The following is a 112,062-nucleotide window of genomic DNA, read 5'->3' on the forward strand; positions in this document are numbered from 1 at the left end:
GATGCAACGCAGCCGGTGCAATGGCCCGACCCGTACTGGTGGCGCGGCTTCGGCTCGCCCGAGCTCGACGGGCTGATGGCCGAGGCGATGGCGGCGAACAACGACATCGCCGGCGCCATCGCCCGCATCCGCCAGGCCGATGCGCAGATCCGCATCGCCGGCGCGACGCTGCTGCCGGCGATCGACCTGACGACGCGGGCGAACCGAACGCAGAGCGGCACCGCATCCTCCGCCTCCATCGCCGGCTTCGGCGGCGGCGGCAGCCGGGTGCGGGTCAGCTCCAACAACCAGCTCAGCCTCGCGGCCAGCTACGAGATCGACTTCTGGGGCAAGAACCGTGGCCAGGTGGAGGCAGCGCAGCAATCCGCCTCGGCCACCCGCTTCGATGCGGGAACGGTGACGATCACCACGCAGTCCTCGGTGGCGAACACCTATTTCGCCATGCTGGCGGCACAGGAGACGCTGGCGATCCAGCGGCAGAACCTCGACATCGCCCAGCGCGTCGCGCGGGTGATCCGCCAGCGCGTCGCGGTCGGCACGGCGACGGGGCTCGACCTCGCCCAGCAGGAGACGGTGGTGGCGCAGCAGCAGGCGCAGATCCCGCCGCTGGTGCAGCAGTTGGAGCAGAACCGCAACTCCCTCGGCACCCTCGTCGGCCGGCCGCCAGAGACGCTGAGGCTCGAGGGCGGCAGCTTCAACCGCCTCGACGTGCCGGCGGTGACGCCCGGCCTGCCGGCCGAGGTGCTGGCCCGGCGGCCCGACGTTCTCACCGCCGAGGCGACGCTGGCGGCGGCCAATGCCAATATCGTCGTCGCCCGGGCGCAGCTGCTGCCCTCCGTCACGCTGACCGGCTCGGGCGGCTTCGCCAGCCTCGCGCTCGAGAACCTGCTGCGGCCCGGCTCCGTCGTCTTCACCGTGGCGGCGGGGTTGGCCCAGCCCATCTTCCAGGGCGGGGCGCTGCACGGGCAGGTGGAACTGAACGAAGGCCGGGCGCAGGAGCTGCTGGCGCTCTACCGCGGCACCATCCTCGCCGCCCTGGTCGATGCCGAGAACGCCCTGGTCGCACTGCGCCAGACGACGGAGCAGGAAGCCCTGCAGGCCAATGCGGTGCGGATGGCCGAGCGCGCCTATGCGATCGGCGAGGCGCAGCTCCAGGCCGGGACCATCGACCTCGTCACGCTGCTCAACACCCAGCAGACGCTGTTCTCGGCGCGCACTTCCCTCGCCAATACCCGCCTCTCGCGGCTCCAGGCCGCTGTCGGGCTGTTCCGCGCGCTGGGCGGGGGGTGGAACGGCATCTGAGGTTGCAGTTCGTCACCCGAAGCCCCTCATGGGGAAGCCACTCTTCCGTCGTATCATCGAAATCCCTGCCGCGAGGTCCCTGAACCCACATGCGCCGCCCTCTCCTTCTCCTGCTCACCCTCGGGCTGATCGGCGGTGCCGGCGCGGGTGCCTGGTATTACTGGCAGCAGCCGGCCGAGGTGCAGGCCGGGCCGCGGCCCGGTGGCGGCCCGGGCCGGCCCGGCGGCCCGCGGGGCGGCGGGCCGGGCGTGCCGGTGACGGTCGCCGCGGCGCAGCGGCAGGACGTGCCGATCATGCTCGACGCCATCGGCACGGTGCAGGCCTACAACACCATCACCGTGCGGGCGCAGGTCGATGGCCAGCTCGTCGAAATCGCCTTCCAGGAAGGCCAGATGGTGAAGCAGGGCGACGTGCTGGCGCGCATCGACCCTCGCAGCTACCAGGCGGCGCTCGACCAGGCGGTTGCCAAGAAGGCGCAGGACGAGGCGCTGCTGGCCAATGCCCGGCTCGACCTGCAGCGCTACACGACGCTCGCCCGCAACGAGGGCGTCTCGCGCCAGCAACAGGACACGCAACGGGCGCAGGTCGCACAATACGAGGCGCTGGTCGCCGCCGACCAGGCCGCGATCGACAGCGCGCGGACGCAGCTCTCCTTCACCACCATCCGCTCGCCGATCAATGGCCGGGTCGGGCTGCGCCTGGTCGACCAGGGCAACCTGGTGCGCTCGGGGGATGCGACGGGCATCGTCACCGTCTCGCAGATGCAACCGATCGCCGTGACCTTCACCCTGCCGCAGCAGGAGCTGGGGCGGGTGCTGGAGGCGCTGGAACGCGGCGCGGTGCCGGTGCAGGCGCTGCGCTCGGCCAGCGGCGGCACGCCGCAGATCCAGGGCTCGCCGGCACCGTCCGGCGCGCATGGGCCGATCATGGGCGAGTTGCGGACGCTCGACAGCGCGGTCGATGCCTCGACCGGCACCATCAAGCTGAAGGCGGTCTTCGCCAATGAGGACATGCGGCTCTGGCCCGGCGCCTTCGTCAATGTCCGGCTGCGGATCGACACCGTGCCGGATGCGGTGACGGTGCCGCTGGTCGCGGTGCAGCGCGGGCCGGACGGTGCCTTCGCCTATGTGCTGAAGGGCGACCAGACGGTGGAGCAGCGCATGCTCCAGCTCGGCGTGCTGACGCCGGCCGAGGCGGTGGTGCGCCGCGGCGTCGAGGCCGGCGAGAAGGTCGTCACCTCCGGCGCGCTGCGGCTGAGCCCGGGCGCGACTGTCCTCGCCACCGAGGAGGCGGCGCCGGAGAATGCGCCCGGCCCCGGCCAGCGGCGCCTCCGCCCCCGGCAGGCGGCCGATGCGAGCCGCTGAGCGGTGAACATCTCCGCCCCCTTCATCGCACGGCCGATCGCCACCGTCCTGCTGGCGATCGCCGTGCTGCTCTGCGGCGGCTTCGGTTATCTGCGCCTACCGGTCTCGGCGCTGCCCGAGGTCGACTTCCCGACCATCGAGGTGACGACGAGCCTGCCCGGCGCCTCGCCGGAGACCGTGGCGGTGCTGGTCACTGCCTCGCTCGAGCGCCAGCTCGCGCTGATCGCCGGCCTCACCGACATCGTCTCGACCAGCGGGCCGGGGACGAGCCGCATCACCATGCAGTTCACCCTCGGCCGCAACATCGACGATGCGGCGCAGGACGTGCAGGCGGCGATCAACTCGGCCCGCGGCACGCTGCCCGCCAACCTGCCCTATCCGCCGACCTATGCGAAGGTGAACCCGGCCGACCCGCCGATCATCACCCTCGCGCTGACCTCCGACACGCTGCCCATGCAGCGTCTCGCCGATGCGGCCGATACGCTGCTCGGCCAGCGGCTGAGCCAGGTGAGCGGCGTCGGCCGCGTGCTGGTGCAGGGCAACATGCGCCCGGCCGTGCGCATCCAGGCGGACCCGGTGCGGCTGGCGGCCTATGGCCTGTCGCTGGAGGACGTGCGGACCGCGGTCGCCGCCGGCAACGTCAACACGCCGAAGGGCAGCGTCGACGGGCCGCGCCAGGCCAGCACCGTGATGGCGAACGACCAGATCGACCGGCCGGAAGCCTTCGCCAGCCTCATCATCGCCTGGCGCAACGGCGCCCCGGTGCGGCTGCGCGATGTCGGCACGGCAGTGCAGGACCTCGAGAACACGTTGACCGGCGCCTGGTACGATGGCGGCCCCGCCGTGCTGATCGACGTGCAGCGCCAGCCGGGGGCGAATATCGTCCAGACGGTCGCCGATATCCGCGAGCAGCTGCCGATGCTGGAGCGGGCGCTGCCGCAGGGGGCACGGCTGGCGGTCGTCGCCGACCGGACGGGGACGATCAAGGCCTCAGTGCACGACGTGCAGTTCACCTTGGCGCTCGCGGTGGTGCTGGTGATCGCGGTGATCTTCGTCTTCCTGCGCAGCCTGCGCGCCACCTTCATCCCAGGCGTAGCCCTGCCGCTCTCCATCATCGGTACCTTCGGGGTGATGGCGCTCTGCGGCTTCTCGCTCGACAACCTGTCGCTGATGGCGCTGACCATCGCCACGGGCTTTGTCGTGGACGATGCCATCGTCATGATCGAGAACATCGTCCGCCTGATCGAGGAGGGGAAGCGGCCGCTGGAGGCCGCCTATGAGGGCGCGCGGCAGATCGGCTTCACCGTCGTCTCGCTGACCGTCTCGCTGATCGCCGTCTTCATCCCGCTGCTCTTCATGCCGGGCGTCGTCGGGCGGCTGTTCCAGGAATTCGCGCTGACGCTGACCATTGCCGTGCTCGTGTCGATGGTGGTCTCCCTCACCCTGACGCCGATGATGTGCGGCTGGCTGCTGAAGCCGCATGCCGAGGCGCAGCCGGGCCGCCTGTCCCGTGCTACCGAACGCGTGCTCGATGCCTGCCGCGACGCCTATGGCCGCAGCCTGCACCGGGCGCTCCGCCATGAGGGGCTGATGCTGATCCTGGCGACGCTGACGGTCGCCGGCACCGTCTGGCTCTACGTCACTATGCCGAAGGGCTTCCTGCCACAGCAGGACACCGGGTTGCTGGTCGCCAATGTCGAGGCGCCCGACGACGTCTCCTTCAGCCGCATGTCCGCGCTCCAGCAGGAGGTGGCGGCGCTGATCCGGGAGGACCCGGACGTGACCGGCGTCGCCTCCGTCGTCGGCGCCGGCGTCGTCAATGCAGCGCAGAATACAGGGCGGATCAGCATCGTGCTGCGACCGCGCGAGGAGCGCGAGGCGGATGCCAAGGCGATCATCGCCCGGCTGCAGCCAAGGCTCGACGCGCTGCCGCAGGTGGTGGTGCATCTCCAGGCGGTGCAGGACATCCAGATCGGCTCCCGGCCTGGCAGCACCGCCTTCCAGTACACGCTGATGGACCCGGATGCGGCGGAGCTCGGCCGCTGGGCGCCGCTGCTGGAGCGGAAGCTCGCCAGCCTGCCGATACTGCGCGACATCGCCTCCGACCAGCGCGACGGCGGCGTGCGCGTCACGGTCGATGTGGATCGGGACAAGGCCGGGCGGCTTGGCGTCACCATGCAGGCGGTGGACGACGTTCTCTACGACGCCTTCGGCCAGCGCCAGATCAGCACGATCTACGCCCAGAACAATCAGTACCGCGTGGTGCTGGAGGCCGATCCTGCCATCCGCGATGACCCGGACAAGATCGGCCTGCTGCGCATACCGGCAACCGCCGGGCAGCAGACCACGGCGCAGGGGACGCCCGCGACCAGCACAGGCACGGTGCAGGTGCCGCTGTCGGAGCTGGCGCGGATCGGCCGCGCGGCGGGGCCGCTGACGGTGACGAAGCAGGGGCAGTTCCCGGCCGTGACCATCGGCTTCGACCTCGCACCGGGCGCCTCGCTCGGCGAGGCCATCGCGGCGATCCGCGCGGCCGAGGCCGAGATCGGCATGCCGGACACCATCGTCGGCCGCTTCGCCGGCGATGCGGCGGAGTTCCAGCGGTCGCTCGCCGGCGAGCCCTGGCTGATCCTCGCCGCCATCGTCGTCATCTATATCGTGCTCGGCGTGCTCTACGAGAGCGTGATCCACCCGATCACCATCCTCTCGACGCTGCCCTCGGCCGGCATCGGGGCGCTGCTGGCGCTCAGGCTTTGCGGGCTCGACCTCTCCGTGGTGGGGCTGATCGGCATCGTTTTGCTGATGGGCATCGTCAAGAAGAACGCGATCATGATGATCGACTTCGCACTCGAGGCGCAGCGCGACCATGGCAAGGCGCCGCGCGAAGCGATCATCGAGGCCTCGATCCTCCGCTTCCGCCCGATCATGATGACGACGCTGGCGGCGCTGCTCGGCGCCCTGCCGCTGGTGCTGGAGAGCGGCACGGGCTCGGAGCTGCGGCTGCCGCTCGGCGTCTCGGTGATCGGCGGGCTGCTGCTGAGCCAGGTCATCACCCTCTACACCACGCCAGTGATCTACCTGGCGATGGAGACGCTGCGCGACCACGCCGTGCGGCTTGTGCGACCGCGCCCGCGCGTGCCGCAGCCGGCGGAATAGGCACGTGTCGATCTCCGAGCCCTTCATCCACCGGCCGATCGCGACAGCATTGCTCGCCATCGGCATCGCGCTGGCGGGCATCGTCTCCTATTTCGCGCTCCCCGTCGCGCCGCTGCCGAGCGTCGACCTGCCGACCATCGTCATCGGCGCCGGGCAGCCGGGGGCGGACCCGGCGACCATGGCCTCCTCCGTCGCGGCGCCGCTGGAGCGGAGGCTCGGCGCCATCGCGGGCGTGACGGAGATGACCTCCACCTCCTCGCTCGGCGCCACCTCCATCGTCGTGCAATTCGACCTCTCCCGCAGCGTCGAGGGCGCGGCGCGGGACGTGCAGGCGGCGATCAACGCGGCGGGCAGCGACCTGCCGGCGGGACTCGCCATCCCGCCCTATTTCCGCAAGGCCAATCCGGGCGACGCGCCGGTGCTCATCATGTCGCTCGGTGCCGATACGGTGACGCCGGGCCAGGTCTACGACGCGGCCGACAGCCTGGTCGCGCCGCGCATCGCCCAGGTGCCGGGCGTCGCGCAGGTGCTGATCGCGGGCGCCGAGCAGCCGGCGGTGCGCGTCACGGTCGATCCCGCGGCGGCCAGGGCGGCCAGGGTGGGGCTCGAGGACATACGCCGGGCGATCGCCAACAACAACGTCACCCAGGCGACGGGGCTGATCGACGGCTCGCAGCAATCCGCCGCCATCGTCGTCAACGACCGGCTGAACACGCCGGAGGAGTTTGCCGGGATCACGCTGAAATCGGCGAACGGCGCCCTCGTCCGCATCTCCTCCGTCGCCCGCGTCGCGCTCGACGTGCGGGACAGGCGGCAGGGCGGCTCGGTCGATGGCCGGCCGGCGGTGCTGATGATCATCTTCAAGCAGCCGGACGCCAATGTCATTGAGGTGGTGGACGGCATCCAGCGCCTGCTGCCGGAGGTGGAGCGCTGGCTGCCGGGCGGCGTGCGCATCACCACCATCCGCGACCGGTCGGAGACGATCCGCGCCAGCGTGCATGAGGTGCAGCTGACGCTGCTGATCTCGATCGCCCTCGTCATCCTGGTCGTGGCGCTCTTCCTCGGGCGGACCTCGGCCGTCGCGGCGGCGGGCGCTTCGGTGCCGCTCTCGCTGCTCGGCACGCTGGTGGTGATGTGGCTGGTCGGCTACTCGCTCGACAACCTCTCGCTCATGGCGCTCACCATCTCGGTCGGCTTCGTGGTGGACGACGCCATCGTCATGATCGAGAACATGGCGCGGCTGATGGAGCGCGGCATGAAGCCGCTGGAGGCGGCGCTCGTGGGCGCGCGGCAGATCGGCTTCACCGTCGTCTCGATCACCGTCTCGCTCATCGCCGTTTTCATCCCGCTGCTCTTCATGGGCGGCATCGTAGGGCGGCTGTTCCGGGAATTCTCGGCGACGCTCGCCATCGCCGTCGCCATCTCGGGCGTCATCTCCCTCACCCTGACGCCGATGATGGCAGCGTGGCTGGCGCGCAGCGGGCCGCACCGGCCGGGGCTCGTGATCCGCCTCGTCGATGCGGGGATGGAGCGGATGACGCGTGGCTATCTCTGGTCGCTGCGGCATGTGCTGCGCTTCCGGCGGATCATGCTGGTGTTCACCCTCGCGCTGATCGGGCTGACGGTCTGGCTTTATGTCATTGTCCCCAAGGGCTTCTTTCCCGACCAGGATACCGGCCTCATCATCGGCACGACGCGGGCGCCGCCGGATACCTCCTTCCAGACGATGCAGGTGCTGCAGGAACGGGTGGTGCAGGTGCTGATGCGCGACCCGGCTGTGGCCAGCATCGCCTCCCAGGTCGGCGGCGGCGGGGGCAATTCGTCGGGCAACCAGGGGCGCATCTTCCTCAGCCTGAAGCCGCTGGCGGAGCGGGACAATGTCTCTGCGGCCCAGGTGATCGACCGGCTGCGGAGGCCGCTGAACGGCATCCCCGGCATGCAAACCTTCCTCCGCGCCGTGCAGGACATCAGCCTTGGCGGGCGGGCGGGGAACGCGCAGTTCCAGTTCGTGCTGCTCTCGCCGGACCTGGAAGGGCTGGAGGCCTGGTCGGAGGTGCTGGTGCAGAGGCTGCGCACCGTCCCGGGCATCACCGACGTCTCCTCCGACCAGCAGCGCGCCGGGCTCGTCACGCGGCTGGAGATCGACCGGGATGCGGCGGCACGGCTCGGCGTCAGCGTCTCGGCCATTGCCTCGGCGCTGAACAGCGGCTTCGCGCAACGCCAGGTCTCGATCATCTATCGCGCCCGCAACCAGTACCGCGTGGTGCTGGAGCTGGAGCCGGGGCTACAGCAATTCCCCGAGCAGGTGGACGATGTCTATGTGCCGGGCGCAGGCGGAACGCAGGTGCCGCTGTCGAGCCTCGTGCGGTTGAGCCGGACGACGGCACCACTGGCGGTGACGCATCAGGGGCAGTATCCGGCGGCCACGATCACCTTCAACCTTGGCGAAGGGATGTCGATCGGCCAGGCGGCGGAAGCGGTGCAGCGGGCGGCGCAGGAAGCCGGGCTGCCGGATGGGATGCGGACGGAATTCGCCGGCAATGCCAAGGCCTTCCAGTCCTTCGCCCGCGACCAGCCGCTGCTGATCCTGGCGGCGCTGTTGACCATCTATATCGTGCTCGGCGTGCTCTACGAGCACCTGCTGCACCCGATCACCATCCTCTCGACCCTGCCGACGGCGGGCATCGGCGCGTTGCTGGCGCTGCTGGTGACGGACACGCCCTTCACCGTCATCGCCCTGATCGGCGTGATCCTGCTGATGGGCATCGTGAAGAAGAACGCCATCATGATGGTGGACTTCGCCCTGGAGCATGAGCGGAGCGAAGGGATCGGCGGGATGGAGGCGATCATGGCGGCCTGCCGGGAACGCTTCCGGCCGATCCTGATGACGACGCTGGCCGCCGTCTTCGGCGCGGTGCCGCTGGCCATGGCCACGGGGGCCGGGTCGGAGCTGCGGCACCCGCTCGGCATCACCATCATCGGCGGGCTGCTGCTGTCGCAGCTGCTGACGCTCTATACCACGCCGGTGGTCTACCTGGCGCTCGACGGGGTGGGGCGGCGGAAGCGGCAAAGCGTGGCGGTGGCGGCGCCGGCGGAGTAGAGAGGGCGCTTCGGTGCCGGGCGCGGCCCGCATCGCAACCGCCGGAGGTACACCATGTCCATCCCCCCCGAGCGCCCAAGCCGGGCCGAGGCCGAGGATGCCGTTCGCACCCTGATCCGCTGGGCCTGCGACGACCCGACGCGGGAGGGGCTGCTCGACACCCCTGCCCGGGTCACCCGCGCCTATGAGGAGCTCTTCTCCGGCTACCAGGTCGACCCGGTGGCGCTGCTGGAGCGGACCTTCGACGAGGTCGAGGGATATGACGAGATTGTCCTGCTCAAGAACATCCGCCTTGAGAGCTATTGCGAGCACCACATGGTGCCCATCATCGGCCATTGCCATGTCGCCTACCTTCCGGACCGCCGCGTCGTCGGCATCAGCAAGCTGGCACGGGTGGTGGAGGCCTATGGCAAGCGGCTTCAGATTCAGGAGAAGCTGACGGCGCAGATCGCCAACACCATCGACAAGGTGCTGCAGCCGCGGGGCGTCGCCGTCATCATCGAGAGCGCGCACCAGTGCATGACGACGCGCGGGGTGCACCAGACGGGCGTGACGATGGTTACCAGCCGGATGCTGGGCGCCTTCCGCGACAATCCCGATACCCGTCGCGAATTGCTGTCCCTGATCCAGTCCCCCTCCTGAGCCGAGGCGCTGGCGCTGGGCGTGTCGGCGACCTAGGCTCATGCGCCCTTGCGAAGGAAACCAGGAATGCCCGAAGGCGATGCCCGGTTCCGCCTTCTCGCCGACAATGCGCCGGTCATGGTCTGGCGCGCGGACCCAAGCAAGGCCTGCGATTTTGTCAACAGGCCTTGGCTCGATTTCACCGGCCGGACGGTGGAGCAGGAGCTTGGCTTCGGCTGGGCCGAAGGCGTTCATCCCGACGATTTCGACCGCTGCCTCACGATCTACACGGAGGCTTTCGACGCACGGCGCCCGTTCAGCATGCAATACCGCCTGCGCCGGCATGACGGGGCCTGGCGCTGGCTGCTGGACAATGGCAGGCCCTACGAGATTGCCGGCCGCTTTGCCGGTTATTTCGGATCCTGCATCGACGTCACCGAGATGAAGCAGGCGCTCGACCAGCGGGACGAGCTGGTGGCGGAGCTGACCCATCGCATCAAGAACACCCTCGCCGTGGTGGCCGCCATGGCGGAGCAGACGCGGCGCAATTCCCGCAGCGCCGAGGAATTCCACCCGAATTTCCTCGGCCGGCTGCATGCGCTGTCGCGCGCCCATGACGCCCTGTTCCGTCAGGGCTGGACCGGAACCACCCTCGAGCTGGTCGCACGGGAGGCGTTGGCCCCGCATATCGAGCCGGGGCGGATCAGCATCGCCGGGCCCGATGTCACGTTGCCGGCCAACGGGGCCGTGGCGCTCGGCATCGCCTTGCATGAGCTGGCGACCAATGCGGTGAAGCATGGCGCCCTCTCCACCGATGCGGGGCGGGTCAGGCTCTTTTGGGGCGAGGCGGAGACGGATGGCGAGGGCCAGGCCTGGCACCTGCTCCGCTGGGAGGAGAGCGGCGGGCCGCCGGTGCAGGGCCGCCCCGGCCGCCGCGGCATGGGGACCCGGCTGCTGGAGGGCGGCCTCGCCGGACAGATCCGCGGGGCGGTGACGCTGGACTTCGCCCCCGGCGGGGTGCGTTGCACCATGCGGCTGCCGGCCACTCAGGGCTTGGCGTAGCTGACGCCCATCCCGGCCGAAGGGTCGTTCTGGATACCGTAGGGCGGGATTGGGTAGCGGAGACCGTTCTTCGCCAGGGCCTTCATGCCATCGACGGCGCTTCGCAGGTCGGCCGGCTTGAGTGCCATCAGCATCTCCTCGTCGGGGACGCCGCCATAGCGGCGCTCGGCATAGCAGGGGAGAGAGAGGCTCGGCTCGCCGGTCTTCAACGCACGGCCCCAGCTATCGGCGCAGGCGCTCTCACCGGCAACGCTCCATTCAAACTTCCGGTAGTTGCGATACTGCAAGCCGTTGATGAGGATGATCATCTGGCCGGGCGTCGCATAGACCAGGGCGATGTCGGGATCGGGGATGCGGCCGGACTCGAGGGGGCTGACCGCCATCGCCTGGTAGCGGCCGTGGGGGACGACATCGAGGGCCTCCTGCCGGGCCTGGGCGTCCTCCTGGGTGCCGTGCCAGATGCCGACATATTTCTCGCCGCGGCGCCATTCCTCGTCCTGTGGGCCGAGGCCGATGACGGCGCGGCATTGCGAGCCGACCAGGTCCTCGCCGGTGATGCCGACAGTCCAGCCGAGGCGGGAGGCCATGCTGACGATCTGGTCGGTGGCGTGGACCGTCTTCGGGCGGCGGATGCGGGGGATGGCCTCCATCTCGGCGACGGTCTCGTACATCTTCATGCCGATGACGGTGGTTCTTAGGCGCAGCAGCGCATTAAGCTCGGCGACAAGGGCTGGCAGGTCCAGCATCGGCGTTTCTCCCCTTTGTGCCGGGCAGAATAGCCCGCCGCCGGCCCGCCCCCAAACCCAGACCGGTCCAGGCCGGGTTCCGGCCTGGCGAGGGGAGCTTGAGGGGAGCAGCGCTCCCCTCAACCGCTAGATCGCCCGCGACAACCCGGCGAAGAACCCCCGCCGCATCCCGTATTGCGGCGCCCCGACGCCGATGCCCGTTCCGTCGCGCAGCTGGTAGCCGCGGTCAAAGAGGTTGATCACGTCGAAGCGCAGCGTCCAGGCGCCGCCATCCGGCTGGGTCAGGCGCTGCGACACGCCGAGATTGACGGTGAGATAGGGCGTCATCACCTCGCTATTGGCGAAGCCCTTCCGCATACCGCTCCCATAGACGAGGGAGCCGGACAGGGTACCGCCTTCCCAGGCCTCGTAGGCGGCGCCGGCCGACCCGGTAAGAAGCTGGTCATGGTCGGTGCGGACCCATTTCCGGCGGATTTGGGCGAGTTCGTCCGGAGACCAAAAATACTGGTTGGAGACGAGGCCCCTCCCCTCCGAGCGCGAGATGGAAAGGTTGCCGTAGAGCCGCCAGGGCCCCTGGCGCCAATCGGCCGTCAGCTCCGTGCCGTAGACCCGGCCGCGGCGGTAGTTGTAGGGCGAGAAGACATAGGCGCGGCCGAACTGCCCGAGATCCTGCATGTCCTCGACTGAGCGGCCATAGGCCTCGATGCCGAGAGTCAGGCTCTCGGTCACTCGACGGCGGAGTCCGAGATTGAGGTAGTGAGCGCGTTCGGGCTGGACCGGGTCGGCCTGCTGGGTCGCGGGTTGCAGGGTGGTGCCGCGGTAGCGGGCGATGTCGATGGTGCCGACCAGCTCCGCCGGCGGCGGGGTGAAGTAGCGGGCATAGCCGAGGGCGATGGTGGTGTCCTCATCCGGCGTCCAGACCAGGTTGGCGCGCGGGCTGAATTGCGAGGCCTCGACGATGCCGGAGACGATGTCGAACCTCCCGCCGGCATTGAGCGTGACGCGGTCGGTGATGCGCCACTCATCCTGCACATAGACGCCGAACAGGGTCTGCCGGACGCGGCCAGCTTCGCGCAGGTTGAAGGGGGCGTCGAAGGCCTGGCCGAAGCCATCGAGCGGCAGCAGCGTGCTGTCGGTCACGCTGCGCGTGGTGTCCTGGGAGAGGAAAAAGCCGGCGCGCAGCGTGTGCTCGGGATGGAGCCGCCATGCGGCATCGCCCTGGGTGCCGTAGGAGAGGCTCTCGCGCCCCACCGTGCTCGCCGCACCGTCGAAGAGCAGGTCGCCGAGCCCATCCGGCCGGTAGCGGATGGAGGAGCGGCGAATGAAGGCCGAAAGCTGCAGATCCGCATCGCCGATGCTGTGCTGGCCGGCGAGGATGGCGAAGCTGTTGCGCTGCACCTGCCGCGCGCGGAGGTCGGCGCTGTCGAAGGCGGATTGCCCGTAGGCGGTGAAGTCCGGGCGCAGCCCCGGCGTGTTCGGCACCTGATAGGTGGAATACATGCTGCCGGCGATGAGCGAGATGCGGCTGCGGTCGCCGACCGGCACGGCGGCATGGATCAGGCCCCGAAGCTGGTTGGTGCGGTTGTGGATGCCATCCGGCCCCGGCGTCGGGTTCTCGAAGCCGCGGTCGCTGCGGAAGCCGGAGAGGGTGCCGAAATACTCGACCGGCCCGGCGCTGCCGCCATAGCTGGCGCTCGGCTGGATGGTGCCAAAGCTGCCGCCATAGACGCCCAGGCTGCCACCCGGATCCTCGCGCCCGGAGCGGAGCTGCATATCGACCACGCCCGCCGTGCGGTAGCCGAATTGCGCCGGCAGCGCGCCAGTGATGAGCGAGACGCTGCGCAGCGCCCGTGCGTCGAAGAGCTGGTTGAAGCCGCTGATCGCCTCCGGCAGCAGCACGCCGTTGACGCGGTACTGCAGGTTGCGGTGGTCGCCGCGGACATGCAGGTCGCCGAAGGCCTCCTGCACCACACCCGGCGCCTGGAGCAACACGTCGGTCAGGCGGGCATTCTCGCCGCCGGGCAGCTTCTGGATGGTCTCGCGGTCGATCTCGTAGCGGCTGGCGCCGAGGCTCGGAGCGATGGCGTTGCGCGCCACGTCGAGGCTGCGCGACTGCACGACGAGGTCGGGCAGCTCGAAGGCCGGCTCCTCCGCCCGCGCCGCATCGGCGAGGAGGAGTGAAACAACTGCGACAACTCGATAGCTGTTCATCTCTGCATCATCCACGGCTATTGATATGTTCAGGTATTTATTATTTAATTTCAGTATGTTATAGTGAGACGTCGGGGTGGATGGCGCAAGCCGGCGCAATGCGCGATGCTCATGCCGAAGATCGACGAGGCGCCCCATGACCGGCACGCTGTTCCGCAATTTCCGCCTGTTCGATGGTCTCGCCGGCCAGCTTGCCGAAGGGATGGAGCTGCTGGTCGAGGGCGAGCGGATCAAGGAACTCGCCGACCGTCCGATCGCCAGCACCGCGGCGCGCGTCGTTGATTGCGGCGGGCGGACGCTGATGCCGGGGCTGATCGACGCGCATGTGCACGCTTACGGCAGCGAGGCCGATCTCGGCCGGCTGGAGCGGCTGCCGCGCAGCCTCCAGGCCCTGCAGGCGGCCGAGCGGCTACGGCAGTCGCTACAGCGCGGCTTCACCACCATCCGCGATGCGGGCGGCGCCGATTGGGGCCTCGCCATCGCCTGCGAGACGGGGCTGATCGCTGGGCCGCGGCTGTTCTATCCGGGCCGGGCGCTGTCGCCGACCGGCGGTCATGGCGACATGCGGCCGAACACCATGCTCGACCAGTTCTGCGGCTGCTGCGCGCCCACCATGGCGCTAGGCGTCATCGCCGATGGCGTGGACGAGGTGCGGAAGGCGGTGCGGGGCGAGCTGAAGCGCGGGGCGCATGCCATCAAGATCATGGCGAGCGGCGGCGTCGCCTCGCCCTCGGACCCGATCTACGCCCTGCAATACAGCGACGAGGAGATCGCCTGCGCGGTCTGGGAGGCGAAGGCCTGGCGCAGCTATGTCCTCGCCCATGCCTATACGCCGGAGAGCATCCATCGCGCGGTGCGGCTCGGCGTGCGCTCGATCGAGCATGCCAATCTGATCGATGCGGAGACGGCGGCCTTCATGGCGGAGCGCGGCGCCTTCGCCGTCCCGACCCTCGTCACCTATGACGCGCTGGAGGAGGAAGGGCCGGCGCTCGGCCTGCCGAAGGAGAGCATGGCGAAGCTCGCCAGCGTGAAGGATGCGGGGCTCGGCAGCCTCGAGATCCTGGCCCGCGCCGGGGTGCGGATGGCGCTCGGGACCGACCTGCTCGGCGCCATGCACCGGCGGCAATCGGATGAGTTCGTCATCCGGCGCCAGGTGCTGCCGGCGGCGGATGTGCTGCGGAGCGCGACGAGCGTGGCGGCGGCGCTGCTCAACCAGGAGGGCGCGCTCGGCGTGGTGGCACCGGGGGCGTTGGCGGACCTGATCCTCGTCGATGGCGACCCGCTGGCCGATATCGGCGTGCTCACCGGCCAGGGCGAGCGCATCCCCTTCGTCATGAAGGGCGGAGCGACGATGATCGACCGGCTGGGCGCCTAACGAACCAGGCGCAGCGTACCCGAGGAGGGAATCTCCCCCGCCGATTTCTGCAGGTTGAGGAGCTGGGTAGTCAGCGCCAGCACCCGGAGCGTCTGGTCCTCCGCCTCGTCCTGCTGTGCCACGTACCAGCGCGTGCCGCCGTAATCGGCGGCGAGCCACGGGCGGGCGGGCGGCTGCTGCCAGAGGCGGAAGAGCCTCGGCCTGGCCTGGCCTGGCCTGGCCGCCGCCCGGTTGGGGGATGGAGACGTGGTAGGCGATGCCCCCTTCCTCCCGCCTCTGAACGGCGCCGAGATAGTGTAGGATTTCATCCACCGACCGCAGATACCAGGCGAGGCCCTGCGGCGCGGCGCGGCGCGGCGCGGCCAGCCTGGATGGCGTGGTCGGCCACCTCATCGGCATTGCAGGGGTCGCCTTCCTGGGTGATGGGGGATATCTGCGGCGGCTCGTTGCCGAGGGCGAGGGCATGAAGGGCGGCGAGGAGCCGGGGCGGCCGGGCACGCAGATCACCAACTGGTTCACAGCGCGGTAGAGCTGCCATCCCTCCCCGGCCCGGCGCAGTGTGATGCCGGGCTCCTTCAGCATGCTGAGGCGGTCGGGCGCCGTCGCCTCTGCCCGGTTGAGCGGCGAGCCGAGCGGGATCAGGCGGGTATAGCCGTTGAAGCGGAGCCGGCCGAAGCGGGTCAGCCGGTCGACCATGGCCTGGAAGGGATCGCAGGGCGGCTTGGCCTCGATGCCGGCCGAGGCGCAGGCGGCCTCGGCTTCCAGGTCCAGCGCCTGGCGGCGGGCAGGGTCGTTGGTGACGATACGGCCGCCGGGCCCCTCGTCGAATTTGGAGACGAGCAAATAGAGCAGCACCTGGTCCGGCAGGCCCTGGTCGGAGAGCAGGCGGAGCAGCACCGGGTCGATCGGCCGCAGCAGGCCGCGGGCGAATTCCTGCCGGTCGAGCGGGCCGATGTCGAAGCTCGGATTGGTCGAGGCCAGCAGCGCCGGCTGGGCGAGGCCGGTCGACTGGCTGAGGTCGTAGCCGAAGCCGGCGGAGAGGGTGAAGGCGCCATGGATGGCGCCGATGGTCGAGAAATGCAGCGGCGCCTGGTCCCGCGCGCGCAGCACGTTGATCACCAGCAGCGTATCCGTCGCCGCCTGCATGGTGCCGTTATAGGCGATGCTGTTCTCGGCGATGCTCCCGCCGAGGGAGCAGGCGGCGAGGCCGGGCAGCAGGGCGAGGGCGAGCAGGCGGAGGCGAAGGCTCATCCGCCCAGCATGCCCGAGCCGCCCCGCCTGGCGAGTGAAACCGCGTTCAGCCGAGATGGACCTCGAAACCCTTGGCGGTCGCCGGCCGGGCCATCATCCGCCCATACCACGCGGCGACGTTCGGCAGGTCGTCGAAGGGGACCTGATGCCGCTCATGCCGCCAGGTCCAGCCGAGGATGGCGAAATCGGCGATGCTCGGCTCGCCCTCGGTCGCCACGTAGTCGCGCCCGGCCAGGCGCCGGTCGAGCACGCCGTAGAGGCGCTTCGTCTCGGTGTGGTAGCGGTTGAAGCCGTAGTCCTTGGCCGGACCGTCGGGCTGCATCAGGAAGTGGTGGACCTGGCCAGGCATGGGGCCGAATCCGCCCATCTGCCACATCAGCCATTCCAGCACAGGCACCCGGGCGCGCAGGTCGCGGGGCATGAATTTCCCCGTCTTCTCGGCGAGGTAGATAAGAATCGCGCCGCTCTCGAAGACGGTGATGGGTTGGCCGCCCGGCCCGTCCTGATCGATGATCGCCGGGATGCGGTTGTTCGGGCTGAAGGCGAGGAAGGCTGGGTCGAATTGTTCACCCTTGGTGATGTTCACGGTCTTCACCGTGTAGGGCAGGCCCATTTCCTCAAGCGCGACGCTGATCTTGCGGCCGTTCGGCGTGTTCCAGGTATGCAACTTGATCATGGTGCTCCGTCCCGAATGCGTTGGAGCAAGCCTAACCGAGGCCGAAAGGGCTGGCGAGCGGCGGCGCAGTGTTGCACCGGCGCCACCTGTGACCACGAACCCGCGCGCGGAACATTGTAGCCGCTTCCCATTGCCTGGGACATGCCGCAACCTGTGCGTGCAGGACCGGCCAGGGGAAATGGTGGCGGCCCTGCGCTTTGGGGGAATGGTTTTCATGCTGGCAATGACGCTTCCGGCTGCGCGCCGAAAGTCGGTGACGCTCGCCTATCTGATCTGGGCCGTTTTCGGCCTGTTCGGCCTGCACCGCTTCTATCTGGGCCGGAACCTCTCGGCTGCGGGCATGGCCGCCATCACCGTGCTCTCTGTTCCGCTGATCTGGAGCGGCCTTGGCCTGCTCGGCTTCGTTGCCACCAGCACCTGGGCCCTGGCCGATGCCGTGCTCATCCCGGGCATGGCGAAGGAGCTCAACGCGGCGGTAGCTGCTTCTCCCTGAGGCAAGGCGGCGCCCTTTCCCCCCGAGGGCGCCACTCAAACTCAAGTAGAGAAGGGTTGTAACCCCTTCTCAGGCCAGCTTCTGCTTCAGCACCTCATTGACCAGGGCCGGGTTGCCCTTGCCCTGCATCGCCTTCATCACCTGGCCGACGAAGAAGCCGAAGAGCTTGTCCTTGCCGCTGCGGTACTCCGCGACCTTGTCGGCATTGGCTTCCATCACCCGGGCGATCGCCGCCTCGATGGCGCCGGTATCGACCACCTGACGCAGGCCGCGCGCATCGACGATGGCGCCCGGCCGCTCGCCGGTCTCGAACATGATCGCCAACACGTCCTTGGCGATCTTCCCGTTGATGGTCTTGTCGGCGATCAGGTCCAGCAGCTCGCCGAGGGCCGCGGCGCTGACCGGGCTCTCCTCCACGCCGAGGCCGGTGCGGTTCAGGGCGGCGAAGAAGTCGCCGGTCACCCAATTCGCCACGGTCTTGGCGTCGCGCCCCTTGGCCACGGCTTCGAAGAAGGCGGCCGTCTCCCGCTCCAGCGTCAGCACATGGGCGTCGTAGGGCGAGAGGCCCATGGCGACGTAGCGGGCGCGACGCTCGTCCGGCAGCTCGGGCAGCGAGGCCTTCAGGCTCTCGACCCAATCGGCCTCCAGCACCAGCGGCGGCAGGTCCGGGTCGGGGAAGTAGCGGTAGTCATGCGCATCCTCCTTGGAGCGCATGCTGCGGGTGACGCCGCGGCCGGTATCGAACAGCCGGGTCTCCTGCTCGACCGCGCCGCCCTCCTCCCAGACCTCGATCTGGCGCCGCGCCTCGGCCTCCACCGCCTGCATGACGAAGCGGATGGAGTTGACGTTCTTCACCTCGCAGCGGGTACGGAACCCCTCCCCCGGCTTGCGGACGGAGACGTTGACGTCGGCCCGCATGGAGCCCTCGTCCATGTTGCCGTCGCAGGTGCCGAGATAGCGGAGGATCTGCCGCAGCTTGGTGAGATAGGCCCCCGCCTCCTCCGGCGAGCGCATGTCGGGCTCGGAGACGATCTCCATCAGCGCGACGCCGGAGCGGTTCAGGTCGATGAAGGACTTGCTCGGATGCTGGTCGTGCAGCGACTTGCCGGCATCCTGCTCAAGATGCAGCCGGGTGATGTCGATTTGCTTGGTGCTGCCATCGGCCAGCGTGATCTCGACGGTGCCGGTGCCGACGATCGGGTGGGCAAACTGGCTGATCTGGTAGCCCTGCGGCAGGTCGGCATAGAAGTAGTTCTTCCGGTCGAAGCGCGACCAGAGATGGATCTCCGCCTTCAGCCCGAGCCCGGTGCGCACCGCCTGGGCCACGCATTCCTGGTTGATGACGGGCAGCATGCCGGGGAAGCCGGCATCGACGAAGGAGACCTGGCTGTTCGGCGCGGCGCCGAATTCGGTGGCGGCGCCGCTGAACAGCTTGGCCTGCGAAGTGACCTGGGCATGGACCTCGAGGCCGATGACGACTTCCCAGGGGCCCGTGCGGCCCTCGATCACATAGGTCATGCGCTTGCCGTCCTTGCGCCCCAACCGAAGGTCAGGCGCTGCTGTTCACGGAGGAATGCCTCCCGGTCCTCGACGATGCCGAAGCCAAGCCGCCTCGCACAATTGGCGAAACCGGACAGGGATTGCGGGTCGAGCGTGCCGGTCTGCAGATTATCCTGGTTGACGACGATGGCCGAGACCATGGCGCCCGCGTCCTGCAGCATCTTGCCGCAGACGCCCTCCAGATGAGGCCGCATCTGGCTGCGAACGGACATGCTCCACGGCACGTCGCTCGCCCGGGCGATCTGGCCATAGCTGATGAAGCGGCGCCCAGCCGCGGCGGCGTGGATCGCCTCGATGCTGCGGTCCATGTCGAGCATGCTAGGCACCCGCCCGCAGACGCGGCAAGGCAGTGAAATTCGCCGCCTGCTCGATCGCCGTACCGACGGCGAAGACCGTCTCCTCGTCGAAGGCCTTCCCGATCACCTGCAGGCCGAGCGGAAGGCCCTGCGCATCCAGCCCGGCCGGCACGGCGAGGCCCGGCAGGCCGGCGAGGTTCGCCGTCACGGTGAAGACGTCGTTGAGGTACATCTTCACTGGGTCGTCCTGCTTCTCATCCATGCCGAAGGCGGCGGAGGGCGTGGCCGGGGTGACGATGGCGTCGACCTTCGCAAAAGCCTCGTCGAAGTCGCGCTTGATGAGGGCGCGGATCTTCTGCGCCTTCAGGTAATAGGCGTCGTAATAGCCGGCGCTCAGCACATAGGTGCCGATCAGGATGCGCCGACGGACCTCGGCGCCGAAGCCCTGCGCCCGCGTCCGTTCATAGAGGTCGCGCAGGTCGCTGCCCGGTTCCGTGACGCGCAGGCCGAAGCGCACGCCGTCATAGCGGGCGAGGTTGGAGGAGGCCTCGGCCGGGGCGACGATGTAGTAGGTCGGCAGCGCGTACTGCGTGTGCGGCAGGCTGATCTCGACCATCTCCGCCCCCTGCGCGCGCAGCCAGGCGAGGCCCTGTTCCCAAAGCGCCTCGATCTCGGGCGGCGTGCCCTCCAGTCGGTACTCCTTCGGCACGCCGATGCGCAGACCCTTCACGCCGCGGGCGCAGGCGGCGGCGAAGTCGGGCACCGGCATGTCGGCGCTGGTGCTGTCCTTCGGGTCGAAGCCCGCCATGGACTTCAGCAGGATGGCGCAATCCTCGACGGTGCGGGCGACGGGCCCCGCCTGGTCGAGCGAGGAGGCGAAGGCGACGATGCCGAAGCGGCTGCAACGGCCATAGGTCGGCTTGATGCCGGCGATGCCGCAGAAGGCGGCCGGTTGGCGGATGGAGCCGCCGGTATCCGTTGCCGTCGCGCCGAGCGCCAACCGCGCCGCGACGGCGGCCGCAGAGCCGCCGGAGGAGCCGCCGGGCACCAGCCGCGTGTCCGGGTCGTTGGCGCGTGACCAGGGGTTCTCAACCGGCCCGGAGGCGCTGGTGGTGTTCGACGACCCCATGGCGAATTCGTCGAGATTCGCCTTGCCGAGGAAGACCGCACCGTCCCTGAGCAGGTTGCCGGATACTGTGCTCTCATAGGGTGGGGTGAAATTGCCGAGGATGCGGCTGCCGGCCGTGGTCAGCGTCCCCGCCGTGCAGAACAGGTCCTTGATGGCGAGCGGCACGCCCTCGAGCGGACCGGTGACGCCCTCCTTGCGCCGCGCATCGCTGGCGCGGGCCTGCTCCAGCGCCTGTTCGCCGGTGACGGTGATATAGGCGTTGAGCCGCGGGTTCAGCGCCGCGATCGCGTCGAGATGCGCAGTCGTCAGCTCGACCGAGCTGATGACGCCCTCGTTCAGGGCGTCGATGGCGCCGCGTAGGGTGAAGTCGGTCGGGTGCATCTTATTCCACCACCTTGGGGACGCCGAAATACTCGCCCTGACGGTCGGGCGCATTGGCGAGGATCTTGTCCGCGATGCCGCCATCGGTGACGGCATCCGGCCGCGGGCGGAGCGCGACGGCGCCGCCACCGGCCATCGGCTCCACGCCCTCGGTATTCACAGCCTGCAGTTGCTCGATCCAGCCAAGGATGCCGTTCAGCTCCGCCTGGGCCTGGGCGAGCTCGCCCTCCTCCAGCCGGATGCGGGCCAGGGCGGCGATGCGGCGGACCGTCGCGATATCGAGGGACATGGGCCATTCCAGTCTGCACGAGAGAGGGGGCTATAAGGCCCCGCATGGCGCTCTTCAACCTGACCGACCTCCGATCGGCCCTTCCCCGAGGGCAACGCCTGCTCGGGCTCGACCCGGGGAGCAAGCTGGTCGGCCTCGCCCTGTCCGATGCCTCGCTGCTGCTGGCCAGCCCCTATGGCAGCCTGAAGCGGGGGAAGCTTGCCACCAATGCCGCGGAACTGCGGGCGATCGTTGCGAAGGAGGGGGTGGGCGGGCTGGTCGCCGGCCTGCCGCTCTCCATGGATGGCAGCTTCGGGCCGGCAGCGCAGGCGGCGAAGGACTGGGCCATGGCGGTGGCGGCAGCGGTCGGCCTGCCGGTCGCCATGTGGGACGAGCGGCTGTCGAGCGCGGCGGTGAACCGGATGATGGTCGAGGCCGATCTCAGCCGGGCGAAGCGGGCTGCGGCGGTGGATGCGGCGGCGGCCGCCTATATGCTGCAGGCGGCCTTGGATGCCAGCCGCCCCGCCGCTAGTGTCCCGCCGACCTGAGAGCGGCGAGTCCTGGATGTCCTTTTCCTTCCCCATCCTCCCCGATGGCCATCTCCTCGCCATCGAGGGGCTGGAGCCGCCGCATATCGGCGCCCTGCTCGACCTGGCCGAGAGCTATGCCCTGCTCAACCGCCAGGGGAAGACCCAGCGGGACCTGCTCAAGGGCAGGACCCTCATCAACCTCTTCTTCGAGGACAGCACCCGGACGCGCACCAGCTTCGAGCTGGCCGGCAAGCGGCTGGGTGCGGATGTGATCAACATGTCCGTCTCCAACTCCTCGGTGAACAAGGGCGAGACGTTGATCGACACGGCAACCACGCTGAACGCCATGCATTGCGATCTGCTGGTGGTCCGCCATGCCCAGTCCGGGGCGCCTGCCCTGCTCTCGCAGAAGGTCTCGGCGAGCGTCATCAACGCGGGGGACGGCACCCATGAGCACCCGACCCAGGCGCTGCTGGATGCGCTCACCATCCGCCGCCGCAAGGGCAGGCTGGAGGGGCTGGTGGTCGCCATCTGCGGCGACGTGCTCCATAGCCGTGTCTCCCGCTCCAATATCCACCTGCTGACGGCGATGAATGCCCGCGTCCGCGTTATCGGCCCACCCACTCTCATACCCGCCGAGGCAGCGCGGCTTGGCGTCGAGGTCTTCCACGACATGAAGGCGGGCCTTGCTGGCGCCGATGTGGTCATGATGCTGCGCCTGCAGAAGGAGCGGATGACGGGCGGCCTCGTCCCCTCCTCGCGCGAGTTCTTCCGTTTCTTCGGCCTCGACCGGGAGAAGCTCGGCTGGGCAAAGCCGGATGCGATGGTGATGCATCCGGGGCCGATGAACCGCGGCATCGAGATCGACAGCGCCATCGCCGACGACCCGGAGCGGAGCGTCATCGGCGAGCAGGTGGAGATGGGCGTCGCCTGCCGGATGGCGGTGCTGGATGTGCTGGCGCGGGACCTTCGCCGCAATGCGTGACCTGTTGATCGCGGGCGCCCGCCTGCTCGACCCCGCGACCGGCCTCGACGCGCCGGGCGACCTCCTCGTCCGAGGCGGGCTGATCCTCGACCACGGCCCCAACCTCTCCCGCCCCGAGGGCGCCGAGATCGTCGAGGCCCATGGCGCCTGCCTCGCCCCGGGCTTTGTCGATCTCCGCGCCGCCATCGGCGAGCCGGGGGCGGAGCACCGCGAAACCATCGCTTCCGCCGCAGCGGCTGCCGTTGCAGGGGGCATCACTACGCTTTGCGTCCTGCCGGATACCGATCCGGCGCTGGACGACCCGGCCCTAGTGCAGTTCGTCCTCCGCCGCGGCGAAGCGACGGGCAGCATCACCCTCCTCCCCTATGCCGCCGCCACCAAGCGTTGCGAGGGTCGGGAAATCGCCGAATACGGGCTGCTGCTGGAGGCCGGTGCCGTCGCCCTCACGGACGGGCGGCGGGCAATAGGCCATGCGCGGACCATGCGCCTCGCCCTCTCCTATGCTCGAGCCTTCGGACGGATGGTGGTGCAGCATCCGGAGGAGCCAGGCCTCGCCGCTGGCGGCGCCGCGACCGAGGGCGAGCTGGCGACGCGGCTCGGCCTGCCCGGCATCCCGGCGGCGGCCGAGGCGATGATGGTGCAGCGCGACATCGCCCTTTCGCGCCTCACCGGCGGGCATGTGCATTTCGCCCATGTCAGTACTCGTGCGGCGCTCGACCTGATCCGCGCCGCGAAGGCCGAAGGGCTCGCCGTCACCTGCGACACGGCACCGCCCTATTTCGACCTGAACGAGACGGCGATCGGCGACTACCGCACCTATGCCAAGCTTTCCCCGCCGCTGCGGCCGGAGGCGGACCGACTGGCTGTGGTCGCGGCGATGCAGGACGGCACCGTCGACGCCATCGCCTCGGACCACCAGCCGCATGATGCCGACGACAAGCGCCTGCCCTTCGCCCAGGCCGAGGCAGGCGGCGCCGGCCTCGCCACGCTGCTCGGCGTCACCCTTGCCCGGGTCCATGGCGGGGACCTGCCGCTGCTCCAGGCGCTCGGACTGCTGACGGCGCGGCCGGCGGGGCTGCTCGGCTTGCCGATCGGGCGGCTGGCCAAGGGGGCGGCGGCCGACCTGGTGCTGTTCGAGCTCGATCGCGGCTGGCAGGTGAAGGCCGGCGCCTTGCCCGGCAAGGCACAGAACTCGCCCTTCGATGGACGGGCGCTGGAGGGTCGGGTAGTCGGCACTTGGAAGGCTGGCCGGAGGGTTTACAGCGCATGAGCCTGCTGTTCGCCCTACTGCTCGGCTATCTGCTGGGCTCCGTGCCCTGGGGGCTGCTGCTGGTGCGCACCGCCGGCCTCGGTGACGTCCGCGCCATCGGCTCCGGCAGCATCGGCGCGACCAATGTGCTGCGGACGGGCAACAAGTCGCTCGCCGCCGCGACCTTGGCGCTCGATATCGCCAAGGGGGCGCTTGCATTGTGGGTAGCAGGCAGCCTCTGGGGCGAGCAGGCGGGGCTGGCGGCCGGCTTCGGCGCCGTGCTGGGCCATGCCTTCCCGGCCTGGCTTGGCTTCAGGGGCGGCAAGAGCGTGGCGACGGGCGGCGGCGTGCTGCTGGCGGCGGCTTGGTGGCTTGGCCTCGGTGCGGCGCTGGTCTGGCTGGCGACGGCCTTTCTCACGCGCATCTCCTCGGCGAGCGCGCTCGTCGCCTGCGTCGCGGCGCCGGTGCTGGCGCTGGTGGCGGGGCGGCATGACCTGGCGCTCTTCAGCGCGGGGATCGCCCTGCTGGTCGTCATCCGGCACCGGGCGAATATCGAGCGCCTGCTGGCGGGAACGGAGCCGCGGATCGGTCGTAAGTAAGTCGAAACGAAAAACTGGACTTCGGCGGAAGGCCATGGTTCCTGGCCGCTGAACCATGGCTGTGCCGATGACCGCCGATACGCTCGACCGCCTTCGCCTTGCCCGCACCGAAGGGCTTGGGCCGCAGATCTTCCAACGCTTGCTCGACCGCTTCGGCACGGCCCGCAAGGCGCTTGAGGCCTTGCCGGAATTCAGCAAGGGCAAGCTTGTCCCGCCCCCCGCCAGCGTCGCGGAGCGGGAGATGGCGGCTGTTGCCAAGCTGGGCGGGCGATTCCTTTTTGTCGGCCTGCCCGGCTATCCGCCCTTGCTGGAGACGCTCTACGACCCGCCGCCGGCCATCGCCCTGCTCGGCAATGCGGCGGCGCTCGCGCCGCGCGCTGTGGCGATCGTCGGTGCCCGCAGCGCCTCCACCGCCGGCCGGCGGGTCGCCGACGCCCTCGCCGCGGATCTGGCCAAGGCCGGGCTCGTCATCGTCTCCGGCATGGCGCGCGGGATCGATGCCGCGGCCCATATCGGCGCGATGCGGGAAGGGCGGACGGTGGCCGTCGTCGCTACCGGGCTCGACCGTCCCTATCCAGCCGAACATGCGGCGCTGCAGGCGCGCATCGTCGCCGAGGGCGGAGCCGTGCTCGCCGAGGCGCCGCTCGGCACTGCGCCCCTTGCCCAGCACTTCCCGCGGCGGAACCGGATCGTCGCGGCGCTCGCCATGGGCGTCGTGGTGGTGGAGGCGGCGCAACGCTCGGGCAGCCTCATCACGGCGCGGCTCGGGCTGGAATTGGGGCGGGAACTCTTCGCCGTGCCCGGCAATCCGCTCGACCAGCGCTGCCGCGGCTCGAACGACCTCATCCGCCAGGGCGCCCATCTCACCGAATCGGCCGAGGACGTGCTGCCGAACCTGCCCGAGGCACCGCATGCCGAGCCCCTCTTCACCCCGCGCCCGGAGCTCAAGGCTCCGCCCGCCCAGGCTCTTCCGCCCGGGGAGGCAGGACAAGTCTTTGAATTGCTTGGCGCCGCTCCCATAGCGGTTGACGAGGTGGTGCGGCGCTGCCACCTGTCGCCCTCCGCGGTCCAGACGATCCTTCTCGAATTCGAATTGGCCGGGCGGGTAGAGATGTTGCCGGGCAACCGCGTGGCGCTCACCGGCCAGGCCTGACGGAAGGGCGCCGGGACCGGAACTTATGCACCCGGCCGCGAAGGCCAGGGGGACTGGAGTCCATGACGGACGTCGTCGTTGTCGAATCGCCCGCCAAGGCCAAGACGATCAACAAGTACCTCGGGGGGGACTACAAGGTCCTCGCCAGCTTCGGCCATGTGCGCGACCTGCCGCCGAAGGACGGCTCGGTCCGTCCCGACGAAGACTTCGCCATGGACTGGGAGGCGGAGGATCGTGGCGAACGCCAGGTCAACGAAATCGCCCGCGCCCTGAAGGGCGCCCGGCGCCTTTTCCTCGCCACCGACCCTGACCGCGAAGGCGAGGCAATCTCCTGGCACGTCCAGGACATGCTGGCGCGGAAGGGCGCGCTGAAAGGCGTCGAGGTCCGGCGCATCACCTTCAACGAGATCACCAAGCGCGCCATCCAGCACGCCATCGCCCATCCGCGCGACCTGGATGCGCCGCTGATCGACGCCTACCTCGCGCGCCGCGCGCTCGACTACCTGGTGGGTTTCACCCTCTCGCCGGTGCTTTGGCGGAAGCTGCCCGGCAGCCGCTCGGCCGGCCGCGTGCAATCCGTGGCGCTTCGCCTCATCTGCGAGCGCGAGGCGGAGATCGAGGCCTTCAAGGCCCGTGAGTACTGGACGGTCGAGGGTCGCTTCACGACGCCGCAGGGCGCGCCCTTCACCGCGCGGCTGACGCATCTCGACGGCAAGAAGCTCGACCAGTTCGACCTGCCGGACGAGGCAAGCGCCATGCGCGCCAAGGCTGCCGTCGAGGCGGGAACCTTCTCGGTCGTTTCGGTCGAGAAGCGCCGCGTCCGCCGCAACCCGCCCGCCCCCTTCACCACCTCGACCTTGCAGCAGGAAGCCAGCCGCAAGCTCGGCATGGGCGCGCAGCAGACGATGCGCACCGCCCAGCAGCTCTATGAGGGCGTCGACATCCAGGGCGAGACGGTCGGTCTCATCACCTATATGCGGACCGATGGCGTGCAGATGGCGCGCGAGGCGATCGCCGCCATCCGCGACCATGTGAAGAGCGATTTCGGGCCCGATTACCTGCCCTCCGCACCGCGCGAATACTCCTCCAAGGCGAAGAACGCCCAGGAGGCGCATGAGGCGATCCGCCCGACCGATGTGGGCAACACGCCGGAGCGCGTCTCCCGCTTCCTCGACGACCGGCAGCGCAAGCTCTACGAGCTGATCTGGAAGCGCGCCGTCGCCAGCCAGATGCAGTCGGCCGAGCTCGACCAGACCACGGTCGAGATCGCCGATGACAACCGCAGGACCGTGCTGCGCGCGACCGGCTCCGTCATCGCCTTCGACGGCTTCCTCAAGCTCTACCGCGAGGATGAGGACGACCGCGCCGCCGATGCCCGCGCCGGCCTTGTCACCGGCGCACACGAGGACGAGGAAAGCCGCACCCTGCCGCCGATGCGCGAGCGCGACCCGCTGAAGCGCGGCGAGGTCTCGGCGCTGCAGCACTTCACCCAGCCGCCGCCGCGTTTCTCCGAGGCGACGCTGGTGAAGAAGCTGGAGGAGCTCGGCATCGGCCGGCCCTCGACCTATGCGTCCATCCTGCAGACCTTGCAGGACCGGGACTATGTGAAGCTCGACAAGCGCCGCTTCTTCCCCGAGGACCGCGGGCGGCTCGTCACCACTTTCCTGGTCCATTTCTTCGAGCGCTATGTCGATACCGGCTTCACCGCCGGGCTCGAGGAGCAGCTCGACGACATCTCCGGCGGCAAGATCGATTGGCGCGCGGTGATGCGCGCCTTCTGGGACGATTTCCGCAAGGCGGTAGATGCCACCAAGGACCTGAAGATCAGCGACGTCATCGACACGCTGGACGAGGAGCTGGGGCCGCATTTCTTCCCCGAGCGCGGCGACGGCACCGACCCGCGCGTCTGCCCGGCCTGCTCCGGCGGCCGGCTGGGGCTGCGCCTCGGGCGAACGGGCGCCTTCATCGGCTGCTCGAACTACCCGGAATGCCGCTACACGCGCCCTCTCATCGCCCCCGGCGCCGAGGGCGAGGGCTCGACCGGCCTGACCGAAGGCCCCCGCGAGCTCGGCACGGATCCGGCCACCGGCGAGAAGGTGACGGTCCGCCGTGGCCCCTATGGCGTCTATGTTCAGCTCGGCGAGGGCGGTACGGATGCCAAGGGCAAGCCGACCAAGCCCCGCCGCGCCAGCCTGACGCGTGACATGGACCCGGACACGCTCGACCTGGACCGGGCGCTGAAGCTGCTATCCTTGCCGCGCGTCGTCGGGCGAGACCCGGAGAGCGGAGAGGAGATCCAGGCCGGGCTCGGCCGCTTCGGCCCCTATATCAAGGTGGGTTCCATCTTCCAGTCGCTGGAGCCGGGGGATGATGTGCTCTCGCTTGGCATGAACCGGGCGATGGAGCTGCTCGCCAAGGCCCGTGCCAAGGTCCGCTTCGTCGGGCCGCATCCGAAGGACGGTTCCCCGGTCGAAATCCGCAAGGGTCGCTTCGGGCCCTATGCCCAGCATGGCAAGATGGTGGCCAACCTGCCGCGCAACCTCGTCATGGAGGATGCGACGCTGGAGGAGACCGTCGCCCTGCTGGCCGAGAAGGGCAAGGAGCTGGTGCCGAAGGGAAAGGGCGCCAAGGGCAAGGGCAAGGCGGCGAAGCCGGCCGCCAAGGCGGACGCGGCCAAGGCGAACGGTGCCGAGCCGGCGCCGGCCAAGCCCACCCCGCGCAAGGCGGCCGCCAAGCCCGCGGCGCGGAAGCCGGCCGCGGCGGCGGCTAAGAAGCCCGCTGCCAAGGCCAAGCCCGCCCCCAAGGCCCCGGCCCGGAAGCCGGCGGCCAAGGCCTGACGGTGGAGCGCCCCCCCCCCTCCAAGGAGGAGTTGCGCCGCTTCATCGAGGCCGCGCCGGGCAAGGTCGGCAAGAGCGAGATCAGCCGGCATTTCGGCCTGACCTCCGACCAGCGCCCTGCGCTCCGCGCCCTGCTGAAGGACGTGCTGGCGGAGGGCGGCGTGATGCCGGCCGGCCGCCGGGGCCTCGCCGCGCCTGGCAGGTTGCCGGAGATGGCGGTGGTCGAAGTCTTCGGCACCGACCCGGATGGCGACCCGCTGGCCCGGCCACTCGGCTGGAAGGCCGAACAGGGTGCGATGCCGCTCGTCTACATGCGGCCAGAGCGCGCGGGCCAGCCGGCTTTGGCGCCGGGCGAACGGGTGCTGGCCCGGCTCAAGCCCGCCGGCCGCGGCCGCTACAATGGTACCACGGTGAGGCGCATCGGCAGCGCCCCGGCGCGGCTACTCGGCATTTTCGAGGATGGCCGGATCAAGCCGGTCGACCGCCGCCACCGGGCGGAATGGGAGGTGCCGGCGGGCGAGGCGGGTGGCGCCCAGCCTGGCGAGCTGGTCCTCGCCGAGCCGCTGCCAGGCCGGCCGATGGGCCTCCGCCCGGCGCGGATCATCGAGCGGCTGGGGCGGATGGGCGAGCCGCGCTCGGTCTCGCTGCTCTGCATCCATGTCCACGGCATCCCGCATGCGATGCCCGATGCGGCGCTGGCCGAGGCCGCGGCTGCGCGCGCCGTCGCGCCGGAGGGTCGTGAGGACCTCCGCGCCATTCCCCTCGTCACCATCGATGGCGAGGACGCGCGCGACTTCGACGATGCCGTCTGGGCCGAGCCTGTCGAAGGCGGTTGGCGCCTGCTCGTCGCCATCGCCGATGTGGCGCACTACGTCCGCCCCGGCAGCGCGCTCGACCGCGAGGCCTGGCTGCGCGGCAACAGCGTCTACTTCCCCGACCGCGTCGTGCCGATGCTGCCGGAGGCGCTCTCCAATGGCTGGTGCAGCCTGAAGCCGGGCGAGGATCGCGGCTGCCTTTTCGCCGAGATCACCATCGATGCCGCCGGCACCAAGACAACTCATCGCTTCGGGCGCGGCGTCATGCGGAGCGCCGCGCGCCTGACCTATGAGGGGTTCGAGGGCGGCGACGACCCGGCCGGGACCCGCGACGCCCTGCTCGGCGCCTATGCCGCGCTGCAGGCCGCCCGCGACCGCCGTGGCACGCTCGATCTCGACCTGCCGGAGCGGCGGGTCCGGCTGGACGAGGCTGGCCAAGTGCTCGCCGTCGAGCCACGCGCCCGCCTCGCCGCGCACCGGCTGATCGAGGAATTCATGATCGCGGCGAATGTCGCGGCGGCGGAGGAACTGGAGCGGCTCGGCCAGCCTTGCATGTACCGCGTGCACGACCGGCCCTCGGACGAGAAGCTCGAGGGGCTGAGAACTTTCCTCGCCAGCTTCGACATCACCCTGCCGCCGGGCGACCGGGTGCGCCCTGCGGATTTCGCTCTTGTGCTGGAGCGGGTGCGCGGCACGGCCGAGGAGCGGCTGGTCAACGAGACGCTACTGCGCGCCCAGTCCCAGGCCGCCTATGCACCGGACAATATCGGCCATTTCGGGCTCGCCCTGCCGCGCTATGCGCATTTCACTAGCCCGATCCGCCGCTACGCCGACCTCGCCGTCCACCGCGCATTGATTCGCGGCCTCCGCCTCGGCCCGGACGGGCTGACGGAGGAGGAGGCCAGCCGCTTCCCCGAAACCGGCGAGCACATCACCGCCACCGAGCGTCGCGCCGCCGCCGCCGAGCGCGACGCGGTGGAGCGCTACCTTGCGGCTTATATGGCACATCGTATCGGGGACGTGTTTCCGGCGACCATTTCCGGGGTGACACGCTTCGGCCTGTTCGTCACCCTGGAGGCGATTGGCGCGGCGGGAATTGTCCCCCTCGCGTCCCTGCCGGACGATCGATGGTTGCAGGATTTGCCGCGGCACGCCCTGGCGGGCCAGAGGACCGGGCTGCGCTTTGCCTTGGGGCAGGCGGTCGAGGTTCGTCTGGGCGAGGCCGTGCCGCGCACCGGTGGGTTGGTCTTCCACCTGATGCAGGGCATGCCTGCCAAGCCCCGCGGCGCGCGGCGGCGCTGATGCTGGTGCTGCTCGCCGCGCTACTCGGGCGCGGCGCGGCGGCGGAGGAGAGCTTCCCCAGGGAGCCGGTGCAGGCAGTACTCTCGGCCGCGCTCGGCGCGGTGCTGGAGCGGCATCTGGAAGCAGCGCCGGCATCCGATCTCGGCCTTTGGACCCTGCGTGGGCTGGAGGTGCTGGACACTCAGCTCAAGGCGGAGATGCGCTCCGGCACGCTGCTGCTGAATGCCGGCGACCGGCTGCTGGCCGCTCGCCCCCTACCCCCGCCCGTACCCAATGCGCCGCCGGATGCCGCGGCGCCGGGCTTGGCCCTCGGCCTCTCCGCGCTCTTCGAGGCAGCGTGGCAGCACTCGCCCCTGCTGCGCCGGGCCGGACCCGAGCGGATGCTGCGCAGCGGCTTCGAAGAGCTGTTCAACCATCTCGACCCCTATAGCCGCTACCTGACACCGGAGGAGGCTCAGGCAGCGCGCGGGAGGCGCGTCGGCCAGGTAGGGCTCGGCCTGCGGCTGGCTGCCGGGCGAGGGCGCGAGGTGGTGCTGGCAACCATTCTGCCCGGCGGGCCGGCGGCCATGGCAGGCCTCCGGCCGAATGACCGGGTGCTGGCGATCGACGGCGCCCCCGTTGCGGCCGATGACCTGGTCGGTGCCGCCGCGCTGCTGGAAGGCCCGGCCGGCACCGAGGTGGTGCTTCGCCTGCAACGCGGCGGGCGGCGCTTCACCGCCCGGCTGCTGCGCAGCCTACTGCCGCCGGAGACCGTCCATGCCGAGCGGCGGGACGATATCCTCTGGATCCGCCTCGACAATTTCTCCAGCGCCACCGACCGTTATGTGCTGGAGGCGCTGGCCGAAGGCTTCCCGCCTGACGGCGCTCGCGCCGCCCGGCCGCGCGGGGTGGTGCTCGACCTGCGCGGCAATCGCGGCGGGCTGCTCGGCCAGGCGGTGGCGGTGGCGGGTGCCTTCCTGCCCGGCGGGGTGGTGGCGCAGACGGCCGGGCGGCACCCGGATGCGGCCCGGGCCTATCTGGCGACGCTCGGCGACCGCACGGGCGGGGCGCCGGTCGTCGTGCTGGTCGATGGGCGCACCGCCTCGGCGGCGGAGATCGTCGCCGCGGCGCTGGCCGACCAGGGGCGGGCCGTGGTCGTCGGTAGCGCGACGACGGGCAAGGGGCTGGTGCAGCTGGTCATGCCCCTGCCGAATGGCGGGGAGCTGCTGGTGACCTGGTCGCGCGTGCTGGCGCCGCGGGGCTGGCCGATCCAGGGTCTCGGCGTGCTGCCGGCGCTCTGCACCAGCCTGGGCGAGGAGGCGACGGCGGCCGGCCTCGCCCGGCTGCGGCTGGACGATCCTCCGATGGCGGCCGCCCTGGCGCGGGAGAGGGCAGCCCGCGCCCCGGTGCCGGCAAGCGAGGTCGCAGCGCTGCGCGACACCTGCCCGCCAGCTGAGGGCAAACCCGCCGATGCAGCAGTGGCGCGCGTTCTGCTGACCGAGCCGGCCTCCTATGAAGCGGCACTGCCCCGCTGATCAGGTGCGGCATCAAGTTCGATTGCGATTCGATCACGAAAACGCTACCTGTCGGGCCATGCGACAGCGCCGCATCTTCCGCCCTGCGACTGCCCCCCGTCGTTGGCGTGCACCCGCCATAGGCTGCGGCCTGATCGGGGCCGTGACCTTGCTGGCAACTGCCTTCCCCCGCGAGCCGATGCGCTTCGTCCCGGCAGAGCAGCGCTGGTCGGCTGGGGCGGCCGAAGTGATGGTGGTGGATGCCGATACGCTGCGTCTCGGCGAGCGGGTGTTGCGGCTTGCGGGCCTTGCCGTGCCGGAGCGGGGCATGGCGCGGTGCGGCGCGGTGGATTGCGCTGCCGGCGCGGCGGATACGCTGGCGCGGCTGGTCCGGGGCCGCGCGGTCGAATGCCTGGTCCATGGGCGGGACAGGCTCGGCCGGGCGCTCGGCCGCTGCGAGGCCGGGGGCGTGAGCCTCAACCGGGCTATGGCCGAGGCCGGCTGGGCGCTGGCCGAACCCGCCGATGCGGTGCTGGAAGGCGCAGCCCGGGATGCCGGCCGGGGCCTCTTCACACCAGGCGCTACGCCGCCTGAGGCTTGGCATCGCAGTTCCTGAACACGAGCGGGGAAACCCGCGCGTTCCCGGCCCGTTCCGGGCTGCGTTGCCAAGCCGCGACACCACCCGATATCTTGCACCGCACCATCCGACCGCGTCTTCCTGGCACGGCCGCAACATCCGAGGACACAGGCGACATGAGCAGCACGGCATCCGGGGCGGCCAAGCCAACCGTCACCGTCACCTTGGACGGGACCAACCGCAGTACGACCCTGCCGCTGCTCTCCGGCACGCTCGGCCCGGCGGTGGCCGATATCCGCAAGCTCTACGGCGATCTGGGCGTCTTCACCTTCGATCCGGGCTACGGCGCGACGGCCTCCTGCGAGAGCAAGATCACCTATATCGACGGCGATGCCGGGGTACTGCTCTATCGCGGCTACCCGATCGAGCAGCTGGCCGAGCAGTCCGACTTCACCGAGGTCGCCTACCTGCTGCTCGAGGGCGAGTTGCCGAATGCAAGCCAGTTGGCCGAGTTCCGCAAGAACGTCACCTACCACACCATGCTGCACGAGCAGCTGCGTCGCTTCTTCGACGGCTTCCGCCGCGATGCGCACCCGATGGCGATCCTCTGCGGCGTCGTCGGCGCGCTGGCCGCCTTCTACCACGACAACCTCGACATCAACGATGCGCGGCAGCGCGAGGTGGCGGCCTTCCGCCTGATCGCCAAGGTGCCGACCATCGCGGCCTGGGCCTACAAGTATTCGATCGGCCAGCCCTTCATGTATCCGCGCAACGACCTGAGCTATGCGGAGAATTTCCTCTACATGCTCAACGCCGTGCCGGCGGAGCCCTATGTCAGCAACCCGATCCTCTCGCGCGCCATGGACCGCATCCTGGTGCTGCATGCGGATCACGAGCAGAACGCCTCGACCAGCACGGTGCGCCTTGCCGGCTCGACCGGCGCCAATCCCTTCGCCTGCGTCGCCGCCGGCATCGCCGCGCTCTGGGGCCCGGCGCATGGCGGCGCCAACGAGGCGGTGCTGAAGATGCTCGGCGAGATCGGCAAGCCGGAGAACATCCCCGAGTTCATCCGGCAGGTGAAGGACAAGAACGCCCATACCAAGCTCATGGGCTTCGGCCACCGGGTCTACAAGAACTTTGACCCGCGGGCGAAGATCATGAAGGACACCTGCCACGAGGTCCTCGCCGAGCTTGGCATCAAGGACGAGCCGCTGCTCGACATGGCGATGGAGATGGAGCGCATCGCGCTGGAGGACGACTACTTCGTCTCCCGCAAGCTCTACCCGAACGTCGACTTCTACTCGGGCATCATCCTGAAGGCGATGGGCATCCCGACCCACATGTTCACGGTGCTCTTCGCCGTCGCGCGGACGGTGGGCTGGGTGAGCCAGTGGAAGGAGCTGATCGAGGATCCGGCGCAGCGCATCGGCCGGCCGAGGCAGATCTACAGCGGCGCCCCGACACGCGACTACGTCCCCGTTAGCCGCCGCGACTGAATCGGGTGAGCTTGGGATGAAATGGGCCGGCCGGGGGCGACCCCGGCCGGTTTTTTTGTGCCTTGAGGCAATCCGTTCCACGATGAGCGGCAATCTTCGCTGAACGAGACAGTGTTCTCATTGGGCCTGTTTCAAGTATTCACAGGCTGTTATTGTATCTTCTACAAGTATTTTCTGATGTTCAAACAGACGCACCAAATATTCATTTCCAGAACATAACAAGAATCCCGGCAATTTTCATTGCGCGTCCGATTCATTTTTGGCCAGTATGCTGTGCTGGTTGCGTGAACGGCTCAGGATACATTCGATGCGCGAGGCTTTGATGTCCGTACCACCCCACTCCCTGGATCACCAGGTGCGGACGCAACTGAAGAAATGGCCGCAGCGCCCGCCTGGCGTCGTCCCGAACACGAAGCAGCCGGGCACCTGGCTGCGCGGCCGCCCAGGTGACATAGCGGCGACCAACCAACCCTACCTGAAGCTTCCCGGCTCGAACCGGCTGCGGACGCTGCCCGATGGGCTCTGGCTCCACTTCTCACCCGATTCGATCGACCCTTATGTCGACATCCTCTGCATTGAGGCCTGTTCCTCGTTGCAGAACCTGCTCGACAAGCGCTCCCGCTTCGCGCCGACCACCTCGTCGCTGATGGCCTATTGCCCGCTCGATTGGCTGCTCAGCCCCGCGCAGCCGAACGATGCGACACCCCGCTGGCGCCTGATCCGCATGCTCAAGACTGAGCCGGCGCAGCCGCTGATTCTGCCGGTACGGGATGTGCGCGTGGTCTTCGGCCTGAAGACACGGCATTACGAGGGCTTTGCGCGCAACCAGGTGGCGCAACCGCATGAATTCTATTGCCCGATGGAGGCGCTCACCGCCGAAGGCGGCCATGAGGATCCGGCGATGCGCGCGATGATGGCCCGCGCCAGCGCGATGGCGAACTTCATGAGCCTGCCCTGATCGGGCATGCTGCGCGCATGACCAAGATTCTCGGCGTCCTCGGCGGCATGGGCCCGCTAGCCAGCGCGCAGTTCATGCTGCGCCTCACCCTGCTCACACCGGCGGAGCGCGACCAGGAGCATATCCCGGCCGTGCTCTGGTCCGACCCGCGCGTGCCGGACCGCACCGCGGCCCGCCTCGGCAACGGCGAGGACCCGCTGCCGGCCCTGCTGCGGGGCATAAATGGGCTGGAGGCGGCAGGCTGTGGCGCTATCGCCATCCCCTGCAACACTGCCCATGGCTGGCATGCGGCGATGCAGGCGGCGACCGCCCTGCCCATCCTGCATATCGTCGGGGCGACGGCGGATGAACTGGCACGACTCGGCGTGACGCAGGGGCCGATCGGGGTGATGGGTACGGCGGCGACGCTCGAGATGCGGCTCTACCAGCAAGGGCTGGAGCGGCGCGGCTGGCACTGTCTGGTGCCGGATGCGACGGAGATGGCGGAGCGGGTCTCGCCGGGGATCGCAATGGTGAAGGCGAACCGGGTCGCCGAGGCCTATGCGCCGCTGGCCGAGGTCGCTTGCAGCCTGGTGGCGCGGGGGGCGAAGGCGGTGGTGCTAGGCTGCACGGAGATTCCGCTCGGCATCGCGGCGGGGCCTGCCCTGCCCTTCCCGGTCGCCGACAGCATCGACGCACTGGCCAGGGCGGCAATCACCTGGGCCAGATCCGATTAACAATCAGTCGCAGTCGCAACCGTCGGTCGGGCCTTTATCGCCGCGGATGACATGATGGTCGATCCATTCGGCGACCAGCCGGCGAGCCTCCTGCACGGAGGCTTCCGGATGATGCACGCGATAGAGGGTTGTGCAGGCGCGGAAAGCCGAGAGATCGTCATTCCCCGTATCGCGCAGTTCGCGATAGGCGGTGACCACGGCACGCTCGCAGCGGCGGCCTATGACGGCGGTCTCGGCGGCCAGATGACCCATCAACCAACTCCTCCGGTCGCAAGCGAGTTGAGAATCACTCGCAACAGAAGAGCATGCTAGCGATGCGGGTCCGATCCTTCAAGGGCTGATCGGGCCGCTCACCGGGTTTGATCGAAGCCTTCAATCCTGCCCGGTTCACATCGTCCAGACGTCGGGTGCGCCTGGGGCTAAGGCTGTCCAATCAGCTATCGAAGCCGAGGCCTGCTACTCATGTCAGGCCCGCGCCACGGCCTCCGCCAGCGCCTTGCCGACATCGACCGTGCCGGCTTGGCCACCCATGTCGCGGGTGCGCGGGCCGCCTTCGGCCAGCATCCGCTCGATGGTTTGCACGATCGCATCCGCCGCCGCTTTCTCGCCGAGATGCTCCAGCATCATCGCGCCCGACCAGATCTGCCCGATGGGGTTGGCAACCCACTTGCCGGCGATGTCGGGGGCCGAGCCATGCACCGGCTCGAACATCGAGGGATGCGTCTTCTCCGGGTTGATATTGGCCGAGGCGGCGATGCCGATGGAGCCCGCGACGGCCGGGCCGAGGTCGGAGAGGATGTCGCCGAACAGGTTGGAGCCGACCACCACATCGAACCAGTCCGGATGCTGCACGAAATGCGCGCAGAGGATGTCGATATGGAACTGGTCGGTCGTCACCTCCGGATAGTTCTTCGCCATCTCGGCGAAGCGCTCGTCCCAGTAGGGCATGGTGAAGGTGATGCCGTTCGACTTGGTGGCGCTTGTCAGCTTCTTCCGCTTCCTCGTCATGGCCAGCTCGAAGGCGTATTTCATGATCCGGTCGCAGCCGATCCGGGTGAGGATACTCTGCTGCGAGACGAATTCGCGGTCCGTTCCTGGGAACATGCGGCCGCCGACCGAGCTGTACTCGCCCTCGGTGTTCTCCCGCACCACGTAGAAGTCGATATCCTCCGGCCCGCGATTGGCGAGCGGCGACTTCGACCCTGGCAGCAGCTTGCAGGGGCGGAGCGACACATACTGGTCGAAGCCCCGGCGGATCGGGATGAGCAGGCCCCAGAGCGAGACATGGTCCGGGACGCCAGGCCAGCCGACCGCGCCGAGGAAGACGCTGTCCGTCCGGCTCAGCTGCTCCAGCCCGTCCTCCGGCATCATCCGGCCGGTCTGGGCATAGGTCTCGCAGGACCAGTCGTAATGGGTCAGTTCCAGGTCGAAGCCGAAGCGGCGGGCGGCGGCATCCAGCACGCGCAGCCCTTCGGGCGTCGTCTCCTTGCCGATGCCGTCACCGGGGATGACGGCGATGCGGTATGTCTTGCGGGTGCTCATGCGGCAGTCTCCTCTCCGGCACCATGGCGCAGAGGGCGGCGCGGCTCAACCGGATGGGGTATAGGATCGTCGCCCCGCTGCAAGGACCACCTGCCGGATGACCAGCACTGCTGACCTCGCCCCCTATGCCGGACTCGTCCTGCGCGACGCCGCCATTCCCGAATTGCCGAACCACTACCGCGGCAAGGTGCGGGAGAATTACGACCTGCCGGACGGGCGGCGCCTCATCATCGCCACCGACCGGCTCTCCGCCTTCGACCGCAACATCACCGCCGTACCGCTGAAGGGCCAGGTGCTGACCCAGATCGCCCGCTACTGGTTCGACCGCACGCGGGACATCTGCCCGAACCACGTCATCGCCTACCCGGACCCCAACGTGCTGCTCTGCCAAAGCCTCCGGATCATGCCGGTCGAGGTAGTGGTGCGGGACTACCTGGCGGGCACCACCTCCACCTCCATCCTCTCGATGTATCAGGGGGGGCGGCGGGACATGTACGGCCACCGCTTCCCCGACGGCCTCAGGGCCAACGAGAAGCTGCCGCACAGCATCCTGACGCCGACCACCAAGGCCTTCGACACCGGCCACGATGAGGAGCTGACGCCGGAGCGCATCATCGAGGGCGGGCTGCTGACCGAGGCGCAATGGGCCGAGGTCTCGGCGCTCGCCCTCGACCTCTTCGCCCGCGGGCGAGAGATGGCGGCGAAGCAGGGCCTCATCCTGGTCGATACCAAGTACGAGTTCGGCTTCGACGCCGAAGGCCGCATCATCCTCGCCGATGAGATCCACACGCCGGATTCAAGCCGCTACTGGTTCGCCGCCACCTATCCGGAGCGCTTCGAGGCAGGCGAGGCGCCGCAGAGCTTCGACAAGGACTTCATCCGCCGCTGGGTGACTGCCCGCTGCGACCCCTACAAGGACGAGTTGCCGGAGATTCCGGCCGAGATCGTGCTCGAGGCGGCGCGGCTCTATGTCGAAGCCTTCGAGACCATCACCGGCCAGGATTTCCCGCTGCCGCCGGCGGGTGAGCCGGTGCTGGAGCGGGTGCGGCGGAACCTGGCGGGGTATTTCGGCGCAGGCTGATCCAGGCCGGGAGCGCCATCAGCGGCGGCGCCACCGCAGCCACCGCAGCCCAGACCGCCGGCCTCAACCCGAAGCTGACATCGAGATTGGCGGCGAGGATGCGGTCCGCCGGCAGGTTGGTCGCCAGCGCGTACCAGGCATATTCCACTCCCGCCGCCGCCAGCCCGGTCGCCGGGGCGAGCAGCAGCAGGGCGACCGGGTGCAGCCGCGCCCCCGCCGGGAGCAGCCGCCAGAGGATCAGCCAGGCGAGCAGCCCGGCCGCCAGCACCGCCTCCCAGAGCTGCGACTTCGATTGCAGGAAGAAGTGGAAGACCCCGAGCGCGGCGATCGGGAAAATGAGGCTATGCAGGCGCTTCCAGCGCCGCCCGAGCTTGCGCATCCAGCCATCGGTCGAGGTCCAGCCGAGTGCGGCGAGGCCGAGCAGCGCTACGAAGCCAATCGTCAGGTAGAAGCGCAGCGCGATCTCCGAGGCGATGCGCGGCAGCACGAAGTCCTGGTACGCCGCGTAGAGCAGCAAGTGCAGCAGCGCATAGGCGAGCGTCCCCAGCCCCAGCATGCGCCGCAGGCTCAGCACACGCGGCGAGGCGAGGATGCGCCCGAGCGGCGTCACCGCCAGCGTCACCAGCAGCAGGCGGATGGTCCAGAGGCCAATTTCCCGTAGCGCCGCCTTGGCCGGCTCCGGCCCCAGCCCTTCGGTAAGGCCGGTGAACAACAGCCAGCCGGCCGGCGCCAGCAGCAGCGCGAGCGTTGCGGCTCGCAGCGGCGAGAACCGCCCCGCCCGGTCGCGCCAGGGCCAGGGGAAGGATCGCGCGCCGCGGTGCGGCAGGGCGGGCGGGAAGGCAGTGCGGAGGATGGCCTGCATCATGCCCATCACTTCGTCGCATCCCTCGCCGCGGTAACCCCCCAACCCCGTGTGCGGATCGCGGCTGCGACGCGGGCGCCCTCATCGAGCGGCTGGCGGCTGAACCACCCCTCCCCCAGCGCCCGCGCCTGGCCGGCGCCGATCAGGCTCTCGCCCAGCCGCCGGTGCCGCGGGCCGAGCCCGCCAGGATCGGCGATGAAGACCGGCGCCGCGGTCGCCAGCGCCTCCGACAGCATGGAGACGCTGTCCCCCGTCACTACCACCGCATCCGCCCAGGCGAGGAAGCCGGCATAGGGGTTGGGGCCCCCCTCCCCCCAGCGGAACAGGCGATGCGGCCGCCCGGCAAGCGCCGCGGAGAGTGCCTCGGTCGCCGTTGCGCCGGTGCGCCGGCTGGTTGTTGCCAGCACGCTGCCGGCCATCCCCGCCACCTGACGCCCGATCGCCGAGGCCACCTCCGGCTGCATCCCCTCATCCCGCACCGGCCCGCCCACCAGCAGCGCCACACGCGGCGAGGGCAAGGCTTCCAGCGCCGCCCACTCTCCTCGCGCCGCCGCCAGCCGGCCGGGTGACATGCGGTGGCAGGCGCCGAGGATCTCCATCAGGTTCGGCGCCGGCCGTGGCCTGTCATGCGCGCCGATCACCAGCAGGTCGAAATCCGCGGCGCCAAGGCCGGGGCGCATGCAATGCACCGTCCGCGCTCCGCGCCGCCGCAGCCAGCGCGCGACGGGGGCCGAGCGCCGCCCGGCGGAAAGGGCCAGCCGCGGCCATGAGCCCTCGACCTGCCGGCGGGCTTCCGCCGCCAGCCCGGCGAGGCTTGGCCAGGCGATGGGCAACCGCGCCAGCCTTCCCCATTGAAGCTCGATCACCCGGAAAGGCACCCCCAGCCGCTCTGCGATACCCAAGGCCTGCGCCGCCGTCCCCGCCCGCGGGTCGGCCAGCACCCAGACCGCCGGCTCCAAGGGGCGGTCGGTCATGGACGCCGCCCCGCGCCGCGGTTACGGATGGGCCGAACGCCGCCGGCAGGGGAATGCGCCATGGCCATGCAACATGCTTCCGACTGGGACCGGGATGCCGCGCTGACGACGGCGCGCATCCTGCTCGAGATCAAGGCGGTGAATTTCCGCCCGGAGGAGCCCTACACCTTCACCTCGGGCTGGAAGAGCCCCGTCTATATAGACTGCCGCAAGATCATCTACTTCCCTCGCGCCCGGAACCGCATCTGCGACCTGGCGGTGGAGAAGATCGGCCGCCACATCGGCTACGAGTCGATTGACGCCGTGGCGGGCGGCGAGACTGCCGGCATCCCCTTCGCCGCCTGGATCGCCGACCGGATGATGGCGCCCATGGCCTATGTGCGAAAGAAGCCGAAGGGCTTCGGCCGCAATGCCCAGATCGAGGGCGACGTGCCGGAGGGCAAGAACACCCTGCTGGTCGAGGACCTGACCACCGACGGCGCCTCCAAGATCCGCTTCGCCCAGGCGCTGCGCGATGCCGGCGCGGTCTGCGACCACACCTTCGTCGTCTTCTTCTACGGCGTCTTCCCCGGCAGCTTCGAGACAATGAAGGGGATGAACCTCTCGCTGCATCACCTCTGCACTTGGTGGGACGTGCTGGAGGTCTGCCGCGAGCGGCCCTATTTCAGCGAGGGGGCACTGAAGGAAGTGCGGAAGTTCCTCGAGGACCCGGTCGGCTGGTCGAAGGCGCATGGCGGCATCGGTTCGGCGGCGGAAGCCCGCGCGAAGGAGGACTGAGGCGGATGCCGATGCGTCGCGTTGCCGCAGCAGCCGCGGCCGGGCTGCTGGCCCTCGCCACGCCCGCCCTCGCCCAGCCGCGCGAGTCGCTGACCATCGGCATCATCCAGTACCCCTCGACCTTCCACCCGAACATCGACGCCATGGCGGCGAAGTCCTACGTGCTGGGCTTCGCCCGGCGGCCGCTGACCGCCTATGGCGCCGATTGGCAGCCGCTCTGCATGGCCTGCGAGAGCCTGCCGACGATCGAGAACGGCGGCGCCCGGCGCGAGACGACGCCTGATGGCAAGCCTGGCATCCGCGTCACCTACCGCCTCCGCACCGATGCCCGCTGGGGCGACGGCCGCCCCGTCTCCGCCGAGGATCTGCGCTTCGCCTGGGAGGCCGGGCGGGAGGGCGCGACCGGCTTCGGCGGCGCGGAGTTCTACCGCTCCGCCTATGAGCTGATCGTCGAGGACGAGCGCACCGTCACGCTGCGCTACGACAAGGTCACCTTCGACTACAACGTCGCCGGCGACTTCCAGCCGCTGCCCGCGCATATCGAGCGCGCCCGCTGGCAGCAGGAGCCGCGTACGTACCGAAACCGTACCGGCTACGACACTGAGACGACGAATCCCGGCCTGTGGTCCGGGCCATGGCGCATCACCGCCGTGCAGCCCGGCGCCGGCGTGACGCTGGAGCGGAACGAGGCCTGGGCCGGCCCCGCCCCCGCCTTCCGCCGCATCCAGATCCGCACCGTCGAGAACACCGCGGCGATGGAGGCGCAGCTGCTCGCCGGGCAGATCGACATGGTCGCCGGCGAGCTCGGCCTGCCGGTCGAGCAGGCGGCGGCGCTGGAGCGGCGGACAGGCGGGCGCTTCCGCGTCGAGTACAAGCCGGGGCTGATCTACGAGCATCTCGACCTCCGCCTCGACGCGCCGCCGCTCGACGACCGCCGGGTGCGCCAGGCGCTGCTGATGGCGATCGACCGGGCGCAGATCGTGGCGCGGCTGTTCGAAGGGCGGCAGGTGGTGGCTGAGACGGGCGTCAACCCGCTCGACCCGATGCATGACCCGAACGTGCCGCGCTGGCCCTATGACCCCTCCCGCGCCATCGCCCTGCTGGAAGCGGTCGGCTGGCGCCCGGGGCCGGACGGCATCCGCCGCAACGCCGCCGGCGAGCGCCTCACCATTGAGCTGATGACCACCGCCGGCAACCGCGCCCGCGAGTCGGTCCAGCAGGTGATACAGGGCATGTGGCGCCAGGCCGGCGTCGAGGCGCGCATCCGCAACGAGCCGCCGCGGGTGCTGTTCGGCGAGACGCTGTCGCGCCGCCGCTTCACCGGCGCCGCCCTCTTCGCCTGGATCTCCTCCCCCGAGAACGTCCCGCGCACGACACTGCATTCCGAGGAAATCCCGACCGAGGCGCGCAACTGGTCAGGACAGAATTACGGCGGCTACCGCAACCCGGAGATGGATGCATTGCTCGAGGCGCTGCCGCAGGAGCTCGACCGGGAGCGCCGCCGCGCCCTCTGGTCGCGCCTCCAGGCGATCTTCGCCGAGGATCTGCCGGAACTGCCGCTCTGGTTCCGCGCCGACGCGCATGTCTGGCCGCGCTGGCTGCATGGCGTCCAGCCGACCGGCCATCTGAACCCCAGCTCGCTCTGGGCCGAGCAATGGCGTGTAACGCAACCCTGACCCGCAACGCCGCGTTGCGATTTGGTATTGCGAGTCATTCTCAGTAGCGCTACGCCATCCCCGGCCTACCTGGGAACCTGTCTAGATGTCGTCGCTACGCGCTCCGCTTCCTCGCCTGCAACCGAGCCTGGGCCTGGCCGGCATGGGCCTGCTCGCCGCCAGCCCCACGGCAATGGCCCAGAATGCCCCGCCCGCCGGCGGCATCGCCCTGCCTGAGCTGAATGTCCAGAGCGCGAACCCGCCCCGCTACCGCGCCGACGACACCCCGGTGGTCCGCATGCCGACCTCGGTGCGCGAGGCACCGCAATCCATCACCGTTGTCCCGCGCGAGCTGATCGAGGAGCGTGGCGCGACGACGCTGCGCGAGGCGCTGCGCAACGTCACCGGCATCAGCCTGGCCGCCGGCGAAGGCGGCTTCTCCGGCGACAACCTGACGCTGCGCGGCTTCAGCGCGCGCAACGACTTCTTCATCGACGGCATCCGCGACAGCGCGCAGTACACCCGCGATCCCTTCTTCCTCGACAGCGTCGAGGTGTTGAAGGGCCCCTCCTCCGTCATGTTCGGCCGCGGCTCCACCGGCGGCGCGATCAACCTCTCGACTCGCATGCCGCAGCAGCGGAATTTCGGCGAGCTGACGCTGACCGGCTTCTCGCCCTTTGGCCTGCGCGCCACCTCCGATATCGGCATGTATTCCGGCACGGTCGGCGTGCGGCTGAACGCCATGGCGACGCGACAGGACATCGCCCGGCGCGATCACGTCACGAACGAGCGCTGGGGCGTCGCACCTTCCGTCACCTGGGGCCTTGGGACGAATACCCAGGTCTCGCTGCACTTCCTGCATCAGTCGGAGGACAACGTCCCCGATTTCGGCATCCCTATCGTGCGTGGCCGACCGGCGCCCGTCTCCTACAGCACCTTCTACGGCCTGGCCGGCGTCGACCGCGAGCGGACCGAGACCAATGTGATGACGTTGACGGCGCAGCACCGCTTCGCCGACGGCGTCAGCCTGCGCAACACCTTCCGCTACGGGAACTACGACCGCGACCTCAACGCGACGGCGCCGCGGCTGATCACCGCCATCACCCCGACAACCAACCTCGCGAACGTGCTGGTCAACCGCCAGCCCCAGGTCCGGCGCGGCACCGACACCATCCTGCAGAACCAGACCGAGCTGCGCGCCACCGCCAATACCGGCCCGCTGCGGCACCAGATCGTCGCCGGCCTCGAGCTCGGGCGCGAAACTTCGCAGCTTACCCGCTTCACCAGCAACAACCGGCCGGCGGCGACGCTGTTCAACCCGAATTTCTACCAAGCCTTCGACCAGACCCTCTCGGTCAACACCGATGCGGACACCACCGCCTACACCCTCGGCCTCTTCGCCGCCGACCAGATCCGCATCGGCGAGTATTTCGAGGTGCTCGTGGGTGGCCGCTACGACCGGTTCGACGCCCGCTTCAACAGCCTCGCCGGCGCCACCGGCGCGACCACGCGCTTCGACCGTGTGGACGACATGTTCAGCTGGCGCGGCGCGCTGGTCTTCAAGCCCACCAGCACGGTGCGCACCTACTTCTCGGCCGGCACCTCCTTCAACCCGAGCGCCGAGGCGCTGACGCTCGCCACCAACACCGCCAACCTGGCGCCCGAGAAGAACCGCTCCTTCGAGATCGGCGCCAGCTGGGACATCACGCCCGATCTCGCCATCCGCGGCGCCATCTTCCGCATTGAGAAGACGAATGCCCGCACGCCCGATCCCGCGAACGGCACGCTCAACGTGCTGGCCGGCGAGCAGCGCTCGGACGGCTTCGAGATCTCGGCGGCCGGCCGCATCACGCGCAACTGGAACGTCATCGCCGGCTATACCTACATCGACTCGCAGATCACCCGCTCCACCACCGCGGCCGAGGTCGGCAAGGAGCTGCTGAACACGCCGCGCAACACCGCGACGCTCTGGACCAGCTACGACCTGCCCTATGGCGTGCAGATCGGCGGCGGCCTCAGCTACATCGACAAGCGCTACGGCAACAACGCCAACACCGTCATCGCGCCCGCCTATGTGCGCTACGACGCCGCCATCGCCTGGGCCATCACCGACCAGCTCGGCATCCGGGTCAATGCGCTGAACCTCACCGACAAGCGGTTCTACGAGGGCGTCTATTCGGGGAACATCACCCCGGGCGCCGGACGCACCATCATCGCCAGCCTCACGGCGCGGTACTAGGCATGCTCCTCCACATCCCCGAGGTGCTGGATGCGGCAAGGCTCGCGGAGACGCGGGCCTTGCTGGCGCGTGCGCCCTGGGTCGATGGCCGAGTCACAGCCGGCCATCAGTCGGCACAGGTGAAGGACAACCTGCAGATTCCCGAGGGCTGCCCGGAGCACCGCGCCCTCGGCGAGATCGTGCTCGCCGCGCTGCAGAGCAACCCGCTCTTCATCTCCTCAGTGCTGCCGCTGAAAGTCTTCCCGCCGCTGTTCAACCGCTATGACCCGGGCATGACATTCGGCGCGCATGTGGACAACGCCATTCGCCAGATCACCGGCACGCCGCACCGCATCCGCACGGATGTCTCCTGCACCCTGTTCCTCAGCGACCCGGCGAGCTATGAGGGCGGCGAGCTGATCGTCGAGGATACCTATGGCGAGAAGCGGGTGAAGCTGCCGGCCGGCGATGCGGTGGTCTATCCGGCGACCAGCCTGCACCGCGTCGCACCCGTGACGAGCGGCTCGCGGCTGGCGAGCTTCTTCTGGATTCAGAGCATGGTGCGCGACGATGGCCAACGCGCATTGCTCTTCGACCTCGACATGGCCATCAACCGCGCCCGCGGCGACCTGCCGGCGGGCCACAGCGCGCCGACGGAGCTGACCGCCGTGTACCACAACCTGCTCCGTCGCTGGGCCGACGCGTGACCGTCCGCCGCGCCCTGCTGCTCGGACATCGCTGGCTCGGGCTCATCCTCGGCCTCGTCATGCTGCTGCTCGGCGTGACGGGCAGCATCCTGTCCTTCCAGCGCGAGATCGACGCGGCGCTCAACCCGCAACTCTTCCGTCCGAGCGGGCCGCCGAACCCGGAACTCAACTACGCCGCCATACTCAAGGCGGCCGAGGCAGCGACGGACCATCCGGCCGGCGTCATCCGGCCGCCCGATGAGGTCTGGCCGGTCTGGATCGTCAGCCCGCCGCGCCAGCGCGGCACCCCGCCCGGCCCCTCCGCCTATCTCGATCCGGCGACCGGCCAGCTACTCGGCGAGCGCGCCGGCCGCACCGGCTTCATCGCCACGATGCGCGAGCTGCACGACACGCTGCTGCTGCGCGACTTCGGCGGGCGCGAGGCGGTGGGCTGGTTCGGCGTGCTGCTGCTGCTTTTCTCGCTCTCCGGCATCTGGCTGTGGTGGCCGAGGCAGGGCTCGCTCGACGCGGCGCTGGTCACCGTCCGGCGCCGGCCGAGCACCGTCCTCAATCTCGACCTGCACCGCGTCATCGGCATTTGGATGGCAACAGTCCTTACCGTCGTCGCCGTCTCCGGCATCGCCATCATCTTCCCCGCCTGGTTCCGACCGGCGCTCGGCATCGCCGAGCCCGCGATGCCCGCGCCCGCGCCGCCGCGCCGCGAGCCGATGACGGTCGATGCCGATGCCGCGGTGGCCGCCGCCCTCGCCCATCTCCCCGGCCAGGTGCCAACCATGGTGACGCTGCCCAGCCGGCAGCGCCAAGCCTGGCAGGTCTCGCTGCGGCCAGCCGATGGCAGCACCGAGGTCCGCGCCCGCAGCGTCGTCACCGTCGATCCCTGGTCCGGCGCGGTGACGGAGGAACGCGGCCCCCGCACCCGCAGCCTGGGCGAGGAGGTGCTCGCCATGCAGCGCTGGCTGCATGGCGGCGCGCTGCTGGGCTGGCCGGGGCGCATCCTCGTCTTCCTCTCGGGCATCGCCATGCCCGTCCTTTTCGTCACTGGCCTAGCCGCCTGGCTGCTGCGTCGCCGCAACCGCCGACGCATCGCTGTCCTGCAAGGGAAACCCGCATGAACCCGGCGTCCGCCCCCGATTTCACCATGCAAAGCCTGATCCTCAATGCCGACCCGGTCGTGCAGGGGGTGATGGCGCTGCTGCTGCTGGCCTCGCTCGCCTGCTGGGCCATCATCATCGAGAAGACCATCCTGTTCGGCCGCCTCAAGCGGGAGGCCGCCGGCCTCGCCGCGCTCGCCGCCTCCGGCGCCATCCTTCCCCCCGAGGGGGATGCCGGAAAGGACGGCCTCGCCGGCGCTGTGCTGCGCGCCGGTCTGCCGGAATGGCGCGAGGGACGCGATCAGCACGAGAGCGCCGGCGAGTTCCGCGATCGGCTGGAGCGCGCCATGCGCGCGGCCGTCACCACGACGCTCCGCCGCGCCGAGCCGGGCCTGCCGCTGCTGGCGACCATCGGCTCGGTCAGCCCCTTCGTCGGCCTGTTCGGCACGGTCTGGGGTATCATGCACAGCTTCTTCGGCATCGCGGCGAAGCAGGATACCGGTCTCGCCACCGTGGCGCCGGGCATTGCCGAGGCGCTCTTCGCCACGGCGATCGGCCTCGTCGCCGCCATTCCGGCGGTGATCGCCTACAACCGCTACAGTATCCGCCTCTCCCGCATCCGGGCCGAGGCGATGGGCGCAGCGGCGAGCCTCGCCGGACGGCTGGCGCGGCGGCCGGCGGTGCTGGAGGGCCGGCGCAAGGCCGGTGAATCCGCATGAGCATGCAGCTCTCCTCCGGCATGGGCGACGAGGACGAGGCGCATCCCGTCTCCGAGATCAACGTCACGCCGCTGGTCGACGTGATGCTGGTGCTGCTCGTCATCTTCATGGTGACGGCGCCGATGATGACCGCCGGCATCGCCCTCGACCTGCCGAAGACCGCGGCCGCCCCGCTCAGCCCGCCGGCGCCGCCGCTGGAGCTGAGCCTGACCAAGGAGGGTGGTCTCTTCCTCGACAAGGAACCTGTGGCGCAGGAGGCGCTGGAGCCGCGCCTCGCTGCCATCCGTGCCGAGACGCCGGACCGGGCGCTGCATCTCCGCGCCGATCGCGGCCTCGACTACGGCGAGGTGCTGCGGGTGATGGGCCTAGTCCAGCGCGCCGGCATCACCAAGGTGGCGCTGGTCTCGCTGCCGGGCGGCGACCCGGCGCCGGCACCGGCACCAACGGCGCCGCAGGGGCGCTGAGCCGCATGGCCCACGCCCGCCACATCGCCTGGGGCCTCTCCCTCGGCCTGCATGCCGCCGGCGCCGCCGTGCTGCTGCACGGCCTGCCCACCGAGGAGCAGCCGGTGATGCCAGTCATGCTGCTCGAGATGCCGACCCCCGCCGCGCCCGAGCCGGAGGCCGAGCCGCCGCCCGAACCGGTCGCCGAGGCGCCGCCGCCCCAGCCCGCCCCGCCACCGGAGCCGCCCCCCCCGGCGCCCGTCGCCATGGCCGAGCCGCCCCCGCCGGAGCCGCCGCTGCCCGAGCCGCCGCCACCCCAAGTTGAGCCCCCGCCGCCCGAGCCGCCGCCCCCGGCCGCGGAAATGGCGGAACTGCCCTTGCCGCCTCCACCCCCGCCGCCCGAGCCGAAGCCGGTCACCACCCCGCGCCGCCCGCCCCCGCCGCCGCGCCCGCAGACGCCCACCGTGGCCGAGGCGCCGCCCGCGCCGGTCCAGCCGGCCGTCGCGCCCGCAGCCCCCATCACTGCACCGGTCGCCGCCGCGCCGCCGCCGAGCTACACGGCGCTGCTGATGCGCGCCCTCGAGCGCCATCGCCGCTATCCGGACGATGCGCGCTGGCGCCGTGCCCAGGGCGTCGCCTTGTTGCGTTTCCGCATGCAGCGCGACGGCACCGTGGTCGGCTATCGGATCGAGCGCAGTGCCGGCGACCCGTCCCTCGACCAAGCGGTGCAGACCATGATCCAGAACGCCTCCCCCCTCCCCGCCCCGCCGGCGGAGATGGCAGGAGACCCGGTGGAGCTGACCGTGCCGGTGCGCTTCTCGTTGCGGTAAGGCGGAAAGCGGCCCGATCAGCCGCCGACCGGACCGCCTCCGGCCCGGGTGAGCGCCGCCAGCACGCTGCGCGGCGGCACGCCCGCCGCGAATTCCGGCCAGCGCGTGCCCGGCCGGTCGAAGCTGGCCCCCGGCTCGGCGCCGGGATGGCGGATGCCGAAGAACAGCGTCTCTCCATCAGGCGTCAGCGCGGCGCCGCCGACCGAGGCCCCGCGCGGCGCCCCATAGGCCGGCAGCGGCACTCCGCGCCCCGGCCCGGCCAGGTCGCAGGCGAAGAGCCCCTCCGCCTGCACGCCGACACGGCCCAGCCGGTCGGTGCCGATCCAGGCCCGGCCGCGCGCATCGACGGTGACAGTGTCGGGGTTCTCGGGCCAGGCACTCCCTGGCGGCAGCCCGCCCCCGCCGTAGCGGGCCTGCGGCCCACGCGGGTCGCCGGCGGCGAAAAGCAGCCGCGCGACGGCCCCCGCCCCCCCGTCATCCCCGCCATCGGCCGAAAGCTCGATCACATGGCCGGCGGGCCGGGCCGGGCTGCCACGGCAGGCGAGCAGCAGCCGCGGTCCCCTCGGATCGAGGCCGAGGCCGGAGGGCGTGTCGAAAGGCGTCCCGCCCGCCCCCTGAGCGGCCTCCAGCAGCGGGGCGCCATCCGGCAGCGGAATCCAGATCAGCCTTTCACCCTCCATCCGGGCGACGAAGAGCGTGCCGGCATCGAGCGCACGGTCCTCCGAGGCCAGGCCGGCGGAGACGAAGCGGAAGAGGAAGCCACCGATCCGCCGGTCGGTCATGTAGACCACGGCGCGCCCATCCCTGCTCAACGCTGCCGCCACGTCGCCATGGGCGAAGCGGCCGAGCGCCCGGCGCTTCACCGGCACCGATTGCGGGTCGAAGGGGTTGACCTCGACGACGAAGCCATAGCCCACGCCATCCGCGATGGCCGGATCCAGCGCGCCGAGCCGGCTTTGCCAGAAGCCCGGATCGCCCTCGGCCAGCAGCAGCGTCCCCCAGGGCGTGACGCAGCCGCCGCGGATGCCAAGCACCCCGCGCACCGCCCCGCCGCCCGAGACCCGGCAGAGGGTGGAGAGGGTGAGCCGCCGGCTCTGGTAGCCGCCATCCACCACCACCCAGCGCCCGGCCTGCCGCTCGATATTGAGGAGAGAGGCGCCCTGCATGGCCGCCGCCGCCGCCGGCTGGTCCTGCCCGCCGGGGAAGGCCATGGCCGGATCGACGGTCGGATGGGCGATGGCGAGGATGGCGCGGGGCACGCCATCGGCGGCTGGCTGCTGCGGCACGGCGATGCCGAGCACCCGCGCATCCCAGCCGAATTGCGCGGCGACCGCATCCGGGTCCGGCGTGCGCGGAGTCCAGCGCGGTGCATCGAAGGTGACGCGGTCGCCCCAGCGCATCAGCACGTCGCGCCGGTAGCCGGGGGCCACGGTGTCGTCCTGCTTCACCGGCAGGGCCAGCGGGTCGAGGTCGAGCGCTAGGGCCGGGGAGGACAGCGCCGGGGCGGCCAGCGCCGCCGCCAGCAGGACACGCCGGCCGATCATGCCGGGACGACCGGCGGCGGCCGGTGCACGGTGACCGGCGGCAAGGCCCCCTCCCAGCGTTCCACCTGCACGAGGCAGGACTGCGCCGAAGGCCCCTGGCCGAGCCTCGAGGTCCCGATATCCGCCGTCAGCACATTCGGGTTGCCATGGACGCAGAGCGCATCCGGGTTGCCAGGGATGAGCGGGTCGTACCATGCGCCGGTCGCCATGGCGGCGACGCCCGGGAGCATCCCCTCCTTGATCCGGACGCCGCCGAGGCAGGCGCCGCGGCCGTTGAAGATGCGGACGATGTCGCCTTCCTTCAGTCCGCGCGCCGCCGCATCCTCCGGGCTCAGATGGATCGGCTCCCGCCCCTCGATCTTGCCCGCAGACGAGACGCGGCCGGGGTCGAGCTGGCCATGCAGCCGCGTTGCCGGCTGAAAGGAGAGAAGGTGCAGCGGGAAGCGCGCCGCTGCCGGGGCGCCGAGCCATTCCCGTGGCTCCCGCCAGACTGGGTGGCCCGGGCAGTCGTCATAGCCGAAGCTGGCGATGGTCTCGCTGAACAGCTCCACCTTGCCCGAGGGCGTATTGAGCGGCTCGCCCTCCGGGTCTGCACGGAATCCGGCGAACTGCGTGTATTCCTCGCCCGGCGCGACGGGCGGCGCCTCCACATGCCCCTCGGCCCAGAAGCGCTCGAATTCCGGCGCCTCGAAGCCGAGCCGCCCGCAGGCGACCCGCCACTGGCCATAGAGATGCCGCAGCCAAGCGCCCTCGTCGCGCTGCTCGGTGAAGCGGTCGCGGTAGCCGAGCGCATCGGCGAGATCCGCAAGCATATCCGTGTCGTTGCGCGCCAGCCCCTGGGGCGGCACCGCCTGGTGCATTGCCCGGACAAAGCGATCCCGGTTGCTGGATGCGATGTCGTTCCGCTCCAGCGTCGTCGTCGCCGGCAGGACGATATCGGCCTGCCGGGCGAGCGCCGTCCACCAGGGCTCCTGCACCACCACGGTCTCGGCCCGCGCCCAGGCGCGCTGCAGCCGCGGCAGGTCCTGGTGGTGATGGAAGGGGTTGCCGCCCGCCCACCAGATCATGCGGATATCCGGCAGGGTGATGCGCTGGCCATTGAACTCCAGCACCTCGCCGGGCCGTTCCAGCAGCTCCGTCACCCGCGCGACCGGGATGGTGAGGCCCGCCGGATTGCGGATGCCGGGCGAGGAGACCGCCGGCAGCTCGCGCCGCGGTACGCCCATCCCGCCGATGCTGCCATAGCCGAATGCGACGCCCTGGCCCGGCTTGCCGATGGTCCCGAGCATGGCAGCGAGCGCCACCAGCATCCAATAGGGTTGCTCGCCGTAATCCGCCCGCTGCAGCGACCAGGCGGCCGTCAGCATGGTCGGCTGCGCCGCGCAGTCGAGGGCGAGACGGCGGATCGTTGCGTTCGGAATGCCGGTGATGGGCGCAGCCCAGTCCGGCGTCTTCGCCTGCCCGTCGCTCTCGCCAAGGATATAGGCCCGCAGCCGCTCCCAGCCCGTGCAATGGGTGGCAAGGAAGCCGCGATCCTCGCGCTCCTCCGCCACCAGCACATGCGCCATCGCCAGCAGCAGCGCCGCATCCGTCCCCGGCCGGATCGGAATCCATTCGGCGCCGATCTCCGCCTCGGTGTCGCCGCGGAAGGGCGAGACATTGATGAAGCGCACTCCGGCAGCAGCGGCCTGGCGAATCAGCGGCATGTATTCGTGCCGCCCCTGCCCGCCCGAGGCGACGAGGCCGTTCTTCGCCGCCAGCCCGCCGAAGCAGAGCATCAGACGGGCATGCCGGGCGATCGCCTGCCAGTCGGTGACGCGGCCGAGCAGCACCTCGTTGGTGCCGAGCACATGCGGGATCAGCGCCTGCGCCGCCGCATAGGAATAGGCATTCACCGAGGAGGTGAAGCCGCCGCCGAGGCCGAGGAAGCGCTGCAATTGCGTCTTCGCATGGTGGTAGCGCCCGGCCGAGGACCAGCCATAGGAACCGCCGAAGATCGAGGTCGCGCCATGCTCGGCTCGCACCCGCGCCGTCTCCTCGGCGAGGATGCGCGTCACCTCGTCCCAGGAAACCGGCACGAAGGGGTCACCCCCGCGCAGATGCCCGCGCCGCCGCCCCTCGATCCAGCCACGGCGGATATAGGGCCGATCGATGCGGCAGGCCGCATGGACCACATCCGGCACCGCCTCGATCAGGCTGCCGGGAAAGGGATCCGGGCCGAAGGGGCGAACGCCAGTGACGCGGCCATTCTCGACCACGGCATCGAAATAGCCCCAATGGGAGGCATGCGGCTTGATTTCGGTCATGGTTCGAACTCGTCTTTGGCGGCGGACCTTGCCACCCACTGCCCGGTTCCGTCCACAACGCGGCTCAGGCCTTCGCGGCCTGGTGTTCCTCCCGCGCCGCCTCCCAGACCTCCCAGGCCGCATCGGCATTGACCGCCGCGATGGCGAGCCCGACCAGGAGGTCCGGCCAGGCCGAGTGCCACAGGAAGGCGGTGACGAGCCCGGCCCCGATGATCGCGAGGTTCGCCAAGGCGTCGTTGCGGGCGGAGAGGAAGGCCGCGCGGGTCAGGCTGCCACCCTGCCGCCGCACCTTGGCCAGCATCAACGCGCAGCCGGTATTGACCAGCAGGGCACCGGCACCCGCCAGGATGAGTGGCAGCGGCGCCGGCGGCAGGGGCTCGCCGAATTTGTCCCAGGCGGTCCAGAGCGTCGCCAAGGCCGGCACCAGCAGCAGCAGCGCCAGCAGCATGCCGAGCCGCGCCCGCGCGGCGGCACCCCAGCCCAGCCCGAGCAGGATCAGCAGGTTGACCGCCGCATCCTCGAGGAAGTCGATGCTATCGGCGAAGAGCGCAACAGAGCCGATCGCCAGCGCCACCGCGAATTCCACCCCGAAATAGCCGAGGTTGAACCCCGCGATGCGGCCGACCACGCTGCGGAGCGCCGGCTCGCCGCCGGGTCTTGGGTTCTCTGCCATTCCGCGCCTACACTCCCCCATCCGTCAGGAAGGCCGCTGCCATGACCCCACCTCGCAATTCCAATGCCGCCCGCGACATCGCCTATGCGCTGCACCCCTATACCGATCACAAGGCGCATCTGCAGAACGGCCCGCTGGTGATCAGCCGCGGCAAGGGCGTGCGCGTCTTCGACGAGCAGGGCAAGGAATACATCGAGAGCGTCGCCGGTCTCTGGTGCGCGAGCCTAGGCTTCGACAATGAGCGCCTGGTGCAGGCCGCGACCGACCAGATGCGGAAGCTCCCCTTCTACCACGCCTTCACCGCCAAGTCGCACGAGCCGCTGATCGACCTCAGCGAGATGCTGATCGAGCGCGCGCCCTCGCCGATGAGCAAGGTGTTCTTCGCCAATTCGGGCTCCGAGGCGAATGACAGCGCGATCAAGATGATCTGGTACATGAACAACGCCATCGGGCGACCGGAGAAGAAGAAGATCATCGCCCGGCTGAAGGGCTATCACGGCATCACCCTGGCCGCCGCGTCGCTCACTGGCCTGCCGGCCAACCACAAGCTGTTCGACCTGCCGATCGCCGGCTTCCACCACGTCTCGACGCCGCACCACTACCATGACGCCCTGCCCGGCGAGTCGGAGGAGGATTTCGCCACGCGCCTCGCCGAGGAACTGGAGCAGAAGATCCTGGCCGAGGGGCCGGAGACGGTCGCCGCCTTCTGGGCCGAGCCGATCATGGGCGCCGGCGGGGTCATCCTGCCGCCCAAGGGCTACTTCCCGAAGATCCAGGCGGTGCTGAAGAAGTACGACGTGCTCTTCGTCGCCGACGAGGTGATCTGCGGCTTCTGGCGCACTGGCAACTACTGGGGCAGCCAGACCCTCGACATCCAGCCGGACATCCTGGTTTGCGCCAAGGCGCTCTCCGCTTCCTATCTGCCGATCTCGGCGGTGCTGGTGAGCGAGCGGGTCTTCCAGGGAATCGCGGAGGGCTCCTCCTCCATCGGCACCTGGGGCCACGGCTTCACCTATTCCGGCCACCCTGTTCCGGCCGCCGTCGCCATCGAGACGCTGAAGATCTACGACGAGATGGATATCGGCGGCCATGTGAAGAAGGTCGGCGCGCATATGCAGGCGCAGCTCCGCGCCCGCTTCGCGGACCACCCGCTGGTCGGCGAGGTGCGCGGCACCGGCCTCATCGGCGCCATCGAGCTGGTGGCCGACAAGGCCACGAAGAAGAATTTCGACCCGGCCCAGAAGGTCGGTGGGCGCCTGACCAAGCTCGGCGAGGCGAACGGCGTCATCATGCGCGCCATGACCAATGACAGCATCGGCTTCTCCCCGCCCCTCATCATCTCCGAGGAGGAGGTGGACGAGATGCTGAACCGCGTGGCGAAGTCGCTGGACGAGATCATGGTGCAGGTGCGCCGCGAGAGCATCGCCGCCGTTTGATCCGCGTAAACTGGTCCCCCTCGCTGCCGGTTGCCATCGCCCTGGCGATCGGCCCGGTGGCGGGGGTGCTGCAATCGAAGGCCCTCGCCCCCATCGCGGTGGCGGCGCTGCTGCTCGCCGTGCTCGCGCATCGGCGGCAGCGCGGGGCCTGGCCCTGGCCGCGTGGCGCGGCGGCCTGGCTCGGCCTCGGGTTGTTCGCCTGGGGCGCGGTGACGGCCTTCTGGGCGATCGAGCCATGGCGCGCGCTCGGCACCTCGCTGCAGATCGGCGGCTTCATCGCGCTCGGCGCGACCGCGGCGCGGGCGGTGGCGGCGGATGACGATGCCGCGCACCGGCGCCTCCTGCTGACGGCGACGGGCGGGCTGGCGGCCGGCATCCTGCTCGCCGGCCTCGATGCGGTGACGGGCAATGCCATCCGCGCCGCCGTGCGCGGCCTCAAGGAGATCCCGCCGACACTCGCCTTCGGGCTGAAGCCGGCCGCCTCGGCCATGGCGCTCTGGCTGCCGCTGGTGGCGGCGGCGCCGCTGCCGCGGCTGCTACGGGCCGGGGTGATCGGCGCCGGCGCCGTTGTCCTGGTCCTGCTCCCGGGCGAGGCGGCAAAGCTCGCCGTGCTGGCCGGACTGCTGATCGGCGGGCTCGCGCTGCTGCTGCCGCGGCTGGCGCGGCCGGGGCTCGGCGCGGTGCTGGCGGCGGCGGTCATCGCCATGCCGATGCTGCTCGGGCCGATCCTTGCGCGCGGCCTGCCGGCGGCGGACATCCCGCCCTCGGCGGCGCACCGACTGCTGATCTGGGATTTCGTCATCGGCCGCATCGCGGAACAACCGCTGCTCGGCTGGGGGATGGAGGCGAGCCGGAGCGTGCCTGGCCACCGCGAGCATCCGACGCCGGAGGCGCTGGCGCGCTTCGGCCTTGATGGGCCGCAGAGCCCGCCCTGGCTGGCGGCCGCGGAACTGCTGCCCCTGCATCCGCATAACGGCGCGCTGCAATTGCGGCTGGAGCTCGGCTGGCCCGGCGTGCTGCTGGCGGCGGCGCTCGCCGTGGCGCTGGCGATGGCCTGCGGCTCGCCCGTCGCCCTGGCGATGCTGGCCGCAGGCGCCGTCACCGCCATGCTGAGCTTCGGCGCCTGGCAGGAATGGTGGGTCGGGGCGGAGTTGCTGGCCGTCGCTGCGGCTGCGGCCTTGCGCCGCCCAGCTTAACCCTTCTCCGCCAACCGATACCCCCGCCGGACCAGCGCCAGCAAGGCATCCAGGTCGGGGCGCGCGGGTTCGTCCATCGAGCCCTATACAATCCCCGCCGAAAGCAGCTGCTGCACATGCAGCAGGCCGACCGGCCGCCGTCCTTCCTGCACCACCAGCACGTTGATCCGCCGCGCATTCATCTCGGCGAGCGCCGCGCTGGCGATCTGCTCCGGCACGGTATGCCGCGGCGCCCGCGTCATCACCGCATCCACCCGCTCCGCCATAATGCCGGGATGCATGTGCCGGCGGAGGTCGCCATCGGTGATGATGCCGACGACGTCCCCCGCCGCATCGGTGACGATGGCGCAGCCGAGGCTATGGCCCGTCATGGCGATGATCGCCTCACCCATGGACGCATCCTCGCGCACCATCGGCAGGTCCGGCGCCCGCTTCATCACCTCGCCGACGCTGAGCAGCTGCGCCCCGAGCTTGCCGCCCGGATGGAAGCGATGGAACTCCGCCGGGGTGAAGCCGCGCCGCTCCAGCAGCGCCATCGCGAGCGCATCGCCGATCGCCATCTGGATCAGCGTCGAGGTGGTCGGCGCCAGCCCATGCGGGCAGGCCTCGGTCACGGCCGGCAGGATCAACGGGATGTCGGCCGCCCGCCCGAGCGCGCTCTCCGCCCGCCCGGTGACGGCGATCAGCCGCACGCCGAAGCGCCGGGAATAATGGACGATGTCGCGCAGCTCCACCGTCCCGCCCGACCAGGACAGCGCAAGCACCACATCCGCGGCCGTCAGCATACCGAGGTCGCCATGGCTCGCCTCGGCCGGATGTAGGAACAGCGCCGGCGTCCCCGTGGAGGCGAGCGTCGCCGCAATCTTCCGCCCGACATGCCCGCTCTTGCCCATGCCGGTGACGACGACGCGCCCCTCGGCCGAGAAGACCGTCTCGACCGCCCGCGCCAGTTCCTCGCCGAGCGGCCCGTCGAGCGCGGCCGCCAGCGCCGCCATCCCCTCCTGCTCGATGGCGATGGTGCGGGCGATGGTCTCGCGGATGCGCGCCGCATCCGTGCCGTGCCGGAGCACGGCGCTCATCGTGAGGCCAGCATCGCGCGGGCGCGCTCGAGATCATCCGCCGTGTCGACACCGAGCGGCACCACCGGCACCTCCTGCGCGTCGATCCGCATCCCCGCCTCCAGCGCGCGGAGCTGCTCCAGCTTCTCGCGTCGCTCGAGCGGCGAAGGCGGCAGGGCGACGAAGCGCGCCAACGTCTCCCGCCGCCAGGCATAGAGGCCGATATGGTGGTAGAGCGGCCCCTCGCCCCAGGGCGCCGTCGCCCGGGTGAAGTAGAGCGCGCGATGCCGCCCGCCGCCGAGCGGCGTCCCCACCATCTTCACCACCTGAGAGGCGGCCTTCTCCTCCTCCCGCACGATCTCGGCGACGAGCGTGCCGAGCGCCACCTCCGCCGCCGCCATCAGCGCCGCAGCCGCGCGGATCGCCGCCGGATCGATGGTCGGCAGGTCGCCCTGGACGTTGATGACCAGGTCGTAGCACCCCTCGCCATCCAGCCGCCCCAGCGCCTCATGGATGCGGTCCGACCCCGAAGGGTGATCGCCCCGCGTCATCACCGCCCGCCCGCCCGCCGCCTCGACGGCCTCGGCAATGCGCGGCGTGTCGGTGGCGACGGCCACGGGGCCGATATCCGCCTCCTGCGCCCGGCGCAGCACGTGGACGATCATCGGCAACCCATGGATATCGGCGAGCGGCTTGTCCGGCAGCCGCGTCGCTGCCAGCCGCGCCGGGATGAGGACGATAGGCCTCATGCCGCGCCTTGCTGCTTGGCCAGCGCGTCGAAGGCCATCAGCGTCTCGATCAGCTTCGGGAAGTCGCGCAGCGGCACCATGTTCGGCCCGTCCGACGGTGCATGGTCCGGGTCGGGATGCGTCTCGATGAAGACGCCCGCGACGCCGACGGCCACGGCAGCCCGCGCCAGCACCGGGACGAATTCCCGCTGCCCGCCCGAGGAGGTTCCCTGCCCGCCCGGTTGCTGCACGGAATGCGTCGCGTCGAAGATCACCGGCGCGCCCATCGCCGCCATGATCGGCAGCGCCCGCATGTCGGAGACCAGCGTATTGTAGCCGAAGGAGGCGCCCCGCTCTGTCGCCAGCACCCGCGGATTACCGGCGCCCGTCACCTTGGCGATGACGTTCTTCATGTCCCAGGGCGCCAGGAACTGCCCTTTCTTGACGTTCACGACCCGCCCCGTCGCGGCCGCCGCCACCAGCAGGTCGGTCTGCCGACAGAGGAAGGCCGGAATCTGCAGCACATCGACAGCCTCGGCGATCGGCGCGCACTGCCCGGGCTCGTGCACATCGGTCAGCACCGGCAGGCGCAGGCTCTCGCGGATTTCGGCGAAGACGGGCAGCGACTGCGCCATGCCCATCCCTCGCGCGCCGCCGGCGCTGGTGCGGTTCGCTTTGTCGAAGCTCGCCTTGAAGATCAGCCCGAAGCCGAGCCCCGCCGCCACCTCGCGCAGCGCCGAGGCGACTTCAAGCCCATGCGCCCGGCTTTCGAGCTGGCATGGGCCGGCGATGACGGCGAGCGGCAGATGGTTGCCGAGGCGAACCTGGCCGATGGTGACGACCGGATCGGGGGCGGACATGGCGATGCTGTTCCCTCTAGCGCGGGTGGGCGCCAAACGCCCGTATCCCCCATTCCGGTCGGCCGGATCAAGCGGGCTCGGCTTTTTGCGTGGGAGATGATTTTCCACATATCGCTTTCATCGGTTCTTTACCCGGAACGGGCACCATTCCCTCAACCGGCCCGAGGATCGCGGTCGCCAGCCAAGGGAAAAGCCCGATGCCGCTGAATTCCGTGAACACCAATGTCGGCGCCATGGTGGCGCTGCAGTCGCTCAATCGGACAGGGGATGACCTGGCGGCGACGCAGAAGCGCATCTCGACCGGCTTCCGCGTCGCCGATGCGAAGGATGACGGCGCGGCCTACGCGGTCGCCGAGCGCATCCGCGGCGCCGTTGCCGCCACCACCTCGGCCAATGAGCAGTTGGGCGGCGTGAAAGGCCTGCTCGATGTCTCGAACGCCGCCCTGGAGAATGTCTCCTCCGCCCTTACCAAGCTCCAGGCCGTGGCCGTGAAGCTGGCGGACGGCACCATCACCGATGAGCAGCGCAGCCAGTACCAGGCCCAGGCCGGCGAGCTGACCAACAACGTCAAGTCATTCATCAAGGACGCCAGCTACAACGGCCTCAACGTCCTCGACGACCCGGCCAACCTCGCCGTCCAGGTCGTGACCAACGGGACGGGCACCTACTACACCTTCAGCGGCTTCAAGGCGATCACCGACGTCCTCAACAGCGTCTCCACCGCCAGCACCTGGACGAAGCCGGACGCTTCCAACGCGCTCACCAAGACAGGCGCGATCGGCAAGGCGATCACCGCAACGCTGAGCCAGCTGAACAATTTCGGCAGCTACTCGAACTACATCGACAGCCAGATCAACTACAACAAGTCGATCCTCGATGCGCAGCAGAGTGGCCTCGGCGCGCTGATCGACACCGATATGGCGAAGGAGAGCGCCCGGCTCCAGGCGTTGCAGATCCGCCAGCAGCTCGGCACCCAGGCGCTCGGCATCGCCAACCAGGCGCCGCAGTCCCTCGTCAGCCTGTTCCGCGGCTGAGCTAGTTCCGCCGTACGTCCCAGAAGGCGGAAGGTGGCATTGAACTTGCGGCACCCTGTCGCGGCGGCAGGCCGGCGGGCATCGGCTCGGCGATCGGTGGCAGCGGCGTCAGCGCCCGCTCCGGCGGCCCACCGGGCATGCCCGTCACCGGCGGCAGGCTTTCATAAGCCCGCGACATCGGCGCGCGCGGCGGCACGGCGGAGAATGCCGGCGCGGCACTCAGCTGCGTGGGCAGCGGCCCTGAAACCGGCCCCTGATACGGCGCAGAGGCCGGCTGTAGTGGTGGCAGCTCCGGCATCGGCGGGAGGCGCGAACTGGCCTGGATCGGTACCGCCCCGCCCTGCAAGGCGGCCAGCCTCGGCGGTTCTCCCGGCAGCACGCCCCGCTGCATCGCCGCCGGCGCAGCCACAGGCGCGGCGCTCCCGAGCAGGATGGGCGCCGCCCCACCGCGCAGAGGCGCCGCCGCATCGGCACAACGGAAGACCAGATCATAATCCGCAGGGTTGATCTGCCGCCGTAGCATCTGCGCCTGACCTCCCCGGCTGCCACAGAAGGCCGAGGCCTCGCTCAGCGCCTGCTGCGTTGCACCCCCGAGATTCCGGCTCGCCACGATGAGGCGATAGGTGCCATCCGCCAGCGGCGTCACCCCGGAGGAGCGCTGCCCCGAGCAGCCAACCAGCAGCCCCATCCCGATCGCCACCCAAACCGTCGCGCGCATGCACCCCTGCCCTAACGCCTGCGCGGTTTGTACCCGGCCGGCCGGCCGAGGGCAGCATAAAACGCAAAACGGGATCGGAATTGGTCCGAGTTGTCGTCTACCGCGACAGGCTCGCCTCACCCTCCGCGCCGGGGCATGGTTCGGCAAAGACCTGGGAGGAAGCAATGCCGCAAGCCCTGACTCGCCGCCGCACCCTCGCTGCGCCGGCCCTTCTGCTCGCCCATCCCGCCGCGGCGCAAGGCGCCTGGCCAGGTAAGCCGGTCACCTTGATCGTCCCTTGGGCGCCTGGCGGGTCGAACGATGTCGTGGCTCGGCTGCTCGCCCCGCATCTCGAAGCCCGCTTCGGCCAGCCCTTCATCATCGAGAACCGTCCGGGCGGCGGCGGCAGCATCGGAATGGGGCTGGTGGCACGGGCCCGGCCGGACGGGCTGACGCTGCTCGTCTCGTCGGCCTCCAACCATGTCTTCCACCCGCTCATCGCCCAGGATCTTGGCTATGACGTCCGGGAGGCGCTCGAGGGCATCGCCATGCTGGTCGATGTGCCGAATGTCCTCGCCGCGACGAAGGCCTTGGGCATCCGCACGGTGCCGGACCTCATCGCCAAGGCGAAGGCCGATCCGCGCGGCATGAGCTTCGGCTCCTCCGGCGTCGGCTCCTCGAACCATCTGGCGGGTGAGCTGTTCCGGCTGCGGACGGGCCTCGACCTGACGCATGTGCCCTATCGTGGCGGCGGCCAGGCGATCACCGACCTTGTCGCCGGCACGGTGCCGATCGTCTTCCTCAACCTGCCGACCGTGGTGGGGCCTGCCGATGCTGGGCGGGTAACGCTGCTCGCCGTCTGCACGGACCGGCGCGTCGCCAGCCGGCCGGACATCCCCACCATGCAGGAGGGCGGCGTGCCGGATTATGCCGTCCGCTCCTGGACCGGCCTCTTCGCCCCGCGCGGCACAGCACGATCAGCGATCGAGGCCCTAGCCTCGGCACTCCAGGAAACCCTCGCCATGCCCGCCATCCGCGCCCGCCTGACCGAGATGGCGAGCGAGCCGATCTGGATGGACCCGGCCGAGACCGACCGTTTCGTCGCCGCGGAATACGAGCGCTGGGCGCCCGTCATCCGCCGCGCGAATGTCAGGCTGGAATAGGCGCCGCCAGCCCGCCGGCATTGACCCTCAAATCGGCCGCCGCCGTGGCACCGGCAAGCTTGCCGAAGACCGCGCCGTTGATGAGGCCCGAGCCGCCCGGGTAGTTGAAGTAGAACACGCCGCCCACCAGCTCCCCGGCCGCGTAGAGCCCGGTGATCGGCTGCTGGTCCGCATCCAGCACCCGCGCCTGGTTGTCGATCCTGAGGCCGCCGAAGGTGAAGGTGATGCCGCACCCTACCTGATAGGCCTCGAAGGGCCCGTCCTCGATGGTATTCGCCCAGTTGGACTTGTTGACTGCCAGCCCCTCGGTACGGCGCCCGTCCTTGACGTTCGGGTTGAAGGGGATGTCGCGCCGCACGGCCGCGTTGTAGGCACGGATCTCATCAAGGAAGGCACGGCCGTCCACGCCCTCCAGCTTCGCCGCCAGCTCCTCCAGCGTGTCGGCCTTCACCTTCGTCACCTGCTTGATGCGGTACTCGTCGCGCAGCACATGCAGGACCTTCTGATCGAAGACCTGCCAGGCGAAATTGCCCGGCTGCTCCAGCACTACGCGGCCATACTTGGCGTAGGTGTAGTTGCGGAAATCGGCGCCCTCGTCGAGGAAGCGGCGGCCATTGGCGTTGATGAGTACGCTCCACGGATAGCTGTGCTTCTGGAAGGCGTCGCCCACCGCAAGGTCGCCATACTCCGGCGCATTGAAATCCCACTGCACCGCATGGCAGCCGGAGTAGTTGCCGAAGGGCGAGGCGCCGATCTCGAGCGCCATCTTGATGCCGTCACCCGTGTTGAAGCGTGTGCCCCGCACCTTGGCGAGTTCCCAGCCTGGCCCGAGATAGCGCGTCCGCATCTCCGCATCGCCCTGGAAGCCGCCGGCCGCGAGAATTACCGAAGGCGCCTTGATGTCGTAGATGCGGCCCGGGGACTTCACCCGCACCCCCTCGACCTTGAAGCCGTCATAGAGGATTCGCTGCGCCCGTGTCGCGTAGCGGATGTCGATACCGCGCTTCCGCGCCGCCTCCGTCTCCGCGGCGACGAGGCCGGGGCCACCGCCCCAAGCTTCCACCGTCAACCCGCCCCAGAACTTGAACTTGCCATCCACCTTGAAGGCCTGCCGCCCCCAGATGGGTGCAAATTTCACGCCCTTGCCGCGCAGCCACTTCATCGTCTCGAAGCTGCGCCGCACCAGGATGTCGCAGAGCTCCGGGTCCGTGCGGTTCCGTGTCACGCGGAACATGTCGTCGAAGAACTGGTCCTCGGTATAGGTGCCGAAATCCGTCTGGGCGCATTCGGCATCAGTCAGGTCGGGCATGATCACCCGCAGGTCCTCGACGCCACGATAGGCGAAGCGGATGGCGCCCGCGGTGAAGCGGGTATTGCCCCCCGCCTCATCCTCCGGCGCCCGCTCCAGCATGACGACGCGGGCACCCTGCTCCTGGGCGGAGAGCGCGGCACAGAAGGCGGCATTGCCGCCGCCGACCACGATGACGTCGAATTCCTCAGCCATGGCGACCTCCGATCATTGTACACGGATGTATACATGGATCGGCAGCCCTGTCCAGGCCGGGGGCCGCACCTCGCCGGCCTACTGCCCCTGGGGAACGTTGTAGAGGATGTTGGCGGAAACGCCCGTGAAGTCGTCGGTATAGGAAGTGTGCTGAATATCGATCGAGCTGAAGTTGAGCGAGAAGCTGTCCAACGGCATCCCGTCCGAACTGCCGGCATGTGCGAAGGACAGGATCCCGACGTCGGTCAGCGTATAGACCATGTAGGGGAGCAGCATCGCCTGGCCCTGCCGGACGAAGCTGATGGTAACCTTGCGGTCGAACTTGCCGGTGAAACCCTCGGTCAACAGGCCGATGGAACTCTTGTCGCTCAGCTTGGAGCAGTTGACCTCGCTTACCGAAGGCTCGACCCGCGCCCGCGCGCCGGAATGGACCGCGGAGCCGCTGCGCGACATCGACCAACTCACCGAGGCCAACTCGATATAGCCGCTTTCGCCGTTCAGGCTGTGCTCGCCTTCGACACCCTCATACTTCATGAAAATAGCCATGAGGCTGCCTCGGCACAATATTCAGGAGGACGGGAACGAGGCCCGGGCGGCAGGGATGCGACGGCAGGCCGCCGCATCCCCTTTCCCGGACGGGAGCAGCGCTGTCTTACGACCCGGTGCCCTTGGACAGGTCCCAGGTGTAGTAGACCGGCGAGCCGGTGAGGTCGTCGCCGACCGGGTTGTAGCCGAGCTTCACCTTGTCGAAGTTCAGGCTGAGCGATTCGTTCGGCCGGTCGCCACCGGAGCTCATCGAGAAGCCGGAAACGCCGCAGCCCTCGAGATCGACGGTGAAGTAGGCGGTCGGCTTCGCGCCGCCGGTGCGGACGAAGCGGATCTCGACCTTCTTGTCGAGCTTGCCGTGCAGCGCTTCCTCGAACAGCTTGATGCTGGTGTTGTCGCTCTGCTTGGTGATCGTGATCTCGCTGACGGACACCACGGAGCCTTCACGGGTCGAGGTGCCGCGGGCCGAGGCGATGGCGCGGCCGACGCCGAACTGGAAGCTGCCGACCTCGAAGAAGTCGGAGAAGCCTTCGACCTTCGACTCGCCCTTGATATCGCCGTACTTCACGAGAATCGCCATTACTTTATCCCTTTCTGCCTGCCCGGCTCCCGGTGACGGCCCGCTGCCGTCGCCTTGCCGATATCATACTGGAACGTACCCCCCTCGCCCATCGCGACCTTCACCCGGCCGACCTCGCCGCCTTCCGCCAATCGCGAAAGAATTCGAGATGACAACTCGGGTAGCATCGTACGGTTGAGGATATTTTCAATATTTCGTGCGCCGCTTTCAACCTCTTTGCAGCGGGCGACGATGGCCTCCGGCACGCTCTCATCCACCTCGAACTCGACCCCGTAGGCCGACTTCACTCGCCGCCCGATCCGCTTCAGCTGCAACCCGACGATCAGCTTCATGATGTCGTCGGCCAGCGGGTAGTAGGTGACGATGTTGCAGCGGCCGAGGAAGGCCGGCTTGAACACCTTCAGCAGGTCGGGCCTGAGCGCCTCGGTCAGCGCTTCCGGCTCCGGCATCAGGTCCGGGTCGGCGCAGAGCTTGGCAATGGTGTCCGTCCCGGCATTCGAGGTCATGATGATGACGGTGTTGCGGAAGTCGATGTCCCGCCCCTCCCCGTCCTTCATGTTGCCCTTGTCGAAGACCTGGTAGAACACGTCCTGCACGCCGGGATGGGCCTTCTCCATCTCGTCCAGCAGCACGACGCTGTAGGGCCGCCGCCGCACCGCCTCGGTCAGCACGCCGCCCTCGCCGTAGCCCACATAGCCCGGCGGCGAGCCCATCAGGAGCGAGACCTTATGCTCCTCCTTGAACTCGCTCATGTTGATCGTCGTCAGGTTCTGCTCGCCGCCATAGAGCAGGTCGGCGACGGCCAGCGCCGTCTCCGTCTTGCCGACGCCTGAGGTGCCGACCATCATGAAGACGCCGATCGGCTTGCGCGGATCGGTCAGCCCGGCGCGATTTGTCTGAATCGCCTGCGCGATGGCCGCCAGCGCATGCGGCTGGCCGACAACGCGCTCCTCCAGTTTGTCCTTCAGGTTCAGGATGGTCTTGATCTCGTCCGAGACCATTCGCCCGACCGGGATGCCGGTCCAGGTAGCAACCACCTCGGCGACGGCTTGGCCATCGACCACCGGATGCACCAGCGGCTCCTCGCCCTGAAGCGCATGCAGCGCCTCGGTAGCGCTGGCGAGCGCCGCCTTGGCCTCAGCCGCCTCGGTCCCGGCCGCCATCGCCGCCTCGATCGCCTCGCGCGATTCGCGGATGCGGGCGACGAGCTCCTTCTCCTCCTTGTAGCGCGCCTCAAGCGAAGCGAGCGCGGCGCCGACCGCCCCCCGCTCCTCCTCCAGCGCGCCGCGCCGCGCCGCATGGTCCTGACCCGCCGCCTCCTCGCGCGCGATGGCGCCGAGCTCGGTGGCGATGAGGTCGAGACGCCGCCGCCGGTCCTCGATCGGCGCCGGCTCCGCCGCCTGGCTCATGGCGACGCGGGCGCAAGCGGTATCGAGGAGCGAGACGCCCTTGTCCGGCAGTTGGCGCGCCGGAATATATCGGGCCGAGAGCACGCAGGCCTGCTCCACCGCCTCATCGAGGATGCGGACGCCGTGGTGCTTCTCCAGCACCGGCACCAGCCCGCGCAACATGGCCTGGGCGAGCGGCACGGCGGGCTCGCCCACCTGCACCACCTGGAAGCGCCGCGTCAGCGCCGCATCCTTCTCGAAGTACTTCTTGTACTCGGCCCAGGTCGTGGCCGCGAGGCAGCGCAGCTCGCCACGCGCCAGCGCCGGCTTCAACAGGTTGGCGGCGTCATTCTGACCCTGCGCGCCACCGGCGCCGATCAGCGTATGCGCCTCGTCGATGAACATGACGACCGGCACCGGCGAAGCCTTCACCGCGTCGATGACGCCCTTCAGCCGGTTCTCGAATTCGCCCTTCACGCCCGCACCGGCCTGCAGCAGGCCAAGGTCGAGCGACATCAGCTTCACCTTGCGCAGCGCCTCCGGCACGTCGCCGGCGGCTATGCGCAGCGCGAGGCCCTCCGCGACCGCGGTCTTGCCGACGCCCGGCTCGCCGGTGAGGATCGGGTTGTTCTGCCGGCGCCGCGTCAGGATGTCGATGACCTGGCGGATCTCGCCATCACGGCCGAGGATCGGGTCGATCTTCCCCGCCTTCGCCTGCGCCGTAAGGTCGGTGCAGAACTGCTCCAGCGGCCCACCGCCGCGGGGCGCCTCGCCCGGTGCACCACCCATGGCCGCCGGCGCCTCGCCCGGCAGCGGCGCGCCGGCTTCCCCGGCCTCCTCGCTGCCTTCGCAAAGCGTGTCGAGCCCGCCGCGCCGCAGCGCATCGGCCGGCACGGAGAGCAGGCTCGGCGCGCTGTCCTTCACCGTGCGTTGGAGCACCTCGTCCGACAGCAGCGCCGCCAGCATATGGCCGGAGCGGATGCGCCCGGTCCCGCCCTCCAGCGAGGCCAGCATCCAAGCTTCCCGCAACCAGGTGACGATGTCCGGCGAGAGCGAGGGCGCCCGCGCATTGCCCGTGCGCAGTTTGTCGAGCGCACGGGTCAGCTCGGCGATTACTCGGCCGCTGTCGATACCCTGCTTGCGCAGCAGGACGTTGATGTCGGTGCCCTGGGTCTCGACCAGCTTCAGCAGCAGGTGCTCGATCTCGACATTGTAGTGGGAGCGCGACAAGGTCAGCCCGGCCGCTGCCTCGAGCTGCCGCCGGCCGAGGGCGCTGAGCCGGCCGACGAGGGATTTCAGGTCGATCGGCACCATGGCCTGTTAATCTCCCGCCAACTACTTCGGCCGTTGCTTCGAATGGTCGGGACCGTAAACAATTTGGGTAAGCGCTGTCCAGCATGATAGCGTATCGGTTGCGGGCCCGCGGGCCTTTATTTCACCAGCAAGAGTCGATCCTGCATGTCGGGTAGCTTGTTCGATATTGAGACGTTGCTCGCTCCCCTCGACGGAGCCGATGGCGCCGGCACCGATTTGCGCAGTGACTACTCGCCCGCCTCGCCCTACCAGAAGCTGCGCGACGCGCGGGCCGAGGCCAGGGCCGAGGAGCGCGCGCTCGAAACCTCGGAGGAAGCCGAGCCCGCCGTGCCGCAGGGCTGGCGCGAGGTGAAGCGCCTCGGCCTCGACTGCATCGGCAGCCGCAGCAAGGATTTCGAGGTCGCCGCCTGGCTGCTGGAGTCGCTGGTCCGGCTCGACGGCCTGCCCGGCCTCATCGCCGGCTCGGAGCTGCTGACCGGCTTGCTGGAGCGCTACTGGGAGCCTGGCTTCCCCCAGCCCGACGAGGACGGGATGGATGTCCGCGCCGCCCCGCTGAGCGGCCTCTCCGGCGAGGGGGCCGACGGCACGCTGATGCAGCCGCTGCGCCGCATTCCGCTCTTCCGCCGCCCCGACGGGCGTGGCGTCAGCCTTTATCTCTGGAAGGTCGCCGAAGACACGGCCGCGATCCCCGACGAGGGTGAGAATCGCCGCCGCCGCCAGGCCCGCTACGAGGCCGGCGTGCCCGAGCTGAAGGCGCTCGAGACCGAGGCCCGCATCGATGCCGCGACGCTCCGCCGCACCGCGCAGCAGGCGGTGGCGGCGCAGCGCGCCTGGGCCGCGCTCGGCACGCAGATGGACGCCCGCTTCGGCGACATCGCGCCGAATACCCGGCGCGTTACCGAGGCGCTGGAGCAGATCCTGGCGATGGCGACGCGGCTGGTCGGCCCCGTTGCCGAGGAAACACCGGAGAATGCCAACACGGTGGCGGCAGTGGAGGAGGTGACGGCGGTGGCGGAGCAGGGGCCGGCGATGGGCGGCGTGATGGCAGCGGCACCCCGCGCGCTGCGGACCCGGGAGGATGCGATCCGCCAGCTCGAGGAGCTCGCGGAGTTCTTCCGCAAGACGGAGCCGCATTCGCCGCTCGCATATACCCTCGCCGATGCCGTCCGCCGCGCCCGCCTGCCGCTGCCGGAGCTGCTGGCCGAGGTTCTGCCGGACAGCGGCGCACGCCAAGCGATGCTCACCATGCTCGGTATCCGTACCGCCATGGGCGAGAACGAGTGACCGGCTGATCAACCGATCAGCAAGGGTTTGATTGACGGCAATTGTCCGCGCCGCGTATCGTGTTGGCCCTACGCCAGAACCGTTGCCGGTGCGAATTGGGAGAAAGTAGGATGAGCGGTAGCGTTCACCAGAAGCTGGCTCGGGTCCGCAAACCACGTGTCCACATCACCTATGAGGTCGAGACCGAGGGCGCCGCCGTCGAGCGCGAGCTGCCATTCGTCGTCGGCGTCATGGGCGATTTCGCGGGCGACCCCACCGAGCCGCTGAAGCCGCTGGCCGAGCGGAAATTCGTCCAGATCGACCGGGACAATTTCAACGATGTCATGGCCCGCATCCAGCCCGGCCTGAACATCAAGGTCGACAACACCCTGGCCGGCGATGGCAGCCAGATGGCGGTCAACCTGAAATTCCGCTCGATCGAGGATTTCGAGCCGGCGAAGGTGGCCGAGCAGGTGCCGGCGCTGAAGGCGCTGATGGATACCCGCGCCAAGCTGCGCGACCTGATGAGCAAGGTGGACCGCTCGGACGAGCTCGAAGGGCTGCTCGAGGAGGTTCTTCAGGACAAGGACAAGCTGGCGGCGCTGTCGTCCCAGCTCGGCCTCGACAAGCAGGGGGGCTGATCCATGAGCGAAACACAATCCTCGGCCGCCGCCGCCACGACGACCACGGAGGAGGCCGGGCTCGGCCTGCTCGACCAGGTCCTCGGCGCCACCAAGCAGACCGAGCGCGACCGCGCCCAGGACCTCATCAAGGCGCTGACCGAGGAGGCGCTGAAGGGCACCGTCACCTACAGCCGCAATCTCACCCAGACTTTCGACCGCGCCATCGCCGCGCTGGATGCCAAGATCAGCACCCAGCTCAACGCGGTGATGCACAACGAGCGCTTCCTGAAGCTCGAAGGCTCGTGGCGCGGGCTGCACTACCTGGTCATGAACAGCGAGACGAGCACCTCGCTCAAGCTGCGCATGCTTCAGTGCAGCAAGCGCGAGCTGTCGCGCGACCTGCAGCGCGCAGTTGAGTTCGACCAGAGCCAGATGTTCAAGAAGATCTACGAGAACGAGTTCGGCACGCCGGGCGGCGAGCCCTATGGCGCGCTCGTCGGCGACTACGAGTGGACCAACCACCCGGACGACATCGAGACGCTGCGCCTCGCCTCCAACGTCGCGGCCAGCGCCTTCGCGCCCTTCATCTCGGGCGTCGGCGCCGGCATGTTCGGCTTCTCCGACTGGCGCGAGCTGTCGAAGCCGCGCGACCTCTCCAAGATTTTCGAGACGGCGGAATACGCCAAGTGGCGTTCTTACCGCGACACCGAGGACAGCCGCTTCGTCACCCTCGTCATGCCGCGCGTCATCGCGCGCCTGCCCTATGGCGCGGGCACCGTCCCGGTCGAGGAATTCGGCTATGAGGAGGCGCCCTTCGACGAAGCCGGCCGCGCCAAGGCGATGGACCACAACGACTATTGCTGGATGAACGCGGCCTATGTGATGGCCCAGCGCCTCACCGACAGCTTCGCCCAGACCAGCTTCTGCGTCGCCATCCGCGGCGCCGAGGGCGGCGGCAAGGTGCAGAACCTGCCGACCCACGTCTTCACCTCGGACGACGGCGACATGGACGCCAAGTGCCCGACCGAAATCGGCATCACCGACCGGCGCGAGGCGGAGCTGTCCTCGCTCGGCTTCCTGCCGCTCTTGCACTACCGCAACACCGACTACGCGGTCTTCTTCGGCGCCCAGTCCACCCAGAAGCCGAAGAAGTACGACCGGCCGGAGGCGACCTCCAACGCCGCCATCTCGGCCCGCCTGCCCTACCTGATGGCGACCAGCCGCTTCGCCCATTTCCTCAAGGTCATGGCGCGCGACAAGATCGGCTCCTTTATGGAGTCCTCGGACTGCGAGCAGTGGCTGAACCGCTGGATTCTCAACTACGTCAACGGCAACCCGAGCGCGGGTGCCGAGACCAAGGCGCGCTATCCGCTGCGCGAGGCCAAGGTCGAGGTGAAGGAGATTCCGGGCCGTCCCGGCTCCTACAACGCCGTCGCCTATCTGCAGCCCTGGCTGCAGATGGAGGAGCTGACGACCTCCATGCGGATGGTCGCCCGCATTCCCCAGAAGGCATGACCATACAGGCCTGACCTGATCTGGCCCGGCTCCGGCCGGGCCAACGCCTATGTGTCGGGAGAGGGAGCTCCGCAGCATGGATGGATCGCCGGCCGCGGCGACGGCCGATGCTGGTGCCGGGGCTTCGGCTCCGCCGCCCTTGCGCGCGGCCGCCCTCGCCGGCGCCTTCCTCGGCCGATCCGGCGCCGCCGCGGCCGATGGCATCGCCAGCTTCCTGGTCGAGGGCTCGGCCAGCGCCCTGCATCTCTGGTTCGGCGCCGACAGCCTCGCCGCCATCCTTGCGCATGACAACAGCCGGCGAGGCCGGGCCGAGGCCATGGCGCGGCTGGAGGAAGCCGTCGACCGCGACATCGCCACCATCGACCGGCTGATCTCGGAACAGCTTGATGCCGTGCTGCGGCAGGAACGCCTGCGCCGGCTGGAGGGGTCCTGGCGTGGCCTCCATTGGCTGGTCAACCGGCTGCCGCCGGGGCGGAGCTGCAAGGCGAAGCTTCTGACCCTCCGCTGGTCGGAGCTCTGCCGCGACTTCGAGCGCGCCATCGAATTCGACCAGAGCCAACTCTTCAAGAAGGTTTATGAAGAAGAGTTCGGCACCCCTGGCGGCGAGCCCTACGGCCTGCTCTGCGGCGACTGGGAGCTGCGCCCCTTCCCCGGCCCCGGCAGCAACACCGACGACGTCTCCGGCCTCGACGCCCTGGCCGCCGTCGCCGCCGCCGCCTTCGCGCCGACGGTCGTCGCCGCCCATCCCTCGCTGTTCGGCCTCGACCAGTGGCAGGAGCTCGGCCCCGCCATCGACCCGACCGAGCCGATGCGTGGGCCGGAGCGCCGCCGCTGGCGCAGCCTGCAGGAGCGGGAGGACACCCGCTTCCTCTCCGTGCTGCTGCCGCGCGTCCTCGCCCGCCCGCCCTGGCCGGATAACGGTGCCCGAGCCGACCGCTTCCGCTACCGGACGGATGCCGGCCAGCCCGGCGCCCGCGCCTGGATGAGTCCGGTCTACCCGCTCGCCGCCGTCGCCATGCGCGCCTTCGCCAGCCATGGCTGGCCGGCCGATATCCGCGGCGCCACCGTCCATGCCGCACCCATGGGCGGCGTCGTCGACGGCCTCCCGGTGGAACGCCTCCGCTCCGACCCGCCCGGTCCACCGCCTCGCCCGCCGATCGAGCTGGCGCTCACCGACGACCAGGAGCGCCAGGTGGTGGAGGCCGGGCTGATGCCGCTGATCGGCCTCGAGGGCCTGCCGGAGGCCGCCTTCGCCGCCGCCCCCAGCCTGCACCGCCCGCCGCGGATGACCGGCGAGGCGGCCAATGCCAACCAGCGCCTTTCAGCGCAGTTCAACGCCGTACTTTGCGTCAGCCGCTTCGCCCATTGCGTGAAGATGATGGGTCGCGACATGGTCGGCAGCTTCAAGACACCGCAGGAGATCGAGCGGCGGCTGCAGACCTGGCTGATGCAATTCACCAGCACGACCAGCGGCGCCGCCGGGGAGAGTGGCGCCCGCCAGCCGCTCCGCGCCTCCAAGGTCGAGGTGCGCGAGAAGCCGGGCCAACCCGGCGTCTTCGGCTGCACGATCCAGATGCAACCGCATTTCCAGCTGGATGAGGTGGGCGCTGCCTTCCGGCTGGTCACCGACCTTTCCGCGCCGAGGGCCGCAGCATGACCACGATCGGTGACGCTTTCCAGAAGGGCGACCTGCCCGCCGCCATCGCCGCCGCCACCGCCGGGGTGAAGGCCGCCCCGCGCGATGCCGGCGCGCGCTGGCTGCTGACGGAGATGCTGCTCTTCTCCGGCGATGTGGAGCGCGCCGACCGCACGCTCGACAGCGTGGTGGAGGACGAGCCCTCCCCCGCCGTCCTCGAATTCCGCCGCCTGCTGCGCGCCGAGGTGGTCCGCCGCCAGGTCTTCGGCGAGGGCCGCGTGCCGAAATTCCAGGGCGACGAGGCGACACCGGCGCAGACGGCAGCGATGCGCGCCGTCACCCTGCTCCGCCTCGGTGATGCCGCCGGCGCGGCCGCCGCGGCAGTGGAGGCAGAGGAACTCCGCCCCCGCGCCCCCGGCGAGGCCGAGGCGCCGGATGGCAAGGTCACGCCCTTCGACGACTTCCGCGACGCCGACGACCTGTTCAGCCCGCATCTCGAGGTGCTGACGGCCGGCGGCGAATACATGTGGGTGCCGATCGAGCGGCTGCAGAGCCTGGTCTTCGAGGCACCCCGTCGCCCGCGCGACCTCTTCTGGCGCCGCACCAACCTCACCTTGAAGGACGGCACCGAAGGCCTCGTCTTCGTCCCCGCCATCTATCTCTGGACCGATCCCGTGACGCCTACCGCGCTCAAGCTCGGCCGCGAGACGGATTGGCCCGATGCCGGCGCCGGCCCGGTACGCGGCCTCGGCCAGCGCGTCTTCCTCGCCGGCGAGGACGCCCTGCCGCTCGCCGATGCAGGCACGCTGACCTTCGCATGAGCGATGCGACGCGCGGCTGGCGCATTCGGCTGCCGCTGCTGGACCGGCTGCTGGATGCCGATCCGGCGGCGCCGGTCGACCCACCGGTCACCCAGGCCTATGCGGTGGAGCTGCTGCGCCAGGCGGTGCGGCGCGACATGGAGGCGCTGCTGAATGCCCGCCGCCGCCGCGTCCCGCTGCCTGCCGAGCTCGCCGCCCTGCCCGCCTCGCCCCTCGGCTATGGCGTGCCGGACCCGACCGCCGGCAGCTTCACCGAGGATGAACGGCGCGAGGCCCTGGCCACCGAGGTCGAGGCCGCCATCCGCCGCTTCGAGCCGCGCCTGACCAATGTTCGGGTGACCCTCGCCAAGTCGCCGCGCGAGCGGGCGGAGCCGCTCGACCGCACGCTCCGCCTCCGCGTCGAGGCGGTGCTGCGCAGCGACCCGGTGCCGGAGCAGATCAGCTTCGAGACGCAGCTCCGCCCCGTTACGCTCGACGTCTCGGTGCGCGAGGGCTGAGATGTCGGAGACGCTGCTTCCCTATTTCAATCGCGAGCTGGCTGCCATCCGCAAGGATGCGGGCGAATTCGCCGAGGCCTTCCCCAAGGTCGCCGGCCGCCTCCGCCTCTCCGCAGAGACGGTGGACGACCCCTTCGTCGCCCGGCTGCTGGAGGGCATCGCCTTCCTCGCCGCGCGCGTCCAGCACCGGCTGGATGACGAGCTGCCCGAGATCAGCGACGCGCTGCTCGAGATGCTCTCGCCGCATCTGCTGGCCCCCGTCCCATCCATGACCACGCTCCGCCTCGCCCCGCCCGCCGATACGCGGGCGCCGGTGAAGGTGCCGCGCGGCCTCGCGGTGGAGACAGAGCCGGTGCGCGGCGAGCCCGTCCGCTTCCGCACCTGCCACGACGTGACGCTCTGGCCCCTCGTCATCGATTCCGCGCGCCTCTCCGGCCTGCCGCTCACCGCGCCGACCAACCCGCGTGCGACCGGCGCCGTCGCTTGCCTCCGCCTGACGCTGCGCACCGCCTCGCCCGACCTGCCGATGGCGGAGCTCGGCCTCGACCGGCTGCGGCTGCATCTCCGCGGCATCGGCCCGGCCGCCGCCCAGCTCCACGAGCTGCTCTGCACCGCGACCATGTCCATCGCCCTTGCCGACGGCCCGGCCGATGCGCGCCCCACCATCCTCGGCGCCGGCGCCTTGCAGCCCGGCGGCTTCGAGGCGGAGGAAGCTGCGCTGCCCTGGCCGCGCCGCGCCTTCGCCGGGCACCGGCTGCTGACCGAATTCTTCGCCTTCCCCGAGAAATTCCTTTACCTCGACCTCGACGGACTCGATGCTCGCAGCCTCGTCCAGAAGGGCGACCGGCTGGAGGTCTTCATCTACCTCTCCCGTTCCATGCCGGAACTCGAGCGGACCTTGTCGGCGGAGAATTTTGCACTCGCCTGCACGCCGGCGGTGAATCTCTTCCCGCAGCGCTGCGAGCCCATCGCGCTCGACGGCACCCAATCCGAATGGCTGGTCGTGCCCGATGCCCGCCGCCCGACCGCGCTCGAAGTCTATGCCGTCGAACAGGTGCGCGAGAGCCGCGCCGACGGCACCCGCCGCTTCGTCTTGCCCTTCCACCGGCTCGGCCGCGCCGATGCCGAGGGCGAGGCCGCCGAGGCCCACTACATCGCCAGCCGCCGCCCCGCCCCGCCGACGCTCGGCGGCACGGAGACGCTGCTCAGCCTGCGCGATGCCGCCTTCGACCCGCATCGCCCGGCCGATGGCGTGCTGACGGTGGAAGCGCTCTGCTGCAACCGCGACCTGCCGAGCATGCTGCCCTTCGGCGGCGGCCAGCCGCAGCTCCGCATCGCCACCGGCGGGTCGCCCGCCGCCTTCGCCGAGGCGCTCTCGCCGCCGACGCCGACGCTCCGCCCCAATCTCCGCGAGCGCGGCGCCTGGAAGCTGATCTCGCATCTCGCGCTCAACCATCTCTCGGTCAGCGGCGGCGAGGCCGGGGCGCTGGCGCTCCGCGAGATGCTCCGCCTGCACGACCTCCGCGACAGCGCCGAAAGCCGCTCCTCCCTCGCCGCCCTGCTCGCGGTCGATGCCCGCCCCGGCGTCGCCCGCCTCCCCGGCGGCAGGCCCGGCGCGCTGGTGCGCGGCCTCGACGTCACGCTGACCTATGACGCGCAACGCTGGCAGGGCGGCGGGCTCTATCTGATGGCGGCGATCCTCGAGCGCTTCCTCTCGCTCCAGGTCTCGGTCAACGCCTTCGTCCGCACCGGCGTCGCGCTGCGCGGCCGCACCGGATACGTCGCGCAATGGCCGGCGCGAAGCGGCACGCGGTCGCTGCTGTGAACGCTCTGCCGCCGCCCATCCGTGCGCTGCCCGCCGCGCCCCGCGCCAGACTGATGCAGGAGCCGACGCGCTTCAGCCTCGACCAAGCGGCGCATCTGCTCGCCCCAGGCGGCGACCTCCTGGCGCTGCGCTACCGCACAGTGCTCCGCCTGGGCTATCCCGAGGGCGAGATCGGCCCGCCTCGCGCCGAGGGGCGACAGCTCCCCGTCACCACCTTCGGCCTGGTCGGCGCCGGAGGCGTGCTGCCGCGGCACTTCACCGCCCTGGTCGGCGCAGAGCAGCGCAAGCGCTCGGAGGCGTTGCACGCCTTCCTCGACATGGGCGCCTCGCGCTTCACCGGCCTCTTCGTCAAGGCAGGCGACAAGTACCGGCCGACGCGGGACCCGGCGCCGGCCGAGCGGGCGTTGGGCGCCGTCATCGGCCTCGCCACGCCGCATCTCGAGGGGCGGCTCGGCCTCGACCTCCCGCGGCTGCTCTATCATGCCGGCAACCTCGCCTCCCGCAGCCGCTCCGCTGCCCGCTTGCAGGCCATGCTGGAGGAGGAGACGGGCCTGCCTGTCCGGATCGAGGAGTTCGCCGGTGGCTGGATTCGCCTGCCGCCAAGTGAACAGACGCGCCTTGCCGGCGGCGGCCGCGGCCGGGCGCTCGGCGGCCAGCATGCGCTGCTCGGACAGGGCGCCGTCGCCGGGGCGCAGACCTGGGACAGCCAAGCCCGGTTCACCATCCGCATCGGCCCACTCGACCGTGAACGCTTCGATGCGATGCTGCCCGGCACGCCGCAGCATGGCCGCGTCCTCGCCCTCGCCCGTCTCTTCGCCGGCCTCGACACCAGCTTCGCCATCGCCCCGGTGCTGGCGGCGGACGCGATCCCGCCTCTGGCCCTCGGTCAGGACCGCCTCGGCTGGTCCTCCTGGCTCACCGCCTCGAAGCCGCGCCGCCGCGACGGGACGGAACCCCGCTTCGAAGGCAGCCTCGTCACGGCGATATGAGAACTGGAACGGCCAAAGGGTGCACATTCCACCTGAAACCTGGGCGCGCATGTCTATTGCGAGATGTGCGGACGGGTTGGATTTGCGCTAACATATCGCCCACGGACGGAGGCGCCTGATGACCCGCACTGGAACGACCCTGCTCATGCTCGGCATGGCGGCGCTGCTGGCGCCCGGCCAGGCAGGAGCCCAGCGCAGCCAGGCGGACAACCCCAGCATGCAGGAGCTGATCGAGCAGCTTCAACCGGGCAGCACCCGCGGCATCCGCGTCCCCGGCCAGGCGCCCTCCTCGCCCGCACCCGCCACGCCGGCGGCGCAGCGCACGACCACGGCCCCGCCTGGCACCGCCGCCGCCTCCATCATGCTGCGCTTTGCCACCGGCTCCGCCACGCTGACGCCCGAGGCCGAACGCAGCCTCGACGAGCTCGGCCGCGCCCTGGCCTCGCCCGATCTAGCCCCCTACCGCTTCCGCATCGAGGGCCATACCGACACGGTCGGCAGCCCTGGGCTCAACCAGGCCCTCTCCGAGCGCCGCGCCGCTGCCGTGCGCGACTACCTGACCACTCGCCACGGCGTCAGCGCCACACGGCTCGAATCGATCGGCCTCGGCGAAAGCCAGCCCTTGGTCGCCACCCCGGACGAAACCGCGGAGGCCCGCAACCGCCGGGTCCAGGTCATCAATCTCGGCAGCTAGGCTGCCATGTCCCCGCAACACTCTGATCGAGAAAGTACCCGCATCATGGCCCGGCTTCCGGTGCTGGCCTGCTTCGCAGCCACGCTCGCCCTCACGCTCCCTGCCATCGCCAGCGCCCAGAGCGACAGCGCGGCGCAATCCCTGATCGACCGGCTGAAGCCCTCGGGCGGCTCCGGCACCCGCGGCCTCCGGCTGCCGGGCGAGGCGCCGGCCCCCGCCCCGGTCGCCGCCCCGGCCCCGGTCTGGAGCGCGCCGGCGAAGCCCCAGGTACCGGAGCAGAGCGCGACCGCCCGTCCCCCCGCGCCCCGCGCCGCGCCGCGCGATACGACGGCGGATGCTCCCTCGGTTTCCATTACCGTCACCTTCCCGACCGGCTCCGCCGCGCTGACGCCGACGGCGGAGCGCGCCCTCGCCCCGCTCGGCCGGGCATTGGCCTCGCCCGACCTCGCCCCTTACCGCTTCCGCATCGAGGGCCATACCGACACGGTCGGCGATGCCGCGGTGAACCAGGCCCTGTCCGAGCGCCGCGCCGCCGCGGTGCGCGACTACCTCATCCGCGTCTATGGCGTGCCCGACAGCCGTATGGTCGCGGTCGGCTTCGGCTCCTCCCAGCCCCTGGTGCAGACGCCGCCGCAAGTGAATGAGCCGCGGAACCGCCGCGTCCAGGTCGTCAACCTCGGCAGCTGAGCCCGCCCATGCCGGGGGCCGATGACGATACGGTCAGGATTTCCCGCAGCAGGCCGGTGCGGCAATCGCGCCTCGGCCTGCCACGGGCCGCGGTCGCCCTGGGGGCGGTCGCCGCTGCCGCGACCGCGACCTGGGCCTTGATGGGTCCCTCGCCCCCGCCATCCCCGGCCCCACCGCCACCCGTCATCGCCGCCGCCCCTACGGTGCCGCTGCTGGCAGAGGCGGAGCTGCTCGCCCTCGCCCCGGACCGGCCGAGCCTGTTGCGGCTGCGCGAGAATCCCCGCGTCTTCGTCCTGCTCTTCCCAAGCCTCGCGCAGCAAGGTGCTGCGATGAACCGCGCCGCCGCGCTGGTGGAGAAGGCCGGGCTGCCGCGCGACCGCCTGCTCGACGGCGTCGAGCTCGCCGCCGCCATCGCCCGCAACGGCGACACGGCGGAGACCTGGTATCTTGGCCATGACTACCGCTCCGCCGATCTCGCCCGCTTCTTCGCCCTTGCCGAGCGCGACCGCGTGCCACTGACCGAAGCGGAGCTCTGGCTACGTGAGCAGTTCGTCACCGCCTCGGCGCTGGCCGGGCCCGGTCCCTTCGCCGTTGTCTCCGTCGCCAATCCCGGCGGACCGGTGGATGCGCCGATGCGCGATGCCGTGCTGCGGCACGAGATCGGCCATGGCCATTACTTCACCCGGCCCGGCTTCGCCGAGCATGTGCGGGCAGTCTGGCAGAACGGCTTCAGCGAGGCGGAGCGCGCCGCCTACCGCGCCTTCCTCGGCCGCGAGGGCTACGACACCGCCAATGAGGAGCTGATGGCCAACGAGGCCATGGCCTACACGCTCTTCACGCCCGATCCGCGCCTCTTCTCACCGGCCATGGTCGGCCTGCCGCCCGCCGCGGTCGAGCGGCTGCGCGGGCTGCTGCGCAGCGGGCTGCCCCTGCCGTAGCGGCCGTCACCGACGGGCGACGGTCTCCACCAGCACCGCCTGCACCGCGACGCGGCCCTTCTGCTGCTGCGCTGCTTTCAGCCCGGCGGCCAGCGCGCGGAGATAGTCCTCCGCCTTCTCCACCACCGGCCGCCGCTGGGCGACCAGCGGTCGGTCGGAGGTGAAGACCAGCACCAGATCCGTGCCGAAGGGCTCATCCACCTCCCAGCCGGTGAAGCTGCCGCTCGGGTCGCCGAGCCGCAGCTGCGCGTTCGGCGCCTCGGCCCGCGAGGGCACCAGATGCGCCACCTCGCCCGACTGCATCAGGTAGCTGACATAGAGATGGCTCGGATGGGGCGGCATGGTGACGGAAAGGCGCAGCAGCTCTCCCATCGCCAGCGGCGCGCTGCCGATGAGGCCGGCCTGCGGTCCGGCATCCGGCGCCGCCAGATAGGGCCGCACCAAGTCCAGCGCCTCGCAATAGGGTCCGTTGAAGCCACGGAGCTGCATCTGCACCGCCTCAGGCGGCAGGCCCCGCGCCGTGACCTGCTGACGCAGCGCGGCCTCGTCGCCGCGGCGGACGATGCCGGTGACGTTGAGGCTCGTCCCCGTCGAGGACCAGGAGATCAGGCTGCACGGCGTCTCCGCCATCGCCGCCCCGGCCGCAGCCAAGTCGGTGCGAAGCTGATCGGCCCGCCGCCGCGCCTCGTCGGCCGCCTGCTCGCGCCGCGCGGCCTCCTGCTGCCGGGCCGCCTCGGCCGCCTGCTGCTGGCGCATGGCCTCCTCGCGCCGGGTCGCCTCCTCCCTCGTCCGCCGCTCCAGCTCCGCCTGAGTGTCGGATGGGGGCGTGGCGGGCGATGCGACATCCGCCGTCGCGGTCGGCAGCATTGCGGGTTGCGGAGGCGATGGCGGCTGGGCCTCGGCGGCCCTCTCCCGCGCCGCCTGCTCCGCCGCCTGGCGAAGCTGCTCCAGCCGCTGCTGCTCCGCCTGCCGACCATCGCCGCCATTGCCGAACAGGAAGAAGGCGGCGAGGCCGGCAGCAGCCAGTGCCCCCGCCCCGCCGGCGATCAACCCAACCGGCGCCTTGCGGACGGGCGCCGCGGCAGACGGAGGCGCCGCCGGCCGCGGCGCGGCGGGCGGGATGGTGCCGACCAGCGTCGCCTCGCTGTCGAGCCCCGGCAGCCGCCCCGCATCGGCGAAGCCCGGGGCCGCGGCTGGCGCCGTCGCCGCCGCGCGGATCGCCTCGGCGAAGGCCGTCGCCGTCGCGTAGCGCTCCTCCGGCCGCTTCGCCAGCGCCGTGGCGATCACCGCGTCGAAGGCCTGCGGCGCCGTCACCGAGAGCTTGGAGGGCGGCGGCGGCTCGGTGTGCAGCGCCTTGTGCATCACCGCCGAGAAACCGCCCTCGAAGGGCTTCTCCCCGGTCAGCAGCTGGTAGAGCATCACGCCGGCTGCCCAGATATCGGCCCGCGCATCCACCGTCTCGCCGCGCAGTTGCTCGGGCGCCATGTAGCTCGGCGTGCCCATGACGGTGCCGACCTGGGTCATCGAGGAATTCTCGAGCCGGGCGATGCCGAAATCGGCCATCTTCACCGTGCCGTCGCCGGACAGCATGATGTTCGCCGGCTTGATGTCCCGGTGCACCACGCCGCGCGCATGGGAATAGGCGAGCGCCGCCAGCACCTGCTCCATGATCCGGACGATCTCGGGGACGGGGAAGCGCTCCTTCCGGTCCAGCCGGTCCTTCAGCGAACCGCCCTCGACCAGCTCCATGACGATCCAGGCCGTCTCGGCATTCTCGCCATAGTCGTAGACGCCGACGATGTTCGGATGGGCGAGCCGGCCGGCCGCCTGCGCCTCGCGACGGAAGCGGCCATGCGCCTCCTCACCCTCCGGGTCGCCCGGCGGCGGCCGCTTCACCACCTTGATCGCCACCCGCCGCTCGATGTTGCGGTCGAGCGCGTCATAGACGATGCCCATCGCGCCGCTGCCCAGGGTGCCGCGCAGCTCGTACTTCCCGGCGATCTCGTTCGGAATCATCCGCCCAGCAACCTCGAGGCTCTCAGTCTGCCGCCCGGCGGGGTAGCGCATGCCGGGCGGAGCGTCATCTTACAGCCTGGGCGCGGATTGCGCTGCCGCCGATTGCACCGGCGCGGCACGCCGCCCGTCGCCGATCAGCGCGAAGGGCGCCCAGTAGAAGGGATGGCCGAAGGCCTCCGGCAGCCGCTTGCCCGCCTCGTCGAGCAACAGGAGCTGCGCGCCGCGCAACGCCGCCGCCGAGGAGGCCCCCGCCTGCTGGCGACGGAGCGAATCGGCGACGGTCAGCGCCGCCGCGGCATCGTCCACCGCCCAATGCGTCACCATCAGCCCGCGCGCCCCGGCATAGAAGAAGGCCCGCGCCAAGCCCGACAGCGCCTCGCCGCCCCCCGCCCCGCCCGGCCCGCCGGTATTGCAGGCCGAGAGGATGACGAGGTCTGCGTCGAGCTTCAGCCCGAGCAGGTCGCTCGCCTTGACGAAGGCCGAATCCGCATCCGCCGCCCCCGCCTTGGCCGAGACCACGATCGAGGGTTCCTGCAAGCAGGAAAGCTCGCCCGGCAGCAGCGCATGAGTGGCGAGGTGGATGATCCGCCGCTGCCCAAGATCGGCCGCGCGCAGCGCCTCCGCGGTGAATGCCGCGTCCAGCCGGATATCCTGCGCCCTCGCTCCGGTGAGCCTTTCGGCTTCCTCCACCTCCACCCGCGTCCCTGGCAGCCGCACCAGCCCGGCCGCCAGCCGCGCATCGGCGGCGCAGCGGTCGACGGGGAAGCTGCGGATGAGCTGCGCCGGCGTCGGCGGCACGAAATCGCCGAAGCCCGCATAGGGCATCGGCGCCGCGGAGCCGAGCCCGGCGCCACGCAGCGTCACCAGCGTCTGCGGCGAGGGCACATGCACGATGGCATGCCGGCGGACCAGCCAGGGCGCCGCGCCGAGTGCCGCCGGATCGGCCGGGCCGGTCAGCAGCATGCCGAAGGGGATGCCGAGCAGCGGCCCGTCGGGCACGACGACCAGCGTCTCCGCCCCTTCCAGCGCCCCGGCCAGCGGCGCCAGCAGCGCGGCATGGAGCGCCTGGGCCGGCGCCGGGTCGAACCGCCCCGGCCGTCCGCCCGCATCGACCGTCCCGGCCCGCAGCGCATTGACCAGCCGCCCCGCCTCCGCCTCGGTGAGGGAGGAGCGCGCCATCCGCACCTCGCCGCCCCGCACCATCAGCACCCAGCTATGGCCGCGGCCGAGCAGCATGGTGACCAGCGCCTCCCGCGGGCCGAGCGCCGCCGCGACGGCATCCGCATCGACCGAACTCAGCAGCAGCTGCCGGTAGCCGGGTGCGGCGGCGGCGACCGTGCTTTCCGCCTCGGCCCGCGCCTGCTGTGCTGCCGCGATGCGCGCATCGAGCCCGGCAGTGCCGGTATCGCGCTCGGCGAAGAGCGCCCGCAGCGCCTGGTCGGCATCCTGCAGCTTGCGCACGGCCTCGGCGACGCGCGCATCGCCCGCCGCGGCGCCGATCCGCGCGCTTGCCTGCTGCACGAAGCGCACCGTGTTGCTGCGCTGGGCGAGCTGCGCCGCGGCGAAGGCCTCCTTGCGCAGCGCCGGGGCCTCCGCCGGATGCGCCATGGCCTCTGCGTCGAGCGCGTCGAGATAGGGCAGGACGAGGTTGACCGGCAGTGCGATCTGCCGCGCGCGCAGGATGGCGGCGCCGGTGCGGAAGGCGGTCAGCGCCTCCCCCCGCCGCCCGGCCGAGGCCCGCCGCGCGCCGTTGAGGAAGAGCGTCACCGCCTCCGGCCGCTCACCTGGTGCGGCGATGGAGAAGCGCCGCGCCGCCGCCTCCAGCTGCCGCGTCGCCGCATCGCCTCGCCCGAGCGAGATCGAGGTGCCCGCCTCCGTCCGCAGCGAACGCGCCACCAGCAGCCCGTTCTCGAGCCCGGTCTGCCGCAGCAGCCGCCGGCTCTCGGCGATCAGCAACGGCGCCTCGGCCTTCTCCTCGCCGCGGGCGACGGCGCGGGCCAGGTTGCGCCGCACCTCGGAGAGGCCGAGCATGGCGGAGACCGCCGCCGGGTCGCTCACCAGCCCGCTGCCCTCGCCGCCCCGCAACAGGCTCGGCGGCACCAGCGCAGCATAGAGCGCCTCCGCCTCGCGCAGCCGGGCGAGGCCGGCCGCATCCTGCCCATCCTGGAACAGCGACAGCGCCTGGTAATGCGCGAGCCGTGCCCGCGCCGCCGGGTCGCCCGCGCGCGCGGCCAGCGGCTCGGCCCGGGCGAAGAGCGCCGCCGCCTCCTGCCCGCGCCCCTGGTTCGACAGGTTGAGCGCCAGATGCACCAGCGCCGTCACCGTGTCCGGGCTGTCGCGCCCGAGCACACGCTGCTGCAAGGCGAGCGCCGCGCGATAGGCATCCTCGGCGGCGGCGAAATTCTCCGCCTGGTTCAGCTCCCGCCCAAGATTCATCAGCTCCTCGTAGCGGCCGACATCATTGGCGCTGAAGGCCTCCGCCGAGAGCCGCCGCACCGCGATCTCGAGCGCGGCGGACCGCGCCTGGCCGGCAGCGCCGGCCGAGACGCGGCCGGTCGCCAACGCTTCCATCACCGGCGTCGCCGTCGCCACGCCATCGGCCAGCACCGGCCCATCCGGCCCGGCGGCGACCAGCGCGACATGCGGCCAGCCGCCGTTCTTGCGAGTGCAGGCGATCAGCCGCGCCGGTACGCCGCCCGCCAGCGTCGTCGCCTGCGGCGCCGCGCAGGTGACGCGCTGGTCGAGCCAAGTGCGCCACAGCCCACCCGCTGCCAGCGCATCGAGCCGCGCCGCATCCGCCGTGCCGCGCAGCTCCACCACGCGCGCCGCCGGCTGCGTCCAGCCGCCGCAATAGACCTCGCGGCTGCGGGCCACCGGCAGGTCGGCCGGCAGCGCCGCGCCGCGCTGGGCCGCGCAATCCTCGCCCCGCGCATCCTTGCCGGCGGGATCGGCCGGGCCGGTGCCGGGCGTCGCCGTGACATAGGCGCTTTCCGGCGGCCGGGCGCAGCCGAGGAGTGCCAGCAGCAGCAGCAGCGGAAGGCGGTGCATGGCGCGGCTCCGGCTCATTCCTCGTCCTCCTCGCCGACATTGGGGATCAGGACGTCGGAAAGGTTGATGCGGTTGTTCTCGATGGTGAAGCGCGCCTGGTCCGTCGGCCGCGGCGGGATGATCTGGATGGAGGGCGGCACCACGCAGTTGATCGAGCCGATGACGCAGCTGTTGAAGCGGTACCTCTGCAGCGAATTCGCGTCGATCGGCCGGGTGATGTCGGCGAAGCGCGCCGCCTCCGCCCCGGTGGAGCCTCCCAGCGTGCCGGACAGCGTCGCCCCGCCCCCCGTGCCATGCACCGCCAGCCGGCCCGCCGCGACGGTGCCGGAGACGGCACCGCCATCGACCAGCAGGAAGACGGCCGATTGTCCGGCATTGAGGTTGAGCGCCACCGCTCCCGCCGCCGTCGCCTGGTCCGGCAGGCCGAAGGCGCCCGGCCCCTGCGAGCCCGGCGCGCTGCGCACCTGGGTCGGCTGCTGGTTGTCCGGCGTGCCGGCGATATCCGGCCGGACGATGGTGAGCGGGTTGGCGCCCGGCGCCAGCCTCGTGTCGAACAGCACCGCCGGCAGCGGCGTGCCGCGCGGCGTCACCAGCGTCGGGCCGAGGTTGGTGATGCCGCCCGGCGCGGCGAAGAGCAGCGCCGTGCCGATGCTGCCGGTGACGCCATCCGTCGTCATCTCGCTGCCGTTGGTGCTGCCATAGGCGGCCGGGTTCGGGCGCCCCGCCTCGAAATCCCCGGTATCGGCATCGAGGGTAAGGCCGCTGAGCGTCATCCCGCCGCCGGCCACCACGCGGAGCTGCCGGCTGGCGCGCAGCGTGCTGGCGCCGATGGTCGCCGCCCCGCCCGCCGTCATGTCGATATCGCCCGCGGTCGAGGCCAGGCCGCTCCGCAGCACGGCGAGGCTGCCGCTGCCGGCCGCCGCCAGCCGCCCCGGCGTAGTCAGCGCCGTGTCGGTCAGCGAGATCCCGCCCCCGGCCGCGAGGCCGAGCCCGGCCGCTCCGCTGCCCACGACATTGCGCAGCGTCACCCCGGCATTGTCCGAGCGGAGCGTCAGCATCCCGCCCGTGCTGCGCAGCACCGGCCGGCTGCCGCTGCCCGCATCGGTGACGAGCACCTCGCCCGCACCGCGCAGCGTGGCATCGCCCCCCCCGGTGATGCCGCCCCGTGTCACCGTCACCCCACCCGCGCCGGAGACCAGCGACAGGCTGCCCCCTGCGGCGAGGCTGCTGTCGATGAGGCTCGCCGCCAGCCGCGTCGAGAGCGCCATCCCGGCCCCCGCCGTGACCTGCGCGGCCGAGGCGGTGAAGCCCCCGCCCCCGGCGAGGCTCACCCCGTCCGACGCCAAGAGAGTCGAGCTGGCGAGGCCGGCATCGCCACCGACTGCCACGCCGATGTCGCCCCCGCGTGCGGTGAGGCCCGAGCCGGAAAGGTTCAAGGTCCCGCCCGCCGCAAGGCTCATCGCCCCGCCTGCCGTCACCGTCGTCGCGCTCGCCTGCAAGCCGCCGTCGGCGGTGAGGCCGAGCGCCCCCGCCGCCTGCAGCATGGTCGAGGAGAGCGCAATGCCGCCCCTCGCGCTGCCGGCGAGCGTCCCACCCTGCGCCGTCAGGCTGCCGCCGGTGACGGCGAGCGCCCCTGTCCTGGCGACAAGGCCGAGATCCCCCGCCGCCGCCAGCACCGCTCCGGTGAGGGCGATGTCGCCCGCACCCGCCGTCAGCCCGAGCGCCCCCGTCGTTGCGATCAGCTGCGGCCCCGCCCCGCCGTCCGCGGTCACCGCGATGCCGTTCCCGGCGAGACCGGTGAGGCTCGCCCCGCTCAGGCTGCCGCGGCGCTGGCTGATGCCGCCCCCCGCCGTCAGGCCGAGCGCCCCGCCCGCCGAGAGCGTGCTGCCGTCGAGGCCGATATCGCCCGCAATCGCGGCAAGGGCGAGGCTGCCGCCCTGGGCGGCAAGGCTCGTGCCCGTCACCGTGAGGCCGCCCTGGGCTGTGATGCCCTGGCCCAGCCCGGCGAGAATGTTCGAGCCGGCGATGTCCATCGCGCCGCCCGAGGCCAGCGTCACCGCTCCCGAGGCACTGCCGGTGACGGCAGCGAGGCCAAGGCTCCCGGTCCGCGCAGTGACGGCCAAGTCGCCGCCCTGCGCGATGAGCGTCGCATTCGTCGCCTGGACCATGCGCTCCGCCGTCAGAGCCTGACCCAGCCCCGCGGTCAGGCTCGACCGCAGCACCACGGCATCGCCATTGGTCGCCCTCGCCGTGAGCATACCGCCCGCCTGCACCGCCGCATCGCTCAGGCCGAAGCCCGCCGTCGCCGCCAGGTCGAGCGCACCGCCCGCCCTGGCCGTCGCGCGGGCAAGGAAAACAGGACCGCCCGATGCGGCCAGTCCGAGATCGGTCGCCGCATCCAGCGCCGCCCCGGTGATGCGGACATCGCCCGTCAGGCTCGCCAGCGACAGCGCCCCCGCCGTCGTGCCGAGGCTCGGCGCCGCGCCACCGTCATCCGCCACCGTGATGCCGAGCCCGGCCTGCGCCGTGAGCGTCGCTCCAGCCAGGCTGCCCCCCCGCTGGCCGATCCGTCCCCTCGTCGCGCTCAGCGTCAGTGCGCCGCGCGCCGAGACGCCGCTCGTGTCGAAGCCGAGATCGCCCAGGGCCGCGGTGAGGCCGAGGCCCCCACCTTGCGCGGCCAGCGTCGAGCCGGCGAGGCCGATGCTGCCCCCGGCGGAGACGCTCCCGCCGAGGCCGGCGACCAGGCTCGACCCGCCGATGCCGATCCCACCCGCCGTCGCAGCCAGCACGAGATCCGTAGCGGCGGTGAGCGTCGCACCGGCCAGGCCGATATCCCCGGACGTCATCAGGGTGAGCGCCCCCGCCGTCGACCGCAGCAGCGGCGAGGCCCCGCCATCCGACGTGACATTGATCCCCTGCCCCGCCTGCACCGCGACGCTGCCGCCGAGCAGGCTGCCGCGCCGGTGCCCGACGGCGCCAGCGGCGGTGAGCGTCAGCGCCCCGCTCGCCGAGGCATCGCTGGTGTCGAGGACGATGCCCCGCGTCGCCGACCCCACCGCAAGCGCGCCACCCTGTGCCGTCAGCGTGCTGCCGGTGACGCCGATATCGAGCGCCGCTGCCAGCGCCACGCCCTGACCTGCAACCAGACCCGATCCACCGATGGCCATCGCCCCGGTGGCCTGCGCCCCGAGCGCCCCACCCGTCGCCGTCAGCGCCGAGCCAGTGATGCCGACCCCGCCCGCCGTCGCCGTCAGCCCGAGATTCGTGGCGGCGGTGAGCGTCGCGTCGGTCAGGCCGATATCCCCGCTCGTCGTCCCCAGCGTCAGATTACCCATCGTGGCCCTCAGCAGCGGCGAGGCTCCGCCATCCGCCGTGGCACTGATCCCCTGACCCGCCTGCACCGCGACGCTGCCGCCGACCAGACTGCCGCGCCGCTGCCCCACCATGCCCGTGGCCGTGAGCGTCAGCGCCCCGCTCGCCGTGACATCGGTGCTGTCGAGCGCGATGCCGCCGCCATTCGCCACGATGCCGAGCGCGCCGTCCTGCGCGGCGAGGCCGGTGCCGGTCGCCGCAAAACCCCTGGCCGCGGTGATGCCGAGCCCCGTGCCCGCAGTCAGGCCGGAGCCAACGATGCTCACCGCCCCCGCGTTGACGAGGCCTGCCGTCACCGTCATCGCCCCCGTCGTCGCGGCGAGGCCGGAGCCGGTGATGCCGATATCCTGGTCGGCCCTGAGGGTGAATCCCGTCCCGGCCATCGCCGTCGCATTGCTCACCGCCATCGCGCCGGCACCTGCCTGCCAGACCTGGCTGCCGCCCGCGGTCAGGCCGCTGTCGCCGACGGCAAGCCCCGCGCCCGAGACCAGGCTCAAGCCGCCGCCGGCACCAATCGTGCTGCCGGTGATGGCGACCGGACTGTCCTGCCCCGCAGCGGCGAACAGCCCCGCCGTGACACCGAGCGCCCCGCCCGCCGTGAGGCTCGAGCCACCGATCTGGATGCCTGCCAGCCCCACCTGGTTGAGCGCCCCGGTCGCCAGCGTCATCGCCCCGCCCGATTGCAGCGTCGCACCGGTCAGCACGATACGCCCCATATCCGTCGCCAGGCCGAGGGCCCCGCCGGCGCTGAGGCTGCCGCTCACCGCGATCTGCCCATAGGGCGGCACGCCGGGCACGGTCGCCTGCCCCGCCTCCGTCGCCAGCGACAGGTCGCCATCCGCATGGATGCTGCCCGTCACCGCCAGATTGCCGAAATCCGTGGCGACCAGTTTGAGCGACCCCGTCGTCGTCACCGGCCCGGCGACGCTGTATCCGAAGCCGCGGACCAGGCTGGCGCCCGTCCCGCCGATCGTCGCCGCGGCAAGGGTATCGAAGCTGTTCCGCTCGCCGAGCGTCACCGGTCCGCCCGCCTGCAGCCGCAGCGTCCCGGCCTGGATCAGCGCTCCGCTATCCTGGCCGATGGTGCCGCCGGCGGTCAGCGAGAGCGTCCCCGTCGCCGTGACGCCCCCCGGCGCATCGGCACCGCCGATCGAGGCCACCGCATTCGCCAGCCGCAGGTCGCCGGCCTGGGCGATGGCGACATCGGCGCCGCTCACCGCATTCACCAGGAAGCGGTTACCCGCATTGTCGAGCCTGACATCGCCCACCGCCGCCGCCCGCAGCGCCGGCACGGTGATGGCGCCGCCGCTGCCCTGGATCGCCCCGGCGGAAAAGAGCTCAAGCGCCTGCACCTGCGCCGTTGCCCCCTGCAAGGTGAGGTCGCCCAGGACGCTGATCAGCGCCGTGCCCGCCGCCGGCTGCCCCGCTAGGCGCCCGATCCGCAGCACCTGCGCCGCCGGCCCGCTCGGGCCCGCGCCGCCGCCGAGCTGCGCCAACTCATCGGCCGTGAGGCGCAGCGTACTCGCCCCGCCCAGCGTCGCGCCGCCGAGCGCGACCGGCCGCCCTGCCGTATGGGGCGCAATCTCGATGGTCCCGCCCGGCGCCCGCACCGCCCCCTGGATGTCGAGATCGTCCACCTGCAGCGTGACCGTCTTCCCACCCCCCGGCACCGACCGGCCGACCAGGATGGCGTCCGGCCCCGCCCCCGCATCGCCCGCAACCGCGCTGCCGCCGCGGAGGACCACCGCCGCACCGGCAAGCCCGGCGCGCAGCCTGAAATCCCCGCCCTCGCTGACGATGCCGGCCAGCTGCCCGATCCGGTTCGCACCATCGCCCGGGTCGAGCAGGATGTCGCCCCCCGCCGTCGCCGCCAGGACCGGCACCACCAGCCGCGTCCCCGCCTGTTGCAGTATGGCGCCCCGCGCATGGAGCTCGAGCTGCCCGACCCTGTCAGCGAGATCCACCGGCCCGGCAATCGCCACGCCGCCGAAATCGCTCCCCCCATCCGGCGTATCCACGCGCCCGAGCCGCAGCCGCGCCGTCGCGCCCACGGGCAGCAGGCCGAGCTCCATGCTGTCGAGCGTCACGGCATTCTCCGCACTCGCCCCACCCACCCCGCCAAGGACCAGCGCCACGCCGCCATCGCGCCGATAGGGCGACAGGCTCACCGTCCCCCCGGGCGCCGCCAGTTCCACACCTAAGGCGAAATCATCGGCGAAGAGGCGAAGCTCCCGCCCCGCCCCGGCGCTGACCGGCTGGCTGATCCGCAGCAGCGTCACCGTGCTCGCCAGGACGAAGTCGCCACCCGCCGCGAAGCCATCGATCCGTCCGATATCGTTGCCCAGAGCCCGCGCCGCCAGCGCACCCGGCAGGGCAATGCCATTCAGCAGGGTGACGCTGCCGCCCGCCGTGCCGCTCAGCACCGGCGCGACGATCCGCGCCCCCGCACCCTGCATGATGGCGCCGGCCGCTTTCAGCTGCAGCGCGGTCCCGGCCGAGACCAGCACACCAACCTGGCCGATATCGCCGCCGGCCTGCAGCAGCACCGTCCCCGCGCCGCTGACCGTGCCGCCGGTGAGCGCGATCCCGCCCGCGTCCGCCCGCACCACCATGGCGCCATCCGCCTGCAGCGTCGCCCCCGTCGCCGCGATGCCGCCCGCCAGCGCTGCCACCGTCAGCATGCCGCTGGCGGTGATGCTGCTGCCGCTGGCGGCCGTGAAACCGGTGACGCCCGTCGCCCCCACCGAGCCGACCGTCACCGCCACATCCGTTCCGTCGATCACCCCCGACTGCGCCACCAGCGACTGCGCACCGAGCGTCACCACACCGCCCCGGATGACGCCGCTCGCACCGTTGAAAATCTGCGTCGCCGCCGCCAGCGTAATCGCACCCTGCGTGCCGCTGCCGCGGCTGTCGATCATGCCGGAATTGTTGATCAGCGACCCGGTCGAGGTGACGAATACCGGCCGCCCGTTGCTGACGAGGCTGCCGGCATTGCCGATCGTCAGCGCGCCCACCAGCCGCAGCTCGGCCGAGGCATCCGCCGCCGTATCCGCCCCGGCTGCGACCGTGACGCCGGCACCGACGTTGATGTTGCCGCTGCCCGACGTCACCCTGGCGCTGCGCCCGGCCGTCAGGTTGCCGGCCAGCACACTGCTGCCGCTGCCGACGAGGATGGCGTCCCGCCCTGCCACCACGCCGCCCGACGCATCGATCCCGACGATGCTGCCGGCCGACAGCAGCGCATCCCGCCCGGCAGAGGGCGCGCTCCCCACCTGGTAGCTGCCGCCGGCATCGAGGATGAGGTCGCGCCGCGCCGCGATGGCCTGGCCCTGCACCACCATCGAGCCGGTCGAGGCAACAGAGATATCGCGTCCGCCCGCCAAGCTCAGCGTATCGAGGCTACCGGCAAGCGCCACGGAGCCGCCGCTGACGAGGATGTCGCCATGCAGCCCGCTGGTATCCCCCGCCCGCACCACCGACCCGGCCTGCACGGAGACGCCCGGCACGCCGCCCTCCAGCACCAAATCCCCATTGCCCGCCTGCACCAGCACCGGACTCGCCACCTCGCCGATGCCGAGGCCGGCGCCGCGCAGCCGCACGCTCGCCGCACCGGCGGCCCCCTCCGCCACCACATCGCCGCGCGTGGTCAGGCTGCGCGCGCTGAGCAGGGCGATGCTGCCGCCGCTGACCCGGATGCCGGCGGCGCCGACCGCATCGATCTGGTTCACCGCCGCGCCGCCGCCATCCACCCGGTCGAGCGCGAAGTCATCGACGGCCCGCCCGGTCACCGCCGCCGCCGTCACCACGCCGCCGGTCTGCGACACGCGCTGCGCCTGCAGGTCGAGTATCGCGGCACTGCCCGGCGCCACATCGCCCGCGACCACCATCGTCGTCGCCGTCGTCGTGCCGCCATCGGAGCCGATGCGCAGTGTCCCCGCCGGCCCCGGCCGCAGCCGCTCGATCTCGGCGCCGTCGAGCGCGAAGGCCCCGGCATCGGCCGCGCCGAGCGTCACCGCCCGCGTCGTGCGCGGCAGCAGGTTCAGCGCCGCCAGGCTACCCGACCCGGCGCCGATCACCGCCCCCACCGCCAGGTCGTCCGCCCTTAGGGTGATCGTCCTTCCAATGCCGGCCAGTATGCTCGCCTCGTTAGCGAGCAGCCCCACATTGGTGAAGGCGACATCGCCCGCGGCGCTCATCCCGACCGCCGCGGCGGCGGAGCTGCCGGTGACGATGCCGATGGAATTCGCCCCGGTCAGGCTGATGCCGCCGCCATTCGCCGTCGCGCTCAGCCTGGCGACGGAAAGCGCCGCCGCCGCATCCTGCGTGATGCCGCCGGCCGGGATCAGCTCCAGCGTCGGCGTCAGCGCGAGAGCGGTGCCGAGGCGCAGATCGCCATTGGCGACCAGGACCAGCCGATCCGCCGCCACTCGGCCAAGCGTCGCCGTGCTCAGCAGCAGCGCATCCGCGGCCGCACCGCCGATATCGATTCCGCCGGTGATGGCGGCGATGCGCACCTGCCCCGCGGTGCCAGCGTCGATGGCCGCCGTCGCGGTGAGCGCATCCGTGGCCAGCAGGATGCGGTTCGCCGCATCCGCTCCCGCGAAGCCGAGCCCGTTGTCGATGGCGAGCCCCGGCCCAGTCAGCGCGATGGCCGAACCCTTCCCGGCCTCGATCCCACCGGCGAGGATGCTCATCACCACATCCGAGCGGATGGCGACGCCATGGCCATTTCCGGCCGCGCTCGCCGTCACGCCGCCGACCCGGTTGCCGGCGCTCTCGAGCGAGATGGCCCCTGCACCAGCCATCGCCGCGAGGCTCGCCGCCGTCACCGCGCCGCCCGTCTGCAGAATGCCGCCCTGCGCGGTGAGGAGAAACACCGAAGCCGCCGTGCCGCCGACCGCCCCGGTCAAGGTCATGGTGCCGTCGCTGGAGAGCTGCACGACGGCGCCGCTGCCCGTCAGCCTCGCCTGGCTGACCGTCAGCGGCGCCTCCCCGCTCCGCACCGCGACACTGCCGGAGGACAGCACGTCGAGCGTCGTGATGCTGTTGCCCTGGTCGAGGAGCACAGCGCCCGCCGCACCGCTCCCGTTTTTGCCGCGGATGGCCAGCGCACCGGCCACCACCCGGCCGGTCACCGCTTCGAGGATGGGGCCATCGGCATGCAACGCGACCGTGCCACCCGTCCGGCCGACGATGCCTTGCAGCGTGAGCGCTCCGCCCGTCGCCAGCCTCACGCCACTGCCCGACGCCTCCGTCACGGTCAGGTCGTTCAGGCCGTTGTCGAACCGCAGCGCGTTGGCCGCCCTCGCATCCAGCGAGCCGACCGAATTCGTCTGGTCGAGCGCGATGCTCTCGGCCGCCGCCACTCCGGCCGCATCCCGCACCACCAGCGAATCCGCGATCACGGCGCCGCCCGCCTGCGTGACGGCGCCGGTGACGTTGAGGGCCACGGCCGCCCCGGCCTGCCCAACCGCGCCCTGCAATTCCAGCGCCCCGGCCGTCACCAGCGTCACCGCGCCGCCCACCGCCTGCGCCACCGCGAGGCTGTTCGCGCCATTGCCGAAGAGCAGCCCGTTCACCACCCGCGCATCGAGCGTGCCGACCGCATTCGCCTGCCCGAGCGATGCGCTCGCCGCCCGGCTCGTCCCGCCCGCCGCACCGCGAATGGTCAGCGTCGAGGCGGTCACAGCCCCCGCCGCCTGGCTGATCGCCCCACCGGCGTTCAGCGCCACCGCCGTCCCGCTCACCGGCCCTTGCAGCGCCAGCGCACCGCCGGTCGTCAGCGTCACTTCGCCGCCGGCCACCGCCTGGGTCACCGCAAGGCCGGCACTGCCATTGGTCACGCTGAGCCTGCCCGCCGCCGCAGCATCCAGCGCGCCGACCGCGTTCGGCTGGTGGAGCGCCACGCTCGCGGCGGCGGTACCGGCGATGCCGCTGGCATCGTGGATCGTGAGCGCATCCGCCGTGACCGTGCCGCCGCTCTGGGTGATGGCACCGCTGGCATTGAGGACTACAGTCGCGCCAGCCCCGCCGACCAGGCCTTGCAGATCGAGCGCTCCCCCCGTCCTCAGCGTCACCGTGCTGCCGAGGGCCCTCGCCACGGCCAGGGCATCGAGACCGTTGTTGAGCAGCAGCCCGTTCGTCACCGCGGCATCCAGCGTGCCGATGCCGTTGCTCCCCGCGAGCGTCGCACTCGCTGCCCGCGCGGCCCCGCCGGAGAAGCCGCGGATGGTGAGGCTGGCGGCCGTGATGGCGCCGGAGGGCTGGGTGATGGCGCCGTTCGCCTGCAAAGTGACGGACGACCCCGTCGCCCCCACGACCCCCGCCAGGATCATGGCCCCGCCGGCCTTCAGCGTGACGGTGTTCGCGGATGCCCGCGTGACGGTCAGGTCGGCGCTGCCGGCATTGGTGAAGCTCAGCGTTCCCGGCACGTCCGCGCCGAGGGTGCCGAAGCTGCCGACGGAGTTGGCGCCGTCGAGGGTGATGCTGCCGCCTGGGCCGGCCTGCACGGTCAGCTCCGCCGCGGCGATGGCCGCCCCCGTCCCCTGCGAGATCGCTCCCCCGCCGGTCGAGCGCAGGCCGAGGCGTCCGGCGCTGATCGTGGTCCCGCCCGCCTGGGCGATATCCGTGGCGGCCAGCAGGTCCAGCGAATTGGCGAAACCCAGATCGGCATTGACGACGATCCTGCCGGTGCCGGTCTGCATGCGGAGCGTCGCCGCCGTCATCCGGTCGATCAATGCCTGGCTGACCAGCAACGCACCCGGCGTGCTGCCGCCGATGTCGATATCGGTGGCCAGCAGGGGAGCGAGGCTGACGTTGCCCGAGCCGCCCGTATTGATCCCCGCCGTCGCGCTGATCGCATCCGCCGTCAGGGCGACGGAGTTGGCCGCGCTTGGCCCGGCGAAGCCGAGTTGCCCGTCAATGGAGAGCTCCGGCGCAACGAGCGCGATGGACGAGCCGGTGCCCGCGGTGACGCCACCGGCCAGCACCGACATCGCCACCCCGGACTCGACCGTCACGCCGCCGCTCGCCGTTGCGGTCAACCTGGCGATCCGGTTGCCGACGGAATCCAGGCGGACAGTCCCACCGGTCGCCGAGACGCTCCGCCCGCTGATCGTGCCGCCTGCCTGGAGGATGTCGCCCGCGGCGGCGAGCGTCACCTCGGCTCCCGTCACACCGACCGCGCCGGAGCCCGCGCCGCCCACCTCGCCGGCCAGGGTGAGGCCGCCGCCTCCGCTGCCCAGCGTCACCGCCGCGCCATTCCCGCTCGTCGTCGCCCGGCTCACCGTCAGCCCCGCCGCAGCGTTGGAGAAGTCGATGCTGCCGCCGGACTGCAGGTCGACGGTGCCGACCGCATTGGCCCCCTTCAGATCGATCGACAGCGGCGCCGCGGTGTTCCGCCCTGCGACGGTGAGGGTCGCGCCGGCCACCACGCCCGCGCTCTGGCTGACGGCGCCATCGACATTGAAAACCACCGTCCCGCCCGCGCTGCCGACATCGCCCTGCACGGCGATCCCGGCCGTCGTCTTCAGCGTGACGCTCCCGCCGGTGGCCCGCAGCACGGCGAGTTCCGTGCCTCCATTGTCGAAGCTCAGCACGCCGGTGACCTTCGCATCCAGCCTGCCGACGGCATTGCTCGCGTCGAGCACGGCCGAGCCCGCGGCGCCGTCGCCGTCCGCCCCCCGGATAACGAGCATGCCGGCGGTGATGGTCGCGCCGGCAGCCTGGGCGATCGCGTCATTGGCGAAGAGGTTGAGCGTATTCGCCCCGATATTCACCGCCGTGCCGATGGTGATGTCATGCCTCGCCTCCAGCGTCACCGTCGCCGCGACAGTGCTGAGGTCGGAGGCGCGGACCAGCAGCACGCCATCCGGAGTGGTGGTGGCGGTGACGCTGCCGAGCGGCGCGCCGGGAGTGGCCGGTGCATCGGGATTGTCATCGGCGACGATCTGGATGCTGGTCGGGTCGATCAGTAGCGCGCCGCGCTGGCCCTTCGGCGCCGCCGCATCCACCTGCGCCGCGATGCCGAGCCCCCGCTGGCCGGAAAGCTCGACCAGCCCGCCATTGCCGCCCTGCGCCCCGCCGCGGACGGCATAGCTGCCCCGCGCCATGGTCTCGGTCGTGGAGTTGACCGCGATGGTGCCGCCATGGCCGCTGTCGCGCGCATTGGCGCGGATGCGGGCGCCGGCCTCGACCGTGGTACGCGCGCTCATCGCCTGGTTGCGCCCGACGCCGGTGGTGCCGACCAGCACCGTGCCGCCCCCCGCCCCGCCCGAGGCGCTGATCCGCGCCGTGGCGCCGACCGTGGTCGCGCTGCCGCCGCGCAGCTCGATCCGCCCGCCCCGCTCCCCGGCACCGCCGCGCGCCGTCACCTGCCCATCGACGCGCACGCCGCCGCCCTCGGCCCGCAGCGCCACCTCGCCGCTGCGTCCCGCCGCCGCATCGGCGCTGATGCGGCCCGTATTGCGCACCAGGTCCTCGACCAGCCCCGAGGCCGCATGTGCCGTGATCAGCACCGCGCCGCCCTGCGCCTCGATGACGCCGCTGTTGGTGACGAGCGCCGTCGCCCCGCCGGGCGCCGTCCGCACCGCCTGCGTCACGTCGATGGAGAGCAGCCCGTCGCCCGCGAGGTCGAGGCTGTAGGTCTCCGCCCCCGCCAGCGCCACCCGCCCGAGCCGCGCCCGGATCGTCCCCGTATTGCCGACCCTTGGCCCGACCAGCGCGGCAAGCCCCCGGTCGGCGACGGTGATGCTGCCATGGTTCTCGACCCTGGCGCCGGGCTTCGGCGCGCCGTCGAACACCATCCGCCCAGCCATGAAATTCTCGTTGGTGACATTGGCCGCGCTGGCGATCAGGCTGCCGACATTCACCTGCGCGCCCTGCGCGAAGACCATGCCCGACTGGTTGACGATGGCGACGCCGCCATTCGCCGTCATCCGCCCGGCGATGACCGAAGGATCCGGTCCCGTCACACGGTTGAGCGTCCAGGAGGTCGCGTTAGGCTGCTGGAAGTTCACGCTGGCATTGGCACCGATGTTGAAGCCCTGCCAGTTGATCGCCGCTCGGTCGCTGCCCTGCCGCACCTGCATCGCCGTGCCGGATTGCGAGATCGCCGCCTGCCCCGCCACCACCTGCCCGCCCGTCGGCAGCGCGTTGGGCGCGACGCCCGGCACGATCCCCTGGGCCAGCGCGCCCACCGCCGCCGGCAGCAGCGCCGTCGTCCCGAGCAGCCAGGCCCGCAGCATCACGGGGCAGGTCCATGCAGAAGCGGCCATCGGCCCAATCTCCCAAAAGCCGGCCGCCGGCCGGGGCAGCAGAGGCTCAGAAATTCACCAGCGTGCGGAACAGCACCGCCGTCTCGCGCAGCGACTCCGCCGCCGCGCCATCCGGCCGCCTGACGACGCGATAGACACCCTCGAGGTCGAACTGCACCGTGTCGTTGATCACCATGCGCACGCCGCCGCCCCAGGAGGACAGGCGCCGGTTCGCATCGTTCGGCCGGTTCTCGGCGGTGCGGCCGATATCGCGGAAGGCGTAGAACTGCGCCGCGACGCGCCCCGGCCCGAACTCGCTGTTCGGCAGGTCGAAGGCGAGGTCGTATTGCGCCTCGAGCGCCAGCCCCCAGGCCCGGTCGCCCGTCACCTGGCCGGAGTAGTAGCCGCGCCCCAGCCGGTTGCCACCGAGATAGAATTTCTCCGCCTGCGGCAGGATGTCGCCGCTCCACTGCCCGGCGAAGAGCCCTTGCAGATTGAACATCTGCCCCTCGCCCGGCGACCAGATGGGCTGGATGCGCTGCACCTCGCCGCTGATCTTGGTGAAGCCGAAATCCTCCGCCCCGCTCCGCCCCGAGAGCGGGTAGCCGTTCCGCGTCGCCCCGAGCGCGGTGATGCCCTGGCTCACCCGGACGCTGCCAAAGGTGGTCGCTGCCGGCAGGATGCGGATCCAGTTCTCCAGCAGCTGCCCGTCGAATCCGGCGCGCCAGCTGCGGATGGCATCCCGGCTCGCCCGGTTGCGCCCGCTGGTGCCGGTCTCGACCACGCCGTCGAAGACATCGAAGCTGCTGACGGCGAAGAGGTTCGCCGGCCGGCTGCGGATGATCGGGTAGCTGGCCGAGATGCCGCCCACCTGCGTCTCGCCGTAATAGCCGATGGCCCGCAGGCTCCCCGAGGGCCGCGTCTGCCCAGTGCCCGCATAGAGCCTGACGCGCAGCCCCGAGCCGCCGACGAAGGCCTCGACCGAGCCCTGGGCGAACCACTGCGTGCTCTCCTGCGCGCCGAACAGCGAAAACTCCGTCCGCTCACCGAATTCGGTGAAGGAGTTGAGCCCGGCGACCGCGAGCCCCTGCCAGGGCCCAACCAGCCTGTAGCCGCGGTTGTCGAGATTGACGTAGCCGCCGTACCACTTGCGCTCGACCTGGGCGACGAGCTGCAAGGCCCCCGCCTCGGTCGGCAGCGGCCGCAGCGTGCCACGCACCGTGACGCCGGGAATGTCCTGCGCCAGCAGCAGCGCCCGCTCGATCGCCGCGCTGCTCACCGGCCGCTGGCCGAGCAGCCGGTTGAGGAAGCGCAGCACCTGCGTCCCCGCCGGGCCGATATCGCCTTCCAACTTCACCTCGGCGACGAACCCCTCCGTGACGACGAATTCCAGGTCGGCCACCTCACCGCGCCGGCTGAGCCCGGCATTGATGGTGGCGAAGGGATAGCCCGCATCCCGATAGGCGCGTAGGATCGCCAGCCGCGCTTCCTCCACCCGCGCCAGCGGGATGGTGCTGTCGGCGAGGCCCGCGATCGCCGGCGCCAGCTCGGCCGGCGTCAGCGCCTCGGCGCCCCTGATGGTGACGGCGCCGATCGGCACCTCCGCCGCGGCCCCAGGCCCGGTCTGCGCCTGCACCGGCGGACCCTCGATGCTCGGCGCCAGCCGCACCGCGGGGGCCGGCGCGTTCAGCTCCACCGGGTTGCGCAGCGCGGGCTCGAGCGGCAGGCGCGGCGGTGCCGCACCCTGGGCGAGCGCTTCCTCGGCCATGACCAGTACGGCCGCCGCCCCAAGGGCCACCCGCAACAGACGCATCGACAGCGCTTCCCCTCGCCGCTCGCGGGCAGTTTAACAGTCTCCTGAATAATTGATAAAACAACGGTGCAACCACAGCTGAAATATTCAACCTCCGGCGGTGATAGGGGAAAAGGTCCCATTTTCTGGACACGGCAGCGGCAGGCCATGGCCCCACCGCAGCAACCGGATTATTCCCTGGCTGCCCGGGCGCCCGCCCGCGCATCTTGTCATCTCTCGTAACCAGGACCGTTTCAACACATGGCCGGATGGCTGGATGACCGCGACCTGCCGATCGAGACCAGCTTCGAGGGCGATCCGGCCCCCGGCCTCGAAGGCCTGCCCCGCATGGACCTCACCCCGGTCGAGGAGCAGCTTCCGAGCCTCGTCGACCAGGCCCTGCGCGGCCCCGTGGTACTGACCCGCAACGGCGCGGAGGCCTTCGTCCTGCTGCCGCTCGACATCTACCGCCGCCTCTGGGCCGCCGCCCCCCGCCCGCCGGTGATCGAGGCCGAGCCTCCGCCCGGCAAGCGCCGCCGCTGATCCACGCTTGACGCAGCAGCCGCCGAGGCGCCAACAGCCCCGCCATGGCACCGCCCCTTCTGCTGCTCCAGGACATCCACTACGCGATGGGCACCACGCCCCTGCTTGCCGGCGCGACCCTTTCGGTCGAGCCGGGCGAGCGGCTGGCCCTCGTCGGCCGCAACGGCTCCGGCAAGTCGACGCTGCTCCGCATTGCCGCCGGCACGCTGGAGCCGGAGCGCGGCACCCGCTTCCTCCAGCCCGGCGCCACCCTCCGCAGCCTGCCGCAGGAGCCCGATTTCGGCGACGCGCCCTCGGCGCTGGCCTATGTCGAGGCCGGCCTCGGCCCGAATGACGACCCCTACCGCGCCCGCTGGCTGCTGAACGAGCTCGGCCTCACCGGCGAGGAAGCCCCCGCCCGCCTCTCCGGCGGCGAGGCCCGCCGCTGCGCCCTCGCCCGGGCGCTCGCCCCCTCGCCCGACATCCTGCTGCTCGACGAGCCGACCAACCACCTCGACCTGCCCGTCATCGCCTGGCTGGAGAAGGAGCTCGGCAGCTTCCGCGGTGCGCTCGTGCTGATCAGCCACGACCGCCGCTTCCTCACCGCCCTCTCCCGCGCCATGGTTTGGCTCGACCGCGGCACCACCCGCCGGCTGGAGCAGGGCTTCGGCGCCTTCGAAGCCTGGCGCGACCAGGTGCTGGAGGAGGAGGAAGCCGCCCGCCACAAGCTCGACCGCCAGATCGTGCGCGAGGAGCACTGGATGCGCTACGGCGTCACCGCCCGGCGCAAGCGCAACATGCGCCGCGTCGGCGAGCTGGCCGACCTCCGCCAGCGCCGGCGCGAGGCCCTGCGCGCAACGGGCACCGTCCGCATGGCCGCCAGCGAGGCCGACGGCTCCGGCACCCTCGTCATCCAGCTCGACGGTGTGACAAAAGCCTATGGCGACGCCCCGCCCGTGGTGCGCGACCTCTCGACCCGCGTACTGCGCCGCGACCGCATCGGAATCATCGGCCCAAACGGCGCCGGCAAGACCACGCTGCTCAACCTGATGACCGGCGCCCTGGCCCCGGACTCCGGCACCATCCGCCTCGGGACGGGGATCGAGATGGTGACGCTCGACCAGCGCCGCGACAGCCTCGACCCGGGGATCAGCCTCGCCGAGGCTCTGACCGGCGATAAGTCCGACATCGTCCATGTCGGCGGCCAGGCGCGCCACGTCGTCGGCTACATGAAGGACTTCCTCTTCGTCCCCGACCAGGCGCGCACCGCGGTCGGCGTGCTCTCGGGCGGCGAGCGCGGCCGGCTGATGCTCGCCCGTGCCTTCGCCCGCCCCTCCAACCTGCTGGTCCTCGACGAGCCGACCAACGACCTCGACCTCGAGACCCTCGATCTGCTGGAGGAGTTGCTGGCCGACTATGGCGGCACGGTGCTGGTCGTCAGCCACGACCGCGACTTCCTCGACCGCGTCTGCACCAGCGTCATCGTCTCCGAGGGCGACGGCCGCTGGCAGGAATATGCCGGCGGCTATTCCGACATGCTCGCCCAGCGCGGCCGCGGCGTGGAGGCGAAGCCCTCCGCCCCCGCCGCCAAGCCCCCGCCCCGCCCCGCGAGCCCCGCCGCCCCACCCCCCGCATCGCGCCGCAAGTTGAGCTTCAGGCAGCAGCACGCGCTGGAGACGCTCCCCGCCCGCATGGAGGCGCTGCAGGCCGAGATCGCCACGATCCGCACGGCGCTCGCCGCCCCCGACCTCTACAGCCGCGACCGCGCCCGCTTCGACCGCTTCAACGCCGCCCTCGTCGCCAAGGAAGCCGACCTCGCCGCCGCCGAGGAGGAATGGCTGGAACTCGAACTCCTGCGCGAGGAAATCGAGGCCGGCTGAACCGTGCCCGCGCCTCCGCCGTTGCAAGCGGGAGCGGAGCGGGAGGCAGGCGGCGTGGCGTTGTTGACGAGGGAGGATTGGCGCCGCCACTCCTGGTTCGCCTGGGCCTCCCTGCTCGCCCTGGCCGCCACCGCCGCCTGGTTCTGGCAGATCGACCGCCGCTCCGCCGCCCTCGGCACGCTGGCGGCGCTCGTGGGCTGCCTAGGCCTCATCCTGCCACCGCGCGAGCGCATGGAGGTCCTGCCCGCCCCGCTCCGCGCCCTGCCCCGCAGCCTCGACGCCACCCCCGTCCTGGCGACGCTCCTCGTCAGCCCCGGCTTCGGCCTCAACTGGTTCTACGGCGCCAACCCTTATGACGAGGTGGTCCACCTGCTGAACGGCGTCCTCGCCGGCGCCGTCTTCGTCGCCCTGCGCGAGTGGCGCGGCCCGCATGGCAAGGCCCGGCGGCTGATCGGCGAGACATTTCTGTTCGGCCTCGTCCTCGGCACCGCCTGGGAGGTCTTCGAGGCGCTAACGAAGCTCAGCGGCGACTGGACCGATACCTGGACGGACGTGGTGCTGACCACCACCGGCGCCGTCCTCGCCGTCGCCATCTCCCGCATCGGCCTCTCCCCCCGCCATTCGCGTCTGGCCGAATAGCGCCTCGATGCTCGTCGCCACCTACAACATCCACCGCGGCCGCGACGCCGCCGGCTTCCGCGACAGCCGCCGACAGATCCAGGCCGTCATCGCCGAGATCGCCCCGGACCTGATCGCCCTGCAGGAGGCGCAGAACTACCTCCGCCGCGGCGCGCCGATGCTCGACCTCGCGCTCCTCGCCCGCGCCCTCGACCTGCACCCGCTGCCCATCGCCGAGCGCCCCGGCCATCCCGGCTGGCGCAGCAATGTCGTGCTCGCCCGCCCGCATGTCCGGCTGCGCGGCGCGCCCGCCGCCCTCCGCCTCGGCGGGCTCGAACCACGCGGCGCGGTGGTGGCCGAGCTGGAGGCCGGCTGGGGACCCTTCCGCCTGATCGCCACCCATCTGAGCCTCGGCGCCGAGCGCCGCCGCCTCCAGGCCCGCGCCCTGCTGGAGGCGATCGCCGCCGGGCCGGCGATGCCGACGCTGCTGATGGGCGACCTCAACGAATGGCACCCTGGCCATTCCGTCCTCGGTGTCCTCGCCCCCCTCTTCGGCACGCCGCCGCGGGCGCCGACCTTCCCCGCCTTCCACCCGGTGGGCTCGCTCGACCGCATCATGGCGCACCCGCCCGGCCTGGTGACGGCGGTCGAGGTGCATGACACGCCTCTCGCCCGCCGCGCCTCGGATCACCTGCCGCTGAAGGCGGTGTTCACCCCAGCCTCCAGCGCCCCCGCTCCACCGTCGAGAGAAAGCTCGCCACCGCCACGTTGAAGGCGGCAGGCTCCTCGAGGTTGATCGCGTGGCCGGTGCGCGGGCACATCCAGAGCCCGGCATTCGGCAGCACCTTCTTGAGGAAGATGTTGGTCTCGATGCAGGGCCAGTCCTCGTCGCCCACGGCGAGCAGGGTCGGCACCTCCATCCGCCGGAGCTCCGGTTCCCAGTCGAAGATCGAATCCCGCTCGCCCTGGTAGTGCTTCATGGTCAGCCCGGTGCCGCGCCCCGAATGCTCGGCGAGCCGCGCCATATAGGCCGCCCAGCCGCGCGGGTCCTTCTTCTTGAGCTGGATGCGGGTCGGCGCATGCCCCGTCTCCTCCGCCATCCCCCCGGCCAGCCCTCGGCGATGAGCCGGTCGCCCCGCGCCGCGCATTGCGCCCGGAACTCCGCCTGCTCCGCCCGCGGCGAGCCGGAGCCCGCTCCCGCCGGCACCAGCGACATCGCCATCTCCGGGTGGCGGATGCCGAAAAGCAGCGCCGCGAAGCCGCCCATCGACAGCCCGACGATATGCGCGCGCGCGACGCCGAGATGCCGCAGCACCGCCACCGCATCGCCGACGGCGAAGTCCTGCCCGTAGAGCTTCGGGTCCTCCGGCACGTCCGAGGGCGGATATCCCCGCGCCGCATAGGTGATGCAGCGGTACTCGCGGGAGAAGAACCGCACCTGGTCCTCCCACTCCCGGTGATCCGCACCGAATTCGTGGATGAAAAGGATGGGCAGGCCGCTGCCCGCCTCCTCGTACCAGATCCGCGCGCCTTCGGCCTGCGCATAGGGCATCGGACGTCTCCTCGTTTCCCGAGGACGATCCTGCACCCGCCTCCCACCCCCTCGACAAGCCCCCTCGCCGGAGACAGGCTACCCGCGACCCGATGGATATGACCGCGCCCTCCTCCGGGCACCCCCTCACGCGCCTCTTCGGCAACCCCGATTTCCGCCGACTCTGGGCCGTCGGCGGTATCGCCAATGCCATGCGCTGGGTAGAGATCCTGGTCTCCGGCATCGCCACCTTCGCCATCACCGGCTCCGCCTTCGCGGTCTCGCTGCTGCTGCTCTCCCGCTCCCTCCCCATGCTGCTCTGCGGTGCCATCGCCGGCGCCCTGGCCGAGACGCTCGACCGCCGCCGCCTGCTGATGGCCGGCCAGGCCGCCACCTGCGCCGGCGCGGCGCTCATCGCCCTGCTCGCCGCCACCGGCCACCTCGCCGTCTGGCACCTCGCCGCCGGCGCCTTCCTCGGCGGCCTCGTCTGGACCGGGGAGATGGCCTCCCGCCGCCGCATGCTGACCGAGGTGGCCGGCGAGGCGGATGTCGTCCCCGCCGTCGCCACCGACAGCCTCACCGCCAACACCACCCGGATGCTCGGCCCCCTGCTCGGCGGCCTGCTCTACGAGACGCTCGGCCTCGCCGCCGCCTATGCCATCGCCTCCCTGAGCTACGCCGCCACCGTCATCCTGCTCAGCGGCGTCCGCCACGACCAGCGCCGCCGCCGCCTCGACCCGCGCGCTCTCCTCGCCGACATCGCCGACGGCGCCCGCCTCATCCGCCGCATGCCCGTGCTCCAGGCGGTTATCCTGGTGACGCTGGCGATGAACATCTTTGGCTTCAGCGTGAATGCCGTCCTCCCCGCCCTCGGCACGGAGAGCTTCCAGGCCACGCCTTTCGGCATCGGCATGCTGACGGCAGCCGAGCCGGCCGGCGCCCTCCTCACCGGCCTGGCGCTGGCGACCCGCCGCGGCGTGCCGCTCTCGGCCATGCTGATGGTCGGCGGCAGCGCATTCTATTTGCTCTGCCTGATGCTCCTCGCCCTCGCCCCGGCGCTCTGGCTGGCGATCGCCGCGCTGATGCTGGGCGGCATCGGCACCGCCCTCTTCGCCGCGTTGCAGACGGCGCTCCCCGTCACCCGCGCCCCGAGCGAGGCCCGCTCCCGCGTCCTCGGCCTGGTCACCACCAGCATCGGGATGGGCCCGCTCGGCGCCCTGGCGATGGGCGCCCTCGCCGACCGCTGGGGGCCAAACCTCGCCATCCCCGCCATGGCCTCGCTCGGCCTCGCCCTGCTTGCCCTGGCCGCCCTTGCCCTCAAGGAACCCCGCCGATGAGCGACGCCGTCATCCGCCACCTCGAATCGCAGCAGGAGGCGATCCTCGACCGCCTGAAGGCGCTGCTCCGCCTCCCCTCCGTCAGCACCGATCCGGCCTGTGCCGATGGCATGGCCGCCGCCCGCGAATTCCTGATGGACCGCCTCTGCACCCTCGGCCTCGCGGATGTGCAGCTCCTCGACGCCGGCGGCCAACCCGCCATCTACGCCGCCTGGCAGGGCGCGCCCGGCCGCCCGACCATCCTGCTCTACGGCCATTACGACGTGCAGCCGCCGGACCCGCTGGAGCTCTGGCACTCGCCCCCCTTCGAGCCGACCATCCGCGACGGCCGCCTCTACGCCCGCGGCGCCTCCGACGTGAAGGGCTCCACCCTCATCGCCGTCGAGACCGTGGGCGCCTTCCTCGCCACAGGGGGCGGCTGCCCGGTGAACATCAAGTTCTTCCTCGAGGGCGAGGAGGAGGTCGGCAGCCCCTCCCTCCCCGCCATCATCGACAAGTACCGCGATCTGCTCGCCGCCGACGCCATGCTCTCCGCCGATGGCGGCCGCGCCAGCACCGACTTCCCCACCGTCAGCGTCGGCTGCCGCGGCATCGCCGCCCTGCAATTCAGCCTCCGCACCGCGGCGAAGGATGCCCATTCCGGCCGCGTCGGCGGCGCCGTCCGCAACGCCCTGCACGAGATGGCGAAGCTCATCGCCTCCCTCCATGACGACGACGGCCGCATCCTCGTCGAGGGCTTCCTCGACGGCGCCATGGAGGTGACGCAGGACATCCGCGCCGAGAGCGCCGCCCTCCCCTTCGACGAAGCCGCTTGGTACGCGGACCTCGGCGCCGCCCCTTATGGCGACCCGGACTACACGCTGCGCGAGCGCATCACCGTCCGCCCGACCATCGAGGTGAACGGCCTATGGGGCGGCTACACCGGCGCCGGCGGCAAGACGGTGCTGCCCTGCGAGGCGCATGCGAAGCTGACGATGCGCCTCGTCCCCGGCCAGGACCCCGCCGCCGCCCAGGCCGCCCTCCGCCGCCACCTTGAGGCGCGCTGCCCGCCCGGCGTCGCGCTCGACTTCCACTACCACCCGGGCGGCACCCGCGCCTTCACCCTCGGCCCGCACCACCCGTTGCTGCTCGCCGCTGAGCGCGTCACCGAATGGGTTCACGGCCAGCGTCCCGTTCGCACCCGCGCCGGCGGCACGGTGCCCATCACCACCCTGTTCCAGGAAAGCCTCGGCATCGACAGCCTGATGTTCGGCCTTGCCATGCCGGACGAGGATGCCCATGCACCGAACTAATTCTTCCGCCTCTCATCGCTGGCGGAAGGCCTCCGCTCCTGGCCCATGCTGCTGAGCGAGCTCGGCATCCTCGCGCCGGGGGACTTCCCGAAGCGCTGACGGCGGAACTTCGCCCCGCCGCGTCGGTTGCCCCTCCTCAACCGAGGGAGCAGTCAGCCATGGCCGACGACAAGGCGAAACCCGCCGCGACGCCGCAGCAGCCCGCCTCGCCCAAGGACGGCGAGGAGAAGAAGGTCGATACCGGCGCCCAGGAAGCCGCCGCGAAGGAACGCGAGAAGTCCGGCGGCTACCAGTAGCCGCCGCCGGAGCATGAGCTGCGATCACTGGATCGCGGATCATGCTCTGGATCGCATTTGCCAAGTCTCAGGCGTCCACGCCTGACTCGAGAATACTCTACCCCCGCGTAGCCCGGTGCGGCGCCGCGCGCTGCGCCGGCTTGGCCGGCGGGCGTGGCCTCCCCGGCCGCTCCACCCGGACCGGACGCGCCACCGGCCGCTGCACCACGGGCGGCGGCACGACAACCGGCGGCGCCAGCACCGGGGTCGCCGTCATCGCCTGAACGGGCGCAACCGGCGGCGCGGCCACCGGCGTCGGCGTCACGGGCACCGCCGCCGCGGCGGCCTGCGTCGGCGCCGTAACCCCGACCAAATGCTGCGCCCTGGGCTCGGCCTGGCGCCCGGAGCCAAGCCAAAGCCCAGCCAGGACGGCCAACACCGTGATGCCGGCACCACCCGCCATCAACCGTTGTCGCCTCGTCCGCGGCGCCGGGGGCTCCACGGGCATGGCGAGGTCTTCCGGCTCCGCCGCCGGCGGCTGCACGGCGGCCAACCGCCGCAGCGGCACCACATTGCCGCCCCGCATGGCCTCCATCGGCAACCGCGGCGCCGCCCCCCGGTTCGGGGCGCCGACCCAGTTATCCGCCCATACCCCGTCCACCGGCACCACCAGCCGCGACACCGTCGACATCCAGGCGCTCCCCCCGGAGACGCTGAGCGGCGGCACCTGGTCGAAGGCGCGGGCGATCTCGGCGATGTCTGGCTCCTCCTCGGGACCGAGGCAGCCATGCAGGACCGGCAGGTAGCCACCGAAGATGGCGCCGAACCGCGCCTCTTCCAGCCGTGCCCGCAGCACCTGCTCGGCATCCTCGGTCCGCTCGCCGATATCGAGCAGCGCGACGCCCAGCCCAGGATGCAGCAGCACCAGGTCCACCCGCACCGGACGCCCTGGCTGGCCGCCGATATCGCATTGTCGTCCGCAGATCCAACCCTCCGGCAGGCGGTCCACGCTGCCGCCGAAGGCGTGCGAATAGCGCTCAGGGATCCGCTGACCCCTGATGGACAGTTCCGCCGACATCTGAACTTCCCCCAACATCCCCTTGGGATTGATCGCGCTTTTTTGGCCGCATGGGCACCCATAATGGCAAGGGATCACTCAAAAAAGCGCGAGGAAGGATTGACGGTCGCTTGGGTTCCTCACCCGTTCAACGCATGGTGGAGGCCGCCCGGGCCGGAATGCAGCGTGTCGGCGGCGCCAGCGGATCATTGTCGATGCGGCGCTGCAGCGACAGTGGCGGACACCTCTTCGCATCACGCCTGAACCGGTCCCGATACTTTCCGGCTTGCAGGAGTTGAGCATCCGGCCGATCCGTCAGCATCTCCAGGATCAGCGAAATCGGCCCGCGCTGCGCTGGCCCCACCGGCTTCGCTCTCCCATACGGAGGTGACTAGGTCGTGACGATTTGCGGCGTTTCGCTACCTCGCGCTACCGACCAGCCTTGCCCTCACCTATGTCTGGAGCTGCTGGCACCTGGGCAATGACTGCGGGGCAGGCGAAACAGCCATCGAGCCGAAGCAGCCGGCTTCAGTCCCGGCGGAAGCCCATTCCCTGATCTTAGCTGGCGTCCCCAACGGGATTCGAACCCGTGTTACCAACGTGGAAATGCAACGAGTAGCAATTTCAGGTACTTAGCTTGGACCCCGCCCCGGCGACCCGAGGCTTTGCCTGGGCTTCTGCCGATTCGCCGGACTGGACCCTAGGTGATTCAGACCTAGGCCTAAAACGCCAAAACCCCCAGTTCGTAGCTGGAGGATTGAGGGCGTCGCCGCCGTTGGCTCTGGAAGATGCCCAGCCCCGGAAGGCCAGAACGATCCCCAACAGATCGGAATGCTGAGCCACCCCAAGGCAGATTGCCAGAGCCGAATGCTGAACCTCGCGTGAGGTCATCAATGCCGTGTCTCCCCACCTAGAGCCCATCCGTCTCGCCCGTCCCCCGATTCCCGCCCATGCCGACCTGCGCCAAACGCCCTACCGGTGGCAGGAGCAGGGCTTTCAGGACGCCGAGTGGTTCCTGACCCTGGAGGAAGCCTGCCCGCACGCGGCCCTGGCCGCCACCCGCTTCATAACCGCCTGCTGGGGCGAGGTCGGCGGGGGCTTCGAGCCGAGCGCCCACGTCCTGGCCCGGCGGGCCAACCTCCCCATGGAGGTCTGGCAGGCGGAGGTCTGGCCGCATCTCGCCCCTCTGTTCGCCACAGCCGACACCGGCCTGCTCTACTTCATGCCCGCCGTGCCCGCCTTCAAGGCTGGCTGGGACCTCTGCTGGTCCAATCACCAGCGTCCTCTGGCGGCGCGGGCGGCCAAGGCGCGGAAGGCTGCCGAGGAGGCCGAGCAGCGCGCCAAGGCCGCCGAAGCGGCTGCGGGCGGCCCGGAGCGCAAGCCGAAAAAACGGCAGAAAACTGCGAAAAATTCGGCGTCGCCTGTCACACAGTCTAATCCCGTCCGTGACTCTATCCCTCCGGCGCCGGGAGCATCGCGGGAGGCAGAGGTAAGGTCGGGGGCGGGTGCGGCCGAGGCTGCGGAGACCTCGGCCAGCGCCCCGCCCCCAGCCTCAGAGCCCGAGCCGTTGGTCGAGCGCTTCATCGCCTTATACCCGCATTGGCCCAGCCAGCGGGACCGGCGGGACGCCATGGCCCGGGATATCCGCGAGCGCATCTGGCCAAAGTTCGAGGAGCACGGGGAAGCCATCCTGGCCGGACTGGCGCGGCAGGAGAGTTTCCTGCGACGGCCCCGGCAGGCTGGGGAGAAGTCGGCCCCTCATCCGGCCTCCTGGCTGGAAAACCGGCGCTGGACGCTCGATTTCAGCCAGCCGAGGCGGCCCCAGCAAGGCAAAGGGCTCGGGAACAGGGCTGCAGCACCGTCCGGGGGCAACGCTGAACCGCCGCTCCTTTCCCCGCAGGCAAGCGACGAAGAGGCCCTGGCCTGGGCCGTAGCTAAGCTCCGGCACCGCTCGGGTGGCCAGCCCACCTACCAGATGATCACCGCAGCGAAGGCCGCCTTCTGGTGGGGCTCCCGCGACCGCTCTGGCCTGTTTGACCGGCTGCTCGCGGCCTGCGGGGTCGAACCCGAGAACGACATGGTGGGGGGGGCGGCGGTGACCCCCGAGGAAGCGGCCGAGGTGCTGCGCCGGCTTCGGAAGCTTGGGCTGGCGGTGCTGCGCAACCCGGCCAATGGCGGGCTGGCGTCGGCCCACACCGGGACCACCCTCGCGCAGGTCCCCGTGGCGCAATGGAGGGCAGGCCTGACGCCGGAGGGTATCCGCGCCCTGCTCGACCGGCCGGACGCTCTGGCGGCCTACCTGACGCGCCCTGGCCGCAGTCCTGGCTGGATCGGCAGCGCGCCACGCCAGCACCGAGGCTGCCTCCCCCGACCGACATGGACGACCGCTGGAGCGACGCCCCGCGGGACGACTGCGGATAGGCCGGCATTGCTCATGAGGAACGAGGCTGCGAAGGCGCCTCGCCCTCCCCGTCAGACGACCGACACCTCCCATGCAGGAGACGATCCGATGATGCGGGCTGATAACCTGTACATCCAGTGGCGCGAGTCCATTGGCCGGCTCTACGAGCCCTCTACCCGGCCGATTTCGCCGAACTCGGCGCCCCTTCCCCCGGAGGAGCGGCGGGTCGGCAGTGTCCCCTATCCGCAGCGACCCTGCGCGCTCATCTCGCAGAATCGCATGCTGGGCCTGCGGGCTGGCGATCTCGACCACGAAGTGGCGCGGCGTCGCCGGGCGGAGAAGCAGGCAGCCCGGGCTGAAGCCCGCCAGTCCGCCCAGACCCCGGCCGACAACCAGACCAGCATCTACCAGTGGGTAGAGAAATGCTTCGTCGAATGGGGCGTGCGGGTGACCGGCCAGGGTGCGCTGGTGCATCCCGAGTTCAATGCAATCGGCGCGCTCGATGCGCTGATCGTGATGAACAGCGAGATGAGCGGCAGCACCGCCTTCAAGGATACGGCGATCCGCTCCGCCTTCAACCGAGCGGTGGCGAACTGGCGCCTGGAGCGCATGGACGAAATTCGCCACACCATCAGCAGCGAGCGGCTGACCATGCCGAAGGAGCACGTCATCAGCGTGTTCGAGGACGTGATGCGGCTGGCGCTCGCCGTCGAAAGCCCGTTCACCGCCGAGGAGCGTGCCGCCTGGGCCGCGGCGAAGATGGTGAAGGCATGAACGCCGTTATCGCCAATCTGGTGGACGAGGCTCGCGCTGCGAGCCTCGCAGCCAAGGCCGCGCACGATGCCCGCACGCTCGATCTCGGCGTGGCGCTCATCCGCTATCTGGAAGGGTGCGCAGAAGCCTCTGTGCTGCCCGCACAGGCCGTCGCTGACGTGGTGGCCGCTGATATACCGGCGGTGCGTGCTGCCGACCTCGTGGACGATCCGGGCGCGGCCTCCAGCCCGCTCCCTTTTTCATTGCGCTCGGTGCGCCGGGCCTTCAGCCCGGCCCAATAAGGTCAGGCGTCGCTTGATCTCCCTCTCATGTCCGTGGTCCGCCGCCTCGTAGAGAGTGTGAGCGCCAACATCCTCGGGCCAGAAGTTTTGGCTGGCATATTCCTTCCGAGTGTCGTCGTCGGACTCGTAGCTGCGATGGTATCCCATCTACTTCATCATCTTGGTCAGAGCGTTGCGGCGGTGATCGGTGGTGGTGCCGGTGGTGTCCGTCCGGCGCGCCCAGCAGACCACCCGCCACCCGGCCGGCAGCCAGTCCACCGATGAGGGACGACGCTGAGATGGCATTGGCCCACTGGAGGAAATCCCGCCCCTGGGCAAGCTGGTCCATCGAGGCCTGCACGGCGGTCTGATCCTGACCACCCAGCAGCCGGAGGATTTCCCTGCTCTGCTGGGCATCGCAGGCCGCGGTCATCCGCTGACCCAAGGCCCGGAACCGGCTCCTCAGGACGTTGCGGGTTAGATTGAGCCCGGTGGCGATGCCGGGGGTGCCCGTGAGGGCATCCACGACCACTGAGGATATCAGCCCATCGCCGCGCCGATCGTCGGCATCCGCGGCCTGCCGGAGCGCGGTCCGGCTGTTGCCCGTGGTGGTGGTGTTCGTCGGGCGATCTGGTTCTCCCGCCGGACGTTCGCGAACAGCCGCTCCGCGATCTAGGACCGTGCCGCTGGGTCAGCGTACATCGCTGTGAGGATGGCCCCCCAATTGTGCCCGGGTCTGGGTGCTTAAGGCCGGCAATGCCGCTGGCATCCTACCCATCCCGGACCTTGGCGAGCTTTTCCCCGGATGCTCTGTAGGGTGCCGGTCAGAAGGTATCGGGCTCGCTGTCGTTCGACTGGGCGATCTGCCGCATCAAGGCTTCGGCCCGCTGATTGAAGGCGCGGGTGCCATGCTTTGCCGAAGTGCGGAGCGCGAACGGCGCAGCCCAGGCAGCGCGGGTCATCCGGTAGAATGAATAACCGGCCCGCGGATCGACTATGAAGGTATCCATGCAGGCCAGCAGGCTTGCTTGAAATGCGAAAGCTGCGAGCCCTCCCCTCCCCGGCGCACCGCGCCTTGTGGTTAGCATTGCGCTGGGCTTGGTCAATCTTCTCCAAGACCTTCACCGTGAGGATCATGAGCAGTTAACAAAAAAGGTGCCGCTTGTGCCGCGCTGCCTAGACGGCGCAGGATCGGTAGGCGCCCCCTGGGTTGACCGGCGCGGAGCGCGGGAGAACCCCCTTATGACCGAGCACGTCTACAAACTCGTGGAGCTTGTCGGTACCTCCGGTACCAGCGTCTCCGACGCCATCCAGAACGCAATTACGCGCGCCACCACCACCGTCCGCAACGTCAAGTGGTTCGAGGTGGTCCAAGTCCGCGGCGAGGTGAAGGACGGCAAGGTCGGGCACTACCAAGTGACGCTCAAGATCGGCTTCACGCTCGACGACGGTTAGCCCATCAGCCCAAGGCGGTCTGAATAGTTCGCCTCACCGCTGCCGAAGAACATCCGAAATGGATGAGGCAACGGTCATCCCGATCGATCCAGCCAATAATTGGACATCGGGACGAGCCTCCATTTTCCGTTCGAAGTCCGCAAATACAGCCTGATCAAGGATGATATCGGCGACGAATGAGTAGCTGTCGGTTGTGGCTGGACGCCGCACAATCTCGTGGTAGCGCATTGGAACTCCTCCCGGGTAACTCTCGGTCGAATTGGCGAGACAGGTATTTAGCCGCTCCATCATCTGGCTCAGGCTGCTGACAATCAGGCGGATGACTGCGGCATTGTCCCTAGCGTGGTCCCGGGCATCAGTCGCGCCACACCTGACCAGCGTGGGCCAATCCACTGCACTAATCATTTTGGCAGAATAGAAGAGGTCTCAATGCGCGGTGTCGGCATTTGGACGATGACTGTCAGCAGCATGGTTGCTGGGACAAAAGGCGCCTACCCATCAGCAGATGACAGGAAGATAGGTCAATTCCTGAAATGTTTTATCAAAACTCGTGATTACTATGACGAGAAATTTGTTGCCGCCGCACCGCGATGAGAAGGCATTGTGAACTGCCTGTTTGAGATCAGGCGGGGCGAGATCATGATGAACAATATCAACCAGGGTGATAGTGGCCTGCGCGGAGCTTGCAGCGAGCGCAGCTTCCTATTGGTTATCATGCTCACCGTAGCGGCTGAGATTAGCAGCCTGATCTGGTGGCTTCTTTAGTGGCGCAGACTCGGCCGCGGATGGGCATAGCCACAGAGCAACCCCGACAATCAGGGACTCCTCCGAAGCAGCATATGCAGCGGTCTCATCATTCATTCTGGTTCATTGTCAGAGTTGGCTTCGCGCTGACTGCGGCTTGGGTTGCTGTGACTGAATCTTGGGATAGTGATGGCAACGGCAGCATCTCCTTTCATGAGATGCTGTTGTTCATTGTGCGCTTCCTCGCCTTTCCGCTGCACCTCCTGCTGAGCCTTACCCCCGGCGAGGTGCTTGGGTTCTTCGGGTTGCCGAACGC

At 70.6% G+C, this 112,062-nt stretch carries 89 protein-coding genes (1 of these 89 cut by a window edge); 57 read left to right on the top strand and 32 right to left on the bottom strand.

The window, feature by feature from the left end; translation table 11 throughout:
- The 6 genes from EP26_RS01570 to EP26_RS01595 all read left to right on the top strand — a co-directional run.
- Positions 1 to 1,302, top strand: partial view of an efflux transporter outer membrane subunit gene (locus EP26_RS01570; protein ID WP_052388669.1) — the 3' portion only. Its footprint begins 138 nt before the window's first position; the window shows 1,302 of its 1,440 coding nt (coding positions 139–1,440); its start codon lies beyond the left edge, outside the window; its stop codon occupies positions 1,300 to 1,302.
- A gap of 89 nt (positions 1,303 to 1,391) precedes the next feature.
- Entirely contained in the window at positions 1,392 to 2,666 is a 1,275-nt protein-coding gene (locus EP26_RS01575) for an efflux RND transporter periplasmic adaptor subunit (protein ID WP_052388670.1), read from the top strand.
- A 3-nt stretch (positions 2,667 to 2,669) separates the two neighbouring features.
- On the top strand, positions 2,670 to 5,822 hold the full coding sequence (locus EP26_RS01580; protein ID WP_052388671.1) for an efflux RND transporter permease subunit: 3,153 nt from the start codon (positions 2,670 to 2,672) through the stop codon (positions 5,820 to 5,822).
- A 4-nt stretch (positions 5,823 to 5,826) separates the two neighbouring features.
- Positions 5,827 to 8,922 carry an efflux RND transporter permease subunit gene (locus EP26_RS01585; RefSeq protein WP_043334964.1) on the top strand — a complete coding sequence of 1,032 codons (3,096 nt, stop codon included), beginning with the start codon at positions 5,827 to 5,829 and terminating at the stop codon, positions 8,920 to 8,922.
- 54 nt (positions 8,923 to 8,976) lie between these two features.
- Complete coding sequence (gene folE, locus EP26_RS01590; RefSeq protein WP_043334966.1) at positions 8,977 to 9,564, top strand: GTP cyclohydrolase I FolE; 588 nt, start codon at positions 8,977 to 8,979, stop codon at positions 9,562 to 9,564.
- 66 nt (positions 9,565 to 9,630) lie between these two features.
- Complete coding sequence (locus tag EP26_RS01595; RefSeq protein ID WP_052388672.1) at positions 9,631 to 10,605, top strand: sensor histidine kinase; 975 nt, start codon at positions 9,631 to 9,633, stop codon at positions 10,603 to 10,605.
- Here EP26_RS01595 and EP26_RS01600 read toward each other — a convergent pair.
- Together EP26_RS01600 and EP26_RS01605 are read right to left on the bottom strand one after the other, a co-directional pair.
- Positions 10,590 to 11,351, bottom strand: coding sequence for a DUF169 domain-containing protein (locus tag EP26_RS01600; protein WP_043334970.1), 762 nt, complete (start codon positions 11,349 to 11,351; stop codon positions 10,590 to 10,592). The genes EP26_RS01595 and EP26_RS01600 overlap by 16 nt on opposite strands.
- 126 nt (positions 11,352 to 11,477) lie before the next feature.
- Complete coding sequence (locus EP26_RS01605) at positions 11,478 to 13,562, bottom strand: TonB-dependent receptor (RefSeq protein WP_052388673.1); 2,085 nt, start codon at positions 13,560 to 13,562, stop codon at positions 11,478 to 11,480.
- Positions 13,563 to 13,698: 136 nt separating this feature from the next.
- Here EP26_RS01605 and EP26_RS01610 point away from each other — a divergent pair, with 136 nt between their 5' ends.
- Positions 13,699 to 14,937: a metal-dependent hydrolase family protein gene (locus tag EP26_RS01610; RefSeq protein WP_043334973.1), complete on the top strand. Its 1,239-nt coding sequence runs from the start codon at positions 13,699 to 13,701 to the stop codon at positions 14,935 to 14,937.
- On the opposite strand, the gene EP26_RS01615 is transcribed toward EP26_RS01610, so the two are convergent.
- A complete protein-coding gene (locus tag EP26_RS01615) occupies positions 14,934 to 15,245 on the bottom strand; it encodes a hypothetical protein (RefSeq protein ID WP_043334975.1) in 312 nt (103 codons plus the stop codon). The two genes, EP26_RS01610 and EP26_RS01615, sit on opposite strands and share 4 nt — an antisense overlap.
- Positions 15,246 to 15,313: 68 nt before the next feature.
- On the opposite strand from EP26_RS01615, the gene EP26_RS34585 reads away from it, so the two are divergent.
- Entirely contained in the window at positions 15,314 to 15,466 is a 153-nt protein-coding gene (locus EP26_RS34585) for a hypothetical protein (protein ID WP_157033374.1), read from the top strand.
- A 768-nt stretch (positions 15,467 to 16,234) separates the two neighbouring features.
- Here the strand turns inward: EP26_RS34585 and EP26_RS01620 are convergent.
- Positions 16,235 to 16,864: a glutathione S-transferase family protein gene (locus tag EP26_RS01620; protein ID WP_043334976.1), complete on the bottom strand. Its 630-nt coding sequence runs from the start codon at positions 16,862 to 16,864 to the stop codon at positions 16,235 to 16,237.
- 178 nt (positions 16,865 to 17,042) lie between these two features.
- Between EP26_RS01620 and EP26_RS01625 the strand changes: the two genes are divergently transcribed.
- On the top strand, positions 17,043 to 17,357 hold the full coding sequence (locus EP26_RS01625; RefSeq protein ID WP_211259349.1) for a TM2 domain-containing protein: 315 nt from the start codon (positions 17,043 to 17,045) through the stop codon (positions 17,355 to 17,357).
- Between the two features lie 69 nt (positions 17,358 to 17,426).
- Here EP26_RS01625 and gatB read toward each other — a convergent pair whose 3' ends face one another.
- The 4 genes from gatB to gatC are packed head-to-tail and all read right to left on the bottom strand — an operon-like array spanning position 17,427 to position 21,012.
- The gene (gene gatB, locus EP26_RS01630) at positions 17,427 to 18,875 is read right to left on the bottom strand and encodes an Asp-tRNA(Asn)/Glu-tRNA(Gln) amidotransferase subunit GatB (RefSeq protein WP_043335155.1); all 1,449 of its coding nucleotides are present in this window, start codon (positions 18,873 to 18,875) and stop codon (positions 17,427 to 17,429) included.
- A complete protein-coding gene (locus EP26_RS01635) occupies positions 18,872 to 19,234 on the bottom strand; it encodes a hypothetical protein (protein ID WP_043334978.1) in 363 nt (120 codons plus the stop codon). The genes gatB and EP26_RS01635 overlap by 4 nt, the downstream gene beginning before the upstream one ends.
- A gap of 1 nt (position 19,235) precedes the next feature.
- The gene (gene gatA, locus EP26_RS01640) at positions 19,236 to 20,723 is read right to left on the bottom strand and encodes an Asp-tRNA(Asn)/Glu-tRNA(Gln) amidotransferase subunit GatA (RefSeq protein WP_043334982.1); all 1,488 of its coding nucleotides are present in this window, start codon (positions 20,721 to 20,723) and stop codon (positions 19,236 to 19,238) included.
- Between the two features lies 1 nt (position 20,724).
- The gene (gene gatC, locus EP26_RS01645; protein ID WP_043334985.1) at positions 20,725 to 21,012 is read right to left on the bottom strand and encodes an Asp-tRNA(Asn)/Glu-tRNA(Gln) amidotransferase subunit GatC; all 288 of its coding nucleotides are present in this window, start codon (positions 21,010 to 21,012) and stop codon (positions 20,725 to 20,727) included.
- Between the two features lie 44 nt (positions 21,013 to 21,056).
- On the opposite strand from gatC, the gene ruvX reads away from it, so the two are divergent.
- The 12 genes from ruvX to cuyB all read left to right on the top strand — a co-directional run bounded on the left by ruvX (position 21,057) and on the right by cuyB (position 35,701).
- On the top strand, positions 21,057 to 21,539 hold the full coding sequence (gene ruvX / locus EP26_RS01650; protein ID WP_043334988.1) for a Holliday junction resolvase RuvX: 483 nt from the start codon (positions 21,057 to 21,059) through the stop codon (positions 21,537 to 21,539).
- Between the two features lie 16 nt (positions 21,540 to 21,555).
- Complete coding sequence (locus tag EP26_RS01655) at positions 21,556 to 22,506, top strand: aspartate carbamoyltransferase catalytic subunit (protein WP_043334992.1); 951 nt, start codon at positions 21,556 to 21,558, stop codon at positions 22,504 to 22,506.
- Complete coding sequence (locus tag EP26_RS01660) at positions 22,499 to 23,776, top strand: dihydroorotase (protein ID WP_043335156.1); 1,278 nt, start codon at positions 22,499 to 22,501, stop codon at positions 23,774 to 23,776. The genes EP26_RS01655 and EP26_RS01660 overlap by 8 nt, the downstream gene beginning before the upstream one ends.
- Positions 23,773 to 24,354, top strand: a complete 582-nt coding sequence (gene plsY / locus EP26_RS01665) for a glycerol-3-phosphate 1-O-acyltransferase PlsY (RefSeq protein ID WP_043334994.1) — start codon at positions 23,773 to 23,775, stop codon at positions 24,352 to 24,354. The genes EP26_RS01660 and plsY overlap by 4 nt, the downstream gene beginning before the upstream one ends.
- A gap of 67 nt (positions 24,355 to 24,421) precedes the next feature.
- Entirely contained in the window at positions 24,422 to 25,507 is a 1,086-nt protein-coding gene (dprA, locus tag EP26_RS01670) for a DNA-processing protein DprA (RefSeq protein WP_043335157.1), read from the top strand.
- 62 nt (positions 25,508 to 25,569) lie between these two features.
- Positions 25,570 to 28,344, top strand: a complete 2,775-nt coding sequence (gene topA / locus EP26_RS01675) for a type I DNA topoisomerase (RefSeq protein ID WP_043334996.1) — start codon at positions 25,570 to 25,572, stop codon at positions 28,342 to 28,344.
- Positions 28,345 to 28,346: 2 nt separating this feature from the next.
- Entirely contained in the window at positions 28,347 to 30,461 is a 2,115-nt protein-coding gene (locus EP26_RS01680) for a ribonuclease R family protein (protein ID WP_245624261.1), read from the top strand.
- Complete coding sequence (locus EP26_RS01685) at positions 30,461 to 31,975, top strand: S41 family peptidase (protein WP_052388675.1); 1,515 nt, start codon at positions 30,461 to 30,463, stop codon at positions 31,973 to 31,975. The genes EP26_RS01680 and EP26_RS01685 overlap by 1 nt, the downstream gene beginning before the upstream one ends.
- 142 nt (positions 31,976 to 32,117) lie before the next feature.
- Complete coding sequence (locus EP26_RS01690; RefSeq protein ID WP_052388676.1) at positions 32,118 to 32,570, top strand: thermonuclease family protein; 453 nt, start codon at positions 32,118 to 32,120, stop codon at positions 32,568 to 32,570.
- A 137-nt stretch (positions 32,571 to 32,707) separates the two neighbouring features.
- A complete protein-coding gene (gene gltA, locus EP26_RS01695) occupies positions 32,708 to 34,027 on the top strand; it encodes a citrate synthase (RefSeq protein ID WP_043334999.1) in 1,320 nt (439 codons plus the stop codon).
- Between the two features lie 355 nt (positions 34,028 to 34,382).
- Complete coding sequence (locus tag EP26_RS01700; RefSeq protein WP_245624262.1) at positions 34,383 to 34,985, top strand: hypothetical protein; 603 nt, start codon at positions 34,383 to 34,385, stop codon at positions 34,983 to 34,985.
- Positions 34,986 to 35,002: 17 nt separating this feature from the next.
- On the top strand, positions 35,003 to 35,701 hold the full coding sequence (gene cuyB / locus EP26_RS01705; protein WP_043335004.1) for a cysteate racemase: 699 nt from the start codon (positions 35,003 to 35,005) through the stop codon (positions 35,699 to 35,701).
- A gap of 3 nt (positions 35,702 to 35,704) precedes the next feature.
- On the opposite strand, the gene EP26_RS01710 is transcribed toward cuyB, so the two are convergent.
- Both EP26_RS01710 and EP26_RS01715 read right to left on the bottom strand, forming a co-directional pair.
- Positions 35,705 to 35,953: a hypothetical protein gene (locus tag EP26_RS01710; protein WP_408735087.1), complete on the bottom strand. Its 249-nt coding sequence runs from the start codon at positions 35,951 to 35,953 to the stop codon at positions 35,705 to 35,707.
- Positions 35,954 to 36,166: 213 nt separating this feature from the next.
- The gene (locus EP26_RS01715) at positions 36,167 to 37,243 is read right to left on the bottom strand and encodes a tartrate dehydrogenase (protein WP_043335007.1); all 1,077 of its coding nucleotides are present in this window, start codon (positions 37,241 to 37,243) and stop codon (positions 36,167 to 36,169) included.
- Positions 37,244 to 37,340: 97 nt separating this feature from the next.
- Between EP26_RS01715 and EP26_RS01720 the strand changes: the two genes are divergently transcribed.
- On the top strand, positions 37,341 to 38,324 hold the full coding sequence (locus EP26_RS01720) for a phosphoribosylaminoimidazolesuccinocarboxamide synthase (protein WP_043335010.1): 984 nt from the start codon (positions 37,341 to 37,343) through the stop codon (positions 38,322 to 38,324).
- On the opposite strand, the gene EP26_RS01725 is transcribed toward EP26_RS01720, so the two are convergent.
- Both EP26_RS01725 and EP26_RS01730 read right to left on the bottom strand, forming a co-directional pair.
- Positions 38,233 to 39,189, bottom strand: a complete 957-nt coding sequence (locus EP26_RS01725; RefSeq protein WP_245624263.1) for a protein-methionine-sulfoxide reductase heme-binding subunit MsrQ — start codon at positions 39,187 to 39,189, stop codon at positions 38,233 to 38,235. The two genes, EP26_RS01720 and EP26_RS01725, sit on opposite strands and share 92 nt — an antisense overlap.
- A 5-nt stretch (positions 39,190 to 39,194) precedes the next feature.
- Complete coding sequence (locus EP26_RS01730; protein WP_052388677.1) at positions 39,195 to 40,160, bottom strand: mitochondrial fission ELM1 family protein; 966 nt, start codon at positions 40,158 to 40,160, stop codon at positions 39,195 to 39,197.
- A gap of 60 nt (positions 40,161 to 40,220) precedes the next feature.
- Between EP26_RS01730 and EP26_RS01735 the strand changes: the two genes are divergently transcribed.
- From EP26_RS01735 to EP26_RS01770, 8 genes are all read left to right on the top strand, one after another.
- Positions 40,221 to 40,937 carry an orotate phosphoribosyltransferase gene (locus tag EP26_RS01735; RefSeq protein ID WP_043335013.1) on the top strand — a complete coding sequence of 239 codons (717 nt, stop codon included), beginning with the start codon at positions 40,221 to 40,223 and terminating at the stop codon, positions 40,935 to 40,937.
- A 5-nt stretch (positions 40,938 to 40,942) separates the two neighbouring features.
- Complete coding sequence (locus EP26_RS01740; protein ID WP_342669075.1) at positions 40,943 to 42,613, top strand: peptide ABC transporter substrate-binding protein; 1,671 nt, start codon at positions 40,943 to 40,945, stop codon at positions 42,611 to 42,613.
- Between the two features lie 85 nt (positions 42,614 to 42,698).
- Positions 42,699 to 44,831: a TonB-dependent receptor gene (locus EP26_RS01745; protein WP_084112258.1), complete on the top strand. Its 2,133-nt coding sequence runs from the start codon at positions 42,699 to 42,701 to the stop codon at positions 44,829 to 44,831.
- A 2-nt stretch (positions 44,832 to 44,833) separates the two neighbouring features.
- A complete protein-coding gene (locus EP26_RS01750; protein ID WP_043335016.1) occupies positions 44,834 to 45,517 on the top strand; it encodes a Fe2+-dependent dioxygenase in 684 nt (227 codons plus the stop codon).
- Positions 45,514 to 46,629 carry a PepSY-associated TM helix domain-containing protein gene (locus tag EP26_RS01755; protein WP_052388679.1) on the top strand — a complete coding sequence of 372 codons (1,116 nt, stop codon included), beginning with the start codon at positions 45,514 to 45,516 and terminating at the stop codon, positions 46,627 to 46,629. The genes EP26_RS01750 and EP26_RS01755 overlap by 4 nt, the downstream gene beginning before the upstream one ends.
- Positions 46,626 to 47,327, top strand: coding sequence for a MotA/TolQ/ExbB proton channel family protein (locus EP26_RS01760; RefSeq protein ID WP_052388680.1), 702 nt, complete (start codon positions 46,626 to 46,628; stop codon positions 47,325 to 47,327). Before EP26_RS01755 ends, EP26_RS01760 begins: the two co-directional genes overlap by 4 nt.
- On the top strand, positions 47,324 to 47,791 hold the full coding sequence (locus EP26_RS01765) for an ExbD/TolR family protein (RefSeq protein WP_043335020.1): 468 nt from the start codon (positions 47,324 to 47,326) through the stop codon (positions 47,789 to 47,791). Before EP26_RS01760 ends, EP26_RS01765 begins: the two co-directional genes overlap by 4 nt.
- A gap of 5 nt (positions 47,792 to 47,796) precedes the next feature.
- The gene (locus EP26_RS01770) at positions 47,797 to 48,600 is read left to right on the top strand and encodes an energy transducer TonB family protein (RefSeq protein ID WP_052388681.1); all 804 of its coding nucleotides are present in this window, start codon (positions 47,797 to 47,799) and stop codon (positions 48,598 to 48,600) included.
- Positions 48,601 to 48,617: 17 nt separating this feature from the next.
- Here EP26_RS01770 and EP26_RS01775 read toward each other — a convergent pair whose 3' ends face one another.
- The 3 genes from EP26_RS01775 to EP26_RS01785 all read right to left on the bottom strand — a co-directional run bounded on the left by EP26_RS01775 (position 48,618) and on the right by EP26_RS01785 (position 53,123).
- Positions 48,618 to 50,144 (bottom strand): PhoX family protein, encoded by a 1,527-nt coding sequence (locus tag EP26_RS01775; protein ID WP_043335021.1) that lies wholly within the window; start codon positions 50,142 to 50,144, stop codon positions 48,618 to 48,620.
- The gene (locus EP26_RS01780; RefSeq protein ID WP_043335022.1) at positions 50,141 to 52,450 is read right to left on the bottom strand and encodes a molybdopterin-dependent oxidoreductase; all 2,310 of its coding nucleotides are present in this window, start codon (positions 52,448 to 52,450) and stop codon (positions 50,141 to 50,143) included. Before EP26_RS01780 ends, EP26_RS01775 begins: the two co-directional genes overlap by 4 nt.
- 64 nt (positions 52,451 to 52,514) lie before the next feature.
- Positions 52,515 to 53,123 (bottom strand): cation transporter, encoded by a 609-nt coding sequence (locus EP26_RS01785; protein ID WP_043335023.1) that lies wholly within the window; start codon positions 53,121 to 53,123, stop codon positions 52,515 to 52,517.
- A gap of 41 nt (positions 53,124 to 53,164) precedes the next feature.
- On the opposite strand from EP26_RS01785, the gene EP26_RS01790 reads away from it, so the two are divergent.
- Positions 53,165 to 54,559 (top strand): aspartate aminotransferase family protein, encoded by a 1,395-nt coding sequence (locus tag EP26_RS01790; RefSeq protein WP_043335026.1) that lies wholly within the window; start codon positions 53,165 to 53,167, stop codon positions 54,557 to 54,559.
- Positions 54,556 to 55,755, top strand: coding sequence for an O-antigen ligase family protein (locus EP26_RS01795; protein WP_043335028.1), 1,200 nt, complete (start codon positions 54,556 to 54,558; stop codon positions 55,753 to 55,755). Before EP26_RS01790 ends, EP26_RS01795 begins: the two co-directional genes overlap by 4 nt.
- A gap of 83 nt (positions 55,756 to 55,838) precedes the next feature.
- On the opposite strand, the gene EP26_RS01800 is transcribed toward EP26_RS01795, so the two are convergent.
- Genes EP26_RS01800 through kdsA form a run of 3 tightly spaced genes read right to left on the bottom strand, consistent with a single transcriptional unit; the run spans position 55,839 to position 58,401 of the window.
- On the bottom strand, positions 55,839 to 56,834 hold the full coding sequence (locus EP26_RS01800; RefSeq protein ID WP_052388682.1) for a KpsF/GutQ family sugar-phosphate isomerase: 996 nt from the start codon (positions 56,832 to 56,834) through the stop codon (positions 55,839 to 55,841).
- A complete protein-coding gene (locus tag EP26_RS01805) occupies positions 56,831 to 57,562 on the bottom strand; it encodes a 3-deoxy-manno-octulosonate cytidylyltransferase (protein ID WP_043335029.1) in 732 nt (243 codons plus the stop codon). The genes EP26_RS01800 and EP26_RS01805 overlap by 4 nt, the downstream gene beginning before the upstream one ends.
- Entirely contained in the window at positions 57,559 to 58,401 is an 843-nt protein-coding gene (gene kdsA, locus EP26_RS01810) for a 3-deoxy-8-phosphooctulonate synthase (RefSeq protein WP_043335031.1), read from the bottom strand. The genes EP26_RS01805 and kdsA overlap by 4 nt, the downstream gene beginning before the upstream one ends.
- Positions 58,402 to 58,598: 197 nt before the next feature.
- On the opposite strand from kdsA, the gene EP26_RS01815 reads away from it, so the two are divergent.
- Positions 58,599 to 59,435 carry a flagellin gene (locus tag EP26_RS01815; protein ID WP_043335034.1) on the top strand — a complete coding sequence of 279 codons (837 nt, stop codon included), beginning with the start codon at positions 58,599 to 58,601 and terminating at the stop codon, positions 59,433 to 59,435.
- A gap of 1 nt (position 59,436) precedes the next feature.
- Here the strand turns inward: EP26_RS01815 and EP26_RS01820 are convergent, their stop codons facing one another.
- Positions 59,437 to 60,153 (bottom strand): hypothetical protein, encoded by a 717-nt coding sequence (locus tag EP26_RS01820; RefSeq protein ID WP_043335035.1) that lies wholly within the window; start codon positions 60,151 to 60,153, stop codon positions 59,437 to 59,439.
- Between the two features lie 164 nt (positions 60,154 to 60,317).
- On the opposite strand from EP26_RS01820, the gene EP26_RS01825 reads away from it, so the two are divergent.
- Positions 60,318 to 61,295 (top strand): Bug family tripartite tricarboxylate transporter substrate binding protein, encoded by a 978-nt coding sequence (locus tag EP26_RS01825; RefSeq protein ID WP_043335037.1) that lies wholly within the window; start codon positions 60,318 to 60,320, stop codon positions 61,293 to 61,295.
- Here EP26_RS01825 and tcuA read toward each other — a convergent pair.
- From tcuA to tssH, 4 genes are all read right to left on the bottom strand, one after another.
- The gene (gene tcuA / locus EP26_RS01830) at positions 61,282 to 62,799 is read right to left on the bottom strand and encodes an FAD-dependent tricarballylate dehydrogenase TcuA (RefSeq protein ID WP_043335039.1); all 1,518 of its coding nucleotides are present in this window, start codon (positions 62,797 to 62,799) and stop codon (positions 61,282 to 61,284) included. The genes EP26_RS01825 and tcuA overlap by 14 nt on opposite strands.
- A gap of 78 nt (positions 62,800 to 62,877) precedes the next feature.
- Positions 62,878 to 63,345, bottom strand: a complete 468-nt coding sequence (locus tag EP26_RS01835; RefSeq protein ID WP_043335041.1) for an Hcp family type VI secretion system effector — start codon at positions 63,343 to 63,345, stop codon at positions 62,878 to 62,880.
- A 106-nt stretch (positions 63,346 to 63,451) separates the two neighbouring features.
- Positions 63,452 to 63,925, bottom strand: a complete 474-nt coding sequence (locus EP26_RS01840) for an Hcp family type VI secretion system effector (protein WP_043335043.1) — start codon at positions 63,923 to 63,925, stop codon at positions 63,452 to 63,454.
- Complete coding sequence (gene tssH, locus EP26_RS01845; RefSeq protein ID WP_052388683.1) at positions 63,925 to 66,627, bottom strand: type VI secretion system ATPase TssH; 2,703 nt, start codon at positions 66,625 to 66,627, stop codon at positions 63,925 to 63,927. The genes EP26_RS01840 and tssH overlap by 1 nt, the downstream gene beginning before the upstream one ends.
- Before the next feature lie 144 nt (positions 66,628 to 66,771).
- On the opposite strand from tssH, the gene tssA reads away from it, so the two are divergent.
- The 11 genes from tssA to EP26_RS01900 all read left to right on the top strand — a co-directional run bounded on the left by tssA (position 66,772) and on the right by EP26_RS01900 (position 78,115).
- The gene (tssA, locus tag EP26_RS01850) at positions 66,772 to 67,911 is read left to right on the top strand and encodes a type VI secretion system protein TssA (RefSeq protein ID WP_043335045.1); all 1,140 of its coding nucleotides are present in this window, start codon (positions 66,772 to 66,774) and stop codon (positions 67,909 to 67,911) included.
- A 110-nt stretch (positions 67,912 to 68,021) separates the two neighbouring features.
- Positions 68,022 to 68,531: a type VI secretion system contractile sheath small subunit gene (tssB, locus tag EP26_RS01855; protein ID WP_043335047.1), complete on the top strand. Its 510-nt coding sequence runs from the start codon at positions 68,022 to 68,024 to the stop codon at positions 68,529 to 68,531.
- A gap of 3 nt (positions 68,532 to 68,534) precedes the next feature.
- Complete coding sequence (gene tssC, locus EP26_RS01860; RefSeq protein WP_043335048.1) at positions 68,535 to 70,028, top strand: type VI secretion system contractile sheath large subunit; 1,494 nt, start codon at positions 68,535 to 68,537, stop codon at positions 70,026 to 70,028.
- Positions 70,029 to 70,104: 76 nt separating this feature from the next.
- Entirely contained in the window at positions 70,105 to 71,685 is a 1,581-nt protein-coding gene (gene tssC / locus EP26_RS01865; RefSeq protein WP_052388685.1) for a type VI secretion system contractile sheath large subunit, read from the top strand.
- A complete protein-coding gene (locus EP26_RS01870) occupies positions 71,682 to 72,485 on the top strand; it encodes a type VI secretion system accessory protein TagJ (RefSeq protein WP_043335051.1) in 804 nt (267 codons plus the stop codon). The genes tssC (EP26_RS01865) and EP26_RS01870 overlap by 4 nt, the downstream gene beginning before the upstream one ends.
- Positions 72,482 to 72,982, top strand: a complete 501-nt coding sequence (gene tssE / locus EP26_RS01875) for a type VI secretion system baseplate subunit TssE (RefSeq protein ID WP_043335053.1) — start codon at positions 72,482 to 72,484, stop codon at positions 72,980 to 72,982. The genes EP26_RS01870 and tssE overlap by 4 nt, the downstream gene beginning before the upstream one ends.
- Before the next feature lies 1 nt (position 72,983).
- Complete coding sequence (gene tssF / locus EP26_RS01880; RefSeq protein WP_043335055.1) at positions 72,984 to 74,807, top strand: type VI secretion system baseplate subunit TssF; 1,824 nt, start codon at positions 72,984 to 72,986, stop codon at positions 74,805 to 74,807.
- Positions 74,771 to 75,796: a type VI secretion system baseplate subunit TssG gene (gene tssG / locus EP26_RS01885; RefSeq protein ID WP_052388686.1), complete on the top strand. Its 1,026-nt coding sequence runs from the start codon at positions 74,771 to 74,773 to the stop codon at positions 75,794 to 75,796. The genes tssF and tssG overlap by 37 nt, the downstream gene beginning before the upstream one ends.
- Before the next feature lie 118 nt (positions 75,797 to 75,914).
- Positions 75,915 to 76,490: an OmpA family protein gene (locus EP26_RS01890; RefSeq protein WP_043335057.1), complete on the top strand. Its 576-nt coding sequence runs from the start codon at positions 75,915 to 75,917 to the stop codon at positions 76,488 to 76,490.
- 45 nt (positions 76,491 to 76,535) lie between these two features.
- On the top strand, positions 76,536 to 77,177 hold the full coding sequence (locus EP26_RS01895) for an OmpA family protein (RefSeq protein WP_052388687.1): 642 nt from the start codon (positions 76,536 to 76,538) through the stop codon (positions 77,175 to 77,177).
- A gap of 8 nt (positions 77,178 to 77,185) precedes the next feature.
- Complete coding sequence (locus EP26_RS01900) at positions 77,186 to 78,115, top strand: hypothetical protein (RefSeq protein ID WP_043335058.1); 930 nt, start codon at positions 77,186 to 77,188, stop codon at positions 78,113 to 78,115.
- Between the two features lie 6 nt (positions 78,116 to 78,121).
- Here EP26_RS01900 and EP26_RS01905 read toward each other — a convergent pair whose 3' ends face one another.
- From EP26_RS01905 to EP26_RS01920, 4 genes are read right to left on the bottom strand one after another with little or no spacing between them, the layout of a single operon-like run.
- Complete coding sequence (locus tag EP26_RS01905) at positions 78,122 to 80,182, bottom strand: serine/threonine-protein kinase (protein WP_052388688.1); 2,061 nt, start codon at positions 80,180 to 80,182, stop codon at positions 78,122 to 78,124.
- A gap of 18 nt (positions 80,183 to 80,200) precedes the next feature.
- Positions 80,201 to 83,197 (bottom strand): CHAT domain-containing tetratricopeptide repeat protein, encoded by a 2,997-nt coding sequence (locus tag EP26_RS01910; protein WP_043335061.1) that lies wholly within the window; start codon positions 83,195 to 83,197, stop codon positions 80,201 to 80,203.
- Positions 83,194 to 95,829, bottom strand: coding sequence for a two-partner secretion domain-containing protein (locus EP26_RS01915; RefSeq protein ID WP_043335062.1), 12,636 nt, complete (start codon positions 95,827 to 95,829; stop codon positions 83,194 to 83,196). Before EP26_RS01915 ends, EP26_RS01910 begins: the two co-directional genes overlap by 4 nt.
- Positions 95,830 to 95,875: 46 nt before the next feature.
- Complete coding sequence (locus EP26_RS01920; RefSeq protein WP_052388689.1) at positions 95,876 to 97,621, bottom strand: ShlB/FhaC/HecB family hemolysin secretion/activation protein; 1,746 nt, start codon at positions 97,619 to 97,621, stop codon at positions 95,876 to 95,878.
- Between the two features lie 240 nt (positions 97,622 to 97,861).
- Here EP26_RS01920 and EP26_RS01925 point away from each other — a divergent pair, with 240 nt between their 5' ends.
- From EP26_RS01925 to EP26_RS01940, 4 genes are read left to right on the top strand one after another with little or no spacing between them, the layout of a single operon-like run.
- A complete protein-coding gene (locus EP26_RS01925; protein ID WP_043335064.1) occupies positions 97,862 to 98,143 on the top strand; it encodes a type II toxin-antitoxin system Phd/YefM family antitoxin in 282 nt (93 codons plus the stop codon).
- Between the two features lie 44 nt (positions 98,144 to 98,187).
- On the top strand, positions 98,188 to 100,002 hold the full coding sequence (locus EP26_RS01930; protein ID WP_043335066.1) for an ABC-F family ATP-binding cassette domain-containing protein: 1,815 nt from the start codon (positions 98,188 to 98,190) through the stop codon (positions 100,000 to 100,002).
- A 54-nt stretch (positions 100,003 to 100,056) separates the two neighbouring features.
- The gene (locus tag EP26_RS01935) at positions 100,057 to 100,641 is read left to right on the top strand and encodes a hypothetical protein (RefSeq protein WP_157033376.1); all 585 of its coding nucleotides are present in this window, start codon (positions 100,057 to 100,059) and stop codon (positions 100,639 to 100,641) included.
- 7 nt (positions 100,642 to 100,648) lie between these two features.
- Entirely contained in the window at positions 100,649 to 101,392 is a 744-nt protein-coding gene (locus EP26_RS01940; RefSeq protein WP_052388690.1) for an endonuclease/exonuclease/phosphatase family protein, read from the top strand.
- Here EP26_RS01940 and EP26_RS37245 read toward each other — a convergent pair.
- Both EP26_RS37245 and EP26_RS01945 read right to left on the bottom strand, forming a co-directional pair.
- The gene (locus EP26_RS37245) at positions 101,331 to 101,645 is read right to left on the bottom strand and encodes an alpha/beta fold hydrolase (RefSeq protein ID WP_245624264.1); all 315 of its coding nucleotides are present in this window, start codon (positions 101,643 to 101,645) and stop codon (positions 101,331 to 101,333) included. The genes EP26_RS01940 and EP26_RS37245 overlap by 62 nt on opposite strands.
- A complete protein-coding gene (locus tag EP26_RS01945) occupies positions 101,603 to 102,172 on the bottom strand; it encodes an alpha/beta fold hydrolase (protein ID WP_245624265.1) in 570 nt (189 codons plus the stop codon). The genes EP26_RS37245 and EP26_RS01945 overlap by 43 nt, the downstream gene beginning before the upstream one ends.
- 92 nt (positions 102,173 to 102,264) lie before the next feature.
- Here EP26_RS01945 and EP26_RS01950 point away from each other — a divergent pair, with 92 nt between their 5' ends.
- The 3 genes from EP26_RS01950 (at position 102,265) to EP26_RS34590 (ending at position 105,076) form a co-directional block, all read left to right on the top strand.
- Entirely contained in the window at positions 102,265 to 103,488 is a 1,224-nt protein-coding gene (locus tag EP26_RS01950; RefSeq protein WP_043335070.1) for an MFS transporter, read from the top strand.
- Complete coding sequence (locus EP26_RS01955) at positions 103,485 to 104,780, top strand: dipeptidase (RefSeq protein WP_211259350.1); 1,296 nt, start codon at positions 103,485 to 103,487, stop codon at positions 104,778 to 104,780. The genes EP26_RS01950 and EP26_RS01955 overlap by 4 nt, the downstream gene beginning before the upstream one ends.
- A 158-nt stretch (positions 104,781 to 104,938) precedes the next feature.
- Positions 104,939 to 105,076 carry a hypothetical protein gene (locus EP26_RS34590; protein WP_157033377.1) on the top strand — a complete coding sequence of 46 codons (138 nt, stop codon included), beginning with the start codon at positions 104,939 to 104,941 and terminating at the stop codon, positions 105,074 to 105,076.
- A 97-nt stretch (positions 105,077 to 105,173) separates the two neighbouring features.
- On the opposite strand, the gene EP26_RS01960 is transcribed toward EP26_RS34590, so the two are convergent.
- Positions 105,174 to 106,133: a hypothetical protein gene (locus EP26_RS01960; RefSeq protein WP_043335072.1), complete on the bottom strand. Its 960-nt coding sequence runs from the start codon at positions 106,131 to 106,133 to the stop codon at positions 105,174 to 105,176.
- 877 nt (positions 106,134 to 107,010) lie between these two features.
- Between EP26_RS01960 and EP26_RS01970 the strand changes: the two genes are divergently transcribed.
- A complete protein-coding gene (locus EP26_RS01970; protein ID WP_043335076.1) occupies positions 107,011 to 109,287 on the top strand; it encodes a hypothetical protein in 2,277 nt (758 codons plus the stop codon).
- The gene (locus EP26_RS01975; RefSeq protein ID WP_043335078.1) at positions 109,284 to 109,568 is read left to right on the top strand and encodes a hypothetical protein; all 285 of its coding nucleotides are present in this window, start codon (positions 109,284 to 109,286) and stop codon (positions 109,566 to 109,568) included. The genes EP26_RS01970 and EP26_RS01975 overlap by 4 nt, the downstream gene beginning before the upstream one ends.
- Before the next feature lie 803 nt (positions 109,569 to 110,371).
- Here EP26_RS01975 and EP26_RS01980 read toward each other — a convergent pair.
- Positions 110,372 to 110,653, bottom strand: a complete 282-nt coding sequence (locus EP26_RS01980) for a hypothetical protein (RefSeq protein ID WP_157033378.1) — start codon at positions 110,651 to 110,653, stop codon at positions 110,372 to 110,374.
- Positions 110,654 to 110,789: 136 nt separating this feature from the next.
- On the opposite strand from EP26_RS01980, the gene EP26_RS01985 reads away from it, so the two are divergent.
- Complete coding sequence (locus EP26_RS01985; RefSeq protein ID WP_043335082.1) at positions 110,790 to 111,002, top strand: dodecin; 213 nt, start codon at positions 110,790 to 110,792, stop codon at positions 111,000 to 111,002.
- A 33-nt stretch (positions 111,003 to 111,035) separates the two neighbouring features.
- Here EP26_RS01985 and EP26_RS34595 read toward each other — a convergent pair whose 3' ends face one another.
- Complete coding sequence (locus EP26_RS34595) at positions 111,036 to 111,230, bottom strand: hypothetical protein (protein WP_157033379.1); 195 nt, start codon at positions 111,228 to 111,230, stop codon at positions 111,036 to 111,038.
- A 201-nt stretch (positions 111,231 to 111,431) separates the two neighbouring features.
- Between EP26_RS34595 and EP26_RS34600 the strand changes: the two genes are divergently transcribed.
- Entirely contained in the window at positions 111,432 to 111,596 is a 165-nt protein-coding gene (locus EP26_RS34600) for a hypothetical protein (protein ID WP_157033380.1), read from the top strand.
- Between the two features lie 45 nt (positions 111,597 to 111,641).
- Positions 111,642 to 111,767, top strand: coding sequence for a hypothetical protein (locus tag EP26_RS38035; protein ID WP_281177064.1), 126 nt, complete (start codon positions 111,642 to 111,644; stop codon positions 111,765 to 111,767).
- Positions 111,768 to 112,062 lie beyond the last annotated feature (295 nt).

It is taken from the genome of Belnapia moabensis DSM 16746 (assembly GCF_000745835.1).
Taxonomy (GTDB): Bacteria; Pseudomonadota; Alphaproteobacteria; order Acetobacterales; family Acetobacteraceae; genus Belnapia; species Belnapia moabensis.

Bases quoted from the DNA above. Each gene is read 5' to 3' on its own strand.
- folE (WP_043334966.1), top strand. From the start codon at position 8,977: ATGTCCATCCCCCCCGAGCGCCCAAGCCGGGCCGAGGCCGAGGATGCC.
- EP26_RS01840 (WP_043335043.1), bottom strand. From the start codon at position 63,925: ATGGCGATTCTCGTGAAGTACGGCGATATCAAGGGCGAGTCGAAGGTC.
- tssC (WP_052388685.1), top strand. From the start codon at position 70,105: ATGGATGGATCGCCGGCCGCGGCGACGGCCGATGCTGGTGCCGGGGCT.
- EP26_RS01805 (WP_043335029.1), bottom strand. From the start codon at position 57,562: ATGAGGCCTATCGTCCTCATCCCGGCGCGGCTGGCAGCGACGCGGCTG.
- tssF (WP_043335055.1), top strand. From the start codon at position 72,984: ATGTCGGAGACGCTGCTTCCCTATTTCAATCGCGAGCTGGCTGCCATC.
- EP26_RS01905 (WP_052388688.1), bottom strand. From the start codon at position 80,182: ATGCGCTACCCCGCCGGGCGGCAGACTGAGAGCCTCGAGGTTGCTGGG.
- gatB (WP_043335155.1), bottom strand. From the start codon at position 18,875: ATGACCTATGTGATCGAGGGCCGCACGGGCCCCTGGGAAGTCGTCATC.
- cuyB (WP_043335004.1), top strand. From the start codon at position 35,003: ATGACCAAGATTCTCGGCGTCCTCGGCGGCATGGGCCCGCTAGCCAGC.
- tssH (WP_052388683.1), bottom strand. From the start codon at position 66,627: ATGGTGCCGATCGACCTGAAATCCCTCGTCGGCCGGCTCAGCGCCCTC.
- ruvX (WP_043334988.1), top strand. From the start codon at position 21,057: ATGGCGCTCTTCAACCTGACCGACCTCCGATCGGCCCTTCCCCGAGGG.
- EP26_RS01785 (WP_043335023.1), bottom strand. From the start codon at position 53,123: ATGGCAGAGAACCCAAGACCCGGCGGCGAGCCGGCGCTCCGCAGCGTG.
- EP26_RS01725 (WP_245624263.1), bottom strand. From the start codon at position 39,189: ATGATGCAGGCCATCCTCCGCACTGCCTTCCCGCCCGCCCTGCCGCAC.
- EP26_RS01575 (WP_052388670.1), top strand. From the start codon at position 1,392: ATGCGCCGCCCTCTCCTTCTCCTGCTCACCCTCGGGCTGATCGGCGGT.
- dprA (WP_043335157.1), top strand. From the start codon at position 24,422: ATGACCGCCGATACGCTCGACCGCCTTCGCCTTGCCCGCACCGAAGGG.
- EP26_RS01710 (WP_408735087.1), bottom strand. From the start codon at position 35,953: ATGGGTCATCTGGCCGCCGAGACCGCCGTCATAGGCCGCCGCTGCGAG.
- EP26_RS01895 (WP_052388687.1), top strand. From the start codon at position 76,536: ATGGCCCGGCTTCCGGTGCTGGCCTGCTTCGCAGCCACGCTCGCCCTC.
- tssB (WP_043335047.1), top strand. From the start codon at position 68,022: ATGAGCGGTAGCGTTCACCAGAAGCTGGCTCGGGTCCGCAAACCACGT.
- tssG (WP_052388686.1), top strand. From the start codon at position 74,771: ATGGCCGGCGCGAAGCGGCACGCGGTCGCTGCTGTGAACGCTCTGCCG.
- EP26_RS01620 (WP_043334976.1), bottom strand. From the start codon at position 16,864: ATGATCAAGTTGCATACCTGGAACACGCCGAACGGCCGCAAGATCAGC.
- EP26_RS01930 (WP_043335066.1), top strand. From the start codon at position 98,188: ATGGCACCGCCCCTTCTGCTGCTCCAGGACATCCACTACGCGATGGGC.
- EP26_RS38035 (WP_281177064.1), top strand. From the start codon at position 111,642: ATGATGAACAATATCAACCAGGGTGATAGTGGCCTGCGCGGAGCTTGC.
- EP26_RS01890 (WP_043335057.1), top strand. From the start codon at position 75,915: ATGACCCGCACTGGAACGACCCTGCTCATGCTCGGCATGGCGGCGCTG.
- EP26_RS01655 (WP_043334992.1), top strand. From the start codon at position 21,556: ATGTCCTTTTCCTTCCCCATCCTCCCCGATGGCCATCTCCTCGCCATC.
- EP26_RS01595 (WP_052388672.1), top strand. From the start codon at position 9,631: ATGCCCGAAGGCGATGCCCGGTTCCGCCTTCTCGCCGACAATGCGCCG.
- EP26_RS01615 (WP_043334975.1), bottom strand. From the start codon at position 15,245: ATGAAATCCTACACTATCTCGGCGCCGTTCAGAGGCGGGAGGAAGGGG.
- EP26_RS01760 (WP_052388680.1), top strand. From the start codon at position 46,626: ATGAACCCGGCGTCCGCCCCCGATTTCACCATGCAAAGCCTGATCCTC.
- EP26_RS01715 (WP_043335007.1), bottom strand. From the start codon at position 37,243: ATGAGCACCCGCAAGACATACCGCATCGCCGTCATCCCCGGTGACGGC.
- EP26_RS01815 (WP_043335034.1), top strand. From the start codon at position 58,599: ATGCCGCTGAATTCCGTGAACACCAATGTCGGCGCCATGGTGGCGCTG.
- EP26_RS01940 (WP_052388690.1), top strand. From the start codon at position 100,649: ATGCTCGTCGCCACCTACAACATCCACCGCGGCCGCGACGCCGCCGGC.
- EP26_RS34590 (WP_157033377.1), top strand. From the start codon at position 104,939: ATGGCCGACGACAAGGCGAAACCCGCCGCGACGCCGCAGCAGCCCGCC.
- EP26_RS01600 (WP_043334970.1), bottom strand. From the start codon at position 11,351: ATGCTGGACCTGCCAGCCCTTGTCGCCGAGCTTAATGCGCTGCTGCGC.
- EP26_RS01735 (WP_043335013.1), top strand. From the start codon at position 40,221: ATGGCCATGCAACATGCTTCCGACTGGGACCGGGATGCCGCGCTGACG.
- EP26_RS01950 (WP_043335070.1), top strand. From the start codon at position 102,265: ATGGATATGACCGCGCCCTCCTCCGGGCACCCCCTCACGCGCCTCTTC.
- kdsA (WP_043335031.1), bottom strand. From the start codon at position 58,401: ATGTCCGCCCCCGATCCGGTCGTCACCATCGGCCAGGTTCGCCTCGGC.
- tssA (WP_043335045.1), top strand. From the start codon at position 66,772: ATGTCGGGTAGCTTGTTCGATATTGAGACGTTGCTCGCTCCCCTCGAC.
- EP26_RS01720 (WP_043335010.1), top strand. From the start codon at position 37,341: ATGACCAGCACTGCTGACCTCGCCCCCTATGCCGGACTCGTCCTGCGC.
- EP26_RS01765 (WP_043335020.1), top strand. From the start codon at position 47,324: ATGAGCATGCAGCTCTCCTCCGGCATGGGCGACGAGGACGAGGCGCAT.
- EP26_RS01685 (WP_052388675.1), top strand. From the start codon at position 30,461: ATGCTGGTGCTGCTCGCCGCGCTACTCGGGCGCGGCGCGGCGGCGGAG.
- EP26_RS01730 (WP_052388677.1), bottom strand. From the start codon at position 40,160: ATGACCGACCGCCCCTTGGAGCCGGCGGTCTGGGTGCTGGCCGACCCG.
- EP26_RS01660 (WP_043335156.1), top strand. From the start codon at position 22,499: ATGCGTGACCTGTTGATCGCGGGCGCCCGCCTGCTCGACCCCGCGACC.
- EP26_RS01740 (WP_342669075.1), top strand. From the start codon at position 40,943: ATGCCGATGCGTCGCGTTGCCGCAGCAGCCGCGGCCGGGCTGCTGGCC.
- gatA (WP_043334982.1), bottom strand. From the start codon at position 20,723: ATGCACCCGACCGACTTCACCCTACGCGGCGCCATCGACGCCCTGAAC.
- EP26_RS01610 (WP_043334973.1), top strand. From the start codon at position 13,699: ATGACCGGCACGCTGTTCCGCAATTTCCGCCTGTTCGATGGTCTCGCC.
- EP26_RS01825 (WP_043335037.1), top strand. From the start codon at position 60,318: ATGCCGCAAGCCCTGACTCGCCGCCGCACCCTCGCTGCGCCGGCCCTT.
- EP26_RS01775 (WP_043335021.1), bottom strand. From the start codon at position 50,144: ATGATCGGCCGGCGTGTCCTGCTGGCGGCGGCGCTGGCCGCCCCGGCG.
- EP26_RS01900 (WP_043335058.1), top strand. From the start codon at position 77,186: ATGCCGGGGGCCGATGACGATACGGTCAGGATTTCCCGCAGCAGGCCG.
- EP26_RS01925 (WP_043335064.1), top strand. From the start codon at position 97,862: ATGGCCGGATGGCTGGATGACCGCGACCTGCCGATCGAGACCAGCTTC.
- tssE (WP_043335053.1), top strand. From the start codon at position 72,482: ATGAGCGATGCGACGCGCGGCTGGCGCATTCGGCTGCCGCTGCTGGAC.
- topA (WP_043334996.1), top strand. From the start codon at position 25,570: ATGACGGACGTCGTCGTTGTCGAATCGCCCGCCAAGGCCAAGACGATC.
- tcuA (WP_043335039.1), bottom strand. From the start codon at position 62,799: ATGGCTGAGGAATTCGACGTCATCGTGGTCGGCGGCGGCAATGCCGCC.
- EP26_RS34595 (WP_157033379.1), bottom strand. From the start codon at position 111,230: ATGCGCTACCACGAGATTGTGCGGCGTCCAGCCACAACCGACAGCTAC.
- EP26_RS01920 (WP_052388689.1), bottom strand. From the start codon at position 97,621: ATGCGTCTGTTGCGGGTGGCCCTTGGGGCGGCGGCCGTACTGGTCATG.
- EP26_RS01975 (WP_043335078.1), top strand. From the start codon at position 109,284: ATGAACGCCGTTATCGCCAATCTGGTGGACGAGGCTCGCGCTGCGAGC.
- EP26_RS01770 (WP_052388681.1), top strand. From the start codon at position 47,797: ATGGCCCACGCCCGCCACATCGCCTGGGGCCTCTCCCTCGGCCTGCAT.
- EP26_RS01955 (WP_211259350.1), top strand. From the start codon at position 103,485: ATGAGCGACGCCGTCATCCGCCACCTCGAATCGCAGCAGGAGGCGATC.
- EP26_RS01820 (WP_043335035.1), bottom strand. From the start codon at position 60,153: ATGCGCGCGACGGTTTGGGTGGCGATCGGGATGGGGCTGCTGGTTGGC.
- EP26_RS01790 (WP_043335026.1), top strand. From the start codon at position 53,165: ATGACCCCACCTCGCAATTCCAATGCCGCCCGCGACATCGCCTATGCG.
- EP26_RS34600 (WP_157033380.1), top strand. From the start codon at position 111,432: ATGCGCGGTGTCGGCATTTGGACGATGACTGTCAGCAGCATGGTTGCT.
- gltA (WP_043334999.1), top strand. From the start codon at position 32,708: ATGAGCAGCACGGCATCCGGGGCGGCCAAGCCAACCGTCACCGTCACC.
- EP26_RS01605 (WP_052388673.1), bottom strand. From the start codon at position 13,562: ATGAACAGCTATCGAGTTGTCGCAGTTGTTTCACTCCTCCTCGCCGAT.
- EP26_RS01780 (WP_043335022.1), bottom strand. From the start codon at position 52,450: ATGACCGAAATCAAGCCGCATGCCTCCCATTGGGGCTATTTCGATGCC.
- EP26_RS01985 (WP_043335082.1), top strand. From the start codon at position 110,790: ATGACCGAGCACGTCTACAAACTCGTGGAGCTTGTCGGTACCTCCGGT.
- EP26_RS01870 (WP_043335051.1), top strand. From the start codon at position 71,682: ATGACCACGATCGGTGACGCTTTCCAGAAGGGCGACCTGCCCGCCGCC.
- EP26_RS37245 (WP_245624264.1), bottom strand. From the start codon at position 101,645: ATGGCGCGGCTCGCCGAGCATTCGGGGCGCGGCACCGGGCTGACCATG.
- tssC (WP_043335048.1), top strand. From the start codon at position 68,535: ATGAGCGAAACACAATCCTCGGCCGCCGCCGCCACGACGACCACGGAG.
- EP26_RS01800 (WP_052388682.1), bottom strand. From the start codon at position 56,834: ATGAGCGCCGTGCTCCGGCACGGCACGGATGCGGCGCGCATCCGCGAG.
- gatC (WP_043334985.1), bottom strand. From the start codon at position 21,012: ATGTCCCTCGATATCGCGACGGTCCGCCGCATCGCCGCCCTGGCCCGC.
- EP26_RS01910 (WP_043335061.1), bottom strand. From the start codon at position 83,197: ATGAGCCGGAGCCGCGCCATGCACCGCCTTCCGCTGCTGCTGCTGCTG.
- EP26_RS01960 (WP_043335072.1), bottom strand. From the start codon at position 106,133: ATGTCGGCGGAACTGTCCATCAGGGGTCAGCGGATCCCTGAGCGCTAT.
- plsY (WP_043334994.1), top strand. From the start codon at position 23,773: ATGAGCCTGCTGTTCGCCCTACTGCTCGGCTATCTGCTGGGCTCCGTG.
- EP26_RS01945 (WP_245624265.1), bottom strand. From the start codon at position 102,172: ATGCCCTATGCGCAGGCCGAAGGCGCGCGGATCTGGTACGAGGAGGCG.
- EP26_RS01915 (WP_043335062.1), bottom strand. From the start codon at position 95,829: ATGGCCGCTTCTGCATGGACCTGCCCCGTGATGCTGCGGGCCTGGCTG.
- EP26_RS01625 (WP_211259349.1), top strand. From the start codon at position 17,043: ATGGTGGCGGCCCTGCGCTTTGGGGGAATGGTTTTCATGCTGGCAATG.
- EP26_RS01835 (WP_043335041.1), bottom strand. From the start codon at position 63,345: ATGGCTATTTTCATGAAGTATGAGGGTGTCGAAGGCGAGCACAGCCTG.
- EP26_RS01750 (WP_043335016.1), top strand. From the start codon at position 44,834: ATGCTCCTCCACATCCCCGAGGTGCTGGATGCGGCAAGGCTCGCGGAG.
- EP26_RS01745 (WP_084112258.1), top strand. From the start codon at position 42,699: ATGTCGTCGCTACGCGCTCCGCTTCCTCGCCTGCAACCGAGCCTGGGC.
- EP26_RS01635 (WP_043334978.1), bottom strand. From the start codon at position 19,234: ATGCTCGACATGGACCGCAGCATCGAGGCGATCCACGCCGCCGCGGCT.